Origin of the sequence: Blautia luti, from assembly GCF_013304735.1 — a bacterium.
In the GTDB taxonomy this organism is placed as follows: Bacteria; Bacillota; Clostridia; order Lachnospirales; family Lachnospiraceae; genus Blautia_A.
Window position 1 is genome coordinate 1 of sequence record NZ_JAAITI010000014.1, and the last position, 97,576, is coordinate 97,576.

Below are 97,576 nucleotides of genomic sequence, written 5' to 3' on the forward strand. Positions count from 1 at the left end.
CGACTTCTGGTATAGTCATGTAACTGAAAAGAGAACTTCAGAAGGGAGAAATGCAATATGCGAAAAAAGCAGGATATCATGTGGGAGCAAAGTACACTTTGGGAATCAGTGGAGAAATGGGTGACTAAGTATTTGAATAGTTACCACACTCTTTTTTATTGACGGACACACAAAAATAAGGATATAATTTTTACTAGAAGATTGACGAGGAGAAGTTGTATGAGTCAGGATATTATTAATAATCGTTTTTTGGAAGAGTCGGTATTTGCTATTGCCGATGGATACTGCGTGATCAATCTCACAAAGAATATCGTACGTGGTTCCATGTATCAGGTAGTTAATGGAAAGAAATATAACCTGAATGAACAATTAGGTTTACCAGAAAATTCAAATCTGCAAAGGCTGGTAGATGCATGGGCATTGACCATACCTGAGGAAGGTCTTAAAGATTTTCTGCACGAGTTTAACAGAGAACGATTATTAAATCGGTTTGAAAATGGTGAACGGCATATATCGTTCCGATACTGGACCAGGACTGCTACTTTTGAGCCTATGCTTGCAGAAGATCACATGGCTCTGTATCGGGAAGAGGAAACCGGAGATGTCATTGCAGTTAATTATGTTCTTGACCGTACAGAACATTATCGCTTAGAGGAAAAAGAGCGGGCACTGGAAAAATCAAACAGAGAGTATGCGAAGCTTCTGGAAGAAGAGAAAAAGCATACAGCTATGATCGAGGAATTGACAAAGAAACTGCAAAGTCAGCTGGAGTTGTTTACCGTATCCATCCCCGGCGGCGTCAAAATCAGTAATGATGACCCGGAATACTCTTTCAAATATGTTTCAGAACAATTTGCAAATATGCTCGGTTACGCAACACCAAAGGAACTGTTGGACGCTTCTGGCGGTAACATTATCGGCCTTGCTCATCCGGATGATGTGAAGGTCGGACTTGCAGATGCATTAAATCAATATACTCATTCCGATCATTATGCTACTATTTACCGGATACGCTGTAAGGACGGTACATACAAATACATCGAAGATCGTGGACAGAAAGTGATAAAGGAAGACGGAACCATTGAACATTGGAATCTCATGCTGGATAAAAATGACTTCATGCACAAATCAATTGCCTTGGAAAGTGAAAAGAAAGCAAATAAAAGCAAGTCTGATTTTCTCTCCAGGATGTCTCACGATATGAGAACCCCGCTGAATGGAATTATCGGATTGCTGAAGATTGCTGAGAAACATTTTGATGACAGGGAATTGGTCCTGGAAAATTTCAGAAAAATGCAAGTAGCTGCAGACTACCTATTGTCTCTTATTAACGATATCCTTCAGATGAGCAAGATTGAAGATGGAAATGTACCTCTGACGCAGGAAATCATCAACTTTAAGGAATTAAGCCAGGATGTTCTGGCTATCATAGAACAGCGGGCAAAAGACAGAGGAATCCAGATGCAGTTCTGTTCAAAAAAAGAAGGGCTTCGATATCCTTTTATTTATGGAAGTCCGGTGCATTTAAGACAGATATTTCTTAATATTTATGGAAATTGTATTAAGTATAACCGAATTGGCGGCAAGATAAGAACTGTATCAGATTATACAGAAGCTGTTGACGGAATTACGACATATGAGTGGACCATAACTGATACTGGCATTGGTATGAGCAGGGAATACCAGGAGCATATATTTGAGCCGTTTTCGCAGGAAAGAGAGGATGCAAGAAGTACACAGCAGGGAATTGGACTGGGAATGGCGATTGTAAAAGGTCTGATTGAAAAGATGGGTGGAACTATTGAAGTTAAAAGCAAAGAGGGAGTTGGCTCAACCTTTATCATCAGGATTCCGTTTAAACTTGCTCCCGCACTAGATACAGTAAAGAAAACAGCGGCACAGATGGATATCAGCGGATTAAACTTATTGCTGGTGGAGGATAATGAACTGAATGCAGAAATTGCGGAAACGCTGTTGTCTGATGAAGGTGCAAATCTGACAGTTGCAGAAGATGGACTGCAGGCAGTCAGAATGTTCCAGGAGAAACCGGAAGGTTATTTTGACGCAATTCTGATGGATATCATGATGCCTGTAATGGATGGGATTACTGCGACAAAAACAATCCGGTCACTGAAACATCCAGATGCTGAGACGATCCCGATTATTGCCATGACAGCAAATGCATTCAGAGAAGATAAAGAAAAGTGTCTGGCAGCAGGAATGAATGCTCACTTGGCAAAGCCTATAAAAATTGAAAACATAAAGAGAATTTTGTGTGAATATTGTGTGTAGTGGTTGCAACTTCTCAAATCCGTATACCTATTTTTCACGTTGTGTAGGATATTATAACGTAAATGTAAAACTGGCAGGTATTTCTGCTGAATAAGACAGCAAATATGAATTAAAAGGTCATGGCAGAGCCATGACTTTTCTTTTATCCTAATTTTCCCTATTATCTACTATCCCCAATCTCCTCCACGCATTTTCGGTACATCTGATGAATTGCTATTTCCACGACTTCTGGTATAGTCATGTAACTGAAAAGAGAACTTCAGAAGGGAGAAATGCAATATGAGAAAAAAGCAGGACATCATGTGGGAGCAAAGTACGCTAATAACAAAGCAAATACAAGCAATAAAAATGGAATTCCCTAAACCAGAACTCCACTTTATATTATTTCTTCAATAATATCTTCGTATAAAAAAATGTCTCCCCTGGGGCACATCTTTGAGAGGTGCGGGGAGTCCTGTTAATATTATTATATGTATAACAGATAATAATATCAATGTGCAAAATAGCCCAAATTCATCCTAATCCCTGACAATGCAACCTGACATACGCAAAATACACAGATTTTCTATCCAACATTATTGACGTATGAAAAACTTCGTGGTATTTTATTTTTGATAAAAATGGAAATTATTTCAGGGCAAACCTGCTGAAAGGCAGGGACGCAAAGCCAGAAGTGGCTAAAATCAGTGTGATGTTAAAGAAATATAGTAGGGACGCTGGCAGGTTTTGGAAGGTGTCCTTTTTTGTATGCAAAAATGGATAAGAAAACTGGCAGGGATAGGTTCTCTGTATACAGATAAAAGCAGGATAACGAAGCATGAAACAGAGTGAGGATTTTTATAAAATGGGAAATTATGAAGACAAAATATATTCTTTAAGTGAGACTGTACCGGGACAGACACAGACCATGTCACAGGCAGTACAGAAAACACTGGAAAATAATGGCGGAGTAGGCATAATGACAGGATATTATGACCAAAACCTGTCTGTTTTATCTGTGAGCAATCTGCTGTTACATAGTACAGGATATACATTCGACTCTTTTATGAAGCAGACAAACGGCTCGTTGAAAAACTTCTTTTATGACGAGGAAGATAGACTGGAGCGAGACCGTTTTTTGCAGCTTCACGGAACAGGGGAAGCACAGATCCTTACAGCAGACGGTACAGTGAATAATGTACGGCTTTGTAAAGAGGATGCGACAGATGAGGCGGGCAGACAGATATGGGTTATGTCCGTACAGGTCAACTGGGATCATGTAAATCTGGCACTGCTCAATGAGGCTATCTGTTCCGGCTTCTGGTATTTTGACTGTGACGAAAACAGTGCGATTGTGAATGCAAACTGGAGTCATGAATTCCGAAAAATGCTTGGCTATCATGACACTCTGGACTTTCCGAATAAACTGGAATCCTGGTCAGATCTTCTGCATCCACAGGATAAAGAAAGAGTAATGGTGCAGCTTCAGGCGGCAATTAAGGATAAGACGAACCAGATAAAATACCAGGTAGAGTATCGTATGAGAATGAAGGATAATCAATACCAGTGGTTTCGGGCATCGGCAGAAGTAATACGCCGTCTGGATGGTTCTGCCAGCAGGATTGCTGGGATTTTTATTAACATTGATGGGGAGAAAAAAGAAATCATGCAGGCACAAAAATCTGCTGCTTTCCACCGAGCTTTTACAAAAGCAGATCTGTGCGAGTATTATGTGAATCTGGAAGCGAATACTTTTGATACCTTTAAGGTTGAGCCGTCCCTGATGACCGTCTTTGAACAGAGTCATACATGGGATGAACTGATCCGGCATTTTGTGGATTCCTATGTTGTGGAGAAAGATAAGAAGGCGGTATCCTCTTTTTACGACCGTGGTTATATTGCAGAAAGGCTGAAGGGTCTGGAAACCGAATTGGCTTTGGAGTGCCGTATCACTCTGAATGGAGAAGAACGATGGGTCCGTAATGTGATCATACGCGGCGAGATAGAGGATTCAGAATATGCCATGATCTTTCTGCGGGATATCACAGAGACAAAGGTGGAGAGTGCACGGCATCTGCAGATGGCAGCGGATAATGCTTCCATGGAGCAGCTGATCCAGAGTATTGTGCGTCTGGTTGACCGTTTTGTTGTCTGTGATCTGGAAAATGACAGATATGAATTCTACAATCTGAATGGACAGATGATATATAAACCTCTGGGATTTTATCATGATTTTCAGATGCAGGTTCTTGAAAAATATAAGACACTGGAACCATTGGAAGCTATAGATATCCTGATAGCCCCGGATAATATTCGGAAAAAACTGAAAAGTGAAAATGATATTTATAAGTTTGAGTATTGCAGCCAGGATGAAAAGACTTATAAGATCGCTTCTTACATACCCCTGGAATGGGAGGATGGAAAACTGGTAAAAGTATTGCTGGCATCCATGGATGTGACACAGGAGAAAAAAGCAGAGATTGAATCCCGTCAGGCACTGAAAGAGGCTTACCGTTCTGCAGAAAATGCGAATCGTGCGAAAACAGAATTCCTTTCCAATATGTCCCATGATATCAGGACACCAATGAACGCCATTGTCGGTCTGACAGCGATCGCAGGAGCAAATATTGAGAGTCAGGAGAGAGTTATTGAATGCCTCAGCAAGATTACAGAATCAAGCCGCCATCTGCTGGGGCTGATCAATGAAGTGCTGGATATGGCACGTATCGAAAGCGGAAAAATGACGCTGGCACAGGAAGATTTCAATCTGTCAGAACTGGTGGATAATCTTATTACGCTTACGAAACCGGTGCTTGATGAACATAAACATAATTTTGATATACATATTAATCACATTGAACATGAGGATGTCTGCGGTGACAGTCTGAGGATTCAGCAGGTATTTGTGAATCTGATGAGTAATGCGATCAAGTATACACCGGATGGTGGGAATATTATTTTTTCCATAGAGGAAAAGCCAAATGGATTTTCAGAGCTTGGATGCTATGAATTTACGATTGAGGATAATGGAATCGGTATGTCACCGGAATTCCAGAAAATCATGTTTGATCCTTTCAGTCGCGCAGATGACCACCGGACAACCAGAGTTCAGGGAACTGGTCTGGGAATGGCGATCAGCAGAAATATTGTTAATCTGATGAATGGTAATATTAAAGTGGAAAGCACCTTACATAAGGGAACCAGAATTACGGTAACGATTTACCTGGAGCTTCAGGAAAAAGAAAAAGCACAGGACAAAAATCTGATGAATCTTCCTGTTCTGGTTGTGGATGATGATAAGACATGCTGTGAAAGTACAGTTGCCACACTGAAGGAAATTGGTATTATGGGTGAATGGGTTCTCTCTGGCAGGGAAGCGGTTGAGCGCTGTTATGCACGGCATGAGTTGAAAGATGATTACTTTGCTGTTATTTTAGACTGGAAGATGCCGGAGATGGATGGTATAGAGACTGCCAGACAGATCCGGAAACGGATAGGAAAAGAGATCACCATCATTGTATTAACATCTTATGAATTCAGCGAGATTGAAGAAGAAGCAAAGGCTGCAGGTGTAGATGCTTTTATTGCAAAACCGCTGTTCCGTTCCAGGCTGACGGCAACATTGCGGCAGTTTACTTCGGACAGAAAAGAAAAAGCAGCAAGAAATTATCTGCAGAAGCTGTCAGAAGCAGATTATACAGGAAAAAGAATTCTGGTGGTTGATGATAATGAGTTAAACAGAGAAATTGCTGTTGAAATTTTACAGATGACAGGGGCAGAAGTGGAAACAGCAGAAAATGGAAAAGCTGCAGTTGAAAAAGTGGAAGTTTCTCCGAAAGGCTTGTATGATCTTGTTTTTATGGATATCCAAATGCCTGTCATGAATGGTTATGAGGCAACCGCAGCGATCAGGAGCCTTCCGGGTGAACAGGGAAAATTGCCGATCGTTGCCATGACTGCCAATGCTTTTGCAGAAGATGTACAGCTGGCAAAAAACACAGGCATGAATGGACATATCGCAAAACCGCTGGATATGAATAAGCTGAATGATGTCCTGGAAAGCTGGCTGTAATTGATTCCCGATTATTGAATTAATGTTTTTAGCAGGAAAGAATGAGGAAAATACGAGTATGAAAAAGGCAAAACATTGTCTGATAGCTTTATTGTCAGGGGTGCTTGTAGCAACTACTGTTTTGTCTGGCTGTGGACAATCTGAAAAAGCAGTATCTGAAAATGATGATCACCTTACTGTGTATCTGTGGGAAAATCGTTTAATGAAAAATATTGTACCCTATATCTATGAGCAGTTTCCGGATCAGGATATTGAGTTTATTACCGGCAACAATGATACCGATTTATACAGTTATTTTGAAGAACATGGTGAACTGCCGGATATCATAACTGTACGTCGATTCTCAGGAACAGATGCACAGGATCTGGAGCCGTATCTTATGGATTTTGCTTCTTATGATGTGGTTTCCAGATATTACTCTTATGCATTGCAATATTATAAAAACTCAAAAGATGAGATTCAGTGGCTTCCTATCTGCGGTATGCCGCAGACGATCATTGCCAACAAGACATTGTTTGAGCAGTTCGGGATCAAGATACCGGAAAATTATAAGGAATATGCACAGGCGTGCCAGCAGTTTTATGATAATGGTATAAAACCTTATTCTCTGGATCTTGCAGAAGACTGGTCTGCTCATGAGGTGATCCAGACCGGTGCAATTGGTGAATTCATGAGTCTGGATGGAATCAAATGGAGAAGTTCAGCTGAAAGTTCATCAGGGGATATCGCGTTTGATGACACATTATGGGAACGTATTTTTTCAGAAACCAATACATTTTTGAAGGACTCACATTTTACAAGTGATGATATTAGCGTCGATATTAATACTGCAGCGCAGATGTTCCTTGAGGGAAAAGCAGCAATGTTTCATGGTTATCCGGCACTTATGCAGGAATATCAGGAACAGATGGATGCAGAATTAACCCGTATACCGTTTTTTTCACAGATTTCGGATGAAGCTTTTATAAATATGACCCCTTCTCTGAATATTGCATTCAACAAAGACCTGGAAAAAGATCAGGAAAAACTGGACCTGGCATTCGATGTCCTGGATCGTATGATTTCAAAAGAAGGACAAACGCTGATTGCAGAAGGAAAGGGTGTAATTTCATTAAATGTAGATGTTCCAAACATGATGGAAGATGTACCTGGCCTTGAAGATGAAATTAATAATAATTCTGTTTATATCCGATATTCTGCTCAAAAATCATTTGATGCCAGCCTTAAGGCTGTTCACGGATTATTGTCAGGGGAAATGGATGAAACACAGGCTTATGATGCTTTTCGCAGCACAATGAACAGCAAGGATTCAAAAGAAGAAACCACAGTTAATTTTGAAAACGAATATGCCATTTCGCTAAATGATAAAAACGGTCGCGATGCGGCATCTTCTATTTTAACTACGATCAGAGAAGAAAATGATGCTCAGCTGGCTTTGGTACCATATTATTATTTTACTTCTTCCATTTACAAAGGGGAGTGCACCGGCAGCCGGGTTGCTTTGATGACAGCAAAGAGTTCAGATACACCATTATATCTGGCAAAAATCAATGGCAAAGAGGTTTATGAACTTGCGGAGAAATATCTTGCTGATTCTGATGAGAAATTTCATGTAACCAATAAATATGAATTACCAATTGCATCCGGTATGAAAATAATCGTCAGTCAGGAGGAAAACGGATTCTCATTACAGGACATAGAAGTAAATAAGAAAAAAACAGACAAAGACAAGGAGTACTCTATTCTTCTTACAGACACCACAATGTCTGTTTTGAAAAAAATAAATCCGGAATGTGAGATCAGGCAGCTTAAGGGCACAACATTATCAAGTGCATGGACTGCAGCAATGGCAAACGGACAGCAACCGTCAGCACCGGAAGATTATATAGAGGTTGAAAAATAAAAGTGGGAAAAGAACAAGCGATAACAAAAAGAAAAAAGATCATAGTACCATTGTTTTTTTTAATTCTTATACTTTTAAGCTTAATTTTTGTAAAGCTCCTTTTGAACAGGATGAACAGCTATATCGCAGAAAACGGGAAAAGCAATATGGGAGCTGTTGTTGAACAGATACAGCAGACCTATGATCTGCAGGTGAATGGATACTACAGTCAGCTGCATTTGCTTGAGGATTCTCTTATTCAGGAGGACGGAGGGCCTCTTGGACTGGATATAAACAAAAAGTTCTTTGAGGCATGGCAGAAAGAATCTGAAAGTACACTTATATTTCTCCAGGAAAATGGAAAGGCAATAACCACTGATGGAACAAAACTTCGGGTTGACATGCCAAGTAAACTTTTGTTGGATTTGAGGAACGGATATAATATTGGAAAATTGGTTTCTCTTGATTACAACCAGAAGAAAAAAGATGGTTATCTGGTTGCAATTCCATGTCAGGAATATACGATTAATGGGGAAACTTATACGGCAATTGGAACCTTGTATGATCATTCAAAATTAGATTCCATGTTAAGTGTGAAAAGCTATAACGGGAATGTGTATCTGTTTATGCTGGATAACGACGGAAATATTACTTATACAAATCAGAAAGAAGATAAATTTTTTAGGAACTATTTTTTGTTAAAGTATTTAAAAGGAGATCAGGCTATCACTGAGGAAGAGGCTGATTCTCTTCAAAAAAAACTGGATGGCAGAGAACAGGGGGTAGAACTTCTGGGAAGTGACAAACCTTACTATTTGGGATACTGTCCGATAGAAAATAATAACACCATGCTGATCTGTATTGTAGAAAAGAGTGTTGTAGATAATGTACTGAAAGATTATCAGAAAACAATAGGATTTACAACATTACTCATGGCAGGTTTTATACTTTTGCTTTTTGCCGGATTATTCTACAGTATTTCCAGACGCCGTCTTGCTGATCAAAAAGCTGAATATGAAAAAAGAAATAATGAGATTCAGATACAGGCATTGAGGGAAATGCAAGTCGCCAATAAAAAACTGAAAAAGGCAAAGGACATTGCAACGGAAGCCTTGCAGACAGCTGAAAATGCAAATAAGGCGAAAACAGATTTCCTGTCCAATATGTCACATGATATTCGTACACCAATGAATGCAATTATCGGTATGACGTCATTGATCAGACATGATGCAGGCAATAAAGCGAAAGTAATAGAGTATGCAGATAAAATAGACATTTCATCACAGCATCTGTTAGGAATCATCAATGATGTTCTGGATATGAGCAAAATTGAGGCAGGAAAAACAGTTTTTAAGTATACCGATTTTTCCATCTTGGATTTTATTACAGAACTCAATACCATATTCCATTCACAGATAGACGAAAAAAACCAGACTCTTACGATCATAAAAGAAAACATCCGGCACGAGTGGGTGAATGGTGACAAGGTTCATTTAATGCAGATTTTCAGCAACTTGGTTTCTAATGCAGTGAAATACACGCAGAAAGGTGGAAAAATTCAGTTTCTGGTAGAAGAATGTGAGACAAAGTCATCTGTCTACGCAAAGTACCGTTTCTTAGTCAGCGATAATGGAATAGGAATATCGGCAGATTTCAAAGAGACGATCTTTGATGCTTTTACCCGGGCTGAAAGTTCTGTAACTAATAAGATACAGGGAACCGGTCTTGGAATGGCTATTACCAAAAATCTGGTTGAAGCAATGGGAGGTACCATTGATGTGGAGAGTGAACTGGGACAGGGAAGCTGTTTTGAGGTTCTCATAGATCTGAGAATTGCAGAGGACAGAAAGGTTGTTTTGACAGCACAGGAAGAAATAGATGAACCGGATAGTAATACCTTGAAAGGAATGAGGTTCCTGTGTGCAGAGGATAATGAGCTAAATGCAGAAATCCTGATGGAACTGTTAAAGATTGAGGGCGCAGAGTGTATCATCTGTGAAAATGGTGAAAGAGTTCTGGAGGCATTTGAACAGTCTGCCCCAGGGGATTATGACATGATCCTGATGGATGTGCAGATGCCTGTTATGAATGGCTATGATGCAACGAGAGCAATCCGCAGGAGTACTCATGAACTGGCAAAGACGATTCCGATCATTGCTATGACCGCCAATGCATTTTCTGAGGACATTCAGTATTCTCTGGCAGCCGGTATGAATGCCCATATTTCAAAGCCGGTTGATATGAAGACGTTGGAAAAGACGATAAGAAGAATAAAAATCGGCGGGAGGGGCACCGAAACGCAGGCCATTGAACAGTGACAAATGGATATAAAAAGCAGAAAAACATATTTAACAGAAGCAGCCTGCCGGGTTTTATCTGAAAAGATGATTCCCAGGCAGGTTTTATTTTTTGTCCGGAAAGTTGAAAAAATCAATGTGTAAAATAGTTGAAATTTACAACCTTCATTCTATATGCTAAAATGAAAAACAATGAAAATTGGAAAGGAATCAGTGATACAGTTCAATATCAGAAATTCCTTTTTGAATGCAAAGCATGGAGCAGAATTCGAATGCCCATTTACTGTAAAGAAACAGATAAGGTGATCAGATGACAGACAGAAAAGTAAAACTGCAGAATGAGATAGAGCAGTTATCGCCGGAAGAGCTTGAGAAAGAAATTGAAAATAATAAAAGAAAAGTTGCACGAAGCATTATATTTATAGCAGCCGCAGCTATTGCTTTTATCGCGATCTGCATTGCCTGGTTTGTCAGTAATAACCGGGTAAGCGGAACTTCTGGAACAGTCAGTGCAAAATATTCGGGGATAGAGATCGGCTCAGAGGGAAAAGCCGGTGTTCATGATGATCTTCTGCAGAGAATAAAAAATGGAATTAACACATCTCAGGGTGGAAGCATAAACTGGATGCTGAGTGAAAACAGTAATATGAAAAACTATAAGGATGGAGACAGCTTCAATGAGACCACCGGAGCGGAGTATAGAAAAGAGTACGCCATGGAGCCGGGCACGAAAGGAAAGCTGGATTTTTTTATTAAACCATATGAAGCAGGATATTTATCATTGGACTTCTCTCTGGATATTTCTCCGTTTCATATTGAGACAGATAAGCCGGTAACTGTAGGAAATAACACTGCGGAAGCAGGTCTGCTGAGCGGGCATATCCTGTATTTCCTGGGAGAAAAACAGTCTGATGAAAATACAATAAAATACACTTGGATCAAAGACGGAAAGTTTCAAATCAAGATACAGAATGCAAAAAAAGATACAAAATACAACTATTCAATCTACTGGGTATGGCCACTGAATCTATCTACAATACTTTTGAATAATGGTGATGAATTCTTAAATGAAAGCGATGTGGAATTTGATGATAAAGACTCCACAGGAAAACTTAGGAATACTATTGTAACAGATATGACTAAACATCCGGAAAAGTATTTTTTCAGTTCACTGACGGGACAACCACTTAATACAAATTATGCTGAAGTAAAAGAAATTTCCAAAATTCATGAAAACAGCGGAAAGAAGGATGGTATATATGACAAACAGCTTTTTGTTGACCTGTCTTCCTATTATAATCAGGCTGACATGAAAATAGGAGCAGGGATTTCTTTTGTTACAGCAACTTTAAGATATCTGGGAACAACAAACAAAACGACAGAGGCACAGAATGAGCGTTAATACAGACGATAAAAAAAAGAAACGAAAATTGATCTTGTCCGGTGCGGCACTGGTGATTTCAGCTCTGCTTCTGGCAATTTCCTATGTGTCGGATTATCTGATCTACACAAATGCGAAGTTTTATAACGGCATTATTTCCACAAGAGACTTTGACTCAAAAGGTAACTAACAGAAACGGAGTTTCAGCTTTTTCAGACATCTATACTCAAATCCCCGGTCAGAAGAAAGGTCAATCAGACAAAATCTTCCGGTCGGGGATTTTTTGGCGAAAAGAACAGGCTGAATTCAGTTGACGTATAGGATATCCTCTGTGAAGCTATCATCTTAACGGATAAAACGGATAAATTAACAGAAAATAATTAAAAATACAAATAAATAGTAAAATATAAAAACATAAAACAAATAATAAACAAAAATATTAATATAAAAATACAAAAATGTATTGACAAAACAACACAACAGTGTTATTATAAGACCATCAAAAAGAACAAGAGATAAAACAAAATCAAAAAAATAAGAAATTCATTCAATTCATAGCATAGATGCACATGAAAGGATGAAGATAAGAAAGGAAAAGGTGATTCCAGTGGGAACATAATAAACAACTTCATCAATATGAGAGTGACAGGAACCGGATTTCCTGCAAGAAAGACCTGATACATATCACATAATGATATCCCTTAAGAAATACATCAGTTTCTCTCATAAGATATAAATAAGAACCTCTTAAATCTTACTTATATTTTAACATCAGTTAAAATGAGAGAAATCAGAAACATAAGGAATTCGGTATTTCAGGTATTATAGAATCGGTAACTCATATTGAACAACTGTCACACACCTGATACAAAGATTTCAGGAAATATGTAAAGAAATATTTCTCGAAAGAGTAAAACCCTCAGCTCACCGGTTCGTTGGAAAGAAGAGATTCCAGGAACAGAAGTGAAGATGAGAACGATACTTTGAAATGCATATCAGATTCATAAGGATATGGATTGAAGCTTTGCATCAGAAGAATATCTGATAGGATATTAATAACAGAAGAAACGGGAAGGAACTTTTTTCAGGATACTTTAGAAGGGCTGCAGAGGAGAAAATCCCAATAGGTCGATTTGAATCAGCAGATCATAAAGTACAGAGATGACAAACGGTTTTGAATTTAAGAAGTTAAGTCCAGAATTGTTTAGGAAACAGAAAAAAGTGTAACCACCGAAATTCTTCAAAAAAAGAAATCGAACCTCGGACAAATCGATTTCAATCCTATAGAACTTTCTAAATAATCGAAAAGATATATTTACATATATCAATCGTTTATGAGCAGGAAATAAAAAAGAAGAGAGAACGTAGAAAAAGAAAAGTGTAAAAAATAGAATAAAGAGAATCGAAATTATTTTATAACCATATAAAATCAGAGATTTCGATTAACAAAAAATCATATAACCAGAAAACATTATTCAAAAACTAAGAGGAAGAAAAATTGAATAACGAAGAGTGTTGAGACGGTCATCATTTTTGGAAGCTGTTAAAGTAAAAAAAGTGATGACCGTCTCATTGTGTGTTGATTTACCAGTTGCTATCCCAAATATCATCGGTTATACTTCTCTGAGAAAGGAAGAAAGTTGCGAAATTCCATATTCCACCACATCACAAAAATATCCCGCGGAATATTACACAGGACAGCAACGAAAAGAATCTATGTGGAACAGTCAGATCGAAGAAAACATTTTATATGAAGATAAAGAAATTCTTGTATGCAGAAAACCATCCGGAATGCCGGTACAGGCAGCAGGAATCGGAACTATGGACCTGGAAAGCGCCCTCAAAAATTACCTGGCGCAGAAAGCACCCGGAAAAATGCCATACCTGGCAGTGGTTCACCGCCTTGACCAGCCGGTAGAAGGTGTACTTGTATTTGCAAAAACTCCGGGAGCAGCCGGAAACTTAAGCAAACAGATGATGGCAGGCGGCGCCGGAAAGTATTATCTGGCAGTAACCGAAGGAGTACCAAAAGAGCAGGAGGGAACTCTTATCAGCTATCTGAAAAAGAACGGAAGAGCAAACATGTCTCAGGCAGTACCGGAAAATACACCTGGTGCAAAAAAGGCAATCCTTCATTATAAAGTCCTTGACCAAAAAGAAATAAACGGAAAGAAACGCACGCTTCTGAGAATCAAGCTGGAAACAGGACGTCATCACCAGATCCGGGTACAGCTTTCTCAGGCAGGAATTCCCCTTCTTGGGGATCGGAAATACAATCCTGCCGGTGAAAAAGGAACATCCCTTGGCCTTTGCTCCTGCAGCCTGGAATTCAGACATCCCAAAACAGGAAAGCCAATGAAATTCCAGACAGAGCCTCAGGGCAGCGCATTTCTGGATTTTGTGAAAAAACTGTAAAAACTCTGGACGGAAATACGAAAAAGTGTATAATGTAAAAAGCGAGTAACCAAATGTAAGATTTTTGTAAAGTATACGTTACTGTGGACGGATAAGAGAGGCCATGAAGAACAGTAACCAGCGAGGAAGAGGAGATTACAATGAAAAGAGTTGCAGTAATGTCAGTGGCCTTGTTGGCTGCGGCGACTCTGCTGACAGGCTGCCAGAAGGAAGAAGTAGAGAAGCTTGTTGCACCGCTTGTAGCAGATGTCCAGGAAACCCCTGAAGCACAGGAAATGGAAGAAGAGAAGAATCCGGCAATTCCGGAAATTGATACAACTCTTTCCATAGAGTCAGGAGCCAGGATCGCAGTTGTCAGTAAGAGTAAAAAAGGTGAATTCTGGGATAAAGTAAAAGAAGGAATGGAAGCTGCGGTAAAGGACGTAAACACAGCTTATGGATTCAAAAAAGAGGACCAGATCACAATGACTTTTGAGGGACCGGATAACGAGGAAGATGTGGAAAGCCAGATCAATACTCTCGATGCAGTAATCGCCGAGAACCCGTCAGTTGTCTGCCTTTCAGCCGGAGATATGGAATCCTGCCAGGCACAGCTGGAGGCAGCCAAGGAGAATGGAATCCCGGTCATTGCTTTTGATTCCAATGTCAGTGACACGAAACTGATCAGAGCTTTCCGTGGAACAGACAATACACAGATTGGTAAATATGCAGCCTATAAACTGGGAAGTGCAATTGGAAAAATGGGCAATGTAGCAGTTTTTTCCGCACAGGAGAAGACACAGAGCGCTCAGGAACGAGTGCAGGGATTTCTTGATAATATTGCCAACTATACGGATATTAAGGTGGTAGAAACCATCTATTCCGATCAGGTTGACGATATGAAGGAAGCCATGAAAGAAGTTCTCGACAAATATCCTGCACTGGATGGAGTTTTCTGCATCAATGCCAATGTTTCCGAGATGTTCCTGGAAGTAAACAAGGATAACGGTGAAAATAAAGTTGCCATGGTAGGTGTGGACGCCACCAGCAAACAGCAGGAAGCGATCAAAAACGGAGAAGAACTTGGAGTTCTTTCCCAGAATCCATATGCAATGGGATATCAGACCATGTGGGCAGCCATTCAGTCCACGGCACCGAAGAAAGAAACAAAAATAGAAAAACAGGTTCTGCTTGACCCGGCGTGGATCGATGCAGAGAATCTTGAAAGCGAAGACTACGCAAATTATATGTATAACTGACAGACAGCAACTGCAAAAAAATTAAAAGCCATTTACCAGATGAAGACATAAAAAAGATTTCATCTGGTGGATGGTTTTTTTGTTTTACAGAACATTTTTTGCGAATAAAAACAAAAAATATGAACAGAATAAACAAATAAAAAGTTTGCGAAAAAATGGTAAAAATATAACGAATTTGATGATTTTTTGACACAAAACAAATATATTTTTCGTTAAATTGCATAATAATCGTTGTTTTAAAAACATAATTGTGATACAATTTGGATATGCAGAGAGGCGGTGATCAGATGATCCAGGAAACGATCAAGGCAGTGAAAGAGGCGGAGGCAAAAGCACAGCAGAAAATAAAAGACGCATCCGTCCGTGCACAGAGTATCATCAGCGAAGCTGAAAAAGAGGCGGAGGAGATTATCAGAAAAGCGGAAACAACCGCAGGCGAACAGGCGGCATCTGATATGAAAGCAGCCGAGGAACGTGCACACAGTACAGAGAACACTGTCATTGGACAGGTAGAGGAGGAGCTTGCAGCTTTGAAAAAGAAAGCGGAGTCGAAGCATGAGCAGGCCATCCAGGCAGTAATGGACAGTTTGTTCTGAGAGGGGGAATGCGAAAATGGCAGTATTGCAGATGCAGCGAATCAGTATCTGCGCTATGAAGAAGAACCGTAAGGCCATATTGGAAGAACTGCAGTCACTTGGAGTATTGGAGATCGATGCGGCGGAACTGGACCCGGAACTTAAGACCATGGATACCATGAATGCCAGACTGATCTTCGAAAAGAACGCATCCCTGTGCGATCAGGCAATCGAGATTCTGGATGAATTTTCGAAGGAGAAGGGATCTATGCTGGCATCCCTGGCAGGAAAGCCTCTGATCGGAAGAAAGCAGGAGGAAGAAGCCATCCGGGATCAGGAAGAGATCCTGAGGACAGCCAGAGAGATCCAGGGGTACCGGAAGAAACTCACAGAGAACAGCGCAGCAGTTGTTAAGATCGAACAGCAGGAAGCGGCACTTGCTCCATGGCTGGATCTGGATATCCCCATGAATTCGCAGGGAACAGCGAAAACGGCAGTACTTGTGGGAAGTATTGACGGGAATGTAACTCTGGACCAGGTATACAGTCAGCTGGCAGTGGACGCACCACAGCTTGAAGCTTTTGACATCCAGGAAATCTCAAATGATGCCGGTAAGCTGAGCCTGGTGGTTGTCTGTCTGAAGACACAGGCACAGGAGATGGAAGAAGCACTCCGCATGCAGGGATTCGCAAGACCGGCACAGCTGGTATCAGAGGTTCCGGCACAGGAACTGGAGAACCTTAAGAATGAAGTGGTGCGCATCCAGGAAGAATCCGAACAGATCCGGGAGCAGATCCGTGATCTTCATGACAGGAAGAATTCCCTTCAGCTTGTATCCGATTACTTCCGGATCCGTGCACAGAAATATGAAGTTTTAGGTCAGCTCCGCCAGTCAGAGAGCACTTTTTTTGTGACAGGATATCTTCCGAAGAAACAGGTTCCCGCAATGGAGAAACGGCTTACGGAGAAGTACGATATTGTTTTTGAAGCAGAAGATGCTGATGGAGAAAATGTTCCGGTTGCCCTTCAGAACAGCAGATTCGGAGCGGCAGGAGAAGGAGTTCTTGCAGCGTTTGGTCTTCCCGGAAAGGGAGAGATCGATCCGTCCACCATTATGACAGCCTGTTATGTATTCCTTTTCGGACTGATGTTATCAGATGCGGCCTACGGGCTGATCGTGTTTGTGGTCTGTCTGGGAGTGCTTCTGAAATTCCCCAGAATGGAAAGCGGAATGCAGAAATCCATCCGGCTGTTCATGTACTGTGGACTGTCCACTTTGTTCTGGGGCGTAATGTTTGGCGGATATTTCGGAGATTTTATCGATGTATTCTCAAGAGTATATCTGCATAAACCGGTCACTGTGAAGCCGGTATGGTTTGCACCGTTGAATGAGCCTATGAGACTTCTGGTGTTCTCCATGCTGTTTGGCCTGATTCATATGTTCCTTGGAATGGGACTTAAGGGCTACATGCTGATCCGTGACAAAAAATATCTCGACTTTTTCTGCGATGTAGTACTCTGGTTCATGCTCCTTATGGGACTGATCCTTATCTTTATCCCGAGCAGCATGTTTCGTTCTATTTCTCAGATGAACCTGAACCTTCCGTCAGCAGTGATACAGGTGGGCAAATGGATGGCTATTATCGGAGCAGTGGGAATTCTCTTCATGTCAGGAAGAGATAAGAAGAATCCGCTCCTCCGTCTGGCGCTTGGAGCTTACGACCTTTATAACATCACAGGATGGGTCAGTGATATCCTTTCCTATTCCAGACTTCTTGCTCTGGGACTGGCTACCGGTGTTATCGCATCAGTTATGAACCAGATGGGCAGTATGCTGGGAGACAGCATTTTTGGATGGATCGTATTTATTCTTGTATTTGTGATTGGTCATACATTTAACCTTCTGATCAATCTTCTGGGTGCATACGTGCACACCTGCCGATTACAGTACGTAGAGTTCTTCGGCAAATTCTTTGAGGGCGGAGGAAAAGAGTTCCACCCCTTCCGCGAAAATACAAAATATGTAGATATTAAGGAGGATTAATATTATGAGTGGTATCGTTTGGGCATTATTGGGAGCAGCAATTTCCGTAGCTCTTGCAGGTATAGGTTCCGCTATCGGCGTTGGTACAGCCGGCCGTGCAGCAGCAGGTGTTGTAACAGAAGATCCGGACAAATTTGCCAAGGTTCTGCTTCTTCAGCTTCTTCCTGGTACCCAGGGTATTTACGGACTGCTGGTAGCATTCCTTGCACTTTCCAAGGTCGGGATCCTGGGCGGCGGTGTTGCCGATATTTCTCTGGAAACCGGACTTATGATCTTTGTGGCATGTCTCCCGATCGCCATTGCAGGCCTTCTTTCCGCGATCCATCAGGGAAAAACTTCCGTAGCTTCCATCGGCATCGTAGCCAAGAAGCCGGAGCAGTTCGGTAAAGCCATGCTTTTCCCGGCAATGGTTGAGACATATGCGATTCTGGCTCTTCTGATCTCCATTCTTGCAGTCAGCGGAATTCAGGTTTGATTCATCAGGAGGGGCAGATCATGACAGGATTAGAGAAGATGGTAAGCCAGATTCTTGAAGAAGCCGATGCTTCTGCAGCCGTTATGATCAGTGACGCGGAGAAAAAAGCCGCGGAGATCCTCGGGGAAGCCGGAGAAAAAGCTGATAAGATCCGGCAGCAGAGGGAAGAACAGTCCAGGGCAAAGGTGAAAAGCTATGAAGAGCGGACAGCTTCCGCCGCAGATATGAAGAAACGTACCGCAGTTCTTGCAGCCAAGCAGGAGCTGATCGGGAAGGTGATTGCGGATGCCTGTGACCGTGTGAAGAATCTGGATGAAGGAAAATATTTTGAGATCCTTAAGAGTATGGCAGAGAAATATCTGCTTCCAAGAGAAGGAGAGATCTGTTTTTCAAAGAAGGATCTGGAACGTATGCCGGCGAATTTCCGTGAGGAGATTAAAGGCCTGGCACAGAAAAAAGGCGGCACACTGGAGATTTCCGGTGAAGCCAGAAATATAGACGGAGGTTTTATCCTGGTATACGGCGGCATTGAGGAAAACTGTTCCATTGATGCCATGTTTGCAGAGAAACGGGATGAACTTCTGGATCAGGTAAGAAAGATTTTGTTTGCGTAAAACACCATCGCAAAAAGGAGGGCGTGAAATATGTTTGGTGAAGATTATGCCTATGCGGTGGCGCGGATACGTGTTCTGGAGACCGGACTTCTGAATCAGGCGGCGATCGAACAGCTTCTGGCATGTCAGGATGAGCAGCAGTGCCTTCAGATCCTTACAGAGAAGGGCTGGGGAAACGGTGATCCTGCAGCCGGTGCGGACGCCATTCTTTCCAGGGAGAGAGAAAAGATCTGGGAGATCATGGATTCGCTGGTAGCGGACCGATCTGTTTTTTTCGTTCTCTCTTATCAGGATCTTTTCCATAACCTGAAAGCGGCTGTGAAGGCCAGCATCCTGGATGGGACAACGCCGAATATTTTTTTCAGCGACTGTGCCATTGACGGGGAGGATATGGTGAAATTCCTGAAGGATAAAGAATACGACCGTTTTCCGGAAGATATGCGGGAAGCGGCAAGAGAAGCCTATGAGACCTTTTTGCACACAAGAGACGGGCAGCTTGCGGATATTATCGTAGACCGGGCAGCACTGGATGCCATAAAAAAAGCCGGAGAACGGTCAAAAGAAGAGATCGTCCGGCAGTATGCGGAATCCACAGTTGCGGTAGCAGATATCCGGATCGCAGTTCGTGCCTGCAAAACAGGAAAAAGTTCGGACTTCATGAAAAAAGCCATGGCAGAATGTGACACACTGGATAAGGAAAGACTGATCCATGCTGCAGTCAGCGGAATGGAGCAGATCATGAGTTATCTGGCAGAAACGAAATACGGGGACGGAGCTCTGGCACTGGCGGAATCGGCTTCCGCTTTTGAGAGATGGTGTGACAACCAGATCATGGAGACTATCCGACCTCAGCTGTACAATTCATTTTCACTGGGACCGCTGGTAGCCTATGTGCTCGCCCGTGAGAATGAGATCAAGACGGTGCGGATCATTCTCACCGGAAAGCGCAGCGGCCTTCCGGAAGAGTTTATCCGGGAAAGGGTAAGGGAAATGTATGTATAAGATCGCGGTTTTGGGTGATTATAACAGCATTTACGGGTTTGCGGCGCTTGGACTTGATACCTTTCCGGTGGAGGATCCCACAGAGGGAAAAGAGAAGCTAAACCGTCTGGCAGCCGGTGAATATGCGGTTATTTATATTACGGAACAGCTGGCAGCCCAGCTTTCCGCTGAGATCACTAAATACAGTGAGGCGCTGATGCCGGCGATCATTCAGATACCTGGAATTGCCGGAAATACAGGTGCAGGAATCGAAAATGTAAAGAAATCTGTGGAGACGGCAGTTGGCTCCGATATTCTTTTCAGTAATGAGTGACAAGAAAGCAGGTGATTGGTTCAGATGAGCAGAGGAACCATTAAGAAGGTAGCAGGACCGCTGGTAATTGCCAAAGGTATGCGAGATGCGAATATGTATGACGTGGTTCGTGTAAGCAGCCAGCGTCTGATCGGTGAGATTATTGAGATGCATGAAGATGAGGCTTCCATACAGGTATATGAGGAGACTTCAGGACTTCGCCCGGGAGAACCGGTAGAGTCTATGGAAGTTCCCCTTTCTGTGGAACTGGGACCTGGCCTTATCACAAGTATTTACGATGGAATCCAGCGTCCGCTGGACGACATCATGAAAGTAGCAGGCAGCAACAACCTAAAACGAGGTGTTGAGGTACCTGCGCTGAAGCGGGACAAAAAATGGAATTTCGTCCCGGTTGCGAAAGTGGGAGATGAGCTGGAAGGTGGCGATGTTCTCGGAACCGTTCAGGAGACTATCGTTGTTACACAGAAGATCATGGTACCACCCAATATGAAGGGTACTCTGAAAGAGATCAGATCCGGTGAGTTCACCGTGGACGAGACCGTTGCAGTTCTTTCCACAGCAGATGGAGATAAAGAACTGACACTGATGCAGCACTGGCCGGTACGACGTGGCCGTCCATATAAGAAAAAACTTCCGCCGGCCAAACCTCTGGTAACCGGTCAGCGTGTTATTGACACCATGTTCCCAATCGCCAAGGGTGGTGTGGCAGCAGTTCCTGGCCCGTTCGGAAGCGGCAAGACCGTTATCCAGCATCAGCTTGCAAAATGGGCAGAGGCAGATATCGTAGTTTATATCGGCTGCGGTGAGCGTGGAAATGAGATGACAGACGTTCTGAACGAGTTCCCGGAGCTGAAAGACCCGAAAACAGGCCAGTCTCTGATGGAGCGTACCGTTCTGATCGCAAACACCTCAGATATGCCGGTTGCGGCACGTGAGGCTTCTATTTATACAGGTATCACCATTGCGGAGTATTTCCGTGATATGGGTTATTCTGTAGCGCTGATGGCAGATTCCACTTCCAGATGGGCCGAGGCTCTCCGTGAGATGTCCGGACGACTGGAGGAGATGCCAGGTGAGGAAGGTTATCCCGCATATCTGGGTTCCCGTCTTGCACAGTTCTACGAGCGTGCCGGACACGTGATCTGTAATGGAAAAGATGGAAGAGAAGGCGCTTTGACCGCTATTGGTGCCGTATCTCCTCCGGGTGGTGATATTTCCGAGCCGGTTTCCCAGGCAACACTTCGAATCGTGAAGGTATTCTGGGGACTGGACGCAAACCTTGCATACAAACGTCACTTCCCGGCGATCAACTGGCTGACCAGTTATTCCCTGTATCTGGACAGTGTAGGCGGATGGTTTGATGAGAATGTGGCCAATGACTGGATGGAGCTCCGCCAGAGAATGATGACCCTTCTTCAGGAAGAGGCAGAGCTGGAAGAGATCGTAAAGATGGTAGGTATGGATGCACTTTCCCCGGGCGACCGCCTGAAAATGGAAGCAGCCCGTTCCATCCGTGAGGACTTCCTTCACCAGAACTCTTTTCATGAGATCGACACCTACACATCTCTGGAAAAACAGCACAACATGATGCGCCTGGTACTTGCATTTTATGATGCAGGCCTGGATGCACTGAAACAGGGTGCGGATATCAATGATATCGTAAAACTGCCGGTACGTGAGCAGATCGGCCGTTACAAATATACAAAAGAAGATCAGCTGGCAGCGGAATATGAGAAAGTAACCCGCCAGCTTGCAGCAGAGACTGCGGAACTTCTGGGAAAGGAGGGCCTGTAAAATGCCAAAAGAATATAGGACCATACAGGAAGTTGCCGGCCCTTTGATGCTGGTACGAGGCGTTGAAGATGTGGCATTTGACGAGCTGGGCGAGATTGAACTTGCCGATGGCGAAACAAGAAGATGCCGTGTTCTGGAGATTGATGGAAGCAATGCGCTGGTACAGCTCTTTGAGAGTTCCACAGGTATCAACCTTTCCAACAGTAAAGTACGTTTTCTGGGACGAAGCATGGAGCTTGGTGTATCCGGCGATATGCTGGGCCGTGTCTTTGACGGACTGGGCCGTCCCATTGATGACGGTCCGGAGATCCTTCCGGAAGAGAGAAGAGATATCAACGGCCTGCCGATGAATCCGGCAGCCAGAAGTTATCCGGAGGAGTTTATCCAGACCGGTGTATCCGCTATTGACGGACTGAACACCCTGGTACGTGGACAGAAACTTCCGATCTTCTCCGCATCCGGTCTTCCTCATGCACAGCTTGCGGCACAGATCGCGAGACAGGCGAAGGTTCGCGGAAAAGACGAGCAGTTCGCCGTTGTATTTGCTGCCATGGGTATCACTTTCGAGGAGTCAAACTTCTTCGTAGAGAGCTTTAAGGAAACCGGAGCTATAGACCGTACTGTTCTTTTTGTAAACCTGGCAAATGACCCGGCTGTTGAGCGTATCGCTACTCCGCGAATGGCACTGACAGCAGCAGAATATCTTGCCTTCGAAAAAGATATGCACGTACTGGTAATCCTTACAGATATCACAAACTATGCGGATGCTCTCCGTGAGGTTTCCGCAGCACGTAAAGAGGTTCCGGGCCGTCGTGGATATCCCGGATACATGTACACAGACCTTGCTTCTCTCTATGAGCGTGCAGGCCGTCAGAAAGGAAAAGCAGGAAGTATCACCATGGTTCCGATCCTGACCATGCCCGAGGATGACAAGACCCATCCGATCCCTGACCTTACCGGTTATATCACAGAGGGACAGATCATCCTGAGCCGTGAGCTTTACCGTAAGGGAATCACACCACCGATTGATGTTCTTCCGTCTCTGTCACGACTGAAAGATAAAGGTATCGGTGAAGGCAAGACAAGAGCAGACCATGCCAACACCATGAACCAGTTGTTTGCCGCATATGCCCGTGGTAAAGAGGCCAAAGAGCTGATGACCATTCTTGGTGAGGCTGCCCTCTCTGACATTGACCTGATCTATGCAAAATTTGCGGATGCTTTTGAGAAGGAATATGTTTCCCAGGGCTATCAGGCCAACCGTGATATCGAGGAAACCCTGGCCATCGGCTGGAAGCTGCTTTCCATTCTTCCGAGAAGCGAGCTGAAACGTATCGATGACAAATTCCTTGACCAGTATTACGGAAAAGTATAAAGGGGGGATGATTTGTGGCATCAACACAGGTGAATCCTACCCGTATGGAGCTTACGAAGCAGAAAAAAAAGCTGGTGACTGCAGTACGTGGCCATAAGCTTCTGAAGGATAAGCGGGACGAACTGATGAGACAGTTCCTGGATCTGGTGCGCGAGAACATGGAACTGCGTAAAAAAGTAGAAGCTGGTATCCGAAGCGCCAACACGAATTTTGTCATTGCAAAAGCCGGAATGTCGGAGGAGACTCTGAACACCGCCCTGATGGCTCCCAAGCAGGAAGTCTATCTGGAAACCGGCAAAAAGAATGTCATGAGTGTGGATATTCCTGTTTTTGAATATAAAACAAGAACACCGGATGCCAACGATATCTATTCCTATGGTTTTGCTTTTACCTCCAGTGATCTGGACGGAGCGGTAAAATCCCTGGCGGATATCCTGCCGGATATGCTCCGCCTGGCAGAAGTGGAAAAAGCCTGTCAGCTGATGGCGTCTGAGATCGAAAAAACAAGGCGTCGTGTAAACGCTCTGGAACATGTCATCATACCGGAAGCACAGGCAAACATCAAATACATCACCATGAAGCTGGATGAGAACGAGAGAAGTACCCAGATCCGACTGATGAAGGTGAAAGATATGATGCTGGAGGAAGCACATCATTACAAGGAGCGGGAAGCCGAGCGCGGTGCGTAAAGCATAAAACACAAAGCGCAGGCATCTTGTAAGAAAAAGAAAAATTGATATAGAAAGTTTTACGTAACGGGAAGGAGACGCCTCTGTGCTGTGCGATGTTTTGGACAGTGTAGGGGCGTTTTATTTATAAAATATTTAGTTTTCGTTCGCAGAAAATCAAGAGATGTACGGTATAATAATCAACAGTAAAGAATGCGCGGCGGAAGATGAGTCCTGGTATTTTATCTGTCTGTCGCAGCAGAAAGAGAAGGGAATACATTATGAATACTTTTTTACAGTCAGTACAGAATCTGGACGGAGAAATCCTGCTCCAGATCCAGCAGCATTTAAGAACAGATATGCTGACACCATTAATGAAGTTCGTTACATTTCTGGGAAACGGAGGATGGTTCTGGATCCTCTGTGCAGTTGTGCTTCTTGCCATTCCAAAGACAAGAAAAACAGGTTATGCTGCAGTTTTGTCCCTGATTTTCGGAGTAATTGTTACCAATTTGCTTCTCAAAAACATAGTAGCAAGGCCAAGACCCTTTGCGGAAATCGAAGCCCTGATCCCGCTGATCGCCAAACCGACGGATTTTTCCTTCCCCTCAGGCCACACCACAGCATCCTTTGCCGTTGCCCTGGTAATGCTTCGGATGCTCCCCAAGAAAATCGGAATCCCGGCAGTAGTCCTGGCAGCACTGGTAGCATTTTCAAGATTATATCTTGGTGTCCATTATCCAACAGATGTCCTGGCCGGGTTCGTGGTCGCGCTGGTGGGAAGTTCGCTGGCTGTGTGGGGTGTGAGGACGAAGCTGGGAAATATAAAAAGATAAAATGTGAACAAAGATAATCCCTGGTAATGGCAGTACCTTTCCGGGGATTTTTTTGGTATGGACACTTTAATTTGATAAAGTATTGACACGTCAGACAGAAACGGGGTACAATTATAAACAAGATTGTCAGAAAACAGTGAAAATGATGACGCAGAAATAAGGAGAGAACACGAAATGATATCAGAAAAAATGAAACCCTACGTAAAAAACAATTCTGCCATCCGTATGATGTTTGAGGAAGGAAACCGTCTCCGTGCAAAATACGGTGCAGATAAGGTCTTTGACTTCAGCCTTGGAAATCCGAGTGTACCGGCACCGGACAGTGTTCGTGAAGCAATTATTGAGCTTGTAAACAATACCGATCCGACTGTTCTTCACGGATATATGAGCAATGCAGGTTTTGAGGATGTACGCCAGACGATTGCAGAGTCCTTAAACAGACGTTTCGATACAAAATTTTCTGCAAAAAACCTGATCATGACGGTGGGTGCTGCAAGCGGCCTGAACGTAATTCTGAAGACAGTCCTGAACCCGGGAGAAGAAGTAATCGTTTTTGCACCATATTTCCTGGAATACGGTGCATATGTCCGCAATTATGACGGTGTCCTTGTGGAAATCTCTCCGGATACCACAACTTTCCAGCCAAACCTTGCCGAGTTTGAGCAGAAGATCACGCCGAAGACAAAAGCAGTTATCGTAAACACTCCGCACAATCCGACCGGAGTTGTATATTCAGAAGAAACAATCAGGAAACTTTCCGCAATTCTGGAAGCAAAACAGAAAGAGTTCGGAACCGTGATCTACCTGATCTCCGATGAGCCATACCGTGAGCTGGCTTACGATGGCGTGGAAGTTCCGTACCTGACGAAATATTATGACAATACAGTTGTGGGATATTCTTACAGCAAATCTCTTTCCCTTCCTGGAGAACGTATCGGATATCTGGTAATTCCGGATGAGGCAGACGGAAGTGAAGAGCTGATTTCAGCGGCAACCATCGCAAACCGTACACTTGGATGTGTAAATGCACCGTCCCTGATCCAGAAAGTAGTTGCGAAATGTGTAGATGCAAAGACAGATCTTGCAGCTTATGATAAGAACCGCCAGGCACTTTACAATGGCCTGAAAGAGTGCGGATTTGAGTGCATCAAACCACAGGGTGCATTTTATCTCTTCGTAAAATCTCCGGTTGAAGACGAAAAAGCCTTCTGCGAGGCCGGCAAGAAATATAACATCCTCATGGTACCGGGAAGCTCCTTCGCATGCCCTGGTTACGTGAGACTGGCATACTGCGTATCTTATGATACCATTGTAAATTCTCTTCCGGAGTTTAAGAAACTTGCGGCAGAGTATGGTCTGAAATAAATGAACGAAAATAAACGATAATCACAAAGCGGTTACATAAGAGATCCCCGGTACAGCCTGTTCATACAGAACTGTATCGGGGATCTTTGGTAAGAGGGAAATAAGCAGAGGAACGCAGCCGGGAGTGAATAAACTCCCGGCTGTGTTCCCTTAGAAGGGTGTTCCACATTTATTTGGCTTTTTTCTCTTCTTTCTTTGGCATTTCTCCGTAGTATGCTTTCAGATAGATATCTTTCAGCTCGGATACAAGTGGATATCTCGGGTTAGCGCCGGTGCACTGGTCATTGAAGGCCTGCTCGGACATCTCATCCAGAGTCTCCAGGAAGTATTTCTCATCTACGCCGTAGTCACGGATTGTAGGCATGATCTCGATTGTCTTCATCAGGTCATCCAGTTTAGCAAGAAGTTTTTCGAATACTTCTGCATCGTTCTTGCCTGTAAGACCTACAGAACGGCCGATCTCAGCATAGCGGGCAAGTGTCTTCGGATACTGATACTGTGGGAAGGTACCCATCTTGGTCGGAACCTCAGCGCTGTTGTAACGCATAACATCCAGAAGAACAACTGCGTTTGCGATACCGTGTGGCAGGTGATGGAAAGCACCAAGTTTGTGAGCGAGAGAGTGGTTCACGCCGAGGAATGCATTGGCGAATGCAAGACCTGCCATGCAGGAAGCGTTAGCCATATGATCTCTTGCTTCTACATCGTTGCCATCTTTGTATGCACGTGGCAGATACTCAAATACCAGTTTGATTGCTTTCAGTGCAAGACCATCTGTGTAATCGGAAGCCATCATGGAAACGTAAGCCTCGATGGCATGTGTCATAACGTCGATACCGGAAGCACGGGTCAGTCCCTTCGGTGCGCTCATCATGTTGTTGGTATCTACGATCGCCATATCCGGAAGGAGCTCGTAGTCAGCCAGCGGCCATTTAACGCCGGTATCCTGATCTGTGATGATGGCGAAAGGTGTAACCTCGGAACCTGTACCGGAAGATGTCGGGATTGCTACGAAGTAAGCTTTTTTACCCATCTTCGGGAAGGTGTAAACTCTCTTACGGATATCCAGGAAGTCCATGGACATATCGGAGAAGTCAGCGTCCGGATTCTCATAAAGCATCCACATAACCTTGCCGGCATCCATTGCGGAACCACCACCAAGAGCGATGATGCAGTCAGGCTCAAATGCTGTCATAGCTTTGGCACCTGCTTTTGCGGAAGCGAGAGATGGATCTGGTGCTACATCAGAGAAGCATGTATGAACGATGCCCATCTGATCCAGTTTATCTTCGATTGGTTTGGTGTAACCGTTCTTGTAGAGGAAGGAGTCTGTTACGATGAAGCAGCGTTTCTTGCCCATAACAGTACCGAGCTCATCAAGAGCAACCGGCATACAGCCTTTCTTAAAGTAAACCTTTTCCGGTGTTCTCATCCAGAGCATATTCTCTCTCCTTTCAGCAACAGTCTTGGTATTGAGAAGGTGTTTAACACCAACGTTCTCGGATACGGAGTTACCGCCCCAGGAACCGCAGCCAAGAGTGAGGGATGGAGCAAGTTTGAAGTTGTAAAGGTCACCGATACCACCCTGGGAAGAAGGAGTATTGATAAGGATACGGCAGGTCTTCATAGCTGCCTCGAATTTATCCATCTTCTCTGTCTCATTTACGTTGATGTAGAGGGAAGATGTATGGCCATAGCCGCCGTCTGCAACAAGACGCTCAGCTTTTGCGATAGCATCGTCAAAATTCTTAGCCTTATACATAGCAAGTACAGGGGAAAGTTTCTCATGTGCGAATTCCTCGCTGATATCAACGGACTCAACCTCACCGATGAGGATCTTGGTCTCAGCCGGTACAGTAACGCCTGCCATCTCAGCGATGGTAGCAGCTTTCTGTCCTACGATCTTGGCATTCAGCGCACCGTTGATGAGGATTGTCTTTCTGACTTTCTCGATCTCGTCTTTCTTAAGGAAGTAGCATCCTCTGTAAAGGAACTCTTCTTTTACTTCTTTATAAATGCTCTCCAGAACAGTTACGGACTGCTCGGAAGCGCAGATCATACCATTGTCAAATGTCTTGGAGTGGATAATGGAGTTAACTGCAAGACGGATATCTGCACTGTCATCAATGATGGCAGGTGTATTTCCAGGTCCAACACCAACAGCCGGTTTACCAGAGGAGTAAGCTGCCTTAACCATTCCAGGACCACCAGTTGCAAGGATGATATCAGCGTTCTGCATTACCATGTTGGTAAGATCAAGGCTCGGGATATCGATCCATCCGATGATTCCTTCCGGTGCACCTGCAGCAACAGCAGCTTCCAGAACAACTTTCGCTGCTTCGATCGTAGATTTCTTAGCTCGCGGATGCGGGCTGATGATGATCGCGTTACGTGTTTTCAGGGAAATAAGAGATTTATAGATTGCTGTGGAAGTCGGGTTGGTCGTCGGAATAACTGCGGCAATCAGTCCTACAGGCTCCAGGATCTTCTTGATTCCGTATGCCTTGTCTTCTTCTACAACACCACATGTCTGTGTGTTCTTGTATGCGTTGTAAACATACTCTGCTGCGTAATGGTTCTTGATAACCTTGTCTTCCATGATACCCATGCCTGTTTCCTCAACAGCCATTTTGGCAAGTGGGATACGCATTTTGTCAGCGGCAGTAGCAGCTGCCTTAAAGATCTTGTCAACCTGCTCCTGTGTGTAGGTAGCGAAGATCTTCTGTGCTTCTTTCATTGCAGCCATTTTCGCGGTCAGGGCTTCTGGAGTGTCGATGATGGTAGGGATAGTTTCTTTCTTTGCCATGTGGAATCCTCCTGTTTTCATATGATAATGATCTGTGGTTCTGCGGGCCTGTTTTTTTCGCCGGCAGATGCTGCAGAGTTTTTGTAAGTCCCCGCGCTGCGTTTCTTTGTTGATTCAATCTGATTGAATTTTCTGTTTCAATGATTATATAGTATCAAAATTCAGAAAAAAACGCAAATTCTGAATTTTGCCGCTATGTGCAAAATGACGAACAGAAAATCAGGGGAAAATACTGTAAATTTCACTCCGCAGAACGCTGAATTATTGAAAAATCCTTTCAAAAAAATCTTTAAATTCAGCACTGTGCACAAAAAAACATGTTAAATATTTGTCAACACTGACAAAAAACATGCACACATATGAGGGGCGGGCAAAAGATAAAACGTATCATGCAGTTAAAACATTAACGTTAAACTTTTGTCAATCGATCATGAACACATTATAATTTAACAGATTCCAGACGTCAATAGCGAATATGATAAATAATTAACGAAAATAACGAAGAATTTTGATAAATAATTCACAAAAATATCATATCGCGGTAAAGTGCCAAACCATAAGAAATAAAAAAACTTGGAATTATTTGAGTTTTCAGAATAATTTAGAACAATTTTTTCGCTCAGACCGTGGAGAAAAGGGCAGATAGCTGTCAGAAAACTGCAATCCGGGACAACCAGGAGATTTTTTACATAAAAAAATGCCATACGGGAACGAAAGTCCCATATGGCAGCGAAATAAAACGTGTTAAAGATATATCTGGATTCTTTTCAACTGTGAAACATTGTCAGATTCCAGTAAAAAATCAATAACTGGTCAAAAATGATCAGCTCTTGCGGAATGCAGCACGTTTTCTGTCTCTGGAATCCAGAATACGTTTACGGATACGAAGGCTTGTCGGTGTTACCTCAAGAAGCTCATCCTGGTCTATGAACTCGATGGCCTGCTCAAGACTTAAGATTCTTGGCGGAACAAGCTTCAGTGCGTCATCTGCAGAAGAGGAACGGGTATTGGTGAGGTGTTTGGTCTTGCAGACATTCAGCTCGATATCCTCAGCTTTTCCGTTCTGTCCGATAACCATACCGCTGTAAACCTTCTCACCAGGTCCGACGAAGAGAGTACCACGCTCCTGAGCGGAGAAAAGACCGTAAGTTACAGTCTCGCCTGCCTCGAAAGCGATGAGGGAACCCTGTTTACGGTACGGGAAGTCTCCCTTGTATGGTGCGTATCCGTCAAACATGGTGTTCAGGATACCGGTACCCTTGGTGGAGGTAAGGAATTCGTTACGGAATCCGATCAGTCCACGGGAAGGGATGGAGAACTCAAGACGTACAGTTCCGTCGCTTGCTGTACTCATACCCTGAAGCTCACCTTTACGCTCGCTGAGTTTCTGGATGATAGTACCGGAAAATTCTTCCGGAACGTCAACATATGCGATCTCAATCGGCTCCAGTTTACGTCCGCGCTCGTCTGTGTGATAGAGAACCTCCGGTTTGCTGACTGCAAACTCGTATCCCTCACGGCGCATGTTCTCAATAAGAACGGAAAGGTGAAGCTCACCACGGCCGGAAACCTTGAAGCACTCAGTTGTATCTGTGTCTTCCACACGAAGGCTGACGTCTGTGTTCAGCTCACGGTAGAGACGGTCACGAAGGTGACGGGAAGTGATGTATTTACCTTCCTGTCCTGCAAGAGGGCTGTCGTTTACAAGGAAGTTCATGGAGATTGTAGGCTCGGAAATCTTCTGGAACGGAATGGACTCCGGGTTGTCTCCTGCACAGAGTGTATCACCGATGTGGATATCTGCGATACCGGAGATTGCAACGATGGCTCCGATGGTAGCGCTCTTAACTTCAACCTTGTTCAGACCGTCAAACTCGTAGAGTTTGCTGATCTTTACGCGCTCGTGTTTGTCTGGGTCATGATGGTTCAGAAGCATCAGCTCCTGGTTTACGGAAATGGTTCCGCGCTCAACCTTACCGACACCGATACGGCCTACATACTCATTGTAGTCGATGGTGCTGATAAGAACCTGTGTATCTCCGTCCGGATCTCCCTCCGGAGCAGGAATTGCATCAAGGATGGTTTCAAAAAGCGGAGCCATATTCTCAGGTTTGTCCTCAAGGTTACGAACTGCATAGCCGGCTTTTGCGGAGGCATACAGAAACGGGCAGTCCAGCTGCTCGTCGGATGCATCCAGATCCATGAGAAGTTCCAGAACTTCGTCCACAACTTCTTCCGGACGTGCTTCCGGACGGTCGATCTTGTTGATGCAGACAATAACATGCAGGTTCAGTTCGAGAGCTTTACGAAGTACAAACTTAGTCTGAGGCATGGCACCCTCGAAGGCGTCCACAAGAAGAATAACGCCGTCTACCATCTTCAGCACACGCTCTACCTCGCCGCCGAAGTCCGCATGACCTGGAGTATCGATGATATTGATTTTTACATCCTTATAATGAACTGCGGTGTTTTTGGAGAGAATCGTAATGCCGCGCTCACGCTCAATATCGTTGGAGTCCATGACACGTTCCTGGACTTCCTGGTTCTCACGGAAAACACCGCTCTGTTTCAAAAGCTCGTCAACAAGTGTTGTTTTACCGTGATCGACATGGGCGATAATGGCCACGTTACGAACATCTTCACGCTTGGTCTTCATATAATCCAAATCCTTTCTTTCCATATATAAGTAATCTTTTTGTTAAAAATGATGTCCAAATTTACAGTTTATCACATTTTCGTGAGATTACAAGATATAAAAAAATATTTTTAGTTTTTCATTTTCCAGACATATTATACCCCAAATGCACATACATTGGTATAGACGAAATACACGAAGAGGAAGGAGAGCTACTTATTATGGCAGATAAAATTATTGAAAACAATCAGGTATCGGTTATGGGGCGTATTGCCACCGGATTTACCTTCAGCCATCAGGTTTTTGGAGAAGGGTTTTATATGATGGATATTCTGGTAAAACGTCTCAGCGATTCTGAGGACAGGATTCCGGTGATGGTGTCCGAGCGTCTGATTGATATCACCCAGGACTATGTTGGGGAGTATATTGAAATCCACGGACAGTTCCGGTCCTATAACCGTCATGAGGAAAAGAGAAATAGACTTGTGCTTTCGGTATTTGCCAGGGAAGTGAAATTTGTGGAAGAGGGAGAGGAATCCATACCGGTCAATCAGATTTTTCTGGACGGGTATATCTGCAAACCGCCTGTATACAGAAAAACTCCGCTTGGAAGAGAGATTGCGGATCTTCTGATGGCAGTCAACCGTCCTTACGGAAAATCCGATTACATACCATGTATATGCTGGGGAAGAAATGCCAGATATGCTTCGGCTTTTGAAGTAGGCGGACATGTGCTGATCTGGGGCAGAATTCAGAGCAGGGAATATATGAAACGAATCAGTGAAAATGAGACAGAAAAAAGGATAGCCTATGAAGTTTCGGTGAGCAAATTGGAATATGTTGAGTAACATTGGACAGGTTATGGAATATTGGTGGGAACATTAAGGTAACACTTGCATTTCCAGCCAATCTGCGGTAATATAAGAAAAATTAAAAAAATGGGGAATTACCGGTTTCACTAAACAGTAAGAGGAAGAATCATGGAAAAAGAAATAACAGAGGTTTATTGCGGGAACGGGAAAGGAAAGACGACACTGGCTATCGGCCAGGCTTTGCGCTTTGCCGCGCAGGGAAAAAGTGTGATCATCATACAGTTTCTCAAGGGCAGGGAACGCAGAGAACTGGATTTTCTTGAGGATCTGGATAATCTTGATTTCAAGATTTTCCGTTTCGAAAAAATGGACACCTGCTATAATGACCTGAGTGAGCAGGAAAAGACAGAAGAGAGAACCAATATTCTCAACGGCCTTAATTTTGCACGGAAGGTAATTGCTACCGGAGAGTGTGATTTTCTGCTGCTGGATGAAATCCTCGGGCTTATGGATAAAGGAATCGCTCCAGTTGAGACGATCATCGATATGCTTAAGCAGAAGGATGAAAGTATGCACATAGTTATGACCGGACGCTGGCTTCCGGAAGCACTGAAGCCATATGTGGACAGTGTTACCACAATGACAACAGAGCTGACCGGACAGGAACGGAAATAAGCAACAGTTCACAGAAGAAAGAAGGAGGAAGACAAATGGCAATTTTTAAAGGAACAGGCGTTGCAATCGTAACACCTATGTACGAAGACGGTAAGGTAAATTATGAGAAACTTGAGGAGATCCTTGAGGATCAGATCGCGAACAGCACAGACGCCATCGTTATCTGCGGAACAACAGGAGAATCTTCTACTCTGACACACGGAGAGCACCTTCAGACAATCAAGTTCACAATTGACAAAGTTAACAAACGTGTGCCTGTAATCGCAGGAACAGGTTCCAATTGTACAGAGACAGCAATCATGATGTCCAAGGAAGCAGCTTCCTATGGTGCAGACGCTCTTCTTATTGTAACACCTTATTATAACAAGGCTACACAGAAGGGACTTATCGCTCATTACACAGCAATTGCCAATGCAGTTCCGGAAACTCCGCTCATCATGTACAATGTACCGAGCCGTACAGGCTGCAACATCCAGCCGGCTACAGCAGCTTACCTTGCAAAGAATGTAAAGAACATTGTCGGAATCAAGGAAGCAACCGGAGATCTTTCCCAGATCGCCAAAATGATGTCTTTGGCAGACGGACAGCTTGAGCTTTACTCCGGAAACGATGATCAGGTACTTCCGATTCTTTCTCTTGGCGGACTTGGTGTTATTTCCGTACTTTCCAATGTTGCACCGAAGTTTACACATGACATGGTCATGAAATATTTCGACGGTGATACCAAGGGAGCAACAGAGGATCAGCTGAAAGCTCTTCCGCTGATCAACGCACTGTTCAGCGAAGTAAACCCGATTCCTGTTAAGACAGCTATGAACCTTATGGGAATGAACGTAGGACCGCTTCGTATGCCACTTTGCGAGATGGAAGAAGACACAAAGGCAGCTCTTGCAAAAGAGATCGAGAAATTCGGCCTTAAGCTTGCAAAATAATCAGACTGTAAGCGGAAGGTAAAGGAGAATATACTATGGTAAAAATCATCATGCATGGCTGCAACGGACATATGGGTCAGGTGATCAGTGGCATTGTGGAGAAAGATCCGGATGCAGAGATCGTGGCAGGCATCGACATTGCAGATCAGGGAAAAAACAGCTATCCGGTATTTACCGATATTGATACATGTCAGGTAGAGGCAGACGCGATCATTGATTTCTCCTCTGCAAAAGCAACAGACAAGCTTCTTGAGTACAGTGCCGCACGCCAGATCCCGGTTGTTCTCTGCAGCACAGGCTTAAACGAGGAGCAGCTTGCGAAAGTAGAAGAAACATCCAAAAAGGTTGCAGTGCTGAAATCTGCGAACATGTCTCTTGGTATCAACACACTTCTGAAACTGGTTCAGGACGCTGCCAAGGTTCTTGCAACTGCAGGATTTGACATGGAGATCGTTGAGAAACATCACCGCCTGAAAGTAGACGCACCAAGTGGTACTGCACTTGCACTGGCAGACAGCATTAATGAAGTTATGGATAACAAGTATCATTATGTATATGACCGCAGCCAGAAACGTGAGAAACGTGACGATAAGGAGATCGGAATCTCCGCAGTTCGTGGCGGAACCATCGTAGGTGAGCATGAGATCATTTTTGCAGGTCAGGACGAAGTGATCGAGTTCAAGCATACTGCATATTCCAAGGCTATTTTTGGAAAAGGTGCTGTAGAAGCAGCCAAATTCCTTGCAGGTAAACCGGCAGGACGTTACGATATGAGTGACGTGATCGGCTGATGCTGACAGACTGAGCGGTGTAACAGATAAACCGTAACAGAATAAAATGCAGATAATACAGACGGGTTTCGTGTAAAAGCGGAACTCGTCTTTTTATGCCCACTTTACAGTAAAGAACATTTTATTGAAAATTTTCCCAGAATAGGATAACGGAAAAAGTGTCATATTAGGAATACAGAATTTTTCAGAAAAAGGAGAAGATCATATGAAAAAATGGAAGGCGATTCTTTTTGGCACTATGCTCACTCTGTCTCTGTGTACATTTACAGCCTGTGGTACAGAGGTAAACAATGCGGATGAAACCGTGGACGAAAAAAATAAAGATGAGAAAGATAAGAAAAAAGATACAAACGAAAATACTGCCACAGAAAATGAAATTATGGAAGGCGAAACGGACAATGATGGTGTGATGGATAACGGCGGGGTCATCGAAGATTCTGGTACAGATAACAATGAGATGGCCGGTGGGAATGTCACCGTGACTCCCACAGGGGACGGAAATAATGCAACGACAGCGCCGGGAACAGCGGGTGTCAATGGAACAGAAAACGGAACCGAAAATGATGGAACGGTATCCGGTGAGCTGGGTGACAGCGTGAAGGATCTGGGTGATGGCGTAGGTAATGCAGTGGATGATATCGGCAATGCAGTAGGAAATGCAGTAGAGGGCAGATAGAGTTACTGTTTATTTTGTGGTCAGCAACTGTAAGGTAATCTCGTGTTACAGATATTTTACCACAGCATTGCATAAAACTGTTTCAGATGCTATGATCAGTGCATGGAAAGAAAACGGAGGACAGGATTATGAAATTCAGACCATGCATTGATATACATAACGGAAAAGTAAAACAGATCGTAGGTGGAAGCCTGAAAGATCAGGGTGACCAGGCCGCGGAAAATTTTGTGTCAGAGCAGGATGCGGCATTTTATGCAGAGCTTTATAAGAAGGCCGGTTTAAAAGGTGGCCATGTGATCCTTCTGAATGGAAAAGATTCTCCAAACTATGAAGCGACGAAAGCCCAGGCACTTCTTGCCCTGAAAAAATACCCCGGAGGACTTCAGATCGGAGGCGGGATCTGCCCGGAGAATGCGGCGGAGTATCTGGAGGCTGGTGCCAGCCACGTGATCGTAACTTCCTATGTATTCAAAAACGGAGTGATCTCCTGGGAAAATCTGGATAAAATCCGGAACGCAGCAGGAAAAGAACATCTTGTACTTGATTTAAGCTGCCGCAAAAAAGATGGTAATTATCACATAGTCACAGACCGCTGGCAGAAATTTACAGAAGAGATTGTGACACTGGAACTGATGGAGAAGCTTGGAAGTTACTGCGATGAGTTTCTGGTCCATGCAGTGGATGTGGAAGGAAAGGCTCATGGTGTTGAGAACGAACTTGCGGAACTTCTGGGACAGTACAAAGCTCATCCGGTAACCTATGCAGGCGGTGTCGGTTCTATGGCAGATATTGAGGAACTTCGAAAGGCAGGACAGGGAAGACTGGACGTGACTGTTGGCAGTGCCCTGGATATTTTTGGCGGAAGCATACCATTTGAAGTTCTGGCAGAGATGAAGTAGAATAGTTGCATATTCATGACAAAAAAATCCTTTTGCAGGAATATATTGAATAAATTCAGAAAAAATTTGTGAAATTTTTGAAAAGTGATGTTAAAATTCAACTTAATGTGTTATAATAGCAACATAAAACAGCAAAGGGGATGGAAGTCATGAAATTTATTATTAGTGGAAAGAATATAGCAGTAACAGAAGGACTTAAAACAGCTGTTGAGGACAAGCTTGGTAAACTTGAAAGGTATTTCACTCCTGAAACTGAGATTTCAGTAACCTTAAGTGTTGAGAAGGATCGCCAGAAGATCGAGGTAACAATCCCTGTGAAAGGTAACATTATCCGTTCCGAGCAGGTAAGCAATGACATGTATGTATCCATCGATCTGGTTGAAGAGGTAATTGAGCGTCAGCTTCGTAAATACAAGAACAAGATCGTTGACAAGCAGCAGGAATCCACAAACTTCCAGAAAGCATACCTTGATAAGGATTATGAAGAGGATGAGGAAGTTAAGATCATCCGTACCAAGAAATTCGGAATCAAACCAATGTATCCGGAAGATGCATGTGTACAGATGGAGCTTCTTGGACATAATTTCTTTGTATTCTTCAATGCTGAGACAGAGCAGGTGAACGTAGTTTACAAACGTAAAGGTAATACTTACGGACTGATTGAGCCAGAGTTTTAGGCAGAAGTCTCTGTAGGAGATCATGGGTGAATGATCTTTTATAAAAACTGAATATTGAACGACTGAGAATGGCTCCGGGAATCTGCGTGGAAAATCTGCAGATTCCCGGAGCTTTTTTCAGGGCAGAAGAACAGCTCCGGACACGATTTGTTAATTAATTGTTCATTGTTTTTATAACTGGAAAGTGGTAGAATATATACCATATGTGATCTGGATATCAACAGAGAACTGGAATGGTTATTGTGATTGGAACGAACAGTGTCCTGGAATGATCCTGAATCGGATAGATGAGAGACTTAAACGTCCTATTTCGAATAAAATGATTGGAGCAGAAACATGAATGTTTTTTCAAAAGTATTTGGAACCCGCAGCCAGCGTGAGGTAAAACGTATTATGCCGCTGGTTGAGAAAACCGAGAGCTATCAGTCCCAGATGCAGCAACTCACCGACGAGCAGTTACGGGACAAGACCAGAGAATATAAGAAACGTCTTGCAGAAGGTGCAACACTGGATGATCTTCTTCCGGAGGCATTTGCCACTGTACGTGAGGCAGCCAAGCGTGTACTTGGAATGGAGCATTACCGTGTGCAGATCATCGGTGGTATCATCCTTCACCAGGGCCGTATCGCCGAGATGAAAACAGGTGAAGGTAAAACTCTTGTTTCCACACTTCCTGCATACCTGAATGCCCTTGAGGGAAAAGGTGTCCACATCGTAACGGTCAACGATTACCTGGCTAAACGAGATGCCGAGTGGATGGGTAAAGTCCATGAGTTCCTTGGCCTGACTGTAGGTGTGGTACTCAACGACATGAAACCGGAAGAACGCCGTGCGGCATACGGATGTGATATCACATACGTTACCAACAACGAACTTGGATTTGATTACCTTCGTGACAACATGGTTATCTATAAAGAACAGCTTGTTCAGAGAGATCTTCATTACTGTATCATCGATGAGATCGACTCCGTCCTGATCGATGAGGCACGTACACCTCTGATCATTTCCGGACAGAGCGGCAAGTCCACCAAGCTTTATGAGGTGTGCGATATCCTTGCACAGCAGCTGGAGCGTGGTGAGGCCAGCCATGAGATGACCAAGATGGCAGCCATCATGGGCGAGGAAGTTATCGAGACCGGTGACTTCGTTGTAAATGAGAAAGATAAGATCGTCAACCTTACCGAGCAGGGTATCAAGAAGGTTGAGAAATTCTTTAATATCGAGAACCTGGCAGATCCGGAGAATCTGGAGATCCAGCACAACATTATCCTTGCGCTTCGTGCACATAACCTGATGCATAAAGATCAGGATTACGTTGTAAAAGATGACGAGATCCTGATCGTCGATGAATTTACCGGACGTATCATGCCGGGCCGTCGTTATTCCGATGGTCTTCATCAGGCGATCGAGGCGAAAGAGCATGTTAAGGTTAAAAGAGAGAGTAAGACTCTTGCAACCATCACCTTCCAGAACTTCTTCAACAAATATGACAAAAAAGGCGGTATGACCGGTACGGCCCTTACCGAGGAAAAAGAGTTTCGTGATATCTACGGCATGGACGTTGTAGAGATTCCGACCAACCGTGTGGTACAGCGTAAAGATCTTGATGATGCCGTTTACATGACAAAGAAAGAGAAATTCAATGCCGTTGTAGAGGCAGTTAAGGAAGCTCACGCAAAACATCAGCCAGTACTGGTTGGTACGATTACCATCGAAACTTCCGAACTTCTCAGCAGAATGCTGAAGAGAGAGGGAATCCCGCATAATGTACTGAATGCCAAGTTCCATGAGCTTGAGGCTGAGATCGTAGCACAGGCAGGACAGGCAGATGCCGTTACCATCGCAACCAACATGGCAGGCCGTGGTACCGATATCAAACTTGACGATGTGGCAAGAGAGGCCGGCGGTCTGAAGATTATCGGTACTGAGCGTCATGAGTCAAGACGTATTGATAACCAGCTCCGTGGACGTTCCGGACGACAGGGAGATCCGGGTGAATCCCGTTTCTACATTTCCCTTGAGGATGACCTGATGCGTCTGTTCGGTTCCGAGAGACTGATGAAAGTGTTCACATCTCTTGGTGTTGAGGAGAATGAGCAGATTGAGCATAAGATGCTTTCCAATGCCATCGAGAAAGCGCAGGAGAAGATCGAGTTCAACAACTTCGGAATCCGTAAAAATCTTCTCGACTATGACCAGGTTAACAATGAGCAGAGAGAGATCATCTACGAGGAGCGTCGTCAGGTACTTGACGGTGAGAACATGCGTGATGCCATCTACAAGATGATCACAGATATCGTAGACAGCATGACAGATATGTGCTTCTCTGATGATATGGATTCTTCGGAGTGGGATCTTGATGAGTTCAATACCGCGATCACTCCGATTATCCCAATCCACCCTCTGACTGCAGAGAAGGTAAAAGGTCATAAGAAAGATGAGATCAAGCATATCGTGAAGGAAGAGGCTGTGAAGCTTTATGAAGCGAAAGAGGCTGAGTTCCCGGAACCGGAGCAGCTTCGTGAGCTTGAGCGAGTAGTTCTTCTGAAATGTATCGACAGCAAGTGGATGGATCACATCGACGACATGGAGATGCTCCGTCAGGGTATCGGCCTGATGGCATACGGCCAGAGAGATCCGGTTGTTGAGTACAAGATGAACGCATTTGAGATGTTCAACAACATGATCACTTCCATTCAGGAAGATACCGTACGTATGCTGTATCATGTTCATGTAGAGCAGAAGATCGAGCGTGAGCAGGTTGCAAAAGTAACCGGCACAAACAAGGATGACAGCGCCGGTCCGAAGAAACCGGTTCAGCGAAAAGAAGATAAAGTATATCCAAACGATCCGTGCCCATGCGGAAGCGGCAAGAAATACAAACAGTGCTGCGGACGTAAGGCGGCTAAGATCTGAGAATGAAGATAAAAATAGTCTCACCTGATGATATGGTGGGGCTATTTTTGTATAAGAGCAGAGAAAGGATATGAGAATATGGCCATTATAAAAACAGCAATTCTTCAGACACACGTATATGAGGAAAAATCCCGTAACATCACCCAGGCAGCAGAAATTCTTGCCCGCCCGGAACTTCAGGGAATCGACCTGGCAGTCCTGCCCGAAATGTTCTGCTGTCCCTACGAGAATAAATACTTTCCGGAGTATGCGGAAGCCGAAGGTGGGGACACCTGGGAAAAATGTTCCAGGCTGGCAGCAGAACGTGGAATTTATCTTGTAGCCGGAAGCATGCCGGAGAGAGATGCAGCCGGTCATATTTACAACACATCCTATGTTTTTGACAGAAACGGGCATCAGATCGGGAAACACCGGAAAATGCATCTTTTTGACATTGATGTAAAAGGTGGCCAGTATTTTAAAGAATCGGATACCCTGACACCGGGAGACCAGGTGACAGTTTTTGACACAGAATTTGGAAAGATTGGCCTTTGCATCTGCTACGATTTCCGGTTCCCGGAACTTGCCAGGCTGATGGTGGACCAGGGCGCAGAGGTGATCATTGTGCCGGCTGCTTTTAACATGACAACAGGGCCTCTCCACTGGGAGCTGATGTTCCGTCAGAGAGCTGTGGACAACCAGGTATACACCATTGGAGCTGCACCTGCCAGAGATCTGAACGCCGGATACCATTCCTGGGGCCATTCCATTGCCGTAGATCCCTGGGGAAAAGTCCTCATGGAAATGGAAGAAAAGCCGGACGTGAAGGTTGTGAAACTGGATCTGGATGAGGTAAAAAAAGTCCGGGAACAGCTGCCACTTCTGAAGCACCGGAGAGGGGATATCTATGAACTGTCGCAGATAAAATAGAAACGCCCGGACCACGTTTTCGTTGTAATTTCCATGGTCATATGGTATTGTATAAGACAGGCAGGAATTCCTGCATCAATATATAGAAAGAAGGTGAAGCTGTGGTTGAGTTAGATCAGTTCAAGAGTATTCTTGCAACATACACAGAGCCATTAGTGGAAGTGAGGGATTCACTTTGACCTCGCTAACAAAGAGCAGAAGGTCGAAGAATTAGAGCGCGAGATGGAAGCGCCTGATTTCTGGGATAATGCAGAAGTATCTCAGATGAAAATGAAACAGTTAAAGAGTCTCAAGGATGATATTGAGACATACCATAATCTGGAAACACAGATGGAAGATATGGAAACCATGATCGAGATGGGATATGAGGAGAATGATCCTGAGATCATCCCTGAGATCCAGGAAATGCTGGACGAGTTCCAGGCAAGCTTTGACAGCATCCGTGTGAAGACACTTCTTTCCGGAGAGTACGACAGCGAGAATGCCATCATCAAGCTGAACGCAGGAGCCGGCGGAACAGAAGCCTGCGACTGGTGCGGAATGCTTTACCGTATGTACAGCAGATGGGCAGAGAAAAAAGGCTTTGCACTGGAAGTACTGGACTACCTTGATGGTGATGAGGCCGGTGTGAAATCCGTAACCTTCCAGGTGAACGGAGAGAACGCCTACGGTTATCTGAAATCTGAAAAAGGTGTTCACCGTCTTGTACGTATTTCTCCGTTTAATGCGGCAGGAAAGAGACAGACATCTTTTGTATCCTGCGATGTCATGCCGGATATCAAGAAAGACCTGGATGTAGAGATCAACGACGATGATATCCGTATTGATACCTACCGAAGCAGTGGTGCCGGTGGACAGCATATCAACAAGACATCCTCTGCGATCCGTATCACCCATTTCCCTACAGGAATCGTGGTACAGTGCCAGAATGAACGTTCTCAGCACATGAACAAGGATAAGGCCATGCAGATGCTGAAGGCCAAACTGTATCTTCTGAAACAGCAGGAGGCTGAGGAGAAACTTTCCGGCATTCGAGGCGAAGTGACAGATATCGGCTGGGGAAACCAGATCCGTTCCTATGTCCTGCAGCCATACACCATGGTAAAAGACCATAGAACCAATGAAGAAACCGGTAATGTTGACGCAGTTCTGGACGGTGGCATTGACCTCTTTATCAATGCATACCTGAAATGGATCGCGCTGGCGAAAAAGAAAGAATAACATTACTGTCACGGAACCCCATAAAGACAGAGAAAAGGACTCCGCAGGCAAAAAAGCGCTTGTGGAGTTTCTTTTATTATGATAATATATCTTTTGTACAAAAACAGTTGTCTTTATGAAACGGACAGAGAGGTTGCTATGCAGAAACAGGTTGAGAAGAAAAAATACTATGTAGTAAGAGAAAGGGCAGTGCCGGAAGTACTTCTTAAGGTTGTTGAGGCCAAGAGGCTGCTGGAATCTAACCGTGTGGCTACTGTTCAGGAAGCTGCTGAAAAGACCGGGATCAGCCGCAGCTCTTTTTACAAATATAAGGACGATATTTTTCCTTTCCACGAGGAGACCAGGGGAAAGACCATCACCTTTATCATTCAGATGGACGACGAGCCGGGACTTTTATCAATGGTGCTGCAGACGATTGCCCGTTTTCACGGTAATATCCTGACCATACATCAGAGTATTCCCATTAACGGAGTCGCAACACTGACGCTGAGCGTTGACATCCTTCCTGGAGAAGGCGACGCAGAGGCCATGGTGGAGGATATTGAACAGAGAGACGGTATACACTATTTGAAAATTTTAGGCAGGGAGTAAGCATATGATAAACATAGCAGTATTAGGCTACGGTACAGTAGGAAGCGGAGTTGTTGAAGTAATCAACACAAACCATGAGAGCATTAACAAAAGAGCCGGAGATGAGATCAACATTAAATACGTTCTCGATCTAAGAGATTTCCCGGGAGATCCGGTTGAGAAAGTTCTGGTTCATGATTATGAAGTGATCGTAAACGATCCGGAAGTAGATATTGTCGTTGAGGTTATGGGCGGAATTGAGCCTGCTTATACCTTTGTAAAAAGAGCACTTCTGGCAGGAAAGAGCGTAAGCACATCCAACAAGGCCCTGGTAGCCAAACATGGTTCCGAGCTTATGGAGATTGCCCAGGAAAAAAATATCAATTTCCTTTTTGAGGCAAGCTGTGGCGGCGGTATCCCGATTATCCGTGCGCTGAATTCTTCACTGACAGCAGATGAGATCGATGAGATCACAGGAATCCTCAACGGAACAACCAACTACATGCTTTACAAGATGAGCACAGAGAACTGTGATTTTGACACTGTTCTGAAAGAGGCTCAGGCGAAGGGTTACGCAGAGGCAGATCCCACTGCAGATGTAGAGGGTGCTGACGCATGCCGTAAGATCGCCATCCTTTCTTCACTTGCATACGGAAAATTCCTGAATTACGAGGATATTTATACAGAAGGAATCACAAAGATTACACCGGCAGATATGGAATATGCAAAAGAGCTTGGCATGACTATCAAGCTTCTTGCCACAAGCCGCAGAATCGGAGATTCTTTTTATGCAATGGTAGCGCCGTTCCTGGTAGGACAGGAGAGCCCGCTTTACAGCGTAAATGATGTATTTAACGCAGTATTTGTACACGGAAATGTTCTTGGAGACGCCATGTTCTATGGAAGCGGAGCAGGTAAACTTCCGACTGCCAGTGCAGTAGTGGCTGACGTTGTAGATGAGGCAAAACATCTCCACAGAAATATCATGACAAACTGGAGCAGCTATGCTCTTGAACTCATGGATATGGATGAAGTAGAGGGACGCTTCTTTGTACGTGTGTCTGATACGACTATGGACGAAGTAGAAAAAGCTTTCGGTGATGTACAGACTATCGAGCCGGATGACCTTCCGGACGAATTCGGATTTATCACACCGGTGATGAAGCAGGCTGAATATAAAGAGAAGATCAGTAAGCTTACCGGAAAAGTACTGGCAATGATCCGTGTAAAGGATTGATGCCTGAGGAGAAATAAGAACATGTTAATCGTAAAAAAATTCGGCGGTACTTCTGTGGCAAACAAAGAGCGTATCTTTAATGTTGCCAGAAGATGTATCGAAGATTACAAAAAAGGAAACGACGTGGTGGTCGTGCTTTCCGCAATGGGTAAATATACCGATGAGCTGATCACCATGGCGAAAGATATCAACGACAAACCTCCGAAACGAGAGATGGATATGCTTTTTACCATCGGAGAACAGATGTCAGTGGCACTGATGTCCATGGCTATGGACAGCCTGGGAGTACCGGCTGTTTCCCTGAATGCGTTTCAGGTAGCTATGCACACAACAAGTGCACATGGAAGCGCACGTCTGAAAAAGATCGATGCCGCACGTATCCGCAGAGAACTGGATAACCGCAGGATCGTTGTGGTTACAGGATTCCAGGGAATTGATAAGTATAATGACTATACCACACTTGGCCGTGGCGGTTCGGATACCACAGCCGTAGCTCTTGCAGCAGCACTTCATGCAGATGCCTGCGAGATCTACACCGATGTGGATGGTGTTTACACTGCTGATCCGCGTAAGGTTCCGAAAGCCCGCAAGCTTAAGGAGATCACTTACGACGAGATGCTGGATCTGGCAACTCTGGGTGCGGGAGTGCTTCATAACCGTTCTGTGGAGATGGCAAAAAAATACGGCGTACCGCTGGTGGTACGTTCCAGTCTCAACAACAGCGAAGGAACTGTGGTAAAGGAGGAAGTAACAGTGGAGAGAATGCTGATCAGCGGTGTTGCTCTGGATACAGATGCAGTACGTATTGCTGTGATCGGACTTAAAGATTCACCAGGAGTAGCGTTCAAGCTTTTTGATACCCTGGCCAAGAAAAACATCAATGTGGACATGATCCTTCAGTCTATCGGCCGTGCCGGAACCAAGGACATTTCCTTTACCGTTGATAAAAATGATCTGGACGATGCAATGGGTGTTCTGGAATCCAACCAGGCACGCATCGGCTATGATGAGCTTCATGCGGAGAAAAATATTGCCAAGCTTTCCATCGTGGGAGCCGGTATGATGAGTAACCCGGGTGTTGCCGCAAAAATGTTCGAGAGCCTTTATAACGAGGGCGTAAACATCAACATGATCGCAACATCTGAGATCCGTGTGACAGTTCTCATTAATGAGAAAGATGGCGTACGTGCCATGAATGCGGTACATGATGCGTTTAATCTTGCAGATTAAACAAAATAAGAAATGAATGACAGGGCGGAGGCTTGGTATAAGTCTCCGCCTTCTATAACGGAGCGATGTTAATCGTTCATAAGGAGAGAATTTTTATGAGAAAAAATCTGAAGGGCTGTAAGAAGCTTGCACGGGAAACACTGGCCGGTAATTTTACGGTCCCTGTGATCGGAAGCATTGCGGTTGCGGCGATGAGCGTGATCTCAAGCTACATTTCCACAGCGCTTTTTCCGGGAGATTCCCTGTATGCAATCATCGGAGGAGAAGTATTCAGTTTTATCCTTTCTCTGGTGATCTGCGTCTTTTCCGCAGGACTCTACCGGATTTACCTGAATATTTCCAGAAGAGAAGCTTATTCTTTCGGAGATCTTCTGTACTTTTTCAGCCACCAGCCGGACCATGTAATCGTGGCATCCTTTGTGCTGGCACTGATCAATCTGGTGACGTCCCTTCCACTGGCGTGGTTTTCCTTTACAAGTGATATGGGAAATACCGTGGAAGAACAGATGAATTGGGCAGTGACTTACATGCTGCTCACACTTCTCGGGTTCGTGCTGAACCTGCTGGTAGCTATGCCATTTACCATGAGTTATTATATTCTGTCCGATAATCCGGACATGAAAGGAATGCAGGCACTGAAAGCCAGTGCGAAGCTTATGAAGGGGCATTACTGGGAGTATCTGAAGATGCTTTTAAGTTTTATACCGTGGATTATTTTTTCCATGTTTACACTTTATCTGGCACTGATCTGGCTGGTGCCTTATATAGAAACCTGTATGGCAGTTTTCTATCGGAATATTTCAGGGGAGTTTGATGAGCCTCCGATGGAGCCATATCCACCGGTGACACCGATTCCTCAGTTTCATGATGAGACTGAGGCCTGAGGCCTCCCGGCGGGGGCGCCTGAATGCGGCAGGCATTTTCTTTCCCGGAGGGGGGACTTGAGGCGTAGGCGTTTTTCCCTTCCGGGGTGGACCATTTTGGCATGGGGCAATTTACGAGGGGGAAAGCACTCAAAGTTGCGAAGCCCGCTTTTCCCCCTCGAGCTCCCCCTTTCCGGGCACGCAATTGTTGCAGGTTGTGGGAATGTGTAAAGGTATTAGCGGGGCGATGGATTCTACGGTGTCGGCTGCGGAAAGTTGAGCCGATTTATGCTACGTAAATTTATTGGCGAAACCTTTTTATTCGCTCCGTACGAAAAGCGGTCTGCGAAGCAGACCTGTTTCTGAATAACAGTGAAATAACAGCTATACAAGTTATACGCCGTAATTCAGGGAACAGGCCTGCTATGCAGGCCGCTTTCCCGTCCGCCCTGAACGAACAATCGGCTCAGCCTGACGCTGTCAGTACAGCAGAATACAGGACTGAGCCGATACATTTACACATTCCACAACGCACAACAGCGGCGTGGCCAGGAGGGGAAGAGCGCGAGAAGGGGAGACGGCCTTCGCAACTATGAGTGCTTCCCCTTCTCGCAAATTATCCACTTTCGTAAAGTGAAAATTATAATCCAAAAAAGAAAAACACACACTTCTAAAATTTACTTCATAAAGTAAAAACTATAATCCAAAAAAGAAAAACATACACACACTACAGGTTCAAAGGAAGTCGTCCCACAACATCCTTTGTCAAAATTCCTATGAGAACCCCCGCCAGGACTCCCGCAACCAGCAGCGCTGGCGCATAAACCATCAAACTCGTATTACTCACCACAATCATGGCCACCATCAATTGCCCAATATTGTGAGTAACACCCCCGGCCACACTGATTCCGATCAAACTAAAATCAGAATGTTTTTTAAGCACATCCATCACAGTCAGGCTGAGCGCAGCGCCAGCCAGACTATACAAAATACTGAAGAGATTCCCGAACATAAACCCAATCACAAGTATTCTTACAACGGACACAAGAGCCGCCTCGCGGAGTGAATACCGGTCCAGTATAAAAAGTACTGCCAGGTTTGCAAGCCCAAGCTTGATTCCAGGAATCCCTGCAAACACAGGAATCAGAGACTCTACATATCCAAAAATAATCGCCACTGCGGAAAATAATCCAAGATAAGCTGTTTTTCGTTTCATAAATAAATCCTTCCATATGCCACTGTGTCACTGGTAAACGCCAGTGTCTTCAGATGATAAGCAGTTCTCGCATTTACGTCACCGCATCGATTTTCGGTGAACTCTCCGAGTCTGAATCCTCCGCAGTATTTTCTCCTTCGATCACAACTTTATTAGGAAGACAGATGATAGAACCGCCATGTTCATCCACAGCCTTCTGTTTCATACAGTAATGATCCGGGCAGGTTGCTTCGGTCATGGTAACTTTTCCGTCTTTGATTTCGCAGACATTGGTGTCCCCGATATGGATAACCTGATCCTGGGAAAGAGAATAAGTTCCGAATTCTTTTCCGTCAACAGTAATCCGGATCGTATTGTGGGAACGTTTCCCTGCGATTTGAAAACCAAGCCAGAGAATACCGGCCAGAACCAGAATCCCGGCAATAAAAATCACTTCTTTTTTCTTCAAAATAAAAACTCCGTTTCTGTCACAGATTCAGAAAAAATCATATCATACTCCCATTCAAAAGGCAAATATAAGTTAAGGATATCTAACCAATATCTGGAAAAGTTACAGCAAAAATTAAAGATACGGAGAAAAAAGTTACCGCGTACTAACAAAAAGTATAGACAAGAAAAAAATCAGGTGATATAATACCTAGCTGTAAGTTAGCAATATCTAATTAAAGAAAAATGATTAATTAGAACTAATCTATAAATATGAGTAAAAGATATATAACTTATTCAAAAAACGGTTATGTGCAGATGATAGGAACGGACTGTGAATATCTGACTGACTAAATACAGGGGAGAAAAGAGATGAAAAACCAGAATTTTTATATGAGAGTGATTTCTTTACTGCTGGTAGTTCTGGCTGTGCTTTTTTATAACAGCAGTATGAAAGCCCAGGCAAACGAAAAAGAAATTTCGGCTCTGACAGATAAGGTAGACACGCTTCAGGAGCAGCAGAATGAACTTCTCAGTGCACTGGAGACAAGCTATGCAAACCGTATGCAGAATCAGGCAGCATCCACAGGAACTGACAGCAGTAATGCAGATTCAACAGACGGTGACAAGGCAGCAGACACTTCGGACGGCAAGACATCCGATGCAAACGCGGAGGACACAGCAGCGCCAGATTCCGATAACGTATATAAAGATGGAACTTACACAGGAGAGGCCGATGGATACGGTGGAACCATTCAGGTGGAAGTGACACTTGCCAGTGATGAAATTACATCCATTAATGTAGTCAGCGCACCAGGTGAGGACAGCGCATATCTTTCACAGGCAGAGAGTGTAATCGATTCCATTTTAAGCGCCCAGAGTACAGATGTGGATACTGTATCAGGAGCAACATTCAGTTCTACCGGAATCCTGAATGCAGTGGATGAAGCACTTGGAAAGGCGGAAAACTCATGAAAAAAAGACAGCGGGAAGTAAGGCTGATACGCGCAGGGATACAGCTGGCATTTTTTATTGCTGCTCCGTCTCTGTTTTCCACAGCTTTTGCGGGAATCAAATCCATTTTTCTCGCCATTGCAGCCGGTCAACCGGTAGAGTGGAATTCCTTTCTGACTGTAACAGCAGTGCTTCTGATCTTTACCTGCTTTTTCGGAAGACATTTCTGCGGATATGCATGTGCTTTCGGATCTTTCGGAGATGCCGTATATGAAGGTTTTTCCTGGATCTGGACGAAATGTTTTCACAAAAAAAAGAAACTAGCTCTTTCTGAAAAAATGGTTCACAGACTTCAGAAAGTCAAATATATCGTACTGGCCCTGATTTTACTTTCCTGCCTCACAGGAGTATACGGAAAGCTTACAGGAACCAGCCCGTGGGATGTTTTTTCCATGATCACTGCAGGACGTCTCCCGAACAGCAAATATCTGGTGGGAATTGTGATTCTGGTTCTGATCATGGCGGGAATGTGTACACAGGAACGTTTTTTCTGCCAGTTTCTCTGCCCTATGGGAGCGGTTTTTGCATTGATGCCGATCCTTCCGGGAGCACTGTTTCAGAGAAACCGTGAGAAATGTCCGCCAAAATGCGGCCTCTGTAAAAAAAGATGTCCGGCTCATCTGGACATTGACGGGGACACAGCCAGATCCGGCGAATGTCTTTGCTGCCATGCATGTGCGGCAACCTGCCCGAGAAAAAATATTCACATTGGAACAACTGAGGAAAATAATTGATGGGATATCATGCTTTGAAAAAGAAAGCTTTTCTTACAACGGCTGCAGTTACAGGAATCACAATGCTATTTCCAGCGCTGTGCATGGCTGCTTCGGAAAAGGATATACAGACATATACGGATACAGATTTTGCCATGGATACTGTGGTATCAGAAACACTTTATACCACAGGCGACGATATAAACAGTAAACTGACATCTGTACTGACAGATGTGGAGACAAACCTTCTTTCCTGGACCAATGAGAAGTCCCAGATCTACAAGGTGAACGCGGACAGCGGAAAAGATACGGAGATTTCCGAGGAACTTTCCGGGTATCTGGAGCGCCTTCTGAAGATTGCGAAAGACTCGGACGGAGCTTTTGATCCGACGATCGGGAAGTTGATCCGTCTGTGGGATATCGGGGGAGAAAATCAGAGAATTCCGGGAGAAGATGAGATTCAGGAAGTTCTGAAGGACTCCGGATATCAGAAAATTTCTCTTGATGGAAACACGATCCACATGGATGAAGGATGTTCTCTGGATCTTGGTGCAGCCGGAAAAGGAATCGGCTGTGACCTGATTCTTGAAAATCTGAAAAACCAGAAAGATGTAACAGCGGCGCTTATGAACCTTGGGGGAAGCAGTGTCATGACTTATGGGAGCAAACCGGATGGTTCTTCCTGGAATGTGGCAGTGACAGATCCCCGTGCTGAAAATGATGACGATTATCTTGGTGTGGTTGCCTTAAATGGCACAGAATTTCTTTCCACATCCGGAGATTACGAGAAATATTTTATCGAAGATGGTGTAAGATATCACCACATTATGGACCCGTCCACCGGTTATCCGGCAAAAAGCGGAGTGACCGGAGTTACGGTAGTCTGTGACACAGGTCTTGAGGCAGACGCACTTTCCACAGCATGTTTCGTTTTGGGTGTGGAAAAAGGTGCCCAGCTGTTGAAAACTTACGGCGCAGACGGACTTTTTGTGGATGAAGATCATCATGTGTATCTCACGGAAGGGATGAAAGAGCGGTTCAGCCTGCTTGCGGATTCCTACAGCGTGGAGGATATCCTTGAATAAACACAGACGGTGGAGCAGTTTGTGGTATTTACGATAGTGACCCCTGGAAAGGTTTCTATAAATATTTCATATTTTTAGGAGGAATAAGTAATGCATAAGTGGAATCTACTGAAAAAAACAGCTCCCTGCATCTTAAGTCTTGCAGTGGCAGCAACAAGTTTTCCTACAGCTGTAATGGCAACAGACCTGGACAGCAGCATTGTAGCAGACGAAACCGAGCAGAGCGATGAGGAAGAGATTGCTGAGGTTTCCGATTACGAGGCAGCTGCGGGAGAGGCTGCTGATGCAGAAGAGATCGCGGCAGAGGACCAGAACGCTGATGAGATCACAGAGGAAAGTGCAGCAGAGAATACGGAGGAAGAGGCTTCCGGTGTAGACGAATTTACAGCAGCAGACGACGAGACAGAGGCATTTGCGGATTCTGATGAACTTCAGGGAGAGTATCAGTATGTATATGCAGGCCTGACCTGGGCAGAGTACTGGGTAAACGAAGGCGTATATGCAGCAGGAGATACAACTCCTTCTGAGGAAGTGGATGGTCACAATGAACTTGACAAAGGTGCTTTTGATACGGTAACAAGAGCAACTACAAACCACGGACTTCACAGAGGAAGCTTCCAGACAGAGACAACCATTGTGGCAGAAGACGGAAGCAGATATCCGATTGCGGCATGGGTAGATCAGAATACCATTAAGCTGACAGATGGAACAACTGTAGGATTTAACAGAGGAACTATCACAAAAGCAGACGGAACAACTGTAGATATGCATCACTATGAAGTTTATGGCCTGAAATATATCCCGGTTGCCGTAAAAACAGAAGATTATGATGCATTCTGCCAGAAATACAACGTAGTTACCAATGATGGCGTGCTGGAAGGCGGATATGGCGAAGTACAGCTGAGCTCCTATACAGCAACAGCAGCAGTAACAGCAGACACCAACGGTCTGAAATATGCAGTGAAAAACGGTGACAGCTTTACATTTGAGGCAAGAAAAACAGGAGCAGATTCCGGAATCAAGGATCAGGCTCAGAAAACAGCAGCAAATGTAACACCAACAGTAAAAGAAGCAAGCGGAAGTTACGGAGAATTCCTCCGTGTGGATATCACAGGAGAAGGATACGGAGACCTTGGAGCGAACATGCAGGCAGTACGCTGGGATTATTGTGGAGATGACGCTACAGGAACAAACGTGCTGAGATCTTTCGGAACCAAGTTTGCGGCAGATAACTGGATGCATAAATCCATGGGAATCCAGCTTGGACTTACCGATTCTTTAAGATGCCAGCTTCCGGAAGGAACAGACGGAACCGGATACTGGAGACTGACAGTATACGCACTTGGCTATGCAGACTACAGTTTTGTGGTACATGCTACAGACGCAAATATTGTAAAACCATCTGAAGAGCCGGCAGATACAACTGCTCTTACAAAAGAGGTTGAAACAGCAAAAGCACTTGCTGAGAACGATTATACAAAAGCGACCTGGGCAGCAATGCAGACAGAGCTTCAGGAGGCAGAAGAGCTTCTTGCAAGAGAAGATGCAACACAGGCAGAGGTTGATGAGGCACTTGAGCATCTTAAGGCAGCAGAAGCAGCTCTTGTAAAAGTGACAGTTACTCTTGACAAAACATCTGCAACCATTTACACAGGAAAAACAGTTACTCTGAAGGCAACTTCAAATGATACAGCTAAGACAGTAACATATACAACCAGCAACAAAGCAGTAGCAACAGTATCAAGCACAGGTGTTGTAAAAGGTGTGAAAGCCGGAACTGCAGTGATTACTGCAAACTGCGGAAACGCAACAGCAACCTGCAAAGTAACTGTAAAAGCTCCATATGTAAAATTCGCAAAGAAATCCGCAGTTGTTTACAAAGGAAAAACAGCTACTGTAAAAGCAACACTGGCCGGAGTATCTTCTGTAACATACAAGAGCAGCAATACCAAGATTGCAACTGTAAACAGCAAGACAGGTACCGTAAAGGGAATCAAAGCCGGAACTGTAACGATTACAGCAACAAGCGGAAAACTGAAAGCAACCTACAAGCTGACAGTTAAGAACCCGACCTTTACACTTACAAAATCCTCTGCAACAATTGCAAAAGGAAAAACAACAACCATCAAATCCAAAGCAGCACCAGCTTCCAAAGTTACATACATAAGCAGCAACAGGAAAGTTGCAACCGTAACAAGCAAAGGTGTTGTAAAAGGAATCAGAAAAGGTAAGGCAACCATCACCGTTAAATGCAACGGAATTACAAAGAAATTTGTGGTAACTGTTAAATAATACAACGGTTCATAAAAGAGTAAGAACCTCTGCCGCAGGTATACGGAAATATCTGCGGCAGAGGTCTGCTCATTTTTTGTGGCGGTTCGGAAAATGACCGGAAACGCCCGAAAGAGCATATACCTGACAGAAGCCGCATAAAAAAGAGGGGAGAAAAAATTATGGAAAAAGATTTAAAAGACAAAAAGCCAGCTGAAAATGGCACACCCAAAGTACCCTGGCCGAAGCTGATCCCTGCAGCTGCTGTAATTGCGGCACTTGTATTTTCAGGTATAAAAGCGCAGGGCTCCGATGCAAATACGGAATCTGTCCAGAAAGCAGATACAACGGTCATGTCTGCTTCTGAACTGGAAAAATATCTCGGTTATGAGGAGACTTCTGATCCAACAGACAACAACAGTACAGCAGCAGAAAAGAGCAGTACGTCAAAGAAAAGCACATCCAAGAAAAGTACGAAAAAAACAGCAGCAAAAAAAAGCTCAGGAAAAAGAACCGTATCAGAATCTGCCAGAAATAACGCCAGTGCGGCCGGACAGGGATCCACCCAGACTCCTGTAGCAGATGTTCCGGCAAACGGATATAAAGACGGAACCTACGAAGGCTCCGGAACCGGATTCGGCGGAACCATCCGCGTCCGTGTAACCATCAGCGGTGGAAAGATTGCAGCCATTGATATCCTGGACGCTTCCGGCGAAACTGCTTCCTATTTTGCGTCCGCACAGGGCGTAATCAGCAGAATGATTGCGGGAAATACACCAAATGTGGATGCAGTCAGCGGCGCAACCTATTCTTCCAACGGAATTATCCAGGCAGTTCAGAATGCGTTATCCCAGGCAGCGGCAGATGGAAGCAGCCAGCAGGTCACCCCTGCACCTGTGGCGACCTCCACACCAACGCCAACAAAAGCCCCTTCAAAGAAACCAAAGCCAACTGCAAATCCAGATCCTGACAGTCCGAAAAAATATCTGGATGGTACATACAAAGCATCCGCAAAAGGTTACAGCGGAGATGTAAAAGTGACTGTAACCATCAAGGATGGAATTATCACAGCGGTAAAACAGGAAAACTCAGATACTCCGATGTTTTTCGAAAAAGCATGGAGTGTGCTGGAAGAGCAGATTGTGGGAACGGATTATGTAGACGATATTGATACCGTCAGCGGAGCAACCTACTCTTCCAACGGAATTCTGAATGCTGTGAAAAAGGCTCTGAAGTCTGCACTTAATCCGGAATATGGTAAGAAAGTAACTCCAACTCCGACAAAGAAACCGACACCAAAGCCAACGGCAACACCAAAACCAACGGCAACGCCGAAGCCGACCGCAACGCCGGTTCCAACGGCAACACCGGAACCGACAATCGATCCGGAAGATCCAAATGTAACACCGACTCCAGATCCGGAGAATCCTGATGTAACACCGGAGCCTACCGAAGAGCCGGAACCGACCCCCGCAGGAATGTATATCGATGGAACTTATCAGGGATCAGCTTTTGGATATGGCGGAAAAACAAGACTGACCGTAACCATCTCAGGAGGTCAGATTGTTGAGATTACACAGACGAATAATGATACTCCGGAATTCTTTAATGAGGCATGGAATACCATTTATCCTCAGATCATGGCAAATCAGACTGCAGATGGTATTGATACCGTCAGTGGAGCAACACTTTCATCTGAGGGTATTCTGGGAGCAGCACAGAAAGCGCTTGCACAGGCAAAAAAATAACCGAATTAACTGCAAAGCAGTTATTCGGTTATGAGCAAGTAGCGAATGCGGATTGCGAATATCTGCTTGACTATAACCAACACTCTTGATCTAAGTCAAAGTCCCCGGGAACTTCACAAAATCCAGGAAGTTCCCGGGGTTTTTGCATCCATATATAAACGCATAATCCACTTTTTTACTCTTGTATCGACAAAAAAATAACATATAAATGCACAGAATAATATATAAAAATACAGAATATACAAAAAGAATTTTGAATTACATCAATAATTAACGCAAAATCCATTAAAAAATCCAGTCATAATTTTATTGCGTACACCAATGTTTTATGTTATGTTTGAGTAGATACAATTAAAATCGTTATTTATGTGACAAACAACGCTGAAAGGAGAACAAACATGAGCAGTAAAATTACGATCATCGGAGCAGGAAGTGTAGGAGCAACTATCGCTTATACCTTATCACAGAGGAGTATTGCATCAGAGATCGTTCTGATCGATATTAACAAAGATAAGGCTGAAGGTGAGGTTATGGATATTGAGCAGGGAACCAGTTTCCGTGAGCCGATCTCCATCGTGGCAGGAGATTACCCGGATGCTGCAGATTCTGACATTGTGATCATCACTTCCGGTATTGCCAGAAAACCGGGACAGACTCGCATCGAGCTGACACAGACCAACGTCAACATTATGAAGAGTATTACTCCGGAGATCGTAAAGGTGGCTCCCAAAGCGCTTTATATTATCGTAAGTAATCCATGTGATGTTATGACTTATGCATTTGCAAAGCTTTCCGGACTGCCGGAAAATCAGATCCTTGGTTCTGGAACCGCCCTGGATACGGCCCGTCTCCGCTGCAGACTTTCTCAGCACTACGGTGTATCTGAGAAAAACATCCACGCCTATGTATTCGGAGAGCATGGAGATACTTCCTTTGTACCGTGGTCCAGAGCCTTTGTTGCAGGTGCGACCCTTGATGAGTTTGACAAGATCGTTCATGAGGATCAGAAAGATCTGCAGCCACTTGACAGAGAAGAGGTTCTGGAGTATGTTCATACTTCAGGATCAACTGTGATCGCCAAGAAGGGTGCTACATTTTATGCGGTAGCCGTATCTGTTTGCAGACTTTGCTCGCTTCTTCTTGCAGCATCTGATACAATAGTCAGTGTATCAACCATGCTTCACGGAGAGTACGGTGTTGAAGACGTATGTCTTAGTACCATGGCTTCTATCGGACCGGAAGGTGTAAAACGTATCGTTCGTGTTCCGCTGACCGAAGAGGAGACAGAGAAGCTTCATGCAAGCGCCAATGCTCTGAAGGACGTGATCGCACAGATTGATCTTTGATAAATGTCAGAAGCTGTGTAAAGAGGGGAATGCAGCCTCAGGCAAATTTGAAACAACGGGAGAAAGATAAAAATGGATATTATTCAGGTAATTACCAGAGAATTGAACGTTGAGAAATGGCAGGTCGAGGCAGCAGTCAAACTGATCGACGAAGGCTGCACCATTCCTTTTATTTCCAGATACCGTAAAGAAGCAACCGGTACTCTCAATGACGAACAGCTTCGTAACCTTAACGAGAGACTTACCTATTTAAGAAATCTTGAGGACAAAAAAGCCCAGGTTCTCGGAAGCATTGAGGAGCAGGGCAAGCTGACTCCGGAACTGAAGAAACAGATCGAGGCAGCTCAGACACTTGTTGTGGTAGAAGACCTTTACCGCCCATACCGCCCGAAACGCCGTACACGTGCCATCATCGCCAGGGAAAAAGGTCTGGGACCGCTGGCTGATATCATTCTTCTTCAGATGACGAAGAAACCTCTTGAAGAAGAGGCAAAAGCATTTCTTTCCGAAGAAAAAGAAGTCAAAACTGTGGAAGAAGCCATCAGCGGCGCCAGAGATATCCTTGCAGAGCATATTTCCGATGAGGCGGACTATCGTATCAACATCCGTAAGAGAACTATGGATAAAGGAACGATCTGCTCTACTGCGAGAGATGAGAAAGAGCAGTCCGTATACGAGATGTATTACGATTTCGAGGAGCCGGTGAAGAAGCTTGCAGGTCATCGTGTCCTTGCCCTGAACCGTGGCGAGAAAGAGAAATTCCTTACTGTGAAGATTCTTGCACCGGAGGAAGAGATTATCCGTTATTTGGAGAAACAGGTGATCGTCCGTGACAATCCTAATACCACACCGGTATTGAAGGAAGCCATTGAGGACAGTTACAAACGTCTCATCGGACCGGCCATTGAGCGTGAGATCCGAAGCGCTCTTACAGAGGCAGCAGAAGACGGTGCCATCCATGTCTTTGGCAAAAATCTGGAGCAGCTTCTCATGCAGCCTCCAATCGCAGGACAGGTCGTTCTTGGATGGGATCCGGCCTTCCGTACAGGATGTAAGCTGGCAGTGGTAGATCCGACCGGAAAAATTCTGGATACCACCGTGATTTATCCAACAGCGCCAACCAACGAGACCAAGATCCGTGCAGCCAAGGAAACCCTGAAAAAACTCATCAGTAAATATCACGTAACCCTGATTTCCGTAGGAAACGGAACTGCATCCAGAGAGTCCGAGCAGATTATCGTGGAACTTCTCAAGGAGATCCCGGAAAAAGTTCAGTACGTGATCACCAACGAGGCAGGTGCTTCCGTATATTCTGCAAGCAAGCTTGCAACAGAAGAGTTCCCGAATTTCGATGTGGGACAGAGAAGTGCCGCATCCATCGCAAGACGAGTTCAGGATCCGCTGGCAGAGCTTGTAAAGATCGACCCGAAATCCATCGGTGTGGGCCAGTATCAGCATGACATGAACCAGAAGAAACTGGGGGAAGCGCTGAACGGTGTTGTGGAAGACTGTGTAAACAAGGTCGGTGTGGATTTGAATACGGCATCCGCATCCCTTCTGGAATACATTTCCGGAATCAGCAAGGCCATCGCAAAAAATATCGTCGCTTACCGTGAGGAAAACGGCCGTTTCCAGACAAGAAGAGAACTTCTAAAAGTTGCCAAGCTTGGTCCGAAAGCCTTTGAGCAGTGTGCAGGTTTCACACGGATCACAGGGGGCAAAAATCCTCTGGATGCAACCAGTGTTCATCCGGAGAGCTACGACGCAGCAAAAAAACTCCTGGAAAAACTCGGTTACACACCGGAAGATGTGGCAGAGCGTAAACTTACCGGCATTTCCAGACAGATCCGCGATTACGGAAAACTGGCGAAAGAGCTGGAAATCGGTGAGCCAACTCTTCGTGATATCGTAAAAGAGCTGGAAAAACCGGCCAGAGATCCACGAGATGAGATGCCAAAACCGATCCTCCGTACCGATGTCCTGGATATGAAAGATCTGAAAGAGGGCATGGTACTGAAAGGAACTGTCCGCAATGTTATTGACTTTGGTGCTTTTGTAGATATCGGAGTTCATCAGGACGGTCTGGTTCATATTTCCGAGATGAGCGAGAAATTCATCAAACATCCGCTGGAAGCAGTCAGCGTGGGAGATATCGTGGATGTTCGTGTCCTTGGTGTGGATATGAAGAAGAAGCGGATCAGCCTTTCCATGAAGGGAATTAATAAATAAAGAAAAATATAACAGAATGATAATACAGATACAGCAGCGGTTTATTATTTCTATCTCGCAGAATCGGAGAAATCGGTTTTACAGAAAAAAACGCTGCTGTATTATTATATTACCAGATGCGGATTATAGAGTCCGGCTATATCAGAAATATGATCAGACAGGAGGGATTTTATTTGGACAGTACTGTACAGACAGTGCAGGAGGTAGGAAACCAGGTAAGCCAGTATAAGCAGATGTTTGAGAATTATCTTCCGGACATCACAAAATTCGGAATCAAAGTTGTTCTGGCCATTGTTGCTTTCTGGGTGGGCAGCACGGTAATTAAATGGATCGTTAAGTTTGTTAGAAAATCACTGACAAAATCCAGACTGGATACAGGTGTGGCGCAGTTTATGTCATCCCTGGTCAAGATCGTGCTTTACATACTTCTGCTCTTTAACATATCTACAAGTTTTGGTGTGAAAGAATCATCCCTGGCAGCACTTCTTGGAACTGCCGGTGTTACTTTGGGTCTTGCATTGCAGGGTGGACTTTCCAACCTGGCCGGAGGAATGATGCTCCTTCTGTTCAAGCCTTTCCAGGTAGGAGACTATATCATTGTCAACGGACAGGATGGAAGTGAGGGAACCGTATCCAAGATCGAGATCTGTTATACAACCCTGTTATCTATTGATAACAAGCACATCGTGATCCCCAACGGTACTCTTTCCAATACGGCCATCACCAATGTAACAGCCAGAGATCAGCGAAGACTGGAGATCAAGGTAGGAATCTCCTACAATGCAGATATCCAGAAAGCCAAGGATATCCTGGAAGATATTCTCACCGAAGATCCGGATACCAGAGAAGACGAAGAGATGGTGGTATTTGTAGACGAACTGGCAGAAAGTTCCGTGATCATGGGCTTCCGTGTGTGGGTAGACACGGACCGTTACTGGGAAACCAGATGGAGACTGAATCAGCGGATCAAGGAAGATTTTGATTATTATGGAATTGAGATTCCTTATAATCAGCTGGATGTGCATTTGCATAAATAAAAACGAAATTATTTTTGAAGAAAAAGCTCTTTTATATGGTAGGAAAACTGCTATATGAAGGGGCTTTTTGTGGCTTGTATTGCGGACTTTTTTGTGTGAAAATATATACTAAGAAAAAACAGGGGGGATGGCAAATATTATGAAGATTATTAATTTTGGTTCTTTAAATATTGACAAGGTCTGCAGTGTGGAAGAATTTGTTCAGCCAGGAGAAACGATCATGGCAACGGGATACAGTGTCAATGCCGGTGGAAAGGGGCTGAACCAGTCAGTAGCAGCAGCCCGGGCAGGCGCGCAGGTATTGCATGCAGGAGCTGTTGGCAGTGACGGTCTTTTTCTGAAAGAGATCCTTGCAGATGCCGGTGCGGATGTTTCCTGTCTGCGGACTATGGATACAGAAAGTGGCTGTGCTTTTATAGAAGTAAACAGTAAGGGACAGAACCGTATTATTGTCAGTGCGGGAACAAACCGCATGTATACAGAAGAATATATCCAAAGTGTGCTGGAAAAAGCAGAAGCCGGAGATTTTGTGCTTCTGCAGAATGAGATCAATATGGTTGGGGAAATTATCCGTCTCAGTCATGAAAAAGGCTGCAGAGTTGTTTTTAACGCATCGCCAATTCCAAAAAATCCGGAAGAACTTCCGCTGGAACTGGTGGATATCTTTATGGTAAATGAACTGGAGGCAGCAGCTCTGGCAGGGACTTCCGCAGAAGGTGATTTCCGGGATATTTTGAAAGCACTTCAAAAGAAGTATCCAAAAGCAGCCATTGTTATGACACTTGGAAAAGACGGGGTTCTCTACGGATATAAAGAAGAATTTTATTCTCATCCGATATTTAAAGTAAATGCTGTAGACACAACAGCAGCAGGAGATACTTTCTGCGGATATTTCCTGGCAGCGCTCTGTGCGGGAAAATCAGTGGAAATGGCACTGAGAGAAGCATCGGCAGCTTCCGCAATGGCGGTTTCAGCCAAAGGCGCGGCACCTTCTATTCCGGTACACAGTGCGATGGAAGAATGGCTTCGTGGCAGATCATAGCAGCAGTTTTTATTGACAAATCAGTGCCACAATGCCATAATACCCCACAGAGATAGTATTTGGACTCAAAACTATACTCTGGCTGAAATCACTGGAATCTTATATTATAAAAGATAAGAGCCTGTATTAATGATATAAACAGGACTCAATATACAGGGAATCAATCAGAAGCGTTTCAGGGTCGAAGTGTACCCTGGAGCGCCTTTTTTTGTGTCACAGAAAATCATTCCCTGCAGGAAAGGACTTATATAAGATGACAATAGAGATGTTAAAAGGAAAGATCCACAGAGCAACCGTTGTCCAGGCGGAACTGGATTATGTGGGAAGTATCACTGTGGATGAAGAATTGCTGGAAGCTGCCGGAATACTGGAATATGAAAAAGTTCAGATCGTAGATGTGAACAATGGCAGCCGTTTCGAGACATACACCATCTGCGGAGAACGCGGAAGCGGTATGATCTGCCTGAACGGAGCAGCAGCAAGATGTGTAAGCACCGGTGACAAGATCATCATCATGGCTTACGCAGGGTACGATCCGGAAGAAGCACGTACTCACAAGCCTGCAGTTGTATTTGTAGATGAAGAGAACAAAATCAGCAGAGTGACCAATTATGAAAAACACGGACTGCTGAAAGATATGGCCTGACAGAATTTTGTAACAGAAGAAATCAAGACACATACAGAAATAAGACGAAGGTGAATTCAGAAAAGAGGCTATCTCGAAATCTATAAAGAAAACCGGTCCCAGAACCGGAAAAGAGGAGAGAACAATGCAGGTAACAAAAACAGTAGAAGAAACAAGAAAACAGATCAAAGCGTGGAAAAAAGAAGGAAAAACTGTAGGCCTTGTGCCAACCATGGGATTTCTCCATGAAGGGCATGCAAGCCTGATCAGAAAGTGCAGAGAACAGAACGACATTGTAGTAGTATCGGATTTTGTCAATCCTACACAGTTTGGACCGACCGAAGATCTGGAAGCCTATCCAAGAGACTTTGAGCGTGACAGCAAACTCTGTGAAAGCCTGGGAGCAGACCTGATCTTCTGCCCGGAACCTTCCGAGATGTATCACGATCCCCACGCATTTGTAAGCATAGACACCCTGTCTGAAACACTTTGTGGAAAAACACGCCCGATCCATTTCAAAGGCGTATGCACCGTTGTGACCAAACTGTTCCACATTGTGGCACCGGACAGAGCATATTTCGGACAGAAAGACGCGCAGCAGCTGGCGATTATCCGCAAGATGGTGCGTGACTTAAACTTCGACATTGAGATCGTAGGCTGCCCGATCATCCGCGAGGAGGACGGACTTGCGAAATCTTCCAGAAATACATACTTAAGCCAGGAGGAAAGAAAAGCAGCACTCTGCCTGTCAAAAGCAGTAAAACTGGGACAGGAAACCATTCACACAGGAATCGCCGCAGAAGAACTTCTGGGAAAAATGAGAGCAGTAATCGAAGCAGAGCCTCTTGCAAAAATTGATTACGTTTCCATGGTAGACGCACTTACCATGCAGCCGGTTGAAAAAGCAGACCGGGATGTTCTCGTAGCAATGGCTGTTTACATCGGAAAAACAAGACTGATCGACAACTTCAGCTACGAGGTATAATATATGGAAAAAATCTTAAAAAAAATCGGAACCATCAGCAGCTTTGCATCCAGATATATAGGAATCATTATCATCGCCTTTTCCTGCCTGGCCTTTTTCTGGCGGGATGGATTTTCCTGGATGACGAATTATACGTCGGTATTTCTGGGCGTGATCATGTTTGGAATGGGACTTACCATACGGATGGAAGACTTCCGGGCTATTTTTTCCAGGCCAAAGGAAGTGGTGATCGGTGCGGTGGCTCAGTATACCATTATGCCGGTGATCGCCTGGCTTCTGTGTAAGGTGATGAACCTTCCGGCAGATCTTGCCCTGGGAGTGATCCTGGTAGGTTGCTGCCCGGGAGGAACGGCCAGCAACGTAATTACCTACATTGCTGGAGGAGATGTGGCCCTTTCTGTGGGAATGACCATTGTTTCCACACTGGCTGCGCCACTGATGACGCCGTTTCTTGTATATGTCCTGGCAGGCGCCTGGGTGGAAGTATCTTTCTGGGCGATGGTACTTTCTGTGGTAAAAGTAATTCTGATACCGGTTCTTCTGGGAGTCTTTCTTAGAAGTCTTGCTGGAGAGCATGTGGATAAGGTATCGGATGTTATGCCGCTGGTATCAGTTGTGGCCATTGTCATGATCATTGGAGGGATCGTGGCAGTAAATGCAGAAAAGATCGTAAGCTGCGGAGTTCTGGTTCTGGGAGTTGTGTCCATCCACAATTTCTGTGGCATGATGCTGGGACTTCTTGCTGCAAAAATATTCCATGTGGAGTATGCAAGGACAACTGCCATAGCTATTGAAGTGGGCATGCAGAACAGCGGCCTGGCAGTTTCGCTGGCAGCGGCCAATTTTGCGGCCAATCCGCTGGCAACACTTCCGGGAGCGATCTTCAGCGTATGGCATAATATTGCAGGTTCCATTTTTGCGGGAATCCGCCGTGCCGGAGCAGAACGTCTGGCAGAACAGAAAGGGAGCTGTGAACTGCCAGAAGAGTGCGTCAGATAAAAGAATCAGGTGAAAAACAAAGGGGAGTTTTATATCACTTATAAAAAGACAGTGTATGGAGAAATCTGTACACTGTTTTTTGCTGGACAATAATACAGAGGAAGTTTTATAATGAAAATTAGATATAACCATTAGATTTGCAGGGGATCTGGAAGAAGGAGAGAGGTATGAAAAAGAAAAAAAACAAGGCGCCTTATATTATCATAATGGCAGCAGCAGGTGTTCTGTGGGCTTTGGTCATTGTCATGATTGTTGTGCTGGGAGTGCCGGATAAGGTCAATGCGGCGCGAGTCGGAAAACAGATTGATCTTGGAAACAAATATCTGGCAGAAGCCAACTATGATAAAGCAGAAGTAAAGTTTGCCAAGGCGTTGAAAATCAGCCCGAAATCGTCAAAAGCAGCCACTGGAATGGCCAAAGTATACAATAAGGAAAAACAGCCGGAAAAGGCAGTGAAATACCTGAGAAAAGCCAGCGCAAATGTGACAGACGGAGAAGAAGCAAGGGAAATTCAGTTGGCCTCCAAAGAGACAAGGTCACAGCTGGCCGTACAGAACAAAACTACATATAATCTGGAACTGAACCAGATTGACCAGACGGTTAATACGGTCATAAATCATACGGATAATACGGTAATCGTTGTGAAGAAGGATCCTACAGTGACACCTACGCCGGAAGAGAAAGGTGATCCCGGACGTGACCGGGGTGGCGATGATGGAGACGTACATATGGGTAAAGTAACTATAAGCCCGGCTCCAGATGTGACGGGTGATCCGGACGTGACAGGCGATCCGGATATAACAGGTGATCCGGATGTGACAGGTGACCCGGACGTGACAGGAGAACCAGATGTAACGGGAGACCCTACCGTTACAGCAGAACCAACAATAACAGAAGAACCGATCGTACAGATCATCGACCCGACAGGTGAACCGATCATAACCGGTGAACCGAATCCGACAGAAGATCCGTCAGAAGAACCAACCGTAACCGAAACACCGGAGACAGGAGATGACGCAGAGGAAACACCAGATCCGGGAGAAAATACGTACACAGGCGATAATGCCGGGGACACCGAAGTCGACGGAATTCCGGTGGCAAGGGAAGATGGAGAAGATACGAACACATCCGGAACAGAAGAAACCGGCGAAGATTCCGAAACATCTGGAACTGATGAAACATCAGGAACCGATGAAACATCCGGAACAGAAGGTACATCAGAGACAGCCGAAACACCTTCTGGCACCGGAGATCTTCTGGAAGATTATGTAAAAAATACACTTGCGAAAGAACTTCCACCTGTCAGCTGGGCAGATACACAGATTCCATTTACATACGGGGAGACATCTGCTTCCGCTCTGACCGGACGTCTGGCAGAAACAAGGGGAGACCTGGACGGAGACGGAGCAGAAGAACTTCTTGTAGTGGAGGTAAAGAGCGGAAGTCTGGGTTTCCGAATTTATAAGGAAGAAAACGGAACCGTGGAATTAAAGACTTCCCAGATGACATCAACAGGAATGAAAACCCCGATGGAAAGCCTGTCCTATGGAAATACACAGGACTGTTTCCTTATGAATTATCAGGGAAAAATTGAAATCGGTTTTGCAACCTGGTGTTACGGATATGATTCCGGCGAAGAAACACCGGAGGCAGTAACTGCTGTTGAAGTTTATCAGGTAGAAGCAGATGACAGTGTAACGCTGTGCGCTTCCGGTTCCGTTACAAACGGACAGGGACAGGATAGTCTGGCTTCCAGCCTGCAGCCATCCGGTCTTACAGGAAGCTGGAATAGCAGTAATGCAGAAGCATTGCAGGCACGTGGATATGCAGAAAATCCATATCAGGATCTCAGCGATATTCCGGATCCTCTTGGAGATGGATTGTCCGGTGCAGAGGGTTGTACTGATCTGGCGGTTCTGACTGTAAAAATGCCGGCAGGAAGCGGAACTCTCACAGCAAAAAGCAAATAGGACGGTTGCCAGAAAATGCAGAAATATATCGACAATACATACGAGATCATAGAAAAAATCGGAGCCGGAAACGGTGGTACGGTATATAAGGCGTATCACAGAAACCTGAATAAATATGTAGTTCTGAAAAAAGTCAATACAGATATCCAGGATCTGATGAATACCAGGACAGAGGTAGACGTGCTTAAAAATCTGAAACACACCTGCCTCCCGCAGGTATTCAACTTTGTGGAAGATAATGGCAGTGTTTATACGGTTATGGAATTTATTCCCGGAAAATCTTTCAAGCAGTACCTGGATGCAGGAACCGTATTTCCGGAACGTTCTATTATTATCTGGATGAAACAGATTGCAGCAACCCTGGCATATCTTCATAATCAGAATCCGGCGGTGATTCACAGCGACCTGAAGCCCGGAAATATTATGCTGATGCCGAATGGAAATATCTGTCTCATTGATTTTAATATTTCCTTCAGTCTTGGAGGCGGAGCTGCGTATGTAACCGGATATACTCCGGGGTATGCGCCGCCGGAGCAGATCGCGGCAATCCGGTATAATGAACGTGAAACGGATCGTTTCCGCTGGAAAAAAATTGACAGAAGAGCGGATATATACAGCCTGGGAGCGACAATCTATCACCTTATTACAGGAAGCAAGCCTGGTATGGACCAGAACGGACGTGTACGGCCATTACTGGAATTAAAGCCGGAAACAGACAAGACACTGGCTGCGATTGTGATGAAATGCCTGGAACCAGACCCTGAAAAAAGATATCAGCGTGCAGAAGAGCTCTATGCGGATCTGAATAAGCTGACTGAAGATAACACCGGGCCGAAAAAAACACACATGATTGCAGGAATTATAGCAGGCTGCTTAGTTATGGGTACAGCGGTTCTTCTGGTCGGATATCATCAGATCGATAAAAAAAGACAGGCAGATTATAAAGAAGCAGTCTCAAAAATGGAAGAGAGCATCAGCGATGGCAATTATGAAGATCTGGATACCTGGTATCAGAAGGCAATCCGGATTTATCCGGACAAAGCAGACGTTTATCTGGATAAAGCAGAGGCTCTTAACCGTGAAAAGAAATACAGGGACTGTGTTAAATATATCAATGATACCATTCTGGCTGATTCAAAAATAAAACGGGATATTTCTCTGGACAGTGTCTATTATCTTCTGGGAGATTCCTACTCTCAGCTTGAAGAGTATGAAAACGCATCCAATGCATATGAATCGGCCATCCGCATTAATTCCGAAAATGGAAGTTATTACCGTGATTATGCCATTGCGGAAGCTTACTGTGGAAACACAAACAAGGCAGAAGAACTTCTGAATGAAGCAGCGGACAAAGGCCTCAGCACTGCGGATGTTTCTTATGTAAAAGGAGAAATCCAGTACAATACCGGAGATTACAGCAGCGCGGAAGAAATTTTCAGGGACTGTGCCGAGAACAGCAGAGATTCCTATATTCAGATGCGTTCTTATATCATGGCTGTAAAATGCATGGATAAGCAGAACGACAGCATTGACAGCAAAAAACAGCAGGCACAGTTCCTGGAAAAGGCAAGGAAAGAACTTCCGTCAGAAAATAACATCGGAATACTGGAAGAACTGGCACAGGTATACAGTGATCTTGGCGCAGACACCGGAGATTCCGGTTATTATCAGAGCGCACTGGAGATTTTTGACCAGATTGAATCCCGTGGAATGGGAGACTACGATACGGCATGTAATATTGCAGTTCTTTACCAGAATATGGATGACTATGCCAATGCACAGGAAAAACTTCAGGAAATGCTGAAAACTTACGGAGAAGACTACCGCACTTACAAAAACCTGGCTTTTCTGGAAGTAGCAGTCCAGGGGAAAAAAGCAGAAGATACAAGAGACTACAGCAAATTTCAGGAATATTATAAGAAGGCAAAAGAACTCTATCAGGAACAGCTGTCTTCAAATGCCAACGATATGGAAATGGACAGAATGGATGATCTGTACCAGCAGGCAGTACAAAGCGGATGGATATCCTGAATGTCTAACAGGGAGGGAAAGTATGAGAAAAAAGAAATATATCATTGCAGCGCTGTCTGCAGGAATGTGTTTATCTGTCATTCCGGGAAGTACAGTATCAGCAGAAAAGCAGCAAGCAGATTCCGGAATTTCGCCGGTTGTTAATAATGCTTCCGATGCAGTCAATGTGGTATCTCAGATAAGCGGACTGGGATATATGGGAAATCAGAGTTATGTTCGCAGTCTTCACAGAAACGAAGATAACAGTTCCGGTCTGGTTCCGGATACAGACAGCGGAATCCTGGCGGCATTTCCGAAAGATTTTGACGGGGATGGCAGCCCGGAAATTTTTGCCGTTATCTATGATGGCAGAGTGCATTTTCAGATGCTGAGAAAATCAGGAGAATCCTGGGAGATTACTTCGGATCAGGAAATCGTCAGCGCTTCGGAGTATCAGGAGTTCGATTACAGCAGTCTTGATGAAAGATGTGTAAAAGAAGAGGATTCTGTTTTCTTCCGGAAGTATAAGGGAAGTTATGAATTTTATTACGAAGCATACGATGAAGGCGTGATCGCAACAGGACAGGAATGGTTTTTTAAAGGAGTTCGGCTGGAAGATGGAAATTTAAATCCGATTGATGAGACGGACAGCCTTTATTTCAGCGGATCGCCCATTGATATGTTCTGGGAAAATTTTGAGGGAGAAGCCGGAGATTCCATTGATAAATTCTGTTCTCTTGGCTTTGCAAGTCCGAGAGTTTTCTTTGAAAATATGACGGTAGACGCCAATTCTGAATTGTATCCGATTTTACGGATGACGAAAGGTACGGCTTGCTCACCTTCAGGTCTCAATCAGTGGATGGCAGATCCTTCCGAAGATATTCAGGATGGATTTACCTGTACGGTGGAAGATAAAACAGGAGAAATACCGGAGAATATTGAGGAATTTTCAGGTGGAGGCACTTCTACAGAGCAGAGCAGTTCCACATCAGATTCCTCAGAATACATACTGCCGGATGTTAATGTCAGATATCTCAGCGCAGATGAAATTGCAGGGTTAAGCCTGGATGATATCCAGAATGCAATCAACGAAATCTTTGCCCGCCACGGAAGAGCATTCCAGACTGCAGAGATTGCGTCTTATTTCCAGGCAAAAAGCTGGTATCACCCGGATGCGTCCAAAACAGATGATCAGATTACCGCAGAATTCAACGAGTATGAAAAAGCAAATGAAAAACTGCTGGAAAACCGAAGAGATGAATTAAGCAGTACGCATGGAAAATAGCCGGCACAGTAATCAGGTGGTATTCCGAGGAAAATGGAAGCTTAGATATGGAACGAGAAAAAACAGAGTATAAAGATCTGGTCCGGAAACTGAACACATGGAAATATGATGAGAAGATTCACCGGGAATATTATTTTATGGAAAAAACTCCGGAGAATATTGCAAAATTCGAGGAACGTCATTCCGGTCATTGCGAATTTGAAAAAGATGTGGAATGGGCAGTCCATCCGGAAAAGATAAATGAATATTCCAGAGAAGATATGTTTATTCCAACGGGATATAATGTAAGCCTGGTAAAACATCCCAGATATTTTCCACTGTTTTATCATGAACATGATTTTTTTGAGATGATATATGTACTGTCCGGAAACTGCAATAATTTTTTTCAGGATTCCACGGAGAAACTGACAGCCGGAGATCTGTGTCTGATTGCTCCGAATGTCAGACACGGAATTCTGGCGGTGGAGGATGACAGCATCATTCTGAATATTCTGATCCGCCGCAGTACATTCATGGACATCTTCTATAATACAGTCCGTGATAAAACCCAGATTTCCAGTTTTTTTGTGGGGAATCTGTATTTCCGGGAAAAAATTCGCTACCTTCTTTTTCATACGAAGAATGATACGGTTATCCGCAATTACATTCTGGATATGTACAGAGAGCAGAAAACAGGTGACAGTTTTTCGGACAGGATTATCTGCAGCATTCTTACACTGTTTTTTGTGGAGCTGACGAGACGCCACGGAAACAATGTGAGTATTCCGGATAGCAGAAGAGACCGGACACAGCAGGAATCTGAAATGCTTGCTTATATGATAGGAAACTGCAGCACAGTGACTTTAAATAAACTTGCGGAGGAATTCCATTTCTCCGTGCCATACTGTTCGAAGCTGATCAAATCCATTACTGGAAAAACATTTTCCAATCTTCTTACAGAGATTCGACTGCAGCAGGGAGAGCAGCTTCTTCTCTACAGCCAGCTAAGTGTAGAAGATATCAGTGACAAAGTAGGATACAGAAATCCGGAAAGCTTCATCCGTGCTTTTCGGCAGCTGCACAACGACACACCGAGTCAGTACAGAAGAAAGAATAAATAAAGTCAATTAAATTGATTATTTCAGACCATGGAAGAAACTCCGACATTCCGCTATGATGTAGGCAAATAAAAAACATCCATGCAGAATAAAAAGGAGGAGAGCAGTATGAAATATGATGATACATATTCCATGATCGGAGCAATAATCAATCAGGGATTTGAAACTCAGTTTGAAAAGGAACGGAAGAAAAAAGAAAAGCGCCGGAAATATTTTCGAAAACTGCTGGCCTTTCTGGCACATCAGGGTAAAAGATTCAATTGCAGAAATCATAAAGAAACGATCTGTACATGTATGGCGGACTGTGGGGAGAGAGCATAAGAAAAATCAACACAGTTCAGGTTTTGTCGAAAGAAAAAGTCATAAAATGCAGAAATGCGGTTTACAAATTTTTTCTGTTATACTATAATAATCTCATGGACGACAAAAGTCCCCAACATATGAAAACAGGGGGGCCCGCTGAAGCGAGCTGAGAGTAGACTGTAAATGTCTTGACCCATAACCTGATTTGGATAATGCCAACGTAGGGACATATGCACGAAGGATTCTTAAAGATACAGAAGATCAGAGAGTACAGAAGACATTTTGAAGTACACAGGATTTTCATTTAAGTACGAAAGATTAAGAGCCGGCTGTTGTAATGCATACGCGTTGCGACAGCCGGTTTTTTGTGTATTTTCCAAAATCAGACATTAGATGTTGACACGAAAGGAGATTTTTTTACATGAGAAATTATAGTACACAGATGGAAGCTGCCCGTAAAGGCATCATCACACCTGAACTTGAAGTTGTAGCCAAAAAAGAGAGAATGACAACAGAGGAACTTCTTCCACTGGTAGCATCCGGTAAAGTCGTTATCTGTGCAAATAAAAATCATAAATGTATTGATCCGGAAGGTGTAGGTTCCATGCTCCGCACCAAGATCAATGTAAATCTCGGTGTATCCAGAGACTGCAAGGATTACGATGTGGAAATGCAGAAAGTTATGGAAGCTGTAAACATGGGCGCACATGCCATTATGGATCTGTCCTCCCACGGAAACACCATTCCATTCCGCCGCAAACTGACAAGCGAGTGTCCGGCAATGATCGGAACGGTTCCGGTTTATGACTCCGTTATCCACTATCAGAGAGACCTTGACACATTGACAGCCAAGGATTTCATCGATGTAGTAAGACTTCACGCACAGGATGGCGTAGATTTCGTAACGCTTCACTGCGGAATCACCAGAAAAACTATCGACCAGATCCGCAACCATAAGAGAAAAATGAACATCGTTTCCAGAGGAGGATCCCTTGTTTTTGCATGGATGTGCATGACGGGCGAGGAGAACCCGTTCTATGAATATTATGATGAGATTCTTGACATCTGCCGTGAGTATGATGTAACCATCTCCCTTGGAGATGCATGCCGTCCGGGATGCCTGGCTGATGCAACAGATGTATGTCAGATCGAGGAGCTGGTACGCCTTGGGGAGCTGACCAAACGTGCATGGGAAAAAGACGTCCAGGTTATGGTCGAGGGACCAGGACACGTTCCGCTTGATCAGGTAGAAGCAAACATGAAAGTGCAGCAGTCCATCTGCCAGGGTGCACCGTTCTATGTATTAGGACCTATCGTAACAGACGTTGCACCGGGATATGACCATATCACATCTGCAATCGGCGGCGCAGTAGCAGCTATGTCCGGAGCTGCATTCCTCTGCTATGTAACACCGGCAGAGCATCTTGCACTTCCGAACCTTGAAGACGTGAAACAGGGAATCATGGCTTCCAAGATTGCTGCACATGCGGCAGACATTGCAAAAGGTGTCCGCGGAGCCCGTGAGATCGACGATAAGATGGCAGATGCCAGAAGAAAGCTTGACTGGGAAGCGCAGTGGGAATGCGCTATGGATCCGGAAACAGCTAAACGTATCTGGAATGACCGTAAACCGGAACATGAGGATACCTGCTCCATGTGTGGTAAATTCTGTGCGGTACGAAGCATGAATAAAGCACTTGCCGGAGAGCATATCGATATTCTTTAAGTTTATATCATTATAATATGGAAGAAACTGGATTATCAGAGCCGTACCTGTCTGTGGTAAAATAGCACAACAGGGCGGCTCTTTTTCCATGTACAAAACAGAAATATCCATGCAAAATGTCATCCACATGACGAAAAAAGTACATATTCCATATACAAAGTGCTCAATAATCCATGTGGAAGGATTGGATAATCCATGTATTTTTTGTGTCCAAATTGTTAAAATAGCATCATCAAGTAATGAGGAACGTCGAAATTAAAGGAGGACGAAACATGAAAAGAAAGATGCTCAGTGTTCTGCTCTGTGCAGCAATGATGGGAACAACACTTGCAGGCGCAACAAGCGTACTTGCAGCTGATGACAAAGATTCCGACAGCAAATGGGAGTACAAAGAGGCTACTCTTACATTCCTGATCGACCCGGATACAGCATCTGCCGGATATCAGGCAGTATTTGATCTCTGCGAGAAAGAGACAGGTATCCACATCGAGACAGAGCTTCGTGCATCAGGTGGTGACGGAGATAACCAGGTAAAAACAAGACTTGCATCCGGCGAGATGACAGATCTTTGCGGATACAACTCAGGTGCTAAGCTCAACGAGCTTGACCCGGAGAGCAACTTCATCGACATTTCCGGTGAGGAGTGGGCTAGCCGCCTTGACGATACATTCGCATCAGCAGTAAGCGCAGGTTCTGATTCCGCAGTATACGGTGTACCGCTTACCGCTACAAACCTTGGATGTATCCTTTACAACAAAGATCTTTATGAGCAGTATGACCTTGAGGTTCCGGACACATGGGAAGATTTCCTCAAGAACTGTGATACTCTGAAAGAGGCTGGTGAGACAGCAGTTATCGGATCTCTTGGAGATTCCTGGACAATTCAGGTTCCATACTTGGGAGATCACTACAATGTACTTGCAGCAGAGCCGGATTTCTCAGAGAAATTCGAAGCTGGTGAAGCTAAATATGCTACAACAGAGGCTGGCCTTAAGAGCTTCCAGAAACTCGCTGACCTTCAGCCATATTTTAACGAGGATTACACAGCAACTACATACGCAGATGCATGCGATAAGCTTGTAAACGGCGAGGGTGCTCACTGGTTCATTCTTTCCCAGGCACTTTCCAGCATCTATGAGCTCTACGGAGACGATGTAAACAAAATCGGTGTTATGGGTGTTCCGGGAGATGACGCTGACAACCATGGCCTTACAGTTTGGGAGCCAACAGCTATTTATGGAAACGCTAACAGCGACAAAAAAGATGATATCTTAAGATTTATGGAGTTCTATACATCTGATGAGGCACTTGACGCTTTCACAGAAGCACAGAAACCAGACGGCCCATATTGTATCAAAGGATATGAGCTTCCGGATGACGCATATGACGGAGTTAAAGAGGCTCAGGAGAAATACTTTGACACAGGAAAAACAAATGTTGCAATGGAGTTCCAGACATCTGTAAAAGGAACAAACTGCGAGTATATCTGCTCTGAGGTTGCAACAGGACAGTCTACAGCAGAGGAAGCTGCAAAGGCTTACGATGAGGACTGCAAGAAACAGGCAACACAGCTTGGACTTGACTGGAAATAAGTAAATGTATGTCGGCCGCCTGTGTTTCAGGCGGCCGGCTTTAATGTCAGCCAGACATCTGGAAATCGGAAAGGAAATGAAGCATGAACAAAAAGAAAATATACAGTTTATGGTTTCTTCTTCCGGCAGTACTGATTTTTGTGATCTTCTTCATCATCCCGATGGTGACATCACTGTTTTTCAGCTTAACTGTATGGGATCTGAAATCATTTACATTCTGCGGCCTTGATAACTATAAAACATTCTTCAGTGAAAACTCCTTAAGTATATCTGTAAAAAATACGTTGATCTATGCAGTCCTTACAAGTGGACTGAAGGTAATCATTGCATTCTTTATCGCATTGTTCCTGACAAGTAAGATCAAGACAAAAGATTTCTTAAGATCTCTTGTGTTTTTCCCAAACCTTGTCAGTGCAGTAGCAATCGGTATTATTTTTAAGGCACTGATGCATCCGAGCAAGGGTCTTTTCAACACAGTTCTTGCAGCTATTGGAATTTCCGGACCTAACTGGCTGGGTGATACACATCTTGCCCTGTTTTCCGTAATTGCGGTTGATGTATGGAAAGGTGTCAGTATTTCCACAGTAATCTTTATTGCCGGTATCACATCTATTGATTCCAGCTATTATGAAGCTGCTTCTATCGACGGTGCAACCCGTTGGCAGACTATTCGAAACATCGTAATGCCACTGGTTCGTTCTTCAACAAATACCATTATCACACTTTCCCTGATCGGCGGACTTCGCTGCTTTGACCTGATCTGGGCTATGACAAAGGGTGGTCCTGGATTTGCAACAGACGTACTTGCATCCGTTGTTTACAAACAGTACGCAGCAGGATTCTTCGGTCTGTCTACAGCAGGAAACGTTATCATGTTTGCGGTAATTGCGATCATCGCATTCCCGCTTCAGAAATTCCTTAACAGCAGGGAGGTGTACAACTAAAATGAAAAAACAGAAAAGACTTACCTTATTAGGAGACATCCTTGGATGTGTTTTCGGTATTCTCATTTTTGCAGTACCGTTTCTCTTCATGCTGATCAATGCACTGAAGGACAGAAAAGAAGCAAACCTTCTGAGACTTTCCCTTCCGACTGAGTGGATGTGGAGCAACTTCAAAGAAGTATTTTCCGCAAATAATTATCAGATCATCACAGCATTTAAGAACAGTATTATCCTTACGATAGGATCCCTGATCGTGCTTATCATTGTAGGATCCATGGCAGGCTATGTTCTTCAGAGAAGATCTGACAGACCTGTAAAGATCGTGGATACACTTGTTATGACAGGTCTTATGATTCCTCCTGCAATCCTTCCTACAATCTGGATTATGCAGGGACTTCACATTTACAAAACCATGTTTGGTATGATCATGGTTGAGACAGCACTTCAGATTCCGTTTACCATCATGCTTTACAAAGGTTTTATGAATACAATTCCTGTAGAGCTTGAGGAGGCAGGATACATCGACGGATGTACAAGAAGCAATCTGTTTGTAAAGATTATTTTCCCTCTTCTGAAACCGGTTACATCCACAATTATCATCCTGAATGCGGTAACAATTTTCAACGATTTTACTAACCCGCTGTACTTCCTTCCGGGAAATGATAATGTAACAGTTCAGCTTACTCTTTATAACTTTATGGGCAGATACTCCAGTTCTTATAACCTGCTGTTTGCAGATGTACTGATAATCACTATCCCGATGCTGATCCTCTTCCTGTTCTTCAACAAGAAGATCGTAGATGGTATGGTAGCCGGAGCTGTCAAAGGCTGATGCAAAAAAAGGTTACCAAATATGCAAGATCAGAATTGTATGGTATGATTTAAAATGCTGTGCAACTGAGAAAAACAGATACTCTGCTGTACAGGCGGGGTATCTGTTTGTTGCTATATACAGTTTTTCAATAAAAGATGTGAGGTGTTTTTATGAAATTCCGTACAAAACTGATCTTTGGTTTTTCCATTGTAATATTTTTTATATCGGCAATCCTGGGAGTAGTCAGCTATAACTTTAATTCCCGGAGACTGTCAGAAAAGGCAGCTCAAAGCCTGAAATTTTATTCCAGGCAGACAGCTGCGAATGTTGATTTTACTGTAGATTCCATGAAACATGTGACGGATTATATTCTGTCAGATCCGGATATGCTAAACGCCATGAAAACACTTCCGAAGTATTATGGAAGCAGTACCTACAGCAAGACCATTGAACGTAATGAGCTTCTGGATACCCTGAATTCCGGAATTTCCATGTATTATATCAACAGCAATTTTTACAGAGTTATTATTTTTAACGAGTTCGGGGATGTGGCATCCAGTACCAATACCGGTTCCAAGATCACCAACAAAGCTCGAAATACGACCACCATTGACTGGCTGGATTCTGCGGCAAGGAGGCATGGAAAACCGATTCTGGTGGCACCGCATATGGACGGATGGGGGATCCGGGAAAGCGAAGAAGTTTTTTCCCTGGCGAGAAAAGTTCAGGGAGGCGATTTTGGATATATTGAAGTTCAGTATGCAACAGAGGAGCTGAAAGATATTTTCGAGGTTCCGGACAGTGACATCAAAGTAGTGGCATTTCTTCCGGGTGGTCATGTTTTGTATCGGTCCGAGGGGCTGCCGGATGAACTGGTACGCTATATCAAGAAACATCCTGCAGTAACCAAAATGGATTCCATAACAGTTTCTTCCGATGCCAGTATGTGGACTTCCGCATCGGAAGTGTCCGGGAATTACGGAATCCGTGTTGTGGCACTGGAAGAAAAAACAGAAATTGTTGCAGGTATGAAAGATGCACTGATGATTGCTCTTGGAATGGCTGTGGGATGTTTTGTGATCTCCATGGGTGTGGTGATCTTTATTGCAAGCAAACTTTCCAGGCCACTGACAGCACTGAAAGACCAGATGGAAAATACAGGCATTGAAAATCTGGATGCAGAACTGAAAGTTCCGGCTACGGACGATGAAGTGCAGGCAGTAGGAATCGCATATCAGAATCTGATGCGGCGTCTGAATGAATCTATTGTAAAAGAAAAACGCATGTCCCTTCTGCAGCTGCAGGCCCAGTTTGATACCCTGCAGGCCCAGGTCAATCCGCATTTTCTCTATAATGTGCTGAATGTGATCTCCAGCAGAGGTGTGATGGACGGAGATGAGGAAATCTGTGAAATCTGCGGATGTCTGGCAGCAATGTTACGGTATTCCACAAGTACGAAGGAACGGTACGCCACAGTGGAAAAAGAGATTGAATATCTGGAGAGGTATATTTTCCTTCTGAAATCCAGATACGAACATCGTCTGGAAGTGGAAGTTCAGTGTGAAGACTCCATAAAACAGGAAATACTTCCGAAGATTGTGCTGCAGCAGCTGGTAGAAAACAGTGTGCAGCATGGATATCAGAACAGCAAAAACATTATGAAAATTCAGGTAAAGGGCTGGCGTGATGAAACCGGCTGGTACTTTGAAGTCCGGGATAACGGACAGGGGGCAACAGAAGAAGTACGTGAAGAATTAAACGAAAAAATGAGAAAAATCCGGGAAAAGATTATGTCCAGGGGAAGCAGTATAGAGATGGAAATCGGCGGAATGGGGCTGGCAAACACCTATGCAAGAATGTTTCTTCTGTACAATGGAAAAGCGGTATTCCGGATACGCAACATGGAAGAAGGATTAAGTGTCATCATAGGAGTATCGGAAAAGGAGGAAGGAACCGATGTATCAGGTGATGGTCGTTGATGACGAGCCTATGGCAGCTAGTCTTATCGTCAACATCATAAAAAGAAAATACAGTGATTTTGAGATTATGGGAACCGCCTATGACGGAGAAGAAGCGCTGGAGCTGATGGAAGAAAAAGGAGAACCGGATGTTCTGATTACAGATATTCAGATGCCGGTGATGAATGGCCTGAAGCTTGTGGAAGAAACAAAAAAGCGTTATCCGGAAGTGATCAGTGTCATTGTCAGTGGATATCAGGAATTCGAATATGCAAAACAGGCTATCGCATTTGGGGTGTGCGATTATATCCTGAAACCGATCGTGCCCTCGGAATTTTCCAAACTGATTACCAGAATAGAGGAAAAGCTGAGGCAGAAATATTATAAAGAACGAAACACACTGATGCACAAAATGGTAAATGAGATTCCCATAGATGAAAAAACACTACGGAGATATTTTCAGTCAGAATGTTATTACGGGGCTATTGTAAGACTGAACGGGCTTCCCAGCCGTTATGGGGAACGGGGGAAAAAAGAAGTCTTTTCAGACATCAATGAGATGATGATTGCGTATGGACGTGACACCCAGGAGACGCTGTATCTTTGTCCGGGTGAGCTGGTCAGTGATGAAGATTATGAGCAGATGATACGGAGGCGTATTGGGAAAGAACAGCCGGAAGCTGCATATGTGACGTCTGTTATCCGGCAGAAATCCGTTCCTGCAGCACAGATTGGAGAAATGGTACGAGAGCTTTACCGGAAGCTGGATTCTTCTATTATACTGGGGAAAAATCAGACATTGATCCTGGAGGAAACTCCGTCGGCGAATCCAGGCGGAAGACCGGGAAAGGATTATGAATATCTGGAAGAACTGGAATATCTGGCGGGTAAACAGAAGTACGACCGGCTTCAGAAGGATACGGAATTGCTGATTCACAGATGGGTGCAGGAGGAACGGCCTCAGCTGTGGATTGAAGGGCGTGTGCGGCAGATTGGTTATCTGATTCAGCGTTACGATGCAGGAAACCGGGATTACCGGGAATCGGAATTTCTTATGGATGATATTTTTTCCACCGCAGAAAATGTGGAGCAGCTTTGCACCGGAATTTCCGATATCTTTTTCAAGGATGTAAAAGAAGATCCGGCATCCACACAGAAAACAGATACGGAAGAATATTTTGAAAGTGTGAAAGAGTACATCCGTAAACATATGGCGGAGCAGTTGTCTCTGCACAGCGTAAGCAAGGCCGTAGGAGTTTCGCAAACATATTTGAGCAGGCTTTTCCGAAAATATGAAGATGCGTCCTTTAATACTTATCTGACGTCGCTTCGCATGGAGAAGGCGAAAAAACTTCTTCTCAGAGAAGAGAAGATGTATGTGAAAGATGTGGCAGAAAAAGTGGGATACAAAGACCAGTTTTATTTCAGCAGGATCTTTTATTCCTACACCGGTGTAAGGCCATCGGAATATGTGGAGAAAGAAAATCTTGAGATCATATAAAAAATGGAGGATGAAGGTATGTTGTATCACAATGGGGAAAAACTGACAAAAGAAAAATTTGAAAATCCGGGAAGCGAGTACCGGGCAGCTCCGTTCTGGGCATGGAACTGTAAGATGACAGAAGCCGAGATCGACAATACGCTGGATGCCCTGAAAGCAATGGGCATGGGCGGCGGACATATCCACTGCCGTACAGGAATGGACAATCCTTACATGGGAGAAGAGTTTCTGAATCTGGTGAAATATTCCTGGAAAAAAAGCCGGGAAAAAGATATGCTGACCTGGCTGTATGATGAAGACCGCTGGCCATCCGGAGCAGGCGGCGGGCTGGTAACAAGAGATCACAAATACAGAATCCGTTTTCTGCTTTTTACTCCGGAGTGCCAGGACGGAAAGGAGATCGGAAACAGTGAGCTTCGCTCTTCCGGACAGGCGATCCGAAGCAATGAGCGCACATTCCTTGGAAGATATCAGGTACGGCTGGAGGATGGTTACCTTGCAGAGTATGAAAAGATCGATGAGGATGCACCGCTGAAAGAGGGATTTCAGGAATGGTTTGCCTATCTTGAAGTATCCGGGGACAATCCCTGGTTTAACAATGAGGCATATCTGAACACTTTGGATAAAGAGGCGGTAAAACGTTTTATCCAGGTAACTCATGAGAAGTATTATGAAAATCTGGGAGAGGAGTTCGGGAAAACCATTCCTGCTATTTTTACAGACGAGCCACAGTTTTCCCATAAACAGTGCCTGGATTTTGCAGATGAGCGGGTGGATGTGACCATTCCATATACCGATGATCTGGAAGAAACTTTCCAGACTGCATATGGACACAGCCTTCTTAAGCATCTTCCGGAGCTGTTCTGGGAGCTTCCGGGAGAAGCGGTTTCCAGAATCCGTTATGAATATCATGATCACATTGCGGAGCGTTTTGCAGATGCTTTTGCGGATACGGTGGGAAACTGGTGTAAGGAACATGGCATTGCCCTGACCGGACATATGATGGAAGAGCCGACTCTGGAAACACAGACAGCGGCCCTTGGGGAAGCTATGCGCTCCTACCGTTCCTTTGAAATTCCGGGAATTGACATGCTCTGTGACAGAAGAGAACTTTCCACCGCAAAACAGGCGGAGAGCGCGGTGCACCAGTTTGGAAGAGAAGGAATGACAAGCGAGCTTTATGGTGTTACAAACTGGGATTTTGATTTCCGGGGCCATAAGCTTCAGGGGGACTGGCAGGCAGCTCTGGGAGTAACAGTCCGTGTACCACATCTGACCTGGACTTCCATGGCAGGTGAGGCAAAACGTGATTACCCGGCTTCTATCAGCTACCAGTCGCCGTGGTATAAAGAATATCCCCTTGTGGAAAATTATTTTGCAAGAGTCAATACAGCCCTCACAAGAGGTGTGCCACATGTGAAGCTGGCAGTGATCCATCCGGTAGAGTCTTACTGGCTTTTCTGGGGACCGAAGGAACAGACAGCACCGATCCGTGAGGAGATGGATGAAAACTTTATCCATATGATCGAATGGCTGCTTTATGGCACTGTTGATTTTGATTTTATTTCAGAATCTCTGCTTCCGGATCTGAATCAGGGACAGGAAGAGGAAAAACTTCTGAAGGTGGGAGTAATGAAATATGATACAGTTCTGGTACCGAACTGCCTGACACTTCGAAGCTCTACTTTGGAGATCCTTGAGAAATTTAAGGAAAGAGGCGGCCGGGTGATCTTTGCAGGACAGCTTCCGAAATATGCAGATGCCTATCCGTCAGACAGAGGTGCGAAGCTGGCAGAGAAGTGTGAGACTGTGGCATTCAGTAAGTACCGTCTGCTGGAAGCTGTGAAAGAGGCAAGAGATATCGAGGTATTTGAGGATGACGGTAAACCCGCCACAAACCTGATCTACCAGATGAGAGAAGAGGGAGAAAACCGCTGGCTGTTCCTGTGTCATGTAAACCGCACAGAGAAGATCTCCGATGCCTGTATCGTGATCAATGAACTGCAGGAGCGTAAGAAAAATCAGGATCTTCCAAGAGAAGAAAAACTCCGCATCCGTATCCGCGGATCCTGGAAGATGACGGTATATGATGCTATGACAGGTGAAATTTATCCGGTAAAAGCAGAGTACCATAAAGGGGACACTGTTCTGGAACGAAGCATGTTTGATCATGACAGTCTTCTTCTCTGGCTGGAGCCGGCTGGCACAGCATCCATGGTATCGGAAGAATTGCTTTCTGAAACAGATAATGCTGAGAATAATAAGAGTGGTTCTGCCAGTGAGGAGAAGAAATGCAGCTGCCAGCTGGATATTTCCGATCAGGTGGAGATTGTCCGCAGTGAGCCGAATGTAAGTATCCTGGATCTGGCTGAATATGCGTTTGACGGTGGGGAGTGGCAGCCGGAGGAAGAGATTCTCCGTATTGACAATCAGTTCCGTGAGAAGCTGGGATATCCGCTCCGCATGGAGGCTTTTGCACAGCCGTGGACCAATGACAGAGTGGAAGGCTTTGAACATACTTTGTCCCTGCGATTCCATATCCATACAGAGGTTCTGTTGGAAGGAATCTTCCTTGCTATGGAAAATGACGAGAAAACCAGAATCTTCCTGGATGAGAAAGCAGTGGAAAACCGTGCAGAGGGATGGTATACAGACCACTGTATCCGCAAAGTGCCGCTTCCAAAGATGGAATCCGGAGAGCATGAACTGGTTGTTGAGATTCCTTATAATTCCAAAGTGAATATCGAAGCAATGTTCCTGCTGGGAGAGTTTTCCGTGAAAGCTGTGGGAAGAGACCAGGTGCTGGATGCAGTGAGCCACAAGGCAGCCTTCAGTGACCTTACCGTTCAGGGTTATCCGTTCTATGGTGGAAATGTGACATATAAAATTCCATTTATCAGCAAAGGCGGAGAAGTAAATGTACGGGCAAATCTGTTCCGCGCACCGGTTATGAAGGCTTCTGTGGATGGAAAAGAAGCGGGGTATATTGCATTTTCTCCTTATGAGTTATCTCTTGGTGAACTGCCGGCAGGAGAGCATCTCCTGGAGCTGACTGTATTTGGAAACCGGGTGAATACATTTGGAACCTTACACAACTGTGATCAGAAAGAAGACTGGTATGGACCAAATGCATGGAGGACAACCGGCGACCTCTGGTCCTATGAGTATCAGATAAAACCGTCAGGCCTTCTGAAAGCGCCGGTTCTTGCAGAGAAAAATTAAGGCTTGTAATTATAAAAAGAGCGCGTTATAATAAATCAATAAAAAGAAAATTTCTTCGGGGCAGGGTGTGATTCCCTACCGGCGGTATAGTCCGCGACCCGCTTTGGCGGCTGATCTGGTGAAATTCCGGAACCGACAGTAAAGTCTGGATGAGAGAAGAACGCGCAGTATTTGAAGAACGTGCTCAGCGCCCCGGGAAGAAGCTCCCGGGGCTTTTTATGTGAAGGAATTTTTTCGCATAAAGATTTCTTGTAGAAATTTTCTTTGAATATTTCTGAAGAAGGAGAGAGAGTTATGAGTGAACAGATATTACAGAGAGGAAATGCCGTGGAAAGAAGCAGAACAAGAACTATCGCGCAGGTAGCTATGCTTGGTGCTGTGGCAGGAGTATTGATGAATCTTGAGTTTCCGATCCCGTTTCTTGCACCGTCTTTTTATCAGCTTGATTTTTCCGAGGTACCGGTTATGGTAGGAACCTTCGCTATGGGACCTGTAGCAGGTATCCTGATCGAGCTTGTGAAGATTCTCGTACATCTCGTGACTAAGGGAACCATGACTGCCGGTGTTGGCGATGTTGCCAACTTCCTGTTTGGATGTGCCTATGTGGTACCGGCCGGCCTGATCTATCGTTTCCGTCATAAAAAGAGCAGAGTACATGCAGTTGCAGGTATGGCAGCGGGAACAGTTCTGACAGCGATCCTTGCATGCTTTGTCAATGCCTTTGTGCTGCTTCCGGCTTACGGTAAGGCTTTTGGAATGCCGATCGAGACTTTTATCCAGATGGGAAGTGCAGTACACAGCTCCGTAAACGGGCTGCTTACCTTTGCACTGCTGATCATCGTACCGTTTAATATCTTTAAATATGCACTGACATCTTTGATCGTATTTGTAATTTATAAGAAGATCCGTGTTGTACTGAAGGGTGACTGATCGTAAGAGAAAATAAAAATGCCATGTAATTTTACTGTGAATATAATAAGCAGTAAGGTTACATGGCATTTTTTATATATTACAGATGTATGCAGGTTGTGGTGTCTGCTTTATATGTCTGTATTTATTGGGCTGCAGAACATCAGACGGTCTGTTCTGCAGCTTTCATAATTCCAAGTTCACGTCTGGCAAAAACAACAGCCAGTACGAATGCGGAGGTATCTGCAATCGGTCCTGCATACATGACACCATCGATTCCAAAGAGGAAGGGGAAGATGACGATCAGTGGCAACAGGAAGAATACCTGCCTTGTGAGGGACATGATCACACCGAGTCTTGCTTTTCCCATGGAGGTAAAAAATCCGGCAGACATAGGCTGGATTCCGTTGGCAAAAGTCATCAGCATGAAGATTCGGAGATATTTTTCCGCAAACTGAAAGTACAGGTCGCTTCCGTTTCCGAAGATGCTTACGATCTGGTGAGGGAAGAACTGGAAACAGATAAAAAATACGGTTGCAATCACAGTACATAAGGTTACGGAATAACGGTATGTCTGACGTACACGGCTGTATTTTTCGGCACCGTAGTTAAATCCCCAGATGGGCTGGGAACCCTGGGAGATTCCGATGCAGATGGCCATAAATACCTGGTTGACTTTGGAAATGATTCCTGCACAGGCGATAGGGATATCACTTCCGTAAGCGGAGAGTGCGCCGTAATGGCGAAGGGTGTTGTTCATGACGATCTGCACTGCGGCGATGGCAATCTGGTTGATACAGGATGCCATTCCCAGAGAAAAAATAGCGGACAGGTTGTGGGCCTTCGGGATCAGCATGGAGCGGTCCAGATACATGTTCCGAAGTCTGGCAAAGTAAAAAATAATTAAGAGTCCGGACACAACCTGACCGATCACCGTTGCCCAGGCCGCGCCTTTGATGCCCCAGCCGAACCCGAAGATAAAAAGTGGGTCTAGGATGGTGTTGATGATTGCGCCGGCCAGGATACAGGTCATGGAATATGTGGGACTCCGGTCTGCGCGGACCAGATGATTGCCGCCGGTGCTTAAAACATAAAAGGGCAGGCCGACGGCGGTAATTCCCATGTAATCAATGGCATAGGGCATAACGTCTGCGGTTCCGCCGAAAAAATGGAGCAGTGGTTTCAGGAACAGGAGGACAATGACCGCTAAGATTCCGCCTGAGATCACCAGGGAAGAGAGTCCGGTTCCTGCAATGGAGCTGGCTTTTTTTTCGTTTCCTGCGCCCATTTCCAGGTTGTAATTGGAGGCGCTGCCGATTCCGAGGAGCAGTGCGGCTGCGGTGGAGATGATGGTTACAGGAAATGCGATGTTTGTGGCTGCATTTCCCAGCATTCCTACGCCCTGACCGATGAAGATCTGGTCAACGATGTTGTAGAGTGCGCTGACCAGCATGCTGATGATGGCGGGGATGGCGAACTTGGCGATCAGGCTGCCTACAGGGGCGGTTCCCAGAGGGTTTTCGGCCTGGGCAGAGGTGGTCTGGTTTTTCAATGTTTTTTCCTTCTTTCTTGTCTGCAGTAGCTGTTTGGTAATGTGATAAATAAATTTTAAATTTTATAGCAGGGTATTTATTATAGCACTATTGTGAAGTGAGTGTAAGTATAAAAAATTGACCTTTGGTTTTGGATAGGATAAAATGTTTTTAGAAAAAATTTTCGGGAAGGAGCTTTTCAGATGGGTAAGATCAACAGTGTGAAAAAACTTACAGATAATAAGTTCGTGAATCTTTATGGGGTGGATGCAACCAGTGTACATGATACGCCGGTTTCTTATTTTGTGGCCTCCAGGGCGAAGAGTGTGGAGGATATGAAGCTTTCTACGGGGGAGAATCATCCGGATGGGGTGATCATTTACAGTGTTTATGGAGAGAAGAGGGATAAGGTTGTGCTGATCCGTCAGTATCGGTATACGATCGGCGGGTATATTTATGAGTTTCCGGCGGGGCTTGTGGAGCCTGGGGAGGATTTCCATGAGGGTGCTGTGCGGGAGATGTTTGAGGAGACCGGGTTGAAGCTGGAGCCGATCAAGGTTGCGGAGGCTTTTGAGAAGCCTTATTTTACGACGATCGGGATGACGGATGAATCCTGTGCTACGGTTTATGGGTATGCCAGTGGTGAGGTTAGTAAGGCTGCTCAGGAGGATAGTGAGGAGATCGAGGTTGTGATCGCGGACCGGGATGAGGTCAGGAGGATACTGAAGGAGGAGAGGGTTGCGATCATGTGTGCTTATATGCTGATGCACTTTTTGAAAGATGAAGAACCATTTGACTTTTTGAAAGAAATCTGAGAAAAAATCAAGGGGAATCTGCGGTTGCGGATTCCCCGTTTTGATCAGATTTCTGTGAGTTTACCCAGGTCTTTGTTGTATTTGCAGTATTTGCCGTTTTCGGAGATAAATGGCTGGTAGGTGTCGGTACGGTTGTCTTTGACATAGACGATTCCGGTGGCGATCATTTCTACCAGGGAGAAGCGTTTGCTTAAGCTGGAGATCCAGCGGTAAGTTTTTTCGTTGCCGGAGTCTGCCATGAGGAGGTTGTAGCCGCCTGGGCAGGATTCCAGGGTGAAGTAGACTTTCTGGGACCGGATGGAGGTGTTGAAGACCTGGCCGGTGATGTAGGTGGAGAAGTTGGTTTCTACAAATTGGCGGAAGGTGTAGAGATCGTAGATCACGCCGGTGGTCTCATCTTTGATCTTGTCGCCGCGTTCGATGCGGGCTTTCAGGAGCTTGAGGACTTCGATGGTCCAGTTGATGAAGGAGATACTGCTGTAGGTCATGCTTTCCTGAAGCTGATCGACCAGCTGTTTTGACAGGATGTTGGATTTTGATGCTTCATTAAAAAGTTCTTCGTTCATAAGGTTCCCTCCAGTGTTGGATTTTTATATGGTTTTCGCTCTTTTTTTGTATCTTTTATTATAAGTCTGAATTGTATATAAAGCAATAAAAAATGCGTAAAATACAAAGATAATTATTGAAAAATGATATATAATTAACGAGCGTGTTTTGAAAATATCAGTGCTTTTGGTGGCTGAGTTAAATGTGGACTGTAAATATCGAGTTAATTTGGATAACTATAAATAATTATAAGGAAGAGTTTTACTAAATATCCCCATTTTATTGATGAAATTTTGTCGTATATCCCCCTTGACATAAAGGCTTCCTCCGGGTGTATCATAATGCTGTGTTAAAGGAGGTAGACTATTATGTTTGAGACATTACAGGAAAAGACGGAAGAGAAAGCAATGGTGCAGTTCCTTGAACGCTTTACAGATTATCCATTTCTGGTAAAGTTCAAGAATTCCGAGTATCATATCGGAGAGGGAGAACCTACATTTACAGTGAATTTTAAGAAAGTAATCCCGCTTGCGGATCTGATGAAAAGTACGTCCCTTGCATTAGGCGAGGCGTATATGCGCGGGGATCTGGATATCGAGGGGAATCTTTATGAGGCACTGGATCATTTTCTGGGACAGATGGGGAAATTTTCGACCAATGAGTCTGCGCTGAAGAAGATCATGTTCAGTTCAACATCCAGGAAAAACCAGGAAAAGGAAGTAACCAGCCATTATGATATTGGAAATGATTTTTATAAACTATGGCTGGACGAGACGATGAGTTATTCCTGTGGATACTTCATCCATGAAGATGATACTCTGTATCAGGCACAGGTAAATAAAGTTGATTATATTCTTAAGAAATTACATCTCAAAGAAGGCATGAGCCTTCTGGATATTGGCTGCGGCTGGGGATTTCTGCTGATCGAAGCGGCCAAGAAATATAAGATCCACGGTACCGGTATCACGTTAAGCCATGAGCAGTATGCGGAATTTCAGAGACGGATCAAAGAGCAGGGACTGGAAGATTATCTTACCGTAGAGCTTATGGATTACCGTGATCTTCCGAAGAAAGAGTATCAGTTTGACCGTGTTGTCAGCGTCGGTATGCTGGAGCATGTTGGCCGTGACAATTATCAGCTGTTTCTTGACTGCGTGGAGAAAGTCCTGAAACCAGGTGGACTGTTCCTGCTTCACTTTATCAGTGCCCTGAAAGAGCATCCGGGTGATCCGTGGGTCAAGAAATATATTTTCCCGGGCGGAACCGTTCCGAGTTTACGTGAAATTCTGAATCATATGGCAGAGGATAATTTCCATACCCTGGATATCGAGAATCTCCGCCTGCATTACAATAAGACACTGCTCCACTGGGAAAAGAATTTCCGGGATAACATCGAAAAAGAGAAGACCATGTTTGATGAAAAATTCCTACGTATGTGGGATCTCTACCTGTCCGCGTGTGCGGCAACGTTCCATAACGGAATTATCGATCTTCATCAGATCCTTATGACCAAGGGCGTGAACAATGATCTGCCGATGACACGGTGGTATTGATAAAAGTCTTTACAAACCCGCCGGAAAGGAATATCATACTTTTATAAAACTATTTATAAAAGTCAACAAGAGGTTCCGTATGGCAGGAAAAGCAGAGAAAAAAAGCAATACAAGATCAAGGATCATCAGTTATGTGATGAATAATGAGAATACATCCAAGGTGGAAATTTCCAAGAATCTGAACATAAGTATGCCTACCGTGCTTTCCAATGTAAATGAACTGATGGAAAGTGGGGTGCTTGTGGAAACAGGGGAATATGCATCCACCGGAGGCAGAAAGGCCAAGAGTATTGGTATCAATCCGTCTTACCGTTATGCAATGGGAATTGTGATCACTGCCAATCATGTGGGAATGACACTGGTGAATATGAGATCTGAGATCGAAAAGACAGACAGGGTAAGAATGAAGTTTTCGCCGGAAACATCTTACTGTGGGGAGCTATCCATACTGGTAAAAAAATTTCTGGAAGACATGGAAGAGCCGGAAAAGCTTCTGGGAATCGGGATATCCATCAGTATAAAAACGCCATTTATCTTTCTCTGAACAATACGCTGGGTGGTGCTTTCTGCATTGATGGAAAACTGTTCTCCGGACAGAATCAGAAAGCCGGTGAGTTTGGACATATGATTCTGGTACCTGGCGGACGGAAATGTTACTGTGGCAAAAAGGGCTGTGCAGATGCCTACTGTGCGGCAAGCGCGCTGACAGATGGGAAGTATGAATCCCTGGAACTGTTTATGGAAGCACTTTCAGAGGGAAACACAAAAGCACAGAAGAAATGGGCGGATTATCTGGACAATCTAGCCATACTGATTTCCAATCTGCGAATGGCTTACGATATGGACATCATTCTTGGTGGAGAAGTTGGTGGATATCTTGCGGATCATATGCTGGCTCTTGGGGAAAAAGTGATGGAATATAACGGATTTGACCGGGATATCCGATATCTTAAGAATTGTACCTACCGGAAGGAAGCATCTGCAGTGGGGGCAGCGAAGCATTTTTTCAGTGAATTCATAAAAAATATATAAATAAAGAAATGTTATGGAAAAAGCCTGCAGGGGTGGTGTGATATGTGAACACACAGGATCTGCGGGCTTTTTTTATTATGATATCAACAGAATGATACTTCTGGCTGTAAATAGTGAAATATGCATAAAAACAGAAGGTCAGACTTGTTCAATACGTAGAATAGCAGGAAATACTATTGACAAATTCTTTCAAAAGAATCACAATATAATTACTTTGATAAAATGATTAATAAAAGTTACAATGAAAGATAAATGAAGATCAGCAAGGAGGAAAAAACAATGATTCAGCAGGTAATGACAAATCCAGGAGAGATTATTTTCAGAGAGGTACCGGTTCCGGAGGTAAAAGATGACCAGGTTCTGGTTAAGATCATGAACATTGGTATCTGTGGATCGGACATCCATGTATATCACGGCAAGCATCCGTTTACCAAATATCCGGTAACACAGGGACACGAAGTATCCGGTGAGATCACGGGACTTGGAAAGAATGTGACAGGTTTTAAGGTTGGTCAGAAAGTTACCATCGAGCCGCAGGTATACTGCGGACACTGTTATCCATGCCGCCATGGAAAGTATAATCTCTGTGAGGAACTGAAGGTTATGGGCTTCCAGACGACAGGAACAGCTTCGGAATTCTTCGCAGTAGATGCATCTAAGGTAACACCGATCCCGGAGGAGATGTCTTACGAGGAAGGTGCAATGATCGAGCCGCTGGCAGTTGCAGTCCATGCAGTGAAGCAGATGTGCGATGTAAAAGGGATGAACATCACAGTGATCGGCGCAGGTCCTATCGGAAACCTTGTTGCACAGACAGCCAAGGGAATGGGCGCAGCCAAAGTTATGATCACCGATGTCAGCGATCTCCGTCTTGCAAAAGCGAAAGAGTGCGGCATTGATATCTGCGTAAACACGAAAGAGAAAAATTTCGGAGAAGCTCTGGTGGAAGCGTTTGGCCCGGACAAGGCAGATGTGATCTATGACTGTGCCGGAAACAACATCACTATGGGACAGGCGATCCAGTATGCGAGAAAGGGCAGCGTTATCGTACTGGTAGCAGTATTTGCGGACATGGCGACTGTTGACCTTGCTGTTGCCAACGACCATGAGCTGGATATCAAGAGCACCATGATGTACCGCCATGAGGATTATGTAGATGCCATTGATCTTGTAAATGCCGGAAAAGTTCATTTAAGACCACTGATCTCAAAAACATTCAAGTTCAAAGATTATCTGAAGGCTTATCAGTATATTGATGAGAACCGTGAGACAACCATGAAGGTTATCATCAATGTGCAGGAGAAATAACGGTTTGTAATCAAAAATAATAAGAACTCCCGGATGTTGTCAGTTATTGACTACGTCGGGAGTTTTTTGTTATGTAATGAGCAGAGTTTCAAAATCAAAAACATTTTGCTCCACAGGACGACAGAAAAAAGAGTTTGTGTTATGATGGAAAAAAGCATAAAGAACGTCGAGTGCAGATAAAAAATAAGTTTAGAAACTGTTTAGTTTTTTCCGCTGTTGTTGTTTAGAAAAACGCTGTATAAGAAAGATGAACAAAAGCGCTTTGCTTAAATATATCTGCAGGAGGGTGAAAACATGGAAAAGGGAACAGTAAAAAGAAGGATTTTTCTTTCAAATGCACTGATGGTGCTGGTGACACTTCTGATCTTTCTGGCCATTAATCTGGTGGTTGTGAAAATTTACGCGGAATCCGTGGAAAAAGAACTGAAGACATCTATAGAAGACCTTATTGGGGGAAGCGGCACATCGAATTTTTCGGATTCTGATAATGTAAAATATCAACATGAGGATGGCCAGGAACTTCTCGGAGATCTGGATGATTTTCTGGAAAGCTGGACAATCCACAGAAATGAGTTTATTCTTTTATTTGGGGCAGATGGAATTATCTGTATCCTTGTACTTTTGCTGATGAGTCAGATTTTTACAAGGAATCTGGAGAAACATATCATGGAGCCTCTGGATCTTCTGGCACAGGGGGCAGACCGCATCCGGCACAACGATCTGACTACAGAGATCCGGTATGTGGGAGATGCGGAATTTGAGGATGTGTGTATCACATTTAATCATATGCAGGAGCACATTTTGCGCGAGCAGGAGAAGAACCGGAAATATGAGAAAGCCAGAACGGATATGATCGCCGGAATCTCCCATGACCTGCGTACGCCGCTGACTGCCATCCGGGGAACGATCAAAGGACTTATGGACGGCATTGCGGCAACTCCGGAAATGCAGGAGAAATTTTTGCAGGCTGCTTACCGCCGGACCGGAGATATGGACGGCCTTCTGAACCAGCTGTTCTATGTTTCCAAGATTGAAACCGGAAATATGCCTCTTTCTGTTCAGAAAATAGAGATTGGGGATTTTATCCGGAATTATGTAAAAGGAAAGCAGGAACTTCTGGATAAGGAAAAAGAGCAGATGCAGGCAGAAACGGGAAATATTCATCTGGATATTAATGCAGATCCGGAACAGCTGCAGCGTATTTTTGATAATCTTCTGGAAAACAGCCGTAAGTATGCAGAACGTGATGTGCTGAAAACAGAACTTTCCCTGAAAAGAACGGTAGGCGGCGTGGAGATTTCTTTCCGTGACAATGGTGTTGGTGTTCCGGAGGAAAAACTGCCCTATGTATTTGATGAGTTTTACAGAGGCGATGAGTCCAGAAACAAAAAAGAAGGAAATGGTCTTGGACTGTATATTGTGAAATATCTCGTGGAAGCAATGGGAGGAAATGTCCGCGGTGAAAATGCGGACGGTTTCGTGGTACGCATGGAGCTTCCGGCAGCAGAAACTCTGGTGGATGTGCAGAAGGGAGAAAAAAATGGCGGACAATAAAAAAATCCTTATCATAGAAGATGATCCGGATATCAGTATGATCGAAGAAGCCTATCTTCAGGCTTCCGGTTTTGAGACGAAGATACTCTCAGATGGAATGGACGCGGCGCAGATCGCAGAGGAGGAGCAGTTTGACCTTGTGCTTCTGGATCTGATGCTTCCCGGAAAAAGTGGCTACCAGGTCTGCCGGGAGATCCGTGATAAAGTGGATATTCCCATTCTTATGGTAACTGCCCGTACAGAATCCGTGGATAAGGTGCGTGGCCTTGGACTGGGAGCGGATGATTATATTTCCAAGCCTTTTGATCCGGCGGAACTGGTGGCGAGAGTGAACGCAAACCTGCGCCAGTATCAGCGGATGGTGGAGAAATTTTCCGACAAAGGGCCGGATGCTTCCGAGGAGATCCAGGTGCAGGATCTTCGGATCCTGGTCAACAGCTGGAAAGTTTTTAAGGGAGATACTGAGATACGTTTTCCAAACCGAGAATTTGAGCTTCTGAAATTTCTGGCAATGAATCCCAACATTGTTTTTTCCAGGGAAAAACTGTTCGAAAAAATATGGGGATATGATTACGTGGGCGACAGCGCCACGGTTATGGTGCACATCAACCGTATCCGGGAAAAAATCGAGGATGATCCCAAAAATCCCAAGATCCTGGAAACGGTATGGGGGGCGGGGTACCGCCTCAATAAATAAAACATACGAGGGAGATGGGGGAAAATGTGGGTACTTTTTGCAGTTGGTTCTTCGTTTTTTGCGGGAATCACGGCGATCCTTGCAAAATGCGGGATCAGAAAGACGGATTCAGATGTGGCGACAGCTATCCGTACGGTGGTGGTGCTTCTGTTTTCCTGGCTGATGGTTCTGGTCACAGGAACCTGGTCCGGGATCAGAAATGTGGATGGAAAAACATTGTTGTTCCTGGTTCTGTCAGGACTTGCCACAGGAGCATCCTGGCTATGTTATTTTCATGCCTTGCAGAAAGGGGATGTCAACAAGGTTGTTCCCATTGACAAGTCCAGTACGATCCTGACGATCCTTCTTGCGCTGATCTTTCTGCATGAAGGTCTGACGCCGGTCAAGATCGTTTCCGTAGTGCTGATCGGTGCAGGTACCATGCTGATGATCACAAGAAAAGAAGGAACCGGAGACGCAGAGGAAAAAAACGGTAAGGAATGGCTGATCTATGCCGTGCTTTCCGCAGTATTTGCCAGTCTTACTGCCATTCTTGGAAAGATCGGAATTGCAGGGATCGATTCCAACCTGGGAACTGCCATCCGTACTACAGTTGTGATCGTGATGGCCTGGCTGATGGTTTTTCTCAAGGGAAAACAGAAAGAACTTCATAGGATTGAGAAAAAAGAACTGAGATTTATTGCTCTGTCAGGACTTGCCACAGGAGCATCCTGGCTGTGCTATTACCGTGCCCTGCAGGACGGCCCGGCAAGTGTGGTGGTGCCTATCGACAAGCTGAGCATTCTGGTTACCATTGCATTTTCCTGGGTGGTATTTAAGGAGAAACTTACGAAGAAAGCGGCATTTGGATTACTGTGTATTCTTGCGGGAACCATTATGATGGCGGTTCTGTAAGGAATGCGGAATGCTTTTATCCGCCTGACCTCCGGGCGTGGAACGGTATGTCCGGGATAACAAGAGTTTAGATATTATTTAGAAAGATACCTTCTGTCTGTTTAAGATCGTTGTTTATGATGATCACAGAAAACAGACAGGAGGTTTTTTATATGTTAAGGGAAGGAATGAACGGATTCTGCATGGCACTTGCGGACAGCGTGCCTGGAGTTTCAGGAGGAACGGTAGCGTTTATCCTTGGATTTTATGACCGGTTTATCGGTTCTATCAATGATTTTGTATTTGGAAATATGGAAAAAAAGAAAACTTCTTTTTCTTATCTGGTGAAGCTTGGAATTGGCTGGATGACGGGCATGGTGCTGGCAGTTCTTCTTCTGTCATCGCTGTTTGAAAGTTATATTTATACCGTCAGTTCCCTGTTTATGGGATTTATCGCAGGTTCCATTCCGCTGATCATCCGGGAGGAAAAAGAAAGATTTGGCGGTTCCCGGAACATCCTGAAGGGAATCGGGTTCTGCATTGCGGGAATCCTGGTGGTAGCAGGAATTGCATGGCTTAATGGAAAAACCGGTGTGGCTTCCATGGACCTTGGACAGTTTCACATCGGAACCGGGATCCGGCTGTTTTTTATCGGCATGATCGCCATTTCCGCCATGTTTCTTCCGGGAATTTCCGGTTCCACACTGCTTCTGATCTTTGGTGCATATATTCCGGTGATCACAGCAGTACGCGGGCTTCTGGGAATGGATTTTTCCTATCTGCCACTTCTGATCTTCTTTGGACTTGGTGTTCTGACAGGAGCGGTTACGGTAGTAAAAGGAATTCAGTTTTGTCTGGAAAAATTCCGTACCCAGTCGGTATATGCCATTCTTGGAATGATGATCGGATCGTTTTATGCGATCATGCAGGGACCTGCCACACTGAAAGTTCCACAGCCGGTGATGGGATTTGGTAATTTCCAGATTCTGGCAGCACTTGTGGGACTGGCACTTGTGCTGGGAATGCAGTTGATGAAAGAAAGAAGATAAGAGAAAACAGGCAGAGATTTTTTACAGGAGATGAGGTGAAAACATGTCAGTTGTGATCATACCGGCGTATAAACCGGATGAAAGGCTGGTCGGGATCGTAGATCAGCTGTGGACATATGGATTCCGGATTGTTGTTGTGGATGATGGAAGCGGGGAAGATTATCTGGATATTTTTAACAGAATCAACGATGTCTGCATTCTTCTCCGCCATGAGGAAAACAGAGGAAAAGGTGCTGCCATTAAGACTGCGCTTGATTATGTAAACCGTGAGATCTGGGGAAGCACACTGATCGGTGTGATGGACTGTGACGGGCAGCATCTTCCGGAGGATCTGCTGAAATTATTTGTCCATGGGGAAAACAGTGAGAGGCTTATGATCCTGGGTGTGCGGAATGTGGGAAAAGACATGCCGCTGAAATCGAGACTTGGGAATACCATCACGAGAAAAGTGTTTAAGCTTTTAAGCGGAGTCAGCATCTCGGACACACAGACAGGAATGCGGGTGTTTACCTCAGATCTGGTAAAAAAGCTCCTGACTGTAGAGGGCGAGAGGTATGAATATGAGATGAATGTGCTGCTGTTTCTGGCAAAGGAAGGAATCGATATTGATGAGGTTCCGATCAACACCATTTATCAGGACAGAGAAAATTCTACCTCTCATTTCCGGGCGGTGTGGGATTCCATACGGATCTACAAAGATCTGCTGAAGTTTACACTGTCTTCATTTTCCAGCTTTGTTCTGGATTATCTGTTGTTTGCGTTTTTTATGTTTTGTCTGCCACACACAGCCATGTTTGTGCTGGGAGCCAATATCCTGGCAAGATTGGTCAGTGCTTTTTATAACTACTGTATGAACTGTTATTTCGTTTTTCATAAGGAAAAAAAGATCCAGACGGCGATGCAGTATTTTGAACTGGCTGCTTTTATCCTGGTCATGAACAATATCATTCTGGAGGCGCTGACGCAGATCATTCATATGCCTGTGTATCCGGCAAAGATCCTGACAGAGTGTACCCTGTTTCTGATAAGCTGGCTGGTACAGAATTTTCTGATCTTTGCCCGTGATCCCGGGAACCGTCTGATGTCAGGAGGCCGGAGTAGAACATGGTAAAACGAATATTATGGATCCTGCTGGATGTGGCAGTGGCTGCGCTGATCCTTCTGGGGGTGTGGGTCATTAATTTTAAGATTCCCCAGAAGGGGGTCAGGGCGGTGAATATGGCGGAGGAGGACACGGCCGGAAATGATTCCGGAAGTTCCGGTTTGCAGAATTCCGGTGGGACTGGAAGCAGTTCAGATACAGGAAACGGGATGAACGGTACAGAACTTAAACAAACCCGAAAAGTTCTGAGTACCCAGGACTGGCATGAGAAATTTGCGGACAAATTTACCGATACAGTGGTTTCTACAGATACATCATACACAAGTCCCAACCTGTCCATTCAGATTTCTCATCACCAGTATGATTCCGGAACTGTGGATAACACACATGGTGGCAGTTATGCAAAATACGGAAGCAAAATTTCCTATGTGCTGGCGGATATTTACATTGGCGATATCACCTGCTTCCAGACTGCGTTTGCACAGGATACCTATGGAATTGGCTATACGGAAAAGCTTACAGATATGTCTGCAAGAATGAAATCCATACTGTCGGTCAACGGAGATTCCTATAGCAACAATCGTCACAGAGAGAATGGTACGATCATACGAAACGGTGTGATCTACCGCAGCCAGCAGTCCGGGGAGGAAACCTGTGTTCTCAACTGGGACGGAACCATGGATATTTATCAGCCGGGGCAGCTGGATGAGCAGAAACTCATCGGCAGAGGTGCTTATCAGAGCTGGATCTTTGGGCCAAGTCTGCTGGACGCAAATGGAAAGGCGAATGATAAATTCTGGACCTGGACTTACATCCGCCGGTCTCATCCGCGGACTGCCATCGGGTATTTTGAACCGGGACATTACTGCCTGCTTCTTGTGGACGGGAGACAGCAGAGCTCCAGGGGAATGTTCCTGGATGAGATGGCGAAGGTGTTTGAGGATCTTGGCTGCAAGGTGGCTTATAATCTTGACGGCGGCCATTGTTCTTTTATGGAAATGAACGGAAAAGTGGTCAATGATCCGTATAAACCGGAGCACGAGATCGAAGATGGGATTTTTATTACGGAGGGATCTTTATGAAGATATTAAGTACAATAAGAAAAATTCTCCTGCATGTCTGTGTTGTATGCAGTCTGGTTTCCATAACAGCAAAAATCCTGGACTGGTATAATCCGTATATGGATTTTTCCGGACATGTGAGCGGGCTTCAGATGGTGTTATATTTTGTGGTGATCTTGCTGGCAGTAACAGAAGGCGGAAAGAGGATTTCCGGGAAAAAATCTCAGAGCCGTATGAGAGAAAGAAGGTTGCATAATCATTCGGAAAGATTTATCATAGATTCCATGTGAGGATTACGCCTTTTTGGCGTATGAGGATGATGGAGTGAAATGAAATGTATTATGATCTGACAAAAGGCAGGATCGGCAAATGTCTGATCCTGTTTGCGCTGCCTATGATCGCAGGTAATCTTTTGCAGCAGTTTTATAATATTGCGGATACCCTGATCGTAGGACGTGTGCTTGGAAAAAATGCGCTGGCAGCCGTTGGTTCTGCCTATACTTTGATGACGTTTTTGACATCTGTTTTTCTGGGACTGAGTATGGGTTCTGGTGCTCTTTTTTCGATTTATAAGGGAAAGGGCAGTGACCGGGAGCTGCGGCTTTCTGTTGTCCATGCTTTTGGACTGATCATGGGTGTAACGGTGCTGTTAAATGTGCTGGTGTACCTTTTTACGGACCCGATCCTCTGGTTCCTGCGGGTGCCGGAAGAAGTGTACGATGGGATGAAAACATATCTGCTTGTGATCTTTGCAGGGCTTGTGGCAACATCCCTTTATAACTTTTTTTCCTGTCTTTTAAGGGCTCTTGGTAATTCCACGGTGCCTCTTGTTTTTCTGGCGGTTTCCGCTGTCCTGAATATTGGACTGGATCTTTTGTTTGTGGCGGTTCTTCCCTGGGGAATCGCAGGTGCGGCTTTTGCTACGGTGATCGCTCAGTATGTGTCAGGCGTCGGGATCACCATTTATGTGCTGCATTCCTGTAAAGATCTTCTGCCTGGAAAAGAGGAGCTTTGTTTTGACCGGGGGATTCTTGGTGAGATCGTGAATCTTTCTTCTCTGACCTGTCTGCAGCAGTCGGTGATGAATTTTGGAATTCTGATGGTCCAGGGGCTGGTGAACAGCTTCGGGGCTACAGTAATGGCTGCTTTTGCGGCTGCTGTGAAGATTGATACCTTTGCCTATCTTCCGGTGCAGGATTTTGGAAATGCCTTTTCTACCTTTGTGGCGCAGAATTACGGCGCCGGGAATCAGGAGCGTATCCGCAAGGGTACCCGGGTGGCTTTTGCCATGAGTATCGGGTTCAGTGTGATGATCTCAGTGCTGGTGTGTCTGTTTGCAGGGCCTCTGATGAAGATTTTTGTCAGTGGAAAAGAGGTGGCTGTGATCGCTGCGGGGGTGAAGTATCTCCGGATCGAGGGTGCTTTTTATCTTGGTATTGGCTGTCTGTTTCTGCTGTATGGTTATTACCGGGCGATCAAGCGAGCGGAGATGTCGGTTGTGCTGACGGTGATCTCGCTGGGGCTCCGTGTTCTGCTGGCTTATGTTCTTTCTGCTGTGATTGGTGAGGTGGGAATCTGGGTGGCGATTCCCATCGGCTGGGTGATGGCGGATGTTACGGGGATTGTTTATATGCGGCGGACGTGGTGAGGCGGCCATGCCTGTTATTTATGGCCGTTGTCGTATAGCTGCTGGATGTCTTTCGGGAGGTTGTCCGGGAGCATCTGGCGGATCTTGTCTTCGTTTCCTTCTTTCATGGCCTGGTCGTAGTACCAGCATTTGTATTTGAGCATATCGAGGGTTTTATGCAAGTAATTGAAGATGGACAAAATAGTAATTGTATTAACTAATAAACCATAGTATAATATAAATATGAACACAACATATAAATCAAACAACAATGTCGTCTATTCCTGTAAATAC

General features: G+C 44.7%; 78 protein-coding genes and 3 riboswitches. Of the genes, 71 read left to right on the plus strand and 7 right to left on the minus strand.

Annotation, left to right across the window (positions count from 1 at the left end):
* Window positions 1-219 precede the first annotated feature (219 nt).
* The 19 genes from G5B06_RS09200 (at window position 220) to G5B06_RS09290 (ending at window position 26,617) form a co-directional block, all read left to right on the plus strand.
* On the plus strand, window positions 220-2,292 hold the full coding sequence (locus tag G5B06_RS09200) for a hybrid sensor histidine kinase/response regulator (protein WP_173762086.1): 2,073 nt from the start codon (window positions 220-222) through the stop codon (window positions 2,290-2,292).
* 626 nt (window positions 2,293-2,918) lie between these two features.
* A riboswitch (cyclic di-GMP riboswitch) is annotated at window positions 2,919-2,977 on the plus strand.
* Window positions 2,978-3,136: 159 nt separating this feature from the next.
* Window positions 3,137-6,343, plus strand: coding sequence for a response regulator (locus G5B06_RS09205; protein ID WP_173762037.1), 3,207 nt, complete (start codon window positions 3,137-3,139; stop codon window positions 6,341-6,343).
* 58 nt (window positions 6,344-6,401) lie between these two features.
* Window positions 6,402-8,246 (plus strand): ABC transporter substrate-binding protein, encoded by a 1,845-nt coding sequence (locus G5B06_RS09210; protein ID WP_173761969.1) that lies wholly within the window; start codon window positions 6,402-6,404, stop codon window positions 8,244-8,246.
* Window positions 8,247-8,392: 146 nt separating this feature from the next.
* Window positions 8,393-10,543, plus strand: a complete 2,151-nt coding sequence (locus tag G5B06_RS09215) for an ATP-binding protein (RefSeq protein WP_173771833.1) — start codon at window positions 8,393-8,395, stop codon at window positions 10,541-10,543.
* A 289-nt stretch (window positions 10,544-10,832) separates the two neighbouring features.
* The gene (locus tag G5B06_RS09220) at window positions 10,833-11,924 is read left to right on the plus strand and encodes a hypothetical protein (RefSeq protein ID WP_173761971.1); all 1,092 of its coding nucleotides are present in this window, start codon (window positions 10,833-10,835) and stop codon (window positions 11,922-11,924) included.
* Window positions 11,914-12,093 (plus strand): hypothetical protein, encoded by a 180-nt coding sequence (locus G5B06_RS09225; RefSeq protein ID WP_148445303.1) that lies wholly within the window; start codon window positions 11,914-11,916, stop codon window positions 12,091-12,093. The genes G5B06_RS09220 and G5B06_RS09225 overlap by 11 nt, the downstream gene beginning before the upstream one ends.
* Before the next feature lie 1,526 nt (window positions 12,094-13,619).
* Window positions 13,620-14,318: an RluA family pseudouridine synthase gene (locus tag G5B06_RS09230; RefSeq protein ID WP_173761972.1), complete on the plus strand. Its 699-nt coding sequence runs from the start codon at window positions 13,620-13,622 to the stop codon at window positions 14,316-14,318.
* Between the two features lie 140 nt (window positions 14,319-14,458).
* The gene (locus G5B06_RS09235; RefSeq protein ID WP_173761973.1) at window positions 14,459-15,556 is read left to right on the plus strand and encodes a substrate-binding domain-containing protein; all 1,098 of its coding nucleotides are present in this window, start codon (window positions 14,459-14,461) and stop codon (window positions 15,554-15,556) included.
* Between the two features lie 287 nt (window positions 15,557-15,843).
* The gene (locus tag G5B06_RS09240) at window positions 15,844-16,152 is read left to right on the plus strand and encodes a hypothetical protein (protein ID WP_173761974.1); all 309 of its coding nucleotides are present in this window, start codon (window positions 15,844-15,846) and stop codon (window positions 16,150-16,152) included.
* A 16-nt stretch (window positions 16,153-16,168) separates the two neighbouring features.
* A complete protein-coding gene (locus G5B06_RS09245; protein WP_173761975.1) occupies window positions 16,169-18,175 on the plus strand; it encodes a V-type ATP synthase subunit I in 2,007 nt (668 codons plus the stop codon).
* 4 nt (window positions 18,176-18,179) lie between these two features.
* On the plus strand, window positions 18,180-18,650 hold the full coding sequence (locus G5B06_RS09250) for a V-type ATP synthase subunit K (RefSeq protein WP_015526259.1): 471 nt from the start codon (window positions 18,180-18,182) through the stop codon (window positions 18,648-18,650).
* Window positions 18,651-18,670: 20 nt separating this feature from the next.
* Complete coding sequence (locus G5B06_RS09255; protein WP_021977448.1) at window positions 18,671-19,264, plus strand: V-type ATP synthase subunit E; 594 nt, start codon at window positions 18,671-18,673, stop codon at window positions 19,262-19,264.
* 30 nt (window positions 19,265-19,294) lie between these two features.
* A complete protein-coding gene (locus G5B06_RS09260; RefSeq protein ID WP_173761976.1) occupies window positions 19,295-20,266 on the plus strand; it encodes a V0D/AC39 family V-type ATPase subunit in 972 nt (323 codons plus the stop codon).
* Entirely contained in the window at window positions 20,259-20,579 is a 321-nt protein-coding gene (locus tag G5B06_RS09265) for a V-type ATP synthase subunit F (protein WP_173761977.1), read from the plus strand. Before G5B06_RS09260 ends, G5B06_RS09265 begins: the two co-directional genes overlap by 8 nt.
* A gap of 24 nt (window positions 20,580-20,603) precedes the next feature.
* Entirely contained in the window at window positions 20,604-22,373 is a 1,770-nt protein-coding gene (locus G5B06_RS09270) for a V-type ATP synthase subunit A (RefSeq protein ID WP_148445285.1), read from the plus strand.
* Between the two features lies 1 nt (window position 22,374).
* Window positions 22,375-23,748, plus strand: a complete 1,374-nt coding sequence (locus tag G5B06_RS09275; protein WP_118061791.1) for a V-type ATP synthase subunit B — start codon at window positions 22,375-22,377, stop codon at window positions 23,746-23,748.
* 14 nt (window positions 23,749-23,762) lie between these two features.
* Window positions 23,763-24,437 (plus strand): V-type ATP synthase subunit D, encoded by a 675-nt coding sequence (locus G5B06_RS09280; RefSeq protein WP_021975777.1) that lies wholly within the window; start codon window positions 23,763-23,765, stop codon window positions 24,435-24,437.
* A 260-nt stretch (window positions 24,438-24,697) separates the two neighbouring features.
* Entirely contained in the window at window positions 24,698-25,252 is a 555-nt protein-coding gene (locus tag G5B06_RS09285) for a phosphatase PAP2 family protein (RefSeq protein WP_173761978.1), read from the plus strand.
* A gap of 174 nt (window positions 25,253-25,426) precedes the next feature.
* Window positions 25,427-26,617 (plus strand): pyridoxal phosphate-dependent aminotransferase, encoded by a 1,191-nt coding sequence (locus tag G5B06_RS09290; RefSeq protein ID WP_173761979.1) that lies wholly within the window; start codon window positions 25,427-25,429, stop codon window positions 26,615-26,617.
* Between the two features lie 169 nt (window positions 26,618-26,786).
* Here G5B06_RS09290 and adhE read toward each other — a convergent pair whose 3' ends face one another.
* Together adhE and typA are read right to left on the minus strand one after the other, a co-directional pair.
* Window positions 26,787-29,423: a bifunctional acetaldehyde-CoA/alcohol dehydrogenase gene (gene adhE, locus G5B06_RS09295; RefSeq protein WP_173761980.1), complete on the minus strand. Its 2,637-nt coding sequence runs from the start codon at window positions 29,421-29,423 to the stop codon at window positions 26,787-26,789.
* 823 nt (window positions 29,424-30,246) lie between these two features.
* A complete protein-coding gene (gene typA, locus G5B06_RS09300) occupies window positions 30,247-32,079 on the minus strand; it encodes a translational GTPase TypA (RefSeq protein WP_173771835.1) in 1,833 nt (610 codons plus the stop codon).
* Between the two features lie 200 nt (window positions 32,080-32,279).
* Between typA and G5B06_RS09305 the strand changes: the two genes are divergently transcribed.
* The 14 genes from G5B06_RS09305 to G5B06_RS09370 all read left to right on the plus strand — a co-directional run bounded on the left by G5B06_RS09305 (window position 32,280) and on the right by G5B06_RS09370 (window position 46,487).
* A complete protein-coding gene (locus G5B06_RS09305) occupies window positions 32,280-32,906 on the plus strand; it encodes a single-stranded DNA-binding protein (protein WP_021975802.1) in 627 nt (208 codons plus the stop codon).
* 132 nt (window positions 32,907-33,038) lie between these two features.
* A complete protein-coding gene (locus G5B06_RS09310; RefSeq protein WP_021975801.1) occupies window positions 33,039-33,545 on the plus strand; it encodes a cob(I)yrinic acid a,c-diamide adenosyltransferase in 507 nt (168 codons plus the stop codon).
* Between the two features lie 35 nt (window positions 33,546-33,580).
* A complete protein-coding gene (dapA, locus tag G5B06_RS09315; protein ID WP_173771837.1) occupies window positions 33,581-34,477 on the plus strand; it encodes a 4-hydroxy-tetrahydrodipicolinate synthase in 897 nt (298 codons plus the stop codon).
* A gap of 35 nt (window positions 34,478-34,512) precedes the next feature.
* On the plus strand, window positions 34,513-35,268 hold the full coding sequence (gene dapB / locus G5B06_RS09320; RefSeq protein ID WP_173771838.1) for a 4-hydroxy-tetrahydrodipicolinate reductase: 756 nt from the start codon (window positions 34,513-34,515) through the stop codon (window positions 35,266-35,268).
* Between the two features lie 205 nt (window positions 35,269-35,473).
* Entirely contained in the window at window positions 35,474-35,944 is a 471-nt protein-coding gene (locus tag G5B06_RS09325; protein ID WP_173761983.1) for a hypothetical protein, read from the plus strand.
* 128 nt (window positions 35,945-36,072) lie between these two features.
* Window positions 36,073-36,843: a phosphoribosylformimino-5-aminoimidazole carboxamide ribotide isomerase gene (gene hisA, locus G5B06_RS09330; protein WP_173771839.1), complete on the plus strand. Its 771-nt coding sequence runs from the start codon at window positions 36,073-36,075 to the stop codon at window positions 36,841-36,843.
* Window positions 36,844-36,992: 149 nt separating this feature from the next.
* Window positions 36,993-37,520 (plus strand): ribosome hibernation-promoting factor, HPF/YfiA family, encoded by a 528-nt coding sequence (gene hpf, locus G5B06_RS09335; RefSeq protein ID WP_015526242.1) that lies wholly within the window; start codon window positions 36,993-36,995, stop codon window positions 37,518-37,520.
* A 336-nt stretch (window positions 37,521-37,856) separates the two neighbouring features.
* Window positions 37,857-40,436 (plus strand): preprotein translocase subunit SecA, encoded by a 2,580-nt coding sequence (gene secA, locus G5B06_RS09340; RefSeq protein WP_148445272.1) that lies wholly within the window; start codon window positions 37,857-37,859, stop codon window positions 40,434-40,436.
* A gap of 78 nt (window positions 40,437-40,514) precedes the next feature.
* Window positions 40,515-41,345 carry a carbon-nitrogen hydrolase family protein gene (locus G5B06_RS09345; protein WP_173761984.1) on the plus strand — a complete coding sequence of 277 codons (831 nt, stop codon included), beginning with the start codon at window positions 40,515-40,517 and terminating at the stop codon, window positions 41,343-41,345.
* A gap of 101 nt (window positions 41,346-41,446) precedes the next feature.
* Window positions 41,447-42,566, plus strand: a protein-coding gene (gene prfB / locus G5B06_RS09350) for a peptide chain release factor 2 (protein ID WP_173761985.1) whose coding sequence is annotated in 2 segments (ribosomal slippage) — window positions 41,447-41,521 and window positions 41,523-42,566 — 1,119 coding nt in all. Because the reading frame shifts where the segments join, the coding sequence is not laid out codon by codon here.
* A 138-nt stretch (window positions 42,567-42,704) separates the two neighbouring features.
* The gene (locus G5B06_RS09355; RefSeq protein ID WP_118061802.1) at window positions 42,705-43,157 is read left to right on the plus strand and encodes an ACT domain-containing protein; all 453 of its coding nucleotides are present in this window, start codon (window positions 42,705-42,707) and stop codon (window positions 43,155-43,157) included.
* A 4-nt stretch (window positions 43,158-43,161) separates the two neighbouring features.
* A complete protein-coding gene (locus tag G5B06_RS09360; protein WP_173761986.1) occupies window positions 43,162-44,373 on the plus strand; it encodes a homoserine dehydrogenase in 1,212 nt (403 codons plus the stop codon).
* Window positions 44,374-44,394: 21 nt separating this feature from the next.
* Entirely contained in the window at window positions 44,395-45,603 is a 1,209-nt protein-coding gene (locus tag G5B06_RS09365) for an aspartate kinase (protein WP_148445264.1), read from the plus strand.
* Between the two features lie 95 nt (window positions 45,604-45,698).
* The gene (locus G5B06_RS09370; protein WP_173761987.1) at window positions 45,699-46,487 is read left to right on the plus strand and encodes a DUF975 family protein; all 789 of its coding nucleotides are present in this window, start codon (window positions 45,699-45,701) and stop codon (window positions 46,485-46,487) included.
* 706 nt (window positions 46,488-47,193) lie between these two features.
* On the opposite strand, the gene G5B06_RS09375 is transcribed toward G5B06_RS09370, so the two are convergent.
* Together G5B06_RS09375 and G5B06_RS09380 are read right to left on the minus strand one after the other, a co-directional pair.
* The gene (locus G5B06_RS09375) at window positions 47,194-47,682 is read right to left on the minus strand and encodes a Gx transporter family protein (protein WP_148445260.1); all 489 of its coding nucleotides are present in this window, start codon (window positions 47,680-47,682) and stop codon (window positions 47,194-47,196) included.
* A 73-nt stretch (window positions 47,683-47,755) separates the two neighbouring features.
* Window positions 47,756-48,130, minus strand: coding sequence for a NusG domain II-containing protein (locus G5B06_RS09380; protein WP_148445258.1), 375 nt, complete (start codon window positions 48,128-48,130; stop codon window positions 47,756-47,758).
* Window positions 48,131-48,480: 350 nt separating this feature from the next.
* On the opposite strand from G5B06_RS09380, the gene G5B06_RS09385 reads away from it, so the two are divergent.
* From G5B06_RS09385 to G5B06_RS09505, 25 genes are all read left to right on the plus strand, one after another.
* Window positions 48,481-49,083, plus strand: coding sequence for an FMN-binding protein (locus G5B06_RS09385; protein ID WP_148445256.1), 603 nt, complete (start codon window positions 48,481-48,483; stop codon window positions 49,081-49,083).
* Window positions 49,080-49,856, plus strand: a complete 777-nt coding sequence (locus G5B06_RS09390) for a 4Fe-4S binding protein (protein WP_148445254.1) — start codon at window positions 49,080-49,082, stop codon at window positions 49,854-49,856. Before G5B06_RS09385 ends, G5B06_RS09390 begins: the two co-directional genes overlap by 4 nt.
* Window positions 49,856-50,920: an FAD:protein FMN transferase gene (locus tag G5B06_RS09395; protein ID WP_173761990.1), complete on the plus strand. Its 1,065-nt coding sequence runs from the start codon at window positions 49,856-49,858 to the stop codon at window positions 50,918-50,920. The genes G5B06_RS09390 and G5B06_RS09395 overlap by 1 nt, the downstream gene beginning before the upstream one ends.
* 90 nt (window positions 50,921-51,010) lie before the next feature.
* Window positions 51,011-53,212 (plus strand): penicillin-binding Tp47 domain C-containing protein, encoded by a 2,202-nt coding sequence (locus tag G5B06_RS09400; RefSeq protein WP_173761991.1) that lies wholly within the window; start codon window positions 51,011-51,013, stop codon window positions 53,210-53,212.
* Window positions 53,213-53,373: 161 nt separating this feature from the next.
* Complete coding sequence (locus tag G5B06_RS09405; protein WP_173761992.1) at window positions 53,374-54,939, plus strand: FMN-binding protein; 1,566 nt, start codon at window positions 53,374-53,376, stop codon at window positions 54,937-54,939.
* A 398-nt stretch (window positions 54,940-55,337) separates the two neighbouring features.
* Complete coding sequence (locus G5B06_RS09410) at window positions 55,338-56,285, plus strand: L-lactate dehydrogenase (protein WP_173761993.1); 948 nt, start codon at window positions 55,338-55,340, stop codon at window positions 56,283-56,285.
* A 72-nt stretch (window positions 56,286-56,357) separates the two neighbouring features.
* A complete protein-coding gene (locus tag G5B06_RS09415; protein WP_148445246.1) occupies window positions 56,358-58,514 on the plus strand; it encodes a Tex family protein in 2,157 nt (718 codons plus the stop codon).
* Window positions 58,515-58,687: 173 nt separating this feature from the next.
* A complete protein-coding gene (locus tag G5B06_RS09420) occupies window positions 58,688-59,551 on the plus strand; it encodes a mechanosensitive ion channel family protein (RefSeq protein ID WP_330384885.1) in 864 nt (287 codons plus the stop codon).
* A 139-nt stretch (window positions 59,552-59,690) separates the two neighbouring features.
* Window positions 59,691-60,593 (plus strand): ribokinase, encoded by a 903-nt coding sequence (locus G5B06_RS09425; protein WP_173761994.1) that lies wholly within the window; start codon window positions 59,691-59,693, stop codon window positions 60,591-60,593.
* A gap of 253 nt (window positions 60,594-60,846) precedes the next feature.
* Window positions 60,847-61,239, plus strand: a complete 393-nt coding sequence (gene panD / locus G5B06_RS09430; protein WP_021977421.1) for an aspartate 1-decarboxylase — start codon at window positions 60,847-60,849, stop codon at window positions 61,237-61,239.
* A 124-nt stretch (window positions 61,240-61,363) separates the two neighbouring features.
* Window positions 61,364-62,203, plus strand: a complete 840-nt coding sequence (gene panC, locus G5B06_RS09435; protein ID WP_021977422.1) for a pantoate--beta-alanine ligase — start codon at window positions 61,364-61,366, stop codon at window positions 62,201-62,203.
* A 3-nt stretch (window positions 62,204-62,206) separates the two neighbouring features.
* On the plus strand, window positions 62,207-63,202 hold the full coding sequence (locus G5B06_RS09440; RefSeq protein WP_148445239.1) for a bile acid:sodium symporter family protein: 996 nt from the start codon (window positions 62,207-62,209) through the stop codon (window positions 63,200-63,202).
* 167 nt (window positions 63,203-63,369) lie between these two features.
* The gene (locus G5B06_RS09445; RefSeq protein ID WP_173761995.1) at window positions 63,370-65,172 is read left to right on the plus strand and encodes a tetratricopeptide repeat protein; all 1,803 of its coding nucleotides are present in this window, start codon (window positions 63,370-63,372) and stop codon (window positions 65,170-65,172) included.
* 15 nt (window positions 65,173-65,187) lie between these two features.
* Window positions 65,188-67,203: a serine/threonine-protein kinase gene (locus G5B06_RS09450; protein WP_173761996.1), complete on the plus strand. Its 2,016-nt coding sequence runs from the start codon at window positions 65,188-65,190 to the stop codon at window positions 67,201-67,203.
* A gap of 22 nt (window positions 67,204-67,225) precedes the next feature.
* Window positions 67,226-68,467, plus strand: coding sequence for a YARHG domain-containing protein (locus G5B06_RS09455; protein WP_173761997.1), 1,242 nt, complete (start codon window positions 67,226-67,228; stop codon window positions 68,465-68,467).
* Between the two features lie 47 nt (window positions 68,468-68,514).
* On the plus strand, window positions 68,515-69,567 hold the full coding sequence (locus G5B06_RS09460; RefSeq protein WP_173761998.1) for an AraC family transcriptional regulator: 1,053 nt from the start codon (window positions 68,515-68,517) through the stop codon (window positions 69,565-69,567).
* Window positions 69,568-69,672: 105 nt separating this feature from the next.
* Window positions 69,673-69,885, plus strand: a complete 213-nt coding sequence (locus G5B06_RS09465; RefSeq protein ID WP_173761999.1) for a hypothetical protein — start codon at window positions 69,673-69,675, stop codon at window positions 69,883-69,885.
* Window positions 69,886-70,002: 117 nt separating this feature from the next.
* Window positions 70,003-70,111, plus strand: a riboswitch (TPP riboswitch).
* A gap of 177 nt (window positions 70,112-70,288) precedes the next feature.
* Window positions 70,289-71,593 carry a phosphomethylpyrimidine synthase ThiC gene (gene thiC, locus G5B06_RS09470; RefSeq protein ID WP_173762000.1) on the plus strand — a complete coding sequence of 435 codons (1,305 nt, stop codon included), beginning with the start codon at window positions 70,289-70,291 and terminating at the stop codon, window positions 71,591-71,593.
* A 272-nt stretch (window positions 71,594-71,865) separates the two neighbouring features.
* Entirely contained in the window at window positions 71,866-73,185 is a 1,320-nt protein-coding gene (locus G5B06_RS09475) for an ABC transporter substrate-binding protein (protein ID WP_148445225.1), read from the plus strand.
* 83 nt (window positions 73,186-73,268) lie between these two features.
* Window positions 73,269-74,129, plus strand: coding sequence for a carbohydrate ABC transporter permease (locus G5B06_RS09480; RefSeq protein ID WP_119239679.1), 861 nt, complete (start codon window positions 73,269-73,271; stop codon window positions 74,127-74,129).
* Window position 74,130: 1 nt separating this feature from the next.
* On the plus strand, window positions 74,131-74,961 hold the full coding sequence (locus G5B06_RS09485) for a carbohydrate ABC transporter permease (protein ID WP_148445223.1): 831 nt from the start codon (window positions 74,131-74,133) through the stop codon (window positions 74,959-74,961).
* A 152-nt stretch (window positions 74,962-75,113) separates the two neighbouring features.
* Window positions 75,114-76,922 carry a sensor histidine kinase gene (locus G5B06_RS09490; protein WP_173771840.1) on the plus strand — a complete coding sequence of 603 codons (1,809 nt, stop codon included), beginning with the start codon at window positions 75,114-75,116 and terminating at the stop codon, window positions 76,920-76,922.
* Window positions 76,900-78,402 (plus strand): response regulator, encoded by a 1,503-nt coding sequence (locus G5B06_RS09495; RefSeq protein ID WP_173771841.1) that lies wholly within the window; start codon window positions 76,900-76,902, stop codon window positions 78,400-78,402. Before G5B06_RS09490 ends, G5B06_RS09495 begins: the two co-directional genes overlap by 23 nt.
* A gap of 18 nt (window positions 78,403-78,420) precedes the next feature.
* A complete protein-coding gene (locus G5B06_RS09500; protein WP_173771842.1) occupies window positions 78,421-81,624 on the plus strand; it encodes a glycosyl hydrolase in 3,204 nt (1,067 codons plus the stop codon).
* A 47-nt stretch (window positions 81,625-81,671) separates the two neighbouring features.
* A riboswitch (FMN riboswitch) is annotated at window positions 81,672-81,789 on the plus strand.
* Window positions 81,790-81,918: 129 nt separating this feature from the next.
* Window positions 81,919-82,554 (plus strand): ECF transporter S component, encoded by a 636-nt coding sequence (locus G5B06_RS09505; RefSeq protein ID WP_173771844.1) that lies wholly within the window; start codon window positions 81,919-81,921, stop codon window positions 82,552-82,554.
* 142 nt (window positions 82,555-82,696) lie between these two features.
* Here G5B06_RS09505 and G5B06_RS09510 read toward each other — a convergent pair whose 3' ends face one another.
* Window positions 82,697-84,085 carry an MATE family efflux transporter gene (locus tag G5B06_RS09510; protein ID WP_243278912.1) on the minus strand — a complete coding sequence of 463 codons (1,389 nt, stop codon included), beginning with the start codon at window positions 84,083-84,085 and terminating at the stop codon, window positions 82,697-82,699.
* Between the two features lie 183 nt (window positions 84,086-84,268).
* Here G5B06_RS09510 and G5B06_RS09515 point away from each other — a divergent pair, with 183 nt between their 5' ends.
* Complete coding sequence (locus G5B06_RS09515) at window positions 84,269-84,880, plus strand: NUDIX hydrolase (RefSeq protein ID WP_118608862.1); 612 nt, start codon at window positions 84,269-84,271, stop codon at window positions 84,878-84,880.
* Window positions 84,881-84,924: 44 nt separating this feature from the next.
* Here the strand turns inward: G5B06_RS09515 and G5B06_RS09520 are convergent, their stop codons facing one another.
* Window positions 84,925-85,446, minus strand: coding sequence for a hypothetical protein (locus G5B06_RS09520; protein WP_148445215.1), 522 nt, complete (start codon window positions 85,444-85,446; stop codon window positions 84,925-84,927).
* 348 nt (window positions 85,447-85,794) lie between these two features.
* Here G5B06_RS09520 and G5B06_RS09525 point away from each other — a divergent pair, with 348 nt between their 5' ends.
* From G5B06_RS09525 to G5B06_RS09575, 12 genes are all read left to right on the plus strand, one after another.
* Window positions 85,795-86,979, plus strand: a complete 1,185-nt coding sequence (locus G5B06_RS09525; RefSeq protein WP_173771846.1) for an SAM-dependent methyltransferase — start codon at window positions 85,795-85,797, stop codon at window positions 86,977-86,979.
* Window positions 86,980-87,058: 79 nt separating this feature from the next.
* Window positions 87,059-87,523 (plus strand): winged helix-turn-helix transcriptional regulator, encoded by a 465-nt coding sequence (locus G5B06_RS19395; RefSeq protein ID WP_330596915.1) that lies wholly within the window; start codon window positions 87,059-87,061, stop codon window positions 87,521-87,523.
* 26 nt (window positions 87,524-87,549) lie between these two features.
* Entirely contained in the window at window positions 87,550-88,011 is a 462-nt protein-coding gene (locus G5B06_RS19400) for an ROK family protein (RefSeq protein ID WP_330606709.1), read from the plus strand.
* A gap of 279 nt (window positions 88,012-88,290) precedes the next feature.
* A complete protein-coding gene (locus tag G5B06_RS09535) occupies window positions 88,291-89,319 on the plus strand; it encodes a zinc-dependent alcohol dehydrogenase (protein ID WP_173771864.1) in 1,029 nt (342 codons plus the stop codon).
* A 294-nt stretch (window positions 89,320-89,613) separates the two neighbouring features.
* Entirely contained in the window at window positions 89,614-90,873 is a 1,260-nt protein-coding gene (locus tag G5B06_RS09540; protein WP_173771867.1) for a HAMP domain-containing sensor histidine kinase, read from the plus strand.
* The gene (locus G5B06_RS09545) at window positions 90,860-91,570 is read left to right on the plus strand and encodes a response regulator transcription factor (protein ID WP_092069818.1); all 711 of its coding nucleotides are present in this window, start codon (window positions 90,860-90,862) and stop codon (window positions 91,568-91,570) included. The genes G5B06_RS09540 and G5B06_RS09545 overlap by 14 nt, the downstream gene beginning before the upstream one ends.
* Window positions 91,571-91,594: 24 nt before the next feature.
* On the plus strand, window positions 91,595-92,464 hold the full coding sequence (locus tag G5B06_RS09550; RefSeq protein WP_092069821.1) for an EamA family transporter: 870 nt from the start codon (window positions 91,595-91,597) through the stop codon (window positions 92,462-92,464).
* 152 nt (window positions 92,465-92,616) lie between these two features.
* Window positions 92,617-93,492 carry a DUF368 domain-containing protein gene (locus tag G5B06_RS09555; RefSeq protein WP_173771869.1) on the plus strand — a complete coding sequence of 292 codons (876 nt, stop codon included), beginning with the start codon at window positions 92,617-92,619 and terminating at the stop codon, window positions 93,490-93,492.
* A 43-nt stretch (window positions 93,493-93,535) separates the two neighbouring features.
* Window positions 93,536-94,603 (plus strand): bifunctional glycosyltransferase family 2/GtrA family protein, encoded by a 1,068-nt coding sequence (locus tag G5B06_RS09560; protein WP_092069825.1) that lies wholly within the window; start codon window positions 93,536-93,538, stop codon window positions 94,601-94,603.
* The gene (locus G5B06_RS09565; RefSeq protein WP_092069828.1) at window positions 94,597-95,676 is read left to right on the plus strand and encodes a phosphodiester glycosidase family protein; all 1,080 of its coding nucleotides are present in this window, start codon (window positions 94,597-94,599) and stop codon (window positions 95,674-95,676) included. Before G5B06_RS09560 ends, G5B06_RS09565 begins: the two co-directional genes overlap by 7 nt.
* On the plus strand, window positions 95,673-95,945 hold the full coding sequence (locus G5B06_RS09570; RefSeq protein ID WP_092069831.1) for a hypothetical protein: 273 nt from the start codon (window positions 95,673-95,675) through the stop codon (window positions 95,943-95,945). Before G5B06_RS09565 ends, G5B06_RS09570 begins: the two co-directional genes overlap by 4 nt.
* A 44-nt stretch (window positions 95,946-95,989) precedes the next feature.
* Window positions 95,990-97,303, plus strand: a complete 1,314-nt coding sequence (locus G5B06_RS09575; RefSeq protein ID WP_092069834.1) for an MATE family efflux transporter — start codon at window positions 95,990-95,992, stop codon at window positions 97,301-97,303.
* A gap of 14 nt (window positions 97,304-97,317) precedes the next feature.
* On the opposite strand, the gene G5B06_RS19020 is transcribed toward G5B06_RS09575, so the two are convergent.
* Window positions 97,318-97,446, minus strand: coding sequence for a hypothetical protein (locus tag G5B06_RS19020; protein WP_330606708.1), 129 nt, complete (start codon window positions 97,444-97,446; stop codon window positions 97,318-97,320).
* Between the last annotated feature and the right edge of the window lie 130 nt (window positions 97,447-97,576).

Coding starts and splice junctions, on each gene's coding strand:
- G5B06_RS09220 (WP_173761971.1), top strand. CDS start 10,833: ATGACAGACAGAAAAGTAAAACTGCAGAATGAGATAGAGCAGTTATCG.
- G5B06_RS09385 (WP_148445256.1), top strand. CDS start 48,481: ATGAAAAACCAGAATTTTTATATGAGAGTGATTTCTTTACTGCTGGTA.
- G5B06_RS09400 (WP_173761991.1), top strand. CDS start 51,011: ATGCATAAGTGGAATCTACTGAAAAAAACAGCTCCCTGCATCTTAAGT.
- hpf (WP_015526242.1), top strand. CDS start 36,993: ATGAAATTTATTATTAGTGGAAAGAATATAGCAGTAACAGAAGGACTT.
- G5B06_RS09425 (WP_173761994.1), top strand. CDS start 59,691: ATGAAGATTATTAATTTTGGTTCTTTAAATATTGACAAGGTCTGCAGT.
- G5B06_RS09255 (WP_021977448.1), top strand. CDS start 18,671: ATGACAGGATTAGAGAAGATGGTAAGCCAGATTCTTGAAGAAGCCGAT.
- G5B06_RS09490 (WP_173771840.1), top strand. CDS start 75,114: ATGAAATTCCGTACAAAACTGATCTTTGGTTTTTCCATTGTAATATTT.
- G5B06_RS09495 (WP_173771841.1), top strand. CDS start 76,900: ATGTATCAGGTGATGGTCGTTGATGACGAGCCTATGGCAGCTAGTCTT.
- G5B06_RS09555 (WP_173771869.1), top strand. CDS start 92,617: ATGTTAAGGGAAGGAATGAACGGATTCTGCATGGCACTTGCGGACAGC.
- G5B06_RS09465 (WP_173761999.1), top strand. CDS start 69,673: ATGAAATATGATGATACATATTCCATGATCGGAGCAATAATCAATCAG.
- G5B06_RS09310 (WP_021975801.1), top strand. CDS start 33,039: ATGGAAAAAGAAATAACAGAGGTTTATTGCGGGAACGGGAAAGGAAAG.
- G5B06_RS09375 (WP_148445260.1), bottom strand. CDS start 47,682: ATGAAACGAAAAACAGCTTATCTTGGATTATTTTCCGCAGTGGCGATT.
- G5B06_RS09535 (WP_173771864.1), top strand. CDS start 88,291: ATGATTCAGCAGGTAATGACAAATCCAGGAGAGATTATTTTCAGAGAG.
- G5B06_RS09205 (WP_173762037.1), top strand. CDS start 3,137: ATGGGAAATTATGAAGACAAAATATATTCTTTAAGTGAGACTGTACCG.
- G5B06_RS09285 (WP_173761978.1), top strand. CDS start 24,698: ATGAATACTTTTTTACAGTCAGTACAGAATCTGGACGGAGAAATCCTG.
- G5B06_RS09235 (WP_173761973.1), top strand. CDS start 14,459: ATGAAAAGAGTTGCAGTAATGTCAGTGGCCTTGTTGGCTGCGGCGACT.
- G5B06_RS09225 (WP_148445303.1), top strand. CDS start 11,914: ATGAGCGTTAATACAGACGATAAAAAAAAGAAACGAAAATTGATCTTG.
- adhE (WP_173761980.1), bottom strand. CDS start 29,423: ATGGCAAAGAAAGAAACTATCCCTACCATCATCGACACTCCAGAAGCC.
- G5B06_RS09290 (WP_173761979.1), top strand. CDS start 25,427: ATGATATCAGAAAAAATGAAACCCTACGTAAAAAACAATTCTGCCATC.
- G5B06_RS09440 (WP_148445239.1), top strand. CDS start 62,207: ATGGAAAAAATCTTAAAAAAAATCGGAACCATCAGCAGCTTTGCATCC.
- G5B06_RS09570 (WP_092069831.1), top strand. CDS start 95,673: ATGAAGATATTAAGTACAATAAGAAAAATTCTCCTGCATGTCTGTGTT.
- G5B06_RS09360 (WP_173761986.1), top strand. CDS start 43,162: ATGATAAACATAGCAGTATTAGGCTACGGTACAGTAGGAAGCGGAGTT.
- G5B06_RS09210 (WP_173761969.1), top strand. CDS start 6,402: ATGAAAAAGGCAAAACATTGTCTGATAGCTTTATTGTCAGGGGTGCTT.
- G5B06_RS09525 (WP_173771846.1), top strand. CDS start 85,795: ATGTTTGAGACATTACAGGAAAAGACGGAAGAGAAAGCAATGGTGCAG.
- G5B06_RS09305 (WP_021975802.1), top strand. CDS start 32,280: ATGGCAGATAAAATTATTGAAAACAATCAGGTATCGGTTATGGGGCGT.
- G5B06_RS09415 (WP_148445246.1), top strand. CDS start 56,358: ATGGATATTATTCAGGTAATTACCAGAGAATTGAACGTTGAGAAATGG.
- secA (WP_148445272.1), top strand. CDS start 37,857: ATGAATGTTTTTTCAAAAGTATTTGGAACCCGCAGCCAGCGTGAGGTA.
- G5B06_RS09505 (WP_173771844.1), top strand. CDS start 81,919: ATGAGTGAACAGATATTACAGAGAGGAAATGCCGTGGAAAGAAGCAGA.
- G5B06_RS09370 (WP_173761987.1), top strand. CDS start 45,699: ATGAGAAAAAATCTGAAGGGCTGTAAGAAGCTTGCACGGGAAACACTG.
- G5B06_RS09395 (WP_173761990.1), top strand. CDS start 49,856: ATGGGATATCATGCTTTGAAAAAGAAAGCTTTTCTTACAACGGCTGCA.
- panD (WP_021977421.1), top strand. CDS start 60,847: ATGACAATAGAGATGTTAAAAGGAAAGATCCACAGAGCAACCGTTGTC.
- G5B06_RS09270 (WP_148445285.1), top strand. CDS start 20,604: ATGAGCAGAGGAACCATTAAGAAGGTAGCAGGACCGCTGGTAATTGCC.
- G5B06_RS09410 (WP_173761993.1), top strand. CDS start 55,338: ATGAGCAGTAAAATTACGATCATCGGAGCAGGAAGTGTAGGAGCAACT.
- G5B06_RS09390 (WP_148445254.1), top strand. CDS start 49,080: ATGAAAAAAAGACAGCGGGAAGTAAGGCTGATACGCGCAGGGATACAG.
- G5B06_RS09245 (WP_173761975.1), top strand. CDS start 16,169: ATGGCAGTATTGCAGATGCAGCGAATCAGTATCTGCGCTATGAAGAAG.
- G5B06_RS09475 (WP_148445225.1), top strand. CDS start 71,866: ATGAAAAGAAAGATGCTCAGTGTTCTGCTCTGTGCAGCAATGATGGGA.
- G5B06_RS09480 (WP_119239679.1), top strand. CDS start 73,269: ATGAACAAAAAGAAAATATACAGTTTATGGTTTCTTCTTCCGGCAGTA.
- G5B06_RS09500 (WP_173771842.1), top strand. CDS start 78,421: ATGTTGTATCACAATGGGGAAAAACTGACAAAAGAAAAATTTGAAAAT.
- G5B06_RS09250 (WP_015526259.1), top strand. CDS start 18,180: ATGAGTGGTATCGTTTGGGCATTATTGGGAGCAGCAATTTCCGTAGCT.
- G5B06_RS09545 (WP_092069818.1), top strand. CDS start 90,860: ATGGCGGACAATAAAAAAATCCTTATCATAGAAGATGATCCGGATATC.
- G5B06_RS09260 (WP_173761976.1), top strand. CDS start 19,295: ATGTTTGGTGAAGATTATGCCTATGCGGTGGCGCGGATACGTGTTCTG.
- G5B06_RS09445 (WP_173761995.1), top strand. CDS start 63,370: ATGAAAAAGAAAAAAAACAAGGCGCCTTATATTATCATAATGGCAGCA.
- dapB (WP_173771838.1), top strand. CDS start 34,513: ATGGTAAAAATCATCATGCATGGCTGCAACGGACATATGGGTCAGGTG.
- thiC (WP_173762000.1), top strand. CDS start 70,289: ATGAGAAATTATAGTACACAGATGGAAGCTGCCCGTAAAGGCATCATC.
- G5B06_RS09345 (WP_173761984.1), top strand. CDS start 40,515: ATGGCCATTATAAAAACAGCAATTCTTCAGACACACGTATATGAGGAA.
- G5B06_RS09575 (WP_092069834.1), top strand. CDS start 95,990: ATGTATTATGATCTGACAAAAGGCAGGATCGGCAAATGTCTGATCCTG.
- G5B06_RS09485 (WP_148445223.1), top strand. CDS start 74,131: ATGAAAAAACAGAAAAGACTTACCTTATTAGGAGACATCCTTGGATGT.
- typA (WP_173771835.1), bottom strand. CDS start 32,079: ATGAAGACCAAGCGTGAAGATGTTCGTAACGTGGCCATTATCGCCCAT.
- G5B06_RS09515 (WP_118608862.1), top strand. CDS start 84,269: ATGGGTAAGATCAACAGTGTGAAAAAACTTACAGATAATAAGTTCGTG.
- G5B06_RS09455 (WP_173761997.1), top strand. CDS start 67,226: ATGAGAAAAAAGAAATATATCATTGCAGCGCTGTCTGCAGGAATGTGT.
- G5B06_RS09365 (WP_148445264.1), top strand. CDS start 44,395: ATGTTAATCGTAAAAAAATTCGGCGGTACTTCTGTGGCAAACAAAGAG.
- G5B06_RS09240 (WP_173761974.1), top strand. CDS start 15,844: ATGATCCAGGAAACGATCAAGGCAGTGAAAGAGGCGGAGGCAAAAGCA.
- panC (WP_021977422.1), top strand. CDS start 61,364: ATGCAGGTAACAAAAACAGTAGAAGAAACAAGAAAACAGATCAAAGCG.
- G5B06_RS09520 (WP_148445215.1), bottom strand. CDS start 85,446: ATGAACGAAGAACTTTTTAATGAAGCATCAAAATCCAACATCCTGTCA.
- G5B06_RS09200 (WP_173762086.1), top strand. CDS start 220: ATGAGTCAGGATATTATTAATAATCGTTTTTTGGAAGAGTCGGTATTT.
- G5B06_RS09230 (WP_173761972.1), top strand. CDS start 13,620: ATGTGGAACAGTCAGATCGAAGAAAACATTTTATATGAAGATAAAGAA.
- G5B06_RS09460 (WP_173761998.1), top strand. CDS start 68,515: ATGGAACGAGAAAAAACAGAGTATAAAGATCTGGTCCGGAAACTGAAC.
- G5B06_RS09275 (WP_118061791.1), top strand. CDS start 22,375: ATGCCAAAAGAATATAGGACCATACAGGAAGTTGCCGGCCCTTTGATG.
- G5B06_RS09560 (WP_092069825.1), top strand. CDS start 93,536: ATGTCAGTTGTGATCATACCGGCGTATAAACCGGATGAAAGGCTGGTC.
- G5B06_RS19395 (WP_330596915.1), top strand. CDS start 87,059: ATGGCAGGAAAAGCAGAGAAAAAAAGCAATACAAGATCAAGGATCATC.
- G5B06_RS09540 (WP_173771867.1), top strand. CDS start 89,614: ATGGAAAAGGGAACAGTAAAAAGAAGGATTTTTCTTTCAAATGCACTG.
- G5B06_RS09550 (WP_092069821.1), top strand. CDS start 91,595: ATGTGGGTACTTTTTGCAGTTGGTTCTTCGTTTTTTGCGGGAATCACG.
- G5B06_RS09405 (WP_173761992.1), top strand. CDS start 53,374: ATGGAAAAAGATTTAAAAGACAAAAAGCCAGCTGAAAATGGCACACCC.
- dapA (WP_173771837.1), top strand. CDS start 33,581: ATGGCAATTTTTAAAGGAACAGGCGTTGCAATCGTAACACCTATGTAC.
- G5B06_RS09215 (WP_173771833.1), top strand. CDS start 8,393: ATGGGAGCTGTTGTTGAACAGATACAGCAGACCTATGATCTGCAGGTG.
- G5B06_RS19020 (WP_330606708.1), bottom strand. CDS start 97,446: ATGCTCAAATACAAATGCTGGTACTACGACCAGGCCATGAAAGAAGGA.
- G5B06_RS09265 (WP_173761977.1), top strand. CDS start 20,259: ATGTATAAGATCGCGGTTTTGGGTGATTATAACAGCATTTACGGGTTT.
- G5B06_RS09355 (WP_118061802.1), top strand. CDS start 42,705: ATGCAGAAACAGGTTGAGAAGAAAAAATACTATGTAGTAAGAGAAAGG.
- G5B06_RS09450 (WP_173761996.1), top strand. CDS start 65,188: ATGCAGAAATATATCGACAATACATACGAGATCATAGAAAAAATCGGA.
- hisA (WP_173771839.1), top strand. CDS start 36,073: ATGAAATTCAGACCATGCATTGATATACATAACGGAAAAGTAAAACAG.
- G5B06_RS09565 (WP_092069828.1), top strand. CDS start 94,597: ATGGTAAAACGAATATTATGGATCCTGCTGGATGTGGCAGTGGCTGCG.
- G5B06_RS09325 (WP_173761983.1), top strand. CDS start 35,474: ATGAAAAAATGGAAGGCGATTCTTTTTGGCACTATGCTCACTCTGTCT.